Genomic DNA, 113,192 nt, shown 5'->3' with positions numbered 1-113,192 from the left:
AACGATGGACGGTGTGCCGCGAGTACCTGAGCAGCGGGGTCCCGAGGATTCGGCGACACTGCGCTTCGGTGTGCTCGGACCGGTGCGCGCCTGGCGCGGGGAGGAGCTGCTGGCCACGGGCTCGCCGCAGCAGCGCGCCCTGCTGGCCGCGTTGCTGATGCGCGAGGGCCGTACGGCGACGGCGTCCGAACTGATCGACGCCCTGTGGGGCGACGACCCGCCCCCGCGGGCGCTGGCGGCGCTCCGCACCTACGCCTCCCGTCTGCGCAAGGTGCTCTCACCGGGTGTCCTGCTCAGCGAGTCGGGCGGCTACGCGGTGCGGCTGGGCGAGCCCCGCTCCCTGGACCTGGCCGCCGCCCAGGAGCTGGCCGCGGAGGCGGAGAAGGCGAAGAACTCCGGGGACCTGTGCCATGCCCGGCAGGTCCTGAACGAGGCGCTCGCGCTGTGGGACGGGGAGCCGCTGGCCGGGGTGCCCGGCCCGTACGCGGAGGCGCAGCGCGCCCGGCTGGAGGAATGGCGCCTGCAACTCCTCGAGTCCCGGCTCGACATGGACCTGGAGCAGGGCTGCCACGCGGAGGCGGTCTCCGAGCTCACGGCCCTGACGGCGGCACACCCCCTGCGCGAGCGGCTGCGGGAGCTGCTGATGCTGGCGCTGTACCGCTCCGGCCGCCAGGCCGAGGCCCTGGCGGTCTACGCGGACACGCGCCGCCTGCTGGCCGACGAACTCGGGGTGGACCCCCGCCCCGGCCTGAAGGAACTCCAGCAGCGCATCCTCCAGGCGGACCCGACCCTCGCGGAACCGTCGGCACCGGCGCCCGAACCCTCGGCCACCCCCGTACGGCCGGCGCAGCTCCCGGCCACCGTCCCGGACTTCACGGGCCGTGCCGCCTTCGTCGCCGAACTGGGCGAGGTGCTGGCGTCGGCGAAGGGCAGGGTGATGGCGGTGTCGGCGCTGGCGGGCATCGGAGGCGTGGGCAAGACGACGCTGGCCGTGCACGTGGCCCACCAGGCCCGGTCGGCCTTCCCGGACGGCCAGCTGTACGTGGACCTGCAGGGCGCGGGCCCGCGGGCGGCGGAACCGGAAACGGTCCTCGGCTCCTTCCTGCGCGCCCTGGGCACCGCGGACTCGGCGATCCCGGACTCGCTGGAGGAACGCTCGGCCCTGTACCGCTCGGTGCTGGACGGCCGCCGGGTGCTGGTCCTGCTGGACAACGCGCGCGACGCCGCCCAGGTACGCCCGCTGCTGCCGGGCACGGAGGGCTGCGCGGCGCTGGTGACGTCACGGGTCCGTATGGTCGACCTGGCGGGCGCGCACCTGGTGGACCTGGACGTGATGTCGCCCGACGAGGCGTTGTCCTTGTTCACGAAGATCGTGGGCGAGGAAAGGGTGGCCTCGGAACGGGAGGCGGCGCTGGACGTGGTGGCGGCGTGCGGCTTCCTGCCGCTGGCGATCCGCATCGCCGCGTCCCGCCTGGCGGCGCGCCGCACCTGGACGGTCTCGGTTCTGGCCGCGAAGCTGGCGGACGAGCGACGCCGCCTGGACGAACTCCAGGCGGGCGACCTGGCGGTGAAGGCGACGTTCGAGCTGGGCTACGGCCAGTTGGAGCCCGCGCAGGCGCGGGCGTTCCGACTGCTGGGCCTGGCGGACGGCCCGGACATCTCCCTGGCGGCCGCCGCGGCGGTCCTGGACCTCCCGCTGGAGGAGACGGAGGACCTGCTGGAGTCCCTCGTCGACACCTCTCTGCTGGAGTCGGCGGCACCCGGCCGCTACCGCTACCACGACCTGGTCCGACTCTACGCGCGTGCGTGCGCGGAACGGGACGAACACCCGCCGAGCGAGCGGGACGCGGCGATGTCGCGGTTGCTGGACTTCTACCTGGCCACGGCGGCGGGGGTGTACGCGATCGAGCGGCCGGGGGATCGGCTGGTGGATCACCTGGAGAAGACCCGGACGGCCGGCCTGGTCTTTCCGGACCGGCGTGCGGCCCAGGACTGGCTCTACTCGGAAGCCGTCTCGCTGCTCGCCTGTGTCCGCCAGTCGTCCGACGGCGCCCGGCTCAGGCGCGCGGTCGACCTGCTGTGGGCAGCGGTGGATCTGGCGGAGTCCGGGGCGAACTTCAAGGAGTACGAGGCGGCAGCCACTGCCCTGCGCGATGCCGCGCGTGCGGCGTCGGACGGCCGTTCGGAGGGCCGGGCCAGCCTTGTCCTGGCCAACGCCCGCCACTGGTCGGGTTACTTCGACCAGGCGGATCAGGAGGCACGGGAGGCCCTGAGGCTGTCCGAGGCCGCAGGGGATCCGCTGCCCTGCTGCTGGGCGGCAAACATCCTCGGTGCCTTCGCCTTCTACCAGAGCCGCTACGGGGACGCCGAGGACTACCTCGAGCGGGCCATCAAGGAATTTCGCGCCTGCGGTGACCTGCCGGGCACGGCGACCGCCCTGTGCAACCTCTCCCGCTTGCACCTGGCGACAGATCGTGCCGACAGCGCGATCAACCTCGCTCGGCAGGGCACTGAGATGTACGAGGAGCTCGGACACACGCTCAAGGCCGCGAACGGTCACTACGCGCTTGGCCTGGCCTTGAGTAAGAACGGCCAGCAGTCCGATGCCTCCGACCGCCTCATGCAGGCCCTCCAGGTGTTCCGCGCCAGTCGCCAGCGACTGTGGGAGGGCATGACCCTGTTCCGTCTCGCCGAGGTGGATCTCCTGGCCCAGCGCCCCGCGCAGGCAGCCGCCAACGCCGAGATGGCCCTCGCCATGCTCAGGGGGATCGGTGGGGAATGGCGCCGGGGAAACGTGCTCACCGTTCTCGGCAAAGCACTGACCCGCCTGGGGCAGTCCGGACGGGCCCAGGTCTGCTGGCGAGAAGCCCTCGAAATCTACGAGGGGCTGAACTCCCCAGAGGCCGCCGAAGTGCAGGCGTTGCTGGCTCCCGCGGCAGCCGCGTGACGCACGACACGGACGTTCATCGTTCGTTTATCGCCGCCAGGCACTCTCTTGTTTGTCGATCCGTCGCGTCGGGGGGCAGACGGACCGCCGGTGAGGTCGCCTGACTCGCAGTCTAGGGTGGGCGACTTGAATGGCCCGTCCGGCCACCCTCGGGGGAGTGGCCGGACGGGCCGACGACAGTCCGACAGCAACAATCAAGGGGAGGCACCAGCATGAGCGACACCACCAAGGACGAGCCGGTCGTCAAGCCGGACAACACGCACATCACCGACGCCGAGGCCGGCACCGAGGTTCAGCCGCTCAACACGCACATCACCGATGTCAACGACGGCGAAGCCACCCCGGACAACACGCACATCACGTCGGACCCCAGCTAAGACCTTCTCCCACACGGGGATCGGCCGCGACGGCGCGGAGGGGGAGCCGTCGCGGCCGAAGTGTGTCAGAAGCAGGGTTCTCGCCGATTCTCCACAGGAGCTGATGCGACCCGCACCAAGAAGATCGTGGCCGTCGTGGCCCTGGTACTCGGCGCGACCGCCGCCGCCGCGAGCCCGGCACTGGCCGACAACCACGCCACCATCACGCCGCAGGACAACCACGCCACGCTGGTGACCCAGCAGGACAGCCACGCCACCTGATCCGAAGTCACAGGCAATTCGGGGGGGGCCGAGCCTGCGTTCGGCCCCCCGGTACCAGGCCTGCAGACCGACCTCCGACCCAACCGACGGAGCGGTGTCCGAGCAGTCGCCCCGCCCGTAAACCATGCCGCGCAGATCCCGTACGCCGCTCACGGCAGCTCCGACGCCGGCTCGAAAAGACCCTCCACTCCCTCCCTGAGCGGGGGTTGAGGGGCTGGCGTGACGAGCGGGGCGCGCCCCACCACCCGCTACCGGCCCCGCCTCACCACCCGCTACCGGCCCCGCCCCGCCACCGCTACCCGGCCCCGCCCGTCCGCCGGCCTCAAGCAGCCGAACCCGCCCGGCGTGCATGCGAGACGGGGCCGCACCCCCCGGCACGGGCACAAACCAGACAACAGGCTCTCGAACCCCGCCGGACCCCCGCTACACCCCCGGCCGCCCGCACGCTTCTCACCCGTGCTGGAGCGGGACTGGTCAAGGGTGGCCCGGAGGCCATCGGCGAAGCCGACGCGGAGTGGAGCGCAGCGGAACGCAGCGCTCTTGACTCGGCCCGCGGAAGCACGACCCTTGCGAAGAAGCGGGCGGCCCGACAGCCACCTCAGCAACGTGCGTCCGCCCGAGCCAACCCCCGGGCGACCCAGCCCACCCCAACCGTCAAAGCTCCTCGATCAGCCCCGCCGCGCGGATCACCGCCGCCAGCGCGTCACCGTTCCCCGTGCGTCGGTGGACCTCCAGGCAGGTGTCGGCGAGTTTGATGACGTGTTCGTCGCCGTGGTGGACGGCCAGGGCGAAGACCTCCTCCGGCGACTCGGGGGCCGTGGGGAGGCTGTGCCGGGGTGCGGGTGCGGCGGGGGTGTAGGCGGCGGTCACGGCGGCGCTCGCCGCCCAGGCCGCGTGCAGGCTCGTCGCCCACTGGGTGCGCGGCAGTGCCGGCAGGGTGCGCAGGACCGCCATGGGGGCGGTCGCGGCGTGGACCAGCATGACGGCCGAGCCGTGGGCGTTGGCGAGGTAGTGCACGGCCGCGGCGGTCGTCAGGTCGGCCAGGCGGTCCCGGGCCTGGTCGGACTCGGTGGCGGGTCGCAGTGCGGCCAGCGCGGTGGGCCAGTCGGGCAGGTCGGTGAGCTGGTCGAGCCGGTGGTTGATGCTCGCGGTCTGGTCGGGCACGCGCGGGACAGCGGCGAGCGCGGACGCCGGGTCGGCGGTTCCGGCGGGGGTGGTGAACGGGACCCGTTGCCAGCGGGCCGCCCAGTAGCCGAGGGCCTGGGCCAGTTCGGTCAGGCGCGGCCCGTCCTCGTGGTCCAGCAGGGCGTGGACCGCGTGGCCGGTGCGGATCACGCCGTGGGTGGCGCCGGCCGCGATGCCCGGGAGCAGCCTCGGCCACCATGTCTCCAGCACCGTAGGCCAGGGTTGTTCCGTCACCTCGTGAGTGAAGTACGCCAGCCAGTCGCCGAGACGACGCGGGTCTCCGAGCGCCGTGCGCCAGTCGTCGGCCGTGATGGGCGAGGTCGCGCGCGGCAGATCGTCCAGTCGGCGTGTGTAGAGGTCCAACCAGCGGTGGACCTGGGGCGCGTGGCCGTGTCTGACCATGGCTTCCACCGCCATGGGGCCGTGGTTGCTCAGCCAGCCGTCGAACTCCGGTCCCGTCCGGTGCAGCCGTTCGTACGCCTCGTCGAGTGTGCCGTCGATGTCCATGGGACCTGACCGTACGTGCGCGCCGGCCTTTCAACATCGGGCTGCGGATCGAGACCCACCCCTTCTTCGGCACCCCTCCGCCGGGCCTACGTCGTCCCCAGGCCCTGTCGCGTGCGCCCGCGCAACTCCCCCTTCACCACCTTCCCGCTCGCGTTCCTCGGAAGGGCCCCGACGAACTCCACCTCCCTCGGGACCTTGTAGTTCGCCATCTCGCGGCGGGACCAAGCGATCAGGTCGTCGGACGTCACCACCGCCCCCGGCCTGCGCACCACGTACGCCTTCCCCACCTCCCCCAGCCGAGCGTCCGGCACGCCGATCACCGCCGCCTCCGCCACGTCCGGGTGCAGGGCCAGCAGTTGCTCTATCTCCGCCGGGTACGCGTTGAAGCCGCCGACGATGAACATGTCCTTGATGCGGTCCGTGATGCGGAGGTTGCCCGCCGGGTCCAGTACTCCGACGTCGCCCGTGCGGAGCCAGCCGTCCGGGGTCAGGGTTTCCGCCGTGGCCGTCTCGTCCTCGAAGTAGCCCCGCATGACGTTGAAGCCCCGGACCAGGATCTCCCCCGGAACTCCCGCGCCGAGCGGTTCTCCCTCCGCGTCCACCACCCGTACCTCCACTCCCGGGATCGGGCGGCCCGATGTCGTCGCGATCACCTCCGGCGGATCGCTCCTGCGGCACATCGTCACGAAACCGCTCGCTTCCGACAGGCCGTACGCCGTCAGGACCGTTTCGACGCCGAGTTCGTCCCGTAGCCGTTGCACCAGGCGCAGCGGCACCACCGCCGCCCCCGTCACGACCAGGCGGAGAGCGGAGAGGTCGTAGGAGGCCCGCGACGGGTGGTCCAGCAGCGCCTGGTGCAGGGTCGGTGGGCCCGGCAGGACGGTCACCCGCTCCGCCGCCGTGTTCGCCAGTGCCGTGTCCACGGTGAACACCGGCTGCGGGATCATCGTCGCGCCCCGCATCAGGCAGGCCAGCACCCCGGCCTTGTAGCCGAACGTGTGGAAGAAGGGGTTGACGATCAGGTAGCGGTCGCCCTGCCGCAGACCCGTCAGGTCCGCCCAGGTCTCGTAGGCCCTCAGCGTCTGCGCGTGCGTGATCACCGCGCCCTTGGGGCGGCCGGTCGTGCCCGAGGTGAAGACGATGTCCGAGGGGTGGTCGCCCGTCACGACCGACGACCTGCGCCGCACCTCCGGCTCGCCCACCCCCTCCCCGCTCGCCAGGAAGTCCTTCCAGGTGCGGAAGTCGGCCGGGGCGTCGTCCGCCAGGACCACCACCTGGTCCAGGTGCGGAAGGCCCGGCAACGGACCGGCCCCGAGTCCCTCCCCCGCCGCCCTCCGCAGCGACGCCACATACGACGTCCCGAGGAACGTGCCCGTCACGAACAGCAGTTTCGCCCGGCTCCGGCGCAGCACGTAGGCGGCCTCGGAGCCCTTGAAGCGGGTGTTGAGCGGCACCAGGACCGCGCCCGCCGACACAGCGCCCAGAGAGGACACGATCCAGTCGAGCGTGTTCGGCGCCCAGATCCCGACGCGGTCGCCGACGCCGACGCCGTTCGCGATGCAGGCCGCCGCCGCGCGTTCGACGCGGGCGCCCAGTTCGGCGTACGAGATCCGGGTACGGCCCTCGACGACCGCCTCCGTGTCGCCGTAGCGACGGGCCGCACTCCGCACCAGCTCCGGAATGCCGCCCCACTCCAGGTCACCGCGCACGGCGTCCTCCCCACGGTACGCACAGCCCGTCGTCGTAGCTGACTAGTCGTCAGATTAGCTGTAACCTGGCGGGCTGTCAGCCGCCGTAACCCCGCGGAGGTGCACCCATGGCAGGGTTCAAGGACGCGACCGCCGTCGTCGGCATCGGGCAGACCGACTTCGCCAAGCGGCTCCCGGAGTCCGAGAAGGCCCTGGCCTGCCGTGCCGTCCTCACCGCCCTCGACGACGCCGGGATCGCGCCCGGCGAGGTCGACGCGCTCGCCTCGTACACCATGGAGGAGACCGATGAGGTGGAGGTCGCCAAGGCCCTCGGCCTCGGGGATCTCACCTTCTTCAGCAAGGTCGGGTACGGGGGCGGCGGCTCCTGCGCGACCGTCGCCCATCTCGCCGCCGCCGTCGCCACCGGGCAGGCCACCGTCGGCGTCGCCTGGCGGTCCCGCAAGCGCGGCAGCGGGCCCCGGCCGTGGAAGAACACGGCGGTGCAGCTTCCCACTCCCGCCCAGTGGACCCGGCCCTTCGGGCTCCTCAGGCCCGTCGACGAGATCGGGATGCTCGCGCGCCGGTACATGCACCAGTACGGGGCGACCAGGGATCACCTCTTCAACGTCGCCCTCGCCTGCCGGAACAGGGCCAATCAGAACCCTGCCGCGATCATGTACGAGCGGCCCCTGACGAGAGACATGTACATGAGCTCGCGGTGGATCAGCGAGCCGCTCTGCCTCTTCGACAACTGCCTGGAGACGGACGGGGCGTTGGCCTGCGTGGTCGTCTCCCGCGAGCGTGCCCGTGACTGCCGGCAGCGGCCCGTCTACGTCCACGCCGCCGCCCAGGGGCTGCCCGCCCAGCACCACGGCATGGTCAACTACTGGAACGACGACCCGCTCACCGGCCCCGCCTGGACCGCCGCCCGGCACCTGTGGAAGCACGCCGACCTCACCCCCGACGACGTCGACGTCGCCCAGATCTACGACGCGTTCACGCCTCTGATCCTCCTCTCCCTGGAGGGCTACGGCTTCTGCGGCCGGGGAGAGGGCGGGGCGTTCACCGAGGGCGGTGCGCTGGAGACCGGCGGGCGGCTGCCCATCAACACGGGGGGCGGCGGGCTGTCCGAGGCGTACGTCCACGGGTTCAACCTGATCAACGAGGGCGTGAAGCAGCTGCGCGGGACCAGCACCGCCCAGGTGCCGGGCGCCTCCACCTGTCTCGTCACCGCCGGCGAGGGCGTCCCTACCTCCGCCCTTCTGCTGAGGAACTGAAGGAGCCGCACCATGCCCCCCGAAACCCTCCCCGCCCTCCTGTCCCCCGTCCCCGACGAGGACGGCGCCCCCTTCTGGGAGTACGCCGCCCGCGGCGAACTGCGCGTCCAGGCCTGCTCCGACTGCGGCGAGCCGCGCTTCCCGCCGCGGCCCTGCTGCCCGCACTGCCGGTCCTTCGCGAGCCGGTGGCGGCGGATGAGCGGGCAGGGGAGGATCTGGTCGTACGTCGTCCCGCACCCGCCGCTGCTCCCGGCGTACGCGGCGCAGGCTCCGTACAACGTGATCCTGGTCGAGCTGGCCGAGGCGCCGCGCATCCGCCTGGTCGGGAACCTCGTCACCGGGCCCGGCGCGCCCCTGGACTCCGTGCCGCCCGAGCGGGTCCGGATCGGTGCGAGAGTGCAGGCCGTCTTCGACGCGGACGGGTTGCCCCGGTGGGTGCTGGAGCGGTCGTGAGCGAAGGGCTGCGGATCAGTGCCGACAAGGACACCGGGGTCGCGGTCGTCACCCTGGACCGGCCCGGGAGGCTCAACGCCGTCGACCTTGCCATGGCCGGGGAACTGGCCGCCTGCTGGCGCGCGTTCAGGTACGACGACTCCGTGCGGGCCGTCGTCCTCACCGGTGCCGGGGAGCGGGCCTTCTGCACCGGGCTCGACCGGGACGCGGACGTGCCGCAGCCCACCTCGCCCTACATGCTGGACGATCCGCTGCTGAGGATCGGCCCGAAGGCGAACGACCTGTGGAAGCCGGTGATCGCCGCGGTGCGGGGCATGGCCTGCGGCGGGGCGTTCTATCTGCTCGGCGAGAGCGAGTTCGTCGTCGCGGACGAGACGGCTTCGTTCTTCGACCCGCACACCACCTACGGGATGGTCAGCGCGTACGAGGCGGTGTACATGGCGTACCGGATGCCGTACGGGGAGGCCGCCCGGATGGCGCTGATGGGGACCGCCGAGCGGATCTCGGCGCGGCGGGCGTACCAGATCGGGCTCGTGTCCGAACTCACCCCGCCCGGCGGCGCCTTGGACGCCGCGGTGCGCTGTGCCGCCGCCGTCGCCGCCTATCCGCCGGAGGGCGTACAGGGCACCGTACGGGCGCTGTGGGCGGCGAAGGAGGCGGCACGGGCGCAGGCCCTGGCGCAGGCGCCGGCGCTGATCGCCCTCGGGAACCTGCCGCCGGAGCGGCAGGCGGAGCTGTTCGCGGCGCGGCGCAGGGATGGGTACCGGGTGCGGTGAGGCACCGCTCGGTCCCCTGCGGGTCGACACGGCATGGCACGCCCCGACCACAGGGCGTAGCGTCAGGGGTGACGGCCGCCGTCCCGAGCCCCTTCCGTCCGGTCCGGTGCGGCGGCCGTCTCCGCCCGCCTTGTGGCTCAGAGCTCTCGGCACGCGGCGAGCGGGCGTACCAGACGCCGCGAGCCGGGCGCCCGTTTTGTTCGGAGCTCTCAGGACGTGCGGGACGTCCCCGTGCCCTTCTCCGCGTCCAGCGCGTACACGCAGCGGTCCTTGCTGCAGGCGTACACCACGCCGTCCTTCACCACCGGGGCGCCGGTGATCTCCCCGCCGGTGGCCAGCTTCCAGCGCAGGCGACCGTCGTCGGCCTTCAACGTGTACAGCAGGTGGTCCGTGGAGCCGAAGTGGATGCGGCCCTCCGCGACCGCCGGGGAGCCCACGATGTCGCCGCCCGCCTGGAAGCGCCACTTGGGGGTGCCGGTGACCGCGTCGAGGGTGTACAGGCCCTTGCCGCTGCCCACGTGGACGTGCCCGGCGGCCACCAGCACCGGGTCGATCGCCGCCCGTGACTCGGTGGCGATGCGCCAGCGGTCGCGGCCGTCCGCCGGGTCGAGGGCGTAGACCGTGCCGAGGTAGTCCGCGAGGTAGACGCCGCCGCCCGTCACCGCCGGGCCCGGCGCGAACGCGGGCGGGCTCAGGAAGACCGCCGGCGCCTCGAAGTGCCAGCGCGGCATGCCGCTCGCCACCTCCAGGGCCAGGACCCGGGTGCCGGCACAGACGTACACACAGCCGTCGGTCGCGGGGGTGAGGCGTACCGGGACTCCGCCGCAGGAGGCCGCGTCGCCGATGGGGTACGCCCAGCGCTCCTCGCCGCTGCGGGCGTCCAGGGCGCGCAGCCGGGCGTCCTGCCACACGTACACCGTGCCGTCGTGGAGCGCGGGGCCCGCCTCCGGGGTCTCGAACTCGGTCTGCGCACCGGTGAGCTCCCACAGCTTCCGGCCGTCGGACGCCTCCCACGCCTGGACGCCGCCGCCGCGGGTGGCGGTGACGACCGTGCCGCGGTCGGCCTTGAGGGAGTACACCCAACCGTCCATCTGCAGCCGCCACAGATCGGTGCCCTCGCGGGCGTCCAGGGCGAACAGGGTGGGCCCGTCGGAGGCGTGGACGCGGCCGTCCGCGACCGACATCGACCAGGCGACGTCGCGGGTCTTGAAGCGGCGGCGGCCGGTCGCCACGTCCAGGGCGTGCACCTCGAAGGAGGTGACGTAGACCAGGTCGTCGGCGACCGTGGGCGTGCCCCACACATCGTTCGACATGCGGAAGCGCCACGGGCGCCAGCCGGAGGCGGCCTCCGGGGGCGCGGGCGGCGCGGGGACCGCGGGCGCCGCTCCGGGCGCGCCGTTGACCCCGGCCGCCGGACGGGACCAGGACGCGGCGAGCGCGGCGTGAGGCGGCGGAGCCTTCAGCGCGGCGGCCCGGGCGTCGGCGACCCGCGGCCCGGGGCCGATCGGCACGGAGGCGCCCGCGAGCCGCACCGGCCCGGAGTCGGGCGTGCCGACCGGCACCGGGTCGTGGGACGGCGGAGGCGGTACCGGGTCGTGGGAGGGCGGGGGCGGCACCGCGGGGCGCGCGCCGCCGCCGCTGCGGTTGCCGGAGGTGGAGGGCTTGGTGGCAGGGCGCCCGCCCCGGCGGGCCTCGATCAGGGTGACGGCCTTCTCGGGCAGCCACGCCGACGCCGTACCGCTGTCGTCGGAGCCGGAGCCGAACAGGTGCGGGGCGAGCTGCGCCTGGAGGTCGGCCGGGTTGGGGCGGGCGGTGGGGTCCATCTGCATGCAGGACTCGATGAGCGGGCGCAGCTCGTCCGGCAGGCCGGTCAGGTCCGGGCCCTCGCGCAGCAGCATGAAGACGGTCTCGACGGGGTTGGCGCCGTGGAAGGGGGGATGCCCGGTGGCCGCGAAGACGAGCATCGAGCCGAGCGAGAACACATCGCTGGCACCGGTGACGCTGCGTGAGTCCTTGGCCTGTTCGGGGGACATGTAGGCGGGCGTGCCGACGGCCACGTTGGTCATGGTCAGACGAGTGTTCGATACACCGGAGGCGATCCCGAAGTCGATCACCCGGGGGCCGTCCTCCACCACGAGGACGTTCGACGGCTTGAGGTCCCGGTGGACCAGCCCCGCCCCGTGGATGGACTGCAGGGCCTCGGCCACGCCCGCCGCGAGCCAGCGCACCGCCTGGGCCGGCAGCGGGCCGCACTCGGTCACTATCTCCTCGAGGGAGGGCGCGGGCACATAGGCGGTGGCGAGCCAGGGCACGGCCGCGCGGGGGTCGGCGTCGACCACGGCGGCGGTGTAGAAGCCGGAGACAGCCCGGGCGGCCTCCACCTCGCGGGTGAAGCGCACCCGGAACAGCTGGTCCTCGGCCAGTTCCGTGCGCACCGTCTTGATCGCCACGCGCCGGCCGGACGCCGAGCGCGCGAGATAGACCAGCCCCATGCCGCCCGCACCCAGCCGTCCCAGCACCTCGAACGGCCCGATCCGCCGCGGATCGTGCTGCGTCAGCTGATCCACCACTTGCCTGCCACCTCCCCGTACGGGTCGCGTCATGCGCCTTGTGCACGCGACCCCGTGCAGCGTCTCACCACCGCACCGCCATGGCGGCACGCACCCCGATTCTTCCTGTCCGGGCGTGTGGAAGCTAACCCGAGGGCGGAACGGGGTGTCTCAGGACAAAAGCATGGCGCACGAGGGTACGGGAAGCGGGCGCCCGCATGGTGGAACGCGTGGCCTGTGGGGGCCGTCAGCGCTGGAGAAGCGCGAAACTCGCCCCCTGGTCGTCGCTGACCACCGCCACCCGTCCGTACGAGGTGTCGAACGCCGGTACCTGTACGCGCCCGCCCAGCCGGGCCACCGCGCCGAGCGCCGCCGCGCCGTCCCGGACGCCGAAGTGGACGAGGAAGTGCGGGGGCATCTCGGCGGGGAAGACGTCCTCGAGCGGGGCCCGCCCGAAGTCGGGGACGGCGCCGGGGCCGAACAGGGCCTCGTGGAAGAGGCCCGTGTAGAAGGTGTTCGCGGCGGCGGTGTCCCGCGTGTACAGCTCGGCCCAGGTGAAGGAGCCGGGCTCGTGCCGCTTGCCGAAGCCCGCGTGCGTCCCGGCCTGCCACAGCCCGAACACGGCTCCCTCGGGGTCGGCGGCCAGCGCCGCGGTGCCGAGGCCGTCCACGGGCTCGGGCAGGGCGACGACCTGGCCGCCGGCCGCCAGGATCCGCCGGGCGAGCGCGGTGGCGTCGGGGGTGGCGAAGTACACCGTCCACACGGTGGGCATCCGCCCGTCGACCTTGCGGTTCAGCGCGGCCACCGGTTCGCCCCCGAGGTGCGCCCACACGGACGAGCCGGGCGCCTCCTCGAAGCTCCACCCGAAGAGCTCACCGTAGAACCGCTTGCCCGCCTCGACGTCGGGCAACTGCGCGTCGATCCAGCACGGGACGCCCTCGGGGAAGGGGCCGTCGTGCGAAGACGATGGCGGATTTTCGGCCATGCTGCCAAGCTAACGTGCACGACCCGTGGAGCGCTCGCGGGCGTACTCCCTTTTCACCGCCCTGAAGCGGGTGCAGGCCCCTGTACTCCCCATTTGCAGTCGGCCGAATCGCGCTTCGATCACCCCTCGGTAAGCTGACGGCATGACAGGACAAGTGCGTACCGTCGACGGCCGCGTGGCCGGTCGACGCGGGCAGGCGACGCGGCAGAAGCTGCTCGACTGCCTCAGCGAGATGCTCAGCTCCTCGCCTTACCGCGACGTCAAAGTCATTGATGTCGCCCGGAAGGCGGGGACGTCACCGGCGACCTTCTACCAGTACTTCCCGGACGTCGAGGGCGCCGTCCTCGAGATCGCGGACCAAATGGCCGCGGAGGGCGCCGGGTTGACCCAGCTGCTGGAAGGCCGCTCCTGGGCCGGGAAGGCCGGCTGGCAGACCGCGCAGGAACTCGTGGAGGGTTTCCTGGAGTTCTGGCGCAAACACGACGCCATCCTGCGCGTGGTGGACCTCGGCGCGGCCGAGGGCGACAAGCGCTTCTACAAGATCCGCATGAAGATCCTGAACTCGGTGAACAACTCCCTCGCGGACTCGATCTCCGAGCTCCAGTCCAAGGGCAGGGTCGACAAGGACGTGAACCCGGCGGCCGTGGCGGGCGCGCTCGTGGCGATGCTCGCGTCCGTGTCCTCCCACCAGAAGGGCTTCACGTCCTGGGGCGTCAAGCAGGCCGAACTGAAGCCGAACCTCGCGCTGTTGGTGTACCTGGGCGTCACCGGCAGGAAGCCGACGAAGTAGCCCCCGGCCACGGCACTCGCCGCGACGGCGCCAAGTCCTGTCACCGAGGCGGCGGTTCACCCGATTGGACCGCCGCCTGTCGCGCCGTCCGGCCCACCGTGCCAGTGCCCCCGCGTCCAGGAGTGCGGTCACCGCGGTACGACCCGGAACAGCCGGATCTCCCGCTCCACCCGCTCCTGGTACGTGGCGTACGGCGGCCAGAACGCCAGCACCGCCTTCCAGGCGGTCTCCCGCTCCCGCCCCCGCAGCAGATGGGCCGTGACCGGGATGTCCTGGCCCTTGAAGTTGATCTCCGCGTCGGGGTGGGCGAGGAGGTTGTGGGTCCAGGCCGGATGACCTGGCCGCCCGAAGTTGGAGCCGATGAGAAGCCAGCTGCCGCCCTCCTCCGGCATGCACGCGAGCGGCGTACGGCGGGCGAGGCCGCTTCTCGCGCCGGTGGACGTGAGGATCACGCCCGGCAGCATCTGCGCGCTGAGCAGCACCTTTCCACCGGTCAGCCGGTGCACCGCGCGGTCCAGGGCGGGCACGACGTGTGGCGCGGCCCTGGCGAAGGCCCGCGTGGAGGACACCTTCTGCACGATCCGTGCAGCGAGGGCCGTCATACGGCCACCTCCCCGCGCTCGAAGAGCCCCGCCGCGTCCGCCGCGTGCGCCCGCAGCCGGTGCACCGGCCCGAACAGCAGCTCGTCGCCGGTGGCCCGTTTGAAATAGAGATGCGCCGCGTGCTCCCAGGTGAAACCGATGCCGCCGTGCAACTGGATGCCCTCGGCAGCGGCGGTCAGCAGCGCCTGAAGGGCCTGGGCGAGCGCGAGCCCGCCGACCTGCCCGCCCGTCTCCCGCGACCGCCCCTCCAAGGAGCCTCCCCTCGTGCTCAACGCCTGGGGGCACCCCCGTCGCACCGCACCTCCTGGTTCCTTCGCACCTGCCCACGCCGCGTAGTACGCCGCCGAGCGCGCCGCGCGCACCCGCACGTACACATCGGCCAGCCGGTGCTTCACGGCCTGGAAGGACCCGATGGGCCGGCCGAACTGCTCCCGCTGCCCGACGTACTCGACGGTCCGCTCCAGCGCCCGGTCGGCGGCGCCCACGGCCTCGCAGGCGAGCACGGCGGCGGCACGGTCCCCGACCGAGGCGAGCGCCCCCGTCACGTCGGCACCGTCCTCACCGAGCAATTCCGCTTCCACGTCGCGCAGTTGGATCCGGGCGCGGGGCCGCGTCCCGTCCAGGGCGGTCTGCCTCGTACGGACGGCACCGTCCCGTACGAGGAACAGCAGCGTCCGCGACCGCGCGAACCCCCCGGCGTGCGCGGCCACGACCAGCAGCCCGGCGCTGTGCCCGTCGAGGACCTGCGCCGCCTCCCCGTACAGCCGCCAGGTGCCGGCCGCCCGCCGCGCCTGGACGCCACCGGCGCGTCCGCCGCCCGCCCAGTCGCCCCGGTTGTCCCCGGTGAGGGCGAGGGCGGTGGCGAGGGCGGTGCCCGGGACGGCGAGGGTGGCGGTCAGCTCCCCGGCGGCGATCCGGGGCAGCAGTGCGGCACGCTGGGCGTCGGTGCCCAGGGCGAGCAGCAGGGGCGCGGCCAGGACCGCGGTGGCGAGCAGCGGGGAGGGGGCGAGGGTCAGGCCCACCTCCTCGCAGGCGAGGGCGAGTTCGGTCGTGCCGCAGCCCGCACCGCCGTACGCCTCGGGGAGTGCCAGCCCGGGCAGACCGAGCCGCCCGCCGAGGGTGGCCCACAGGGCGGGGTCGTACCCGGCGGCGGTCGAAGCGGCGGCGCGCACGTCTTCGGGCCCGCAGCGCTTGGCCAGCACCTCGCGCACCGTACGGCGGATCTCGTCCTGTTCGGCGGTGAAGCGGGTGTCCATGCGCGACCGGCCCCTTTCACTATCTGATGGAGCGTCATATTAGGCGAGCGGTCTTCGCGCGCACAGGCTCCGGCGCCGACATATCTGATGTACCGTCAGATTCATGACTCCCAGATCCGGTCGACGCGCCGCGATCGTCGGCGTGGCGCTCTCCGACTGCGGGCGGGTCGACGACACGACCCCGTACGCCCTGCACGCCCAGGCCGCCCGCCGCGCCCTCGCCGACGCGGGCCTGGATCGTGCGGTGATCGACGGCTTCGCCTCCGCCGGGCTCGGCACACTGGCGCCGGCGGAGGTGGCCGAGTACCTCGGCCTGCGGCCCACCTGGGTCGATTCCACCTCCGTCGGCGGATCCACCTGGGAGGTCATGGCGGCCCACGCGGCGGACGCGATCGCGGCGGGCCACGCCCGGGCGGTGCTGCTGGTCTACGGTTCCACGGCCCGCGCGGACATCAGGGCGGGCCGCCGCACGGGCACCCTGTCCTTCGGTGCCCGCGGCCCGCTGCAGTTCGAGGTGCCGTACGGCCACACGCTGATCGCCAAGTACGCGATGGCGGCCCGCCGCCACATGCACGCCCACGGCACGACGATCGAGCAGCTGGCCGAGGTGGCGGTGCAGACCCGGGCCAACGCGGCGGCCAACCCGGAGGCCGTGTTCCGGGACCCGATCACGGTCGAGGACGTCCTGACGGCGCCGGTGATCGCGGACCCCTTCACCAAGCTGCACTGCTGCATACGCTCCGACGGCGGGGCGGCGGCCCTGCTGGTGGCCGAGGAACTGGTACGGGACTGCCGTACGCGGCCGGTGTGGGTGCTGGGGACCGGAGAGCACGTCTCGCACACGACGATGTCCGAGTGGCCGGACTTCACGGTGTCCCCGGCGGCGGTGAGCGGCCGCCTCGCCTTCGAGCGGGCCGGGGTGCGCCCGGAGGAGATCGACTTCGCGGAGATCTACGACGCCTTCACCTACATGACGCTGGTGACACTGGAGGACCTCGGCTTCTGCGGGAAGGGCGAGGGCGGGGCGTTCGTGGAGAAGGGGCGGCTGCTGGTGGCGGGCGGGGAGCTGCCGGTGAACACGGACGGGGGCGGGCTGTCCGCCCAGCACCCGGGAATGCGGGGGCTGTTCCTGCTGGTGGAGGCGGTACGGCAGCTGCGGGGCGAGGCCGGGGCGCGGCAGGTCCGCACGAGGGGCGGGCGGCTGCCGGAACTGGCGGTGGCTTCGGGGACGGGGGGCTGGTTCTGTTCGTCGGGGACGATGGTGCTGGGGCGGGGGTGAGGGCGGCAGGGACGGCGTCTCCGGGTGGCGGATACTCGGGGCATGGCAACGGATCTTCACGAGCTGCTCAGGTCCCTGCGGGTGTGGGACCCGGAGACCACCGAGCTGCCCGCCTTCGACCCGGCGGCGGCGCCCGGGGACCCGCTCGCGCTGTTCACGGAGTGGTTCGCGCAGGCGGTGGCGGCGGGGCAGACCGAGCCGCACACCATGTCGCTGGCGACGGCGGACGCGGACGGCACACCCGACGTGCGGATCGTGATGCTGCACGGCGCGGACGCGGACGGCTGGTCCTTCGCGACGCACGCGGGCAGCCGCAAGGGCCGGCAGCTGGCGGCCCGGCCGTATGCCGCCCTCGGCTTCTACTGGCCCGTGCAGGGCCGCCAGATCCGGGTGCGCGGCCCGGTCACGGCCGCGCCGTCGCAGGAGGGGCAGGCGGATCTGCACGCCCGCTCGACCGGGGCGCTGGCGGCGGCACTCACGGGCCGCCAGAGCGAAGTACTGGGCACCACCGAGGAATTGGCACGGGCGTCGGAGCAGGCCTGGGAGCAGGCGCGGCGCGAGCCGGACGCCCCGGTCCCGTCCTGGACGCTGTACCGCCTCCGGCCCGAGGAGGTGGAGTTCTTCCAGGGGGACGCGAGGCGCCGGCACGTACGGCTCCGCTACCGCCGTACGGAGGCCGGCTGGGCGACGGAACTGCTGTGGCCGTGAGGGAGCGTCACGCGTCCCCGAACTCGTACATCGCGAAATCCGCCACCGGCCGGTAGCCGAGCCTCTGGTAGAGGCCGTTGCTCGTGGGGTTCGCGAGGTCGGTGAAGAGCAGGACCTCCTTGGCGCCCGCGTCGAGCGCGGCCCGGCTGACCGCTGCCGTGGCGCCCCCGGCGTAGCCGCGGCCACGCAGCGGGGCGGGGGTGTAGACGGTGGCGACGCGGACCTGCCCGGCGACCTCGGGGGTGACGCTCGCCATCGAGACGGGCGTGCCGTCGGGGGTCTCCCACAGCGTGACGCCGCCACGGGCGAGCCGGCTCTCGGCCCATCGGTCCGGGTCCTGCGCGGCACCCTCGCCGATGTCCGCCGCGAACGCGGTGTACCACCGCGCGACCAGCTCGTGGTCGGCCGCCGCGGCGACGCGGGCGCGACCCGGCGGCGCGGGGTCGGGCGGGGTGAGGGTGCCGAGGCGGTAGAGCCGTTGGCGCTGCGCGAGGCGGGCGGGTGCACCGGTGCGCCGCTCCCAGGCGGTGGCGAACGCGACCGCCGCCTCCGCCGGTCCTACGACGGAGGGGACCGCTCGCCCGTCCTCGGCCAGCCATGCCGCCAGCGCGTCCGCGGCCTCGGCGGTGAGGGCGGTGACGTTGAGCCCGTACGGGGGTGTCCGCAGCACGGTGGCCCCTACGGTGCCGCCGCCGTCGACGAACCGGCCGTAGTACGGCGCCTCGTCGCCGTAGAGGGTCCGCCCCTCCGCCCGGAGCCTGTCGGTGACCGTCAGCTGGACGGTGTGCAGCGCGGGCTCGGACCACAGGAACGCCCCGGCCCGGTCGAGGAACTCCTCGAGGTCATCGGTGAACTGCCAGTCGTACGCGTCTGAGGCCATACGCCACGATCCCGTGAACCCCCGTGCGGCGCACGCGATTTACGCCTCCTGGCGGGGAAGCGTCGGCTCCGGGTCGCTCGCGAGCCTGGCGTGCAGATGCACGTCCCGGAACGCGTCGTGCCGTCCCGCTGCGAACATCGCGTCGCGCAGCGTCCCCTCGTACCGGAAGCCGCACCGCTCGGCGATACGGCAGGACGCCTCGTGGCCGAGGGCGTGGCCCAGTTCCAGGCGGTGCAGGCCGAGGTCGGTGAGGGCCCAGTGGGCGGCGAGCGCGAGCGCTCGGGTCGCGACGCCGTGGCCACGGGCCTCGGGCAGCACCCAGTAGCCGACGCGGGCCAGGCTCAGGACACGGTCGATCTCGTTGACGCCGATGTGCCCCAGCGTCGTACCGCTCGCCGCGTCCGTGACCCGGAACGACACGCTGGTCCCGTTCGCCGTGCCCTCCGCCTTCAACCGCAGCGACTCGGCCGCGTCGGCCCTGTCCCGCACGATCTTCAGCGGGGTGTTCCACTGCGTGAAATCCGGGTCGGTCAGCCCCCGGAACCATGCCTCCAGGTGGGCGTCGGACTTCGGGTCCCAGAAACTCAACCGCAGACCGTGACCCTGGAGTTCGGGAACGGGGTGGCTGAGGGTCATCTCGCGTATGTCGGCCATCGGACCATTCAATCAATCCGGGCCGGATGCGCTCACCGGTTTTCCCGCGGCCGGAACACGGGCACGCCCTCCCTGAAGGCCACCTCCAGCGCCATGCCGACCCGCAGCCCGGACGGTCCGCACCCCACCACCTCGGTCATCATCCGCGGCCCCTCCGCGAGGTCGACCACGGCGGCGACGTACGGTGTGCGCCCGTCGAAGGGCGGCAGTTCGTTGCGGTGGACGACGGACCAGGTGTAGAGGGTCGCCCGGCCGCTCGCCGGCTCCCAGGTCACGTCGTCGCTCCAGCAGAACGGGCAGAACTCGCGCGGGTAGTGGTGGGCGCGCCCGCAGGCCGCACAGCGGCGGACCAGCAGCCGCCCCCGCGCCGCCGCGTCCCAGTAGGGGCGCGTGAAGGCGTCCACGTCGGGGACGTCGAAGCGCCCGCTCACCGGAACAGTCCCAGCGCGCCGTCCACCGACCAGGTCTGCCACGACATCCCGAACAGCGCCACCACCGAGATCAGCGCCATCATCGAGTTCTGCCCCTGCTCCGCCCAGTCGTGGATCATGAGGACGAAGTAGAGGACGTTGAGCACGAGCCCGCCGACCAGGGCGACCGGCGTGAGGAAGCCGGTGATCAGCCCGAGCCCGAGGGCGAGTTCCGCGTACGCCACGACGTACGCCATCGCCTTCGGCCTGGGCGCGACCACCGCGTCGAAGCCGCTGCGCACCGCCGTCCAGCGGTGCTCGGCGGCGATGTCCGCGGCCCACGCGATCCCGGTCCCCCGCTCGAACCACGCCTTCTTGTCCTTGTGCCGCCAGCTCTCCAGCCACCACAGCCCGAGCCCGATACGCAGCACGGCGAGCCATTCCCCACCGGTGAGCCAGATCGTGTCCATGCGCTCTCCTGCCGCCGAGCGGATCTGACGGTACGTCAGTTCAGCTCATGTTCGGCACACACGCAAGAGGACGGCCCACCGCTCCGCCACAACCGGGCCGCCTGCACCACCGGTCCCACCCACTCCCCCTACAGCCGTGATCGATTCGCAACCGATTCCGGTCTTGACCGAGACCCATCAACGCTGCGCGTGGTTACGCTCCCGCTCATGGCCGACTCGTCTTCCGCTTCACCGCGTGCCGTGGTTCCCGCCCACGAGGACCGACCGGTGTACGTCGTCGGCGGCGGCCCGGGCGGGCTCGCCGCCGCGTACGCGTTGCGCGCCAAGGGCGTGCGGGCCGTCGTACTGGAGAAGTCCGACCGGGTCGGAGCGTCCTGGCGGCGCCACTACGACCGGCTGCACCTGCACACCACGCGGCGCCTGTCCGCCCTGCCCGGGCTGCCGATGCCGCGGTCCTTCGGGCGGTGGGTGTCACGCGACGACGTGGTGCGCTACCTCGAGAAGTACGCCGAGCACCACCAGCTGGAGATCGTCACCGGTGTCGAGGTCTCCCGCATCGACCCCGCCCCCGACGGCACCGGCTGGCTGCTGCACGCCACCGGCGGCCGTGAGCTGACCGGCAGCGCGGTCGTCGTCGCCACCGGCTACAACCACACCCCACGCGTGCCCGACTGGCCCGGCCGCGACGCCTTCACCGGCGAGCTCCTGCACGCCGGCGAGTACCGCAACGCGAAGCCCTACGCCGGCCGTGACGTCCTCGTCGTCGGCGTCGGCAACACCGGCGCCGAGATCGCCGTCGACCTGGTGGAGGGCGGCGCCTCTCGGGTGCGGCTGTCGGTGCGGACGGCGCCCCACATCCTGCGGCGCTCGACCGCCGGGTGGGCCACCCAGTACACGGGCGTGCTCGTACGGCGGCTGCCCGTGGGGCTCGTCGACCGGCTGGCCCGGCCGGTGACGAGGCTGAGCGTGCCGGACCTGTCGGAGTACGGGCTGCCCCGGCCCGGCACGGGGCTGTACAGCAGGGTCAAGGACGGCTCGATCCCCGTTCAGGACGTCGGGCTCATCGACGCCGTGCGCAAGCAGCGGGTCGAGGTGGTCGCGGCCGTCGAGGGCTTCGAGGGCGGCAAGGTCCTCCTCGCGGACGGCAGCCGGATCGAGCCGGACACCGTGATCGCCGCGACCGGGTACGTCCGCGCCCTGGAGGGCCTCGTCGGGCACCTCGGCGTCCTCGACGCCCGCGGCAGACCGGTCGTCCACGGCGCCCGCACCCCGGGCACGGCCCCCGGCCTGTACTTCACCGGCTTCACCAATCCGATCAGCGGCATGCTCCGCGAACTGGCCATCGACGCCCAGAAGATCGCGAAGGCCGTCGCCCGCCAGGTGGAGCGCACCCGCACCGCGGGCTGACACCGACCGGGCGGGGCCGGCCGGGGGCCACCGCCCGGGTCCCGGCGGCCTACCCGGTGGGGCCGGCACGGGGGCCACCGCCCAGGTCACCGGCGGCCTACCCGGTGGGGCCGGCACGGCGGTCGCCGACCCGGCGATCGGTTGCAGGCGACCGACCTGGTGGGTCCGATACGGCGGTCGCCGACCCAGCCACCCGCCACCGGCGACCGACCCGGCGTCTACGGCACGGCAGTCCCCGACCCGGCGATCGGTTACAGGCGACCGACCTGGTGGGTCCAACACGGCGGTCCCCGACCCGCCACCCGCCCCCCGCCACAGGCGACCGACCCGGCGGCTCCGGCACGGCAGTCCCCGACCCGCCACCGGCGTCGCCGAGCGTCCTCGCGTGTCCTCCCGAGACCTCGCGCACCCTCCCGCGACCTCGCGCGCCCCATCTCTTCCTGACCTCGCGCCAGTTCAGTAATCTGACAGAGCGTCAGTTACTGAGCCGTCACACGAAAGCGGGCGGAGCGATGCTTGGATCGACCCATGGCACCCTGACCACCGACTCCCGCCGGGCCCGCGTCGCCGCCTGCGGGGAACCGTCTTCGTCCGTGGTGCGGGGCCGGGCCGCCGACGCCGGTGACCTCGATGTCAGCGGGCGGCCGCTGCATGCCGACGTGCCCGACCTGGACCGGTTCTTCCGGCCCGAGTCCGTCGCCGTCGTCGGTGCCTCCGACGCCGAGGGGCGCCCCCACACCGGCATCACCCGGCAGCTGCTCGCCTGGGCCGAGCGGGTCGGCGCCCGGCTGCATCCCGTGCACCCCACCCGTCGGTCCGTCTTCGGCATGCCCTGCTCTCCTTCCGTCGCGGACCTGCCCGAACAGGTCGACCTCGCCGTGCTCCTGGTCTCCGACCCGCTTCCCGTGCTGGAGGAACTGGGGGCGGCCAAGGTGAGGTTCGCCGTCGTCTTCGCCTCCGGGTTCGCCGAGACCGGCCAGGAGGGAGCCGCCGCCCAAACGGGGCTCGCCTCCGCCGCCCGGCGGGCCGGGGTGCGGCTGCTCGGGCCGAACACCAACCTCAACGCCTTCGAGCGGTTCCGGGACGACCTCGACGGGCCGGCCATCGCGCTCATCACCCAGTCCGGGCACCAGGGGCGACCCGTCTTCGCCCTGCAGGAGCTCGGCATACGGCTCTCCCACTGGGCTCCCACCGGCAACGAGGCCGACCTGGAGACCGCCGACTTCCTCTCCTACTTCGCCGAGCGGCCCGAGGTCGGCGCCATCGCCTGCTACATCGAGGGCCTGAAGGACGGCCGCGCCTTCCTGCTGGCCGCCGACCGGGCCGCCCGGCGCGGTGTGCCGGTCGTCGCGGTCAAGGTCGGCCGCACCGAGGCCGGCGCCCGCACCGCCGCCTCACACACCGGCAAGCTGACCGGCGCGGACGACGTGGTCGACGCGGCGATGCGGCAGTACGGGGTGATCCGCGTCGACGGACTGGACGAACTCCAGGACACCGCCACCCTGTTGGCCCGGGCCCGCACCCCGCGCACCGACGGTGTCGTCGTCTATTCGATCTCGGGCGGCACGGGCGCGCACGTCGCGGACCTGGCGGCCGGGGCAGGGCTGCGGCTGCCGGTGCTGTCCGAGACCAAGCAGGCCGAGCTGCACCAGTGGATCCCCGAGTACCTGAGCGTCGCCAACCCCGTCGACAGCGGCGGTCACCCGGTGGGCGACGAGCGCGGGCGGAAGATCATCGACGCGCTCCTGGACGACCCGGAGGTGGGCGTGCTCATCTGCCCGATCACCGGGCCCTTCCCTCCGCTGAGCGACAAGCTGGTGCGGGACCTGGTGGACGCGGCGGAGCACACGGACAAGCTGGTGTGCGTGGTGTGGGGGTCGCCGGTCGGCACCGAGACCGCCTACCGCGAGATGCTGCTGGGCTCCTCGCGCGTGGTCACCTTCCGCACGGTGGCGAACTGCGTCTCGGCCGTCCGCGCCCACCTCGACCACCAGCGCTTCGTGCGCGGCTACCGCTCCCCCTTCGACGAGGCACCCCGCACCCCCTCGCCCTCCTTCCGCAAGGCGCAGGCCCTGATGCGGCCCGGGCAGCAGCTGAGCGAGCACGCGGCGAAGCAGCTGCTGCGGGCGTACGGCATCCGCGTACCGCGCGAGCAACTGGTGACCAGCGCGGCGGCGGCGGTGCGCGCGGCGGCGCTCGTGGGCTACCCGGTGGTGATGAAGGCGTCCGGCGCCCAGATCGCCCACAAGACGGAGCTCGGGCTTGTGAAGATCGGGCTGACCTCCGCCAGCCAGGTCCGGGAGGCCTACCGGGAGCTGACCGACATCGCGCGCTACGAGGGGATCAAGCTCGACGGTGTCCTCGTGTGCCAGATGGTCGAGCGGGGTGTCGAGATGGTCGTCGGCGTCTCGCACGACCATCTCTTCGGGCCCACGGTGACCGTGGGACTCGGCGGTGTGCTGGTCGAGATGCTGCGGGACGCGGCCGTGCGCGTGCCGCCCTTCGGCGAGGAGCAGGCCCGGGACATGCTTTCCGAGCTGCGCGGGCGGGCCCTGCTGGACGGGGTGCGCGGGCGTCCCCCGGCCGACCTCGACGCGCTCGTCGAGGTGGTGCTCCGCGTCCAGCGCATGGCGCTCGAACTCGGGGACCGGATCGCGGAGCTGGACATCAATCCGCTGATGGTGCTGCCCAGGGGGCAGGGAGCCGTGGCCCTGGACGCGCTGGCGGTGTGCCGCTGAGGCCCGGATCAGCCGAAGCGGCGGACCCAGCCGACCCAGCCGACCCAGGAAACGGAACAGCATCATGTCCTCCCCCGAAGACTCCGTGGACGCCGTGGACGCCGTGGGCGCTGTGGACGCCGTGGACGCCGGGAATCCCGCAGGCCGTCCAAGCCCTGCGGATCCCGTCGAGTCATTGGTACTGCACACCACTGACAAGTGCGTCGCTCAGCTCACCCTCAACCGCCCCGACTCCCTCAACGCCATCACCCCCGACCTGCGCGAACTCCTCATCCAAAAACTTCAGGACGCCTCCGAGGACCCCGCCGTGCGCGCCGTGGTCCTCACGGGCGCCGGACGCGGTTTCTGCGCCGGCGCGGACCTGCGCGGCGGGGCGGGGGCCGGTGAGCGGATCGCCGGCGACGTCGCACGGACCATCCGCCGGGGCGCCCAGCGGCTGATCGCCGCGGTCCTCGACTGCGAGAAGCCGGTGATCGCCGCGGTGAACGGCACCGCCGCCGGACTCGGCGCCCACCTGGCGCTCGCCTGCGACCTGGTCCTCGCGGCCGAGTCGGCGAGGTTCATCGAGGTGTTCGTGCGCCGCGGCCTGGTCCCGGACGGCGGCGGGGCGTATCTGCTGCCCCGGCTGGTCGGCCCGCAGCGCGCCAAGGAGCTGATGTTCTTCGGCGACGCCCTGCCGGCCACGGACGCGGAACGCCTGGGGCTGGTCAACCGTGTCGTGCCGGGGCACGCCCTGGAGAAGACCGCCCGCGAGTGGGCCGCCCGCCTCGCCGCCGGCCCCACCCGCGCCCTGGCCCTCACCAAGCAACTGGTCAACGCCTCCCTGGACACCGACCGCGCCACCGCCTTCGCGGCGGAGGCCGCCGCCCAGGAGCTCAACATGACGACGGCGGACGCCCAGGAGGGTGTGGCGAGCTTCGTGGAGCGGCGGGAGCCCCGCTACCACGGCCGCTGAGGACCGTGCGGACCTTCGCTTCCGGCTCCACTTCCCACCCCATTCACGGCTTCACTTCTGACGTACCGTCAGTTTCAATGGGTGACGTGATGGGACACGCAGGGATGGCCGCCACCGCCGTCCGTTATCTCAGGTCCATCGGGGCGCGCACGGTCGCGGGACCCGTCGAGGCGTTGCCGCGCCCGGAGTTGCGGGCGGTGCGGGAGGATGAGCGGGCGCCCGTCGACTCGGCCGAGTTCCGGCGCGTTCTGGGAAACTTCGCCACCGGTGTCACCGTTGTCACTGCGCCGGCGGCGGACGGTGAGGTGAGCCCCGCCGGCTTCGCCTGTCAGTCGTTCTCGTCGCTTTCCCTGGAACCGCCGCTGGTCGTGTTCATGGTCGGCCGGGCCTCGAGCACCTGGCCGCGGATCGCCCGCGCCGGCGTGTTCTGCGTGAACGTGCTCGCCGCCGACCAGGGCGAGCTGTGCCGTGGCTTCGCGGTGAGCGGCGGGGACAAGTTCGCCGGGGTCCGGCACGAGGCGGCGCCCTTCTCCGGCGCCCCGCGCCTCACCGGCGCCACGGCGTGGATCGACTGCGCGATCCACGCCGTGCACACCGGCGGCGACCATCTCATCGTGGTCGGCCGGGTGGAGGCCCTGGGGACCGGCGACGGGGACGACAGGCCGCTGCTGTTCCACAAGGGGCGGTTCCTCTAGGGCCGTGCCCCCAAGGAACCGCCGGCCGGGTCACGCCAGTGCCGGCGCTCCCGCCGGGCGGCGGCGGATCACCAGGGCCATCAGGGCCGCCGCCGCGCACAGCGCCCCCGCCGCGTACCAGACCACGTCGTACGAGCCGAAGGTGTCCCGTGCCACGCCGCCGAGGAAGGCGACCAGGGCCGCGCCGACCTGGTGGGAGGCCAGGACCCAACCGAAGACGATGGCGCTGTCCTCGCCGTACTGCTCCCGGCACAGCGCCAGGGTGGGCGGGACCGTGGCGACCCAGTCCAGGCCGTAGAAGACGATGAAGAAGATCATCGGCGGATGGACGGACGGGGCCAGCAGCATGGGCAGGAACAGCAGCGAGGTGCCGCGCAGGGCGTAGTACACGGCGAGCAGGCGGCGCGGCTCGAAGCGGTCCGTGAACCAGCCCGAGGCGATCGTGCCCACCACGTCGAAGACACCGATGACCGCGAGCAGCGAGGCCGCCGCCGTGATCGGCATTCCGTGGTCGTGGGCCGCCGGGACGAAGTGGGTCTGGATCAGGCCGTTGGTGGAGGCGCCGCAGATCGCGAAGGTGCCTGCCAGCAGCCAGAACGGGCCCGTGCGCACCGCCGAGAACAGCACGGTGACGGCACGGCGGGCGGCGCCCCGCGCGGGCTCCGGCTTCGGTACGAACTCCTCCGCGCCGTACGGCTTCAGGCCCGCGTCCGCCGGGTGGTCGCGCAGCAGCAGCCACACGAAGGGGACGACCGCGAGGGCGGCGAGGGCCACCGTCACCGCGGCCGGGCGCCAGCCGTGGCGCTCCACCATCCAGGACAGCAGGGGCAGGAAGATCAGCTGCCCGGAGGCCGAGCCCGCGGTGAGGATGCCGCTCACCAGACCGCGCCGCGTGGTGAACCAGCGGTTGGTGACCGTCGCCGCGAAGGCCAGCGCCATCGAACCGGAGCCCAGGCCCACCAGCAGACCCCAGCACAGCAGGAGCTGCCACGGCGCCGTCATCCACACGGTCGCGCCCGAGCCGAGTGCGATCACCACGAGGGCCACGGCGACCACCCTGCGGATGCCGAAGCGGTCCATCAGCGCGGCGGCGAACGGGGCGGTCAGGCCGTACAGCGCGAGGTTGATCGACACCGCCGCGCCGATCGTGCCGCGCGACCAGTGGAACTCCTGGTGCAGCGGGTCGATCAGCAGGCCCGGCAGCGAACGGAAGGCCGCGGCGCCGATGATCGTCACGAAGGTGACGGCGGCGACGAACCAGGCGCGGTGGATGCGGGTCGTCCGGGCCGGTTGTGGTTCCTCGACAGTGGGTGCGGTTGCGGTCGTCTGGGTCACGTCATAGATCTTCGGGCCTGGGCTTCTTCCGATCGAGTGGCCCGAAGGACAGCATTCGCTAGGATCGGGCCATGACCCGTGAGTCCGCGTTCCGGCCGCACCGCGTCGTCGTCCTCGCCCTCGACGGGCTGCTCCCCTTCGAACTTGGCATCCCGCACCGGATCTTCGGGCGCCCCAAGGACGCCGAGGGCCGGCATCTGTACGAGGTCGTCACCTGCTCGGTCCGGCCACCGGGCCCGGTCGAGACGGACGCCGACTTCTCCATCCACGTCGAGAACGGCCCGGAGGCCCTGGCCACCGCCGACACCGTGATCGTCCCGGCGTCCTACGAGCTGGGCCCGGTCTTCGACGAGGGCGTGCTGACCGACGAGCTGGCCGCCGCGCTCGCCCGTATCCGGCCCGGCACCCGGCTCGCCTCCATCTGCACCGGCGTCTACGTCTTCGCCGCCGCCGGCCTTCTCGACGGGCGTCCCGCCACCACCCACTGGGCCGAGGCCGCGCACCTCCAGCGGCTCTTCCCCCGGATCAAGGTCGATCCGGACGTCCTGTTCATCGACGACGGCGACATCCTGACCTCCGCGGGCGTCGCGGCCGGGATCGACCTGTGCCTGCACATGGTGCGCCGCGACCACGGCAGCGCCGTCGCCAACGAGGTGGCCCGCCGCACGGTCGTCCCGCCGCACCGCGACGGAGGCCAGGCGCAGTACATCCACCGCCCGGTACCCGAGCCGCAGCTGGCGACCACCACCGCCGCCCGCGCCTGGGCGCTCGGCCGCCTCCACGAACCGATCCAGCTGCGCGACATGGCGGAGCAGGAGGCCATGTCCGTACGCACCTTCACACGCCGTTTCCGCGAGGAGGTCGGCATGAGCCCGGGCCAGTGGCTCACCCAGCAGCGCGTCGAACGGGCCCGCCATCTGCTGGAGTCCACCGACCTGTCGATGGACCAGGTGGCGCGGGACGCCGGTTTCGGCACCGCCCAGTCGATGCGCCAGCACCTCCAGGCGGCCCTCGGCGTCACGCCCACCACGTACCGGCGCACCTTCCGCACGGGGGCCGCCGACCCGGCCGTCACCCCCTAGTGCCGCAACAGGCAACGTTCGCCCCGTCGCGGCCCCCGGCACGCACTCTCGCCGCACCGGCCGAAAGCCCAAGTACGTCCAGTACGAGGACTTCCGGCCGGCACGCCGAGAGCACGCACCGGACGCCGCTCCTCGACGGGCAAACATTGCCTGCCGCGGCACTAGGATCACCGAGCGGCGGACCGGGTCAGAAGGTGAGTACCGCCCTCGCCACCCGCCCCGCGTGCGCGTCCGCCGCCGCCTTCTCGTAGTCCTCCACCGGGTACGTCGCCGACACCAACTCGTCCAGCAGCAGGCGGCCTTCGCGGTACAGCCGGGCGTAGCGCGCGATGTCCCGCTGGGGACGGGAGGAGCCGTAGCGGCAGCCCAGGACGGCCTTGTCCAGGTACATCGACGAGACCAGGAACGACGCCTCGGCCGTCGCCGGCGGGACGCCGAGGAGCACCGCCTGGCCGTGGCGGTCCAGGGCGTCGATCGCCGCGCGGATCAGCTCCACCCGGCCCACGCACTCGAACGCGTGGTCGGCGCCGGTGGGGAGGACGTCCTTCACGCCATCCGTCGAGGTCAGGAAGTCGGTCGCGCCGAACCGGCGGGCCACCGTCTCCTTCGCCGGGTTGGCGTCCACGGCCACGATCCGAGAGGCGCCCGCGATCCGCGCGCCCTGAAGGACGTTGAGGCCGATTCCGCCCGTTCCGATCACGAGAACCGTGTCGCCCTGGTCCACCTTGGCGCGGTTCAGTACGGCGCCCACGCCGGTCAGCACCCCGCAGCCGATCAGGGCCGCCGACGGCAGCGGGAAGTCCCTCGGGATGCGGACCGCCTGGACGGCCTTGACGACCGTGCGTTCGGCGAAGGCCGAGGTGGACGCGAACTGGTACACCGGTCCGCCGCCCCGCGTGAACGGGCGGCCGGGGCGGCCGATCGCCTGCCGGCACATCGTCGGCCGGCCGCGGTCGCAGTCCGCGCACGTCCCGCAGTTCGCCAGGGTGGACAGCGCCACGTGGTCGCCGGCCGCGACATGGGTGACGCCCGCGCCGACCGCCTCCACCACACCGGCGCCCTCATGGCCGAGCACCACGGGAACAGGGAAGGGGATGATCCCGTCCACCACGGACAGGTCGCTGTGGCACAGCCCCGCCGCGCAGATCGCCACCCGGACCTCGCCGGGTCCCGGGTCCCGGACCTCCAGGTCGTCCACGACCTGGGGCCGGGTGCCGTCGTAGAGCACGCCTCGCATCGCAACTCCCTCAGCCCTTGGTTCCCCTGGGTTCCTTCGGCAGGCCGAGCACGCGCTCGGCGATGATCGTGCGCTGGATCTCGTCGGAGCCTCCGTAGATGGTGTCGGCCCGGCTGAACAGGAACAGGTGCTGGAGCGGGTCCAGCTCGTACGGTGCGGTGGGCGACCAGTCGGCCGGCCCCGCCGCGCCTGCCGCGCCCCTGACCTGCATCGCGAGTTCGCCCAGGCGCTGGTGCCAGTGGGCCCACAGCAGTTTGGCCACGCTGGGGGCGGCCGGGTCGGTCGTGTCGCCGAGGGTGCCCAGGGCGTTCCAGCGCATCGCGCGCAGTTCGGCCCACTGGGTGACGAGGCGGGCGCGCAGGACGGGGTCGTCCGCCGCGCCGGTGGCCAAGGCCGTACGGACGACCTCGGCGAGTTCGTTCACGAAGCCGATCTGCTGGGCGAGGGTGGAGACGCCGCGTTCGAAGCCGAGCAGGCTCATCGCCACGCGCCAGCCGTTGCCCTCGCCGCCGACGACGTGTTCGGCGAGGGCCGTCGCGCCGTCGAAGAACACCTCGTTGAACTCGCTGGTTCCGGTGAGCTGGCGGATGGGGCGGACCTCGATACGGCCGGGCTGGTCCATCGGGACGAGGAGGAAGGTCAGGCCGTGGTGGCGGTGGGAGGTGGGGTCGGTGCGGGCCAGGACGAAGCACCAGTCCGCCTCGTGGGCGAGGGAGGTCCAGATCTTCTGGCCGGTGACGCGGTACGAGGTGGGGCTGTCGCGTACGGCCGTGGTGCGCAGGCTCGCCAGGTCGGAGCCGGCGCCGGGTTCGCTGTAGCCCTGGCACCAGAGTTCCTCGCCCCGGGCTATGGGCGGCAGGAAGCGGGACTTCTGGGCCTGGGTGCCGTGGGTGAGGAGGGTGGGGGCGAGGAGGTTCTCCCCTATGTGGCCGGAGCGGGGCGGTGCCTGGGAGCGGGCGTACTCCTCCGCCCAGACGACCTGTTGGGTGAGGGTGGCACGGCGGTTGCCGTAGCCGTCCTCGGGCCAGGACAGGCCGATCCAGCCGGCCCGGCCGAGGGTGCGTTCCCAGGATCGTCGGGTGTGGTGGGTGTCGAGGTGGGTGCGCAGCCAGGTGCGGGCCTGCGCGCGGAACGTTTCGTCGTGCGGGTCGGGGTCGAAGTCCATGGTGTCCGCCTTGGGTTGTGGGTCGGCGACGCGTTGCGCGGCCCCGAGGGGCCTGGGCAGCGCCCCGAAGGGGCGCGGGGCCGTGACATCCTGCGGCTGCGCCGCGATGGGGGTCCCCCTGTTCGAGCGAAGCCGAGAACTTGGGGGAGCGACCAGCCACGACCGACCCGCAGCCGCCGACACACCCGCAGCCCCGAGCTCTACCGCGCCCGGCCCGAGCCCGGTGCGAGCGATCCGCCAAGCTCAGCGGCCGCGCCGTGCCGCCCTCTCCATCGCCTCCACCTGCTCCAGCAGCGGCATCGGGTCCGTCCCCACCGTTCCGGGCAGGAAGTCCGCGATCCTCTGAGGGGTCCACGCGCCCTCCGCGTACGCCGCCCTCAGCTCCCTCGGCTGTGCCCAGACCGCCAGTTTCGGGCCCGCGATCGTGTACACCTGGCCCGTGATGCCCTCCTCCTTCGCCCGGTCGGACAGGAGGTAGACCACCAGCGCCGCCACGTCCTCGGGGTCGCCGATCTCCTTCAGGTCCATGGGGACGTTCGCCGACATGCGGGTCCGGGCCACGGGGGCCACCGCGTTCGCCGTCACCCCGTACTTGTGCAGGCCCAGGGCCGCGCTGCGCACCAGCGAGATGATGCCGCCCTTCGCCGCGCTGTAGTTGGCCTGCGACACCGAGCCCTGGTGGTTGCCGCTCGTGAAACCGATCAGCGTGCCCGAGCGCTGCTTCCGCATCACCGCCGACGCCGCGCGGAACACCGTGAACGTGCCCTTGAGGTGCGTGGCGAGCACCGGGTCCCATTCCTGCTCGGTCATGTTGAACAGCATCCGTTCGCGCAGGATGCCCGCCACGCACACCACCCCGTCCAGGCGGCCGTACGTCGCGAGCGCCTGGTCCACCACCCGCTGCCCGCCCGCCATGGCCGAGATGTCGTCGGCGACCGCGACGGCCTCCCCGCCCGCCGCCTCGATCTCCTTGACCACGGCGTCGGCGACCTCGCTCGTGGGCGAGACGCCGTCCACCAGGACCCCGTAGTCGTTGACGACGACCCGCGCCCCCTCCGCCGCCGCGGCCAGCGCCACCGCCCGTCCGATGCCCCGGCCCCCGCCCGTCACCGCGACGACCTTGCCCGCCAGGAAGTTCGCCATGCTCAGTCCCTCCCCTTCCCCTTCCAGAGTTTCTGACGGCTCGTTAGATTCTCTCGCAGTCGGATTTTACGGGTCGTCAGATACCTCTGGACAAGCCCCCGGGAGGGCCGATGTCACTGCCCGCCGAGTTCCACGAGATCGCCAAACGCGTGAACAACTGGGGGCGCTGGGGCGAGGAGGACGAGATCGGGACGCTGAACCTCGTCACCGACCAGGTGGTGCGCGAGGCCGCCGCCTGGGTGCGCAGCGGGCGGCGCATACCCCTCGCCCTTCCGCTCCAGCAGGACGGAGTGCAGACCGGCCTCATCCCGGGGCGGGTCAATCCGCTGCACGTGATGGTGCAGGTCAACCAGGAGATCTTCGGCCCGGGCACGGTGGCGTGCAGCGACGACGCCGTGACCATGGGCCTCCAGGCGTCCACCCACTGGGACGCGCTCCCGCACGTCTCCCACTCCGGGAAGCTCTACAACGGCCGTCCGGCCGGCACGGTGACAGCGCACGGCGGCGCCGCGTTCAGCGGGATCGACAAGCCGCGGCACATCGTCTCCCGGGGCGTACTCCTCGACATCCCCCGGGCGCTCGGCCGGGAGCGGCTCGAGGGTTCGTACGCCGTCACCCCGGAGGATCTGGACGCGGCCGAGGAGTTCGCCGGGACGCGGGTGCGGGCGGGCGACATCGTCCTCGTACGGACCGGGCAGATCCGCACCTATCTCTCGGGCGACAAACAGGCCTACGGGTATCCGTCGCCGGGGCTGTCGGTGCGGACCCCGGAGTGGTTCCACGCGCGCGATGTGGCGGCCGTCGCGAACGACACGCTCACCTTCGAGGTCTTTCCCCCCGAGATCGAGGATCTGTGGCTGCCCGTGCACGCCCTCCACCTCGTGGAGATGGGGATGCCGCAGGGGCAGAACTGGAACCTCGAGGAGTTGTCCACAGCCTGTGGAGAAGAAGGACGCTACGCCTTCCTGCTGTCCGCGACACCCGAACCGTTCGTCGGCGGCACCGGAAGCCCCGTGGCACCGGTGGCCGTTCTGTGAGCCGAGATGCCGAACCGGCCGGCGGTGCGCCGCCGGCCGGTTCGGCATCTCCGCCCGCCCCCGGACGGTCCCCCCGGGCCGCCCGACCCTGCAGGAGCCGGCGCCGAAGCACGATCCGCACTCGTCGAGGGCTCCCGTCACCCGAGTCCTCGGCGTCCCCTCACGACGGATCGCCGAACTCAAGCGTGATCAAACAGACACACGGCGTCAACAGGCCCTCGCCGATTCCTCACGTATGCCGTTCTTGTGACGGCGCGTACGGAAGCAAACCCCGGCGCACTCGTCCACGATCCACTCCAGGCAGCCGTGCCCGTACGACCGTCGAGCCGCCCGTGCCCAGGCGCATGCACCGGCGCCCCGGGCGGACGCCCGGTCCGGTCCGGTCCGCTCACGCTTCGCCGTAGGGTCCCGTCACACCACGCCGTACGCGAACCGAGGCGCCGCCTCCACCCCGCAGGCCGCCGTCTCCGCGCCGCACACCGCCGCCACGTCCTCGACCGGCGCCGTACTGCGGTCCACCTCGCACCAGATGCGCTTGCCCGCGCCCTCGGCGTCCCAGCCCCAGCGGTCGGCGAGCCCGTCGACCAACTCCAGGCCACGGCCCCCGGTCTCCTCGCCCCCCGCGTGCCGGGGCTGCGGCGGGCGGGCGCTGCGGTCGGCGACCTCCAGACGGACGGTACCGGCGGCGTCGGAGGGGCCGTCGCAGGCACCGGTCAGCAGCAGGCGCAGCACGGCGGGACAACCGGTGTGCACCACGGCGTTGGTGACCAGTTCCGAGACGAGCAGGATCAGCGTCTCGGCCAGCGGTTCGTCCGCCGCTATGCCCGACCCGGCAAGACGCGAGCGCGCCCACCGCCGGGCCCGACCCACTTCCGCGGGGTCGGGCCGGATCTCCAGCTGCACTTGAAGCACCTGCACCGCTCACACCATCCGAACCGGCGGACACATCGCCTCGCGCCTCGCAAGGGCCACGATCGTGGTCATCGTCTGCATGGCAGGAACCAGGATCACGGACCGTGATTCCCTTGCACGACAGCATGGTTGACGTACAGTCACCCCAACAAGCGCTTCGGGCATATTCCAGCGCGAAGGAGTACGCGTACGCCATACTGTGCGACGCTTGCCACGGTGAGTCGAACAGGCAGGCACGACGGGCCGCCCTGCCTCACGAACGGCACACATCGCCGGATCCGGCGCCGCCTCAGGGGCCGCACCGTGGTGGATCGGGCTCACAACCGCTCGCATCCCACACAAGGTACCGGAGCCCCCCTGCGACTCCACCCCGTGACAAGTCACGCGTAGGACACAACCCGGTATCAACGCTCTGTGATTCCGGATTGCCACAATCCGCGACATCCGGGTCCGGACGCAGCGAATAAGCCCAGCTCAGGGCCTTCTACCTCACCTCTGAGAGCAGTTCCCCAGCGAGCTTTTCCTCACTCTCCGCACTCGAACCCATACGCTGGGTCCGTACCCACGCTCGCTTCAGGTACAGGTGCACCTCCGCCTCCCATGTGAAGCCCATACCGCCGTGCACCTGGAGGCAGTCGCGGGCGCAGCGGACGGCCGCCTCGTCGGCGAGCAGACGGGCCGCGGCGATGTCGAGGGGGTCGGCGGTGACGGCGGCGGCGTACACCGCGGCGCGCGCCGTCTCCACCCGCACCAGGCTCTCGGCGCACAGGTGTTTGACCGCCTGGAAGGCCCCGATCGGTTGACCGAACTGCTCCCGGGTCCGCGCGTGCTCCACCGCCAGTTCGCAGCTCCGCGCGGCGCCGCCGAGCTGTTCGGCGGCGGTGAGGAGGACGGCGACGGGGTCCGGCGGGCGGTCTTCGGCGGCGCGGGCGACCCGGTGCAAGGGTGTCAGCGGGTCCACCGACGCCAGGGGTACGGCACCGGTCACGCCGCCCCGGACGACGTCCGCCTCCCCCAGCCACTCCACGAGCCCGCCGTACACCGCCGTGACCACCGTCTGTCCGCTCGCCGCGCCCGGCACCTCGCCCGCCGCGAGGTGCGTGGCCACCAGCGGGCCGGGCAGCAGCGCCCGGCCGGCCTCCTCGAAGGCCAGTACCGCCTCCGGCAGGCCCAGTCCGACCCCGCCGTCCCCCTCCGGCAGCCGCAGCGCGAAGAAGCCCGCCTCGCCCAGTTCCCGCCACAGCCCACGGTCGAGCACACCGGGCCGGTCCACGGCGGCCCGCAGCGCGCCCCGGTCGAAGCGGCGCTGGAGCAGACCGCGCACCCCTGCCCGCAACGCCCGCTGGTCGTCGGTCGGCTGGAAGCGCACGGCAGCATCACCGCCCCTTCGGCAGGCCGAGGATGCGTTCGGCCACGATGTTCCGCTGAATCTGCGAGGTGCCGGCCGCGATCGTGTACGACAGGGACGACAGCCGGTCCAGGACCCATGGGCGGCCGAGATCCAGGGACTCGGGGCCCAGGACCTCGGCGGCCGCGTCGTACAGCTCCTGACGCGCTTGCGAATACCGCAGCTTGAAGACCGAGCCGCCCACGCCCGGAACCCCGCCCGTCTGCTCCGCCTCACTCACGTTCCACTGAGTGAGCCGCCACAAGGCACGGAACTCGGCGTTCAGCCGCCCCAGCCTCCGCCGCAGCGAGGGGTCGTCCCAGCGGCCGTTCTCCAGCGCCCGGCGGGCGAGTTCACCGAGCACGCGGCGGCAGGCCACCACCTCCCCCACGAACGCGGTGCCGCGTTCGAAGGACAGCGTCACCATGGTCACGCGCCAGCCGTCGTTCTCCGCACCGACCCGGTTGGCGACCGGCACCCGCACCTCGTCGAGGAACACCTCCGCGAACTCCTCGGACCCGGCCAGCGTCCGCAGCGGCCGTACGGTGACGCCCGGGGCGTCCATGGGCATCGCCAGCCAGGTGATGCCCCGGTGCTTCGGCGCGCCGGGGTCGGTGCGCGCCAGCAGTTCGCACCAGTCGGCGACCTCGGCGTGCGAGGTCCAGATCTTGGATCCGCTCACCACGTAGTCGTCGCCGTCCCGCCACGCGCGCGTGCGCAGCGCGGCGAGGTCGGACCCGGCGTCCGGCTCGCTGAACCCCTGGCACCACACCTCGTCCCCGCGCAGGATCGGCGGCAGCCAGCGCTCCCGCTGCCCGGGCGTGCCCTCGGCGGCGATGGTGGGCCCGGCGTGCAGCAGCCCGACGAAGTTCGCCCCGACATAGGGCGCGCCCGCCTTCTCGGTCTCCTCCAGGAAGATCAGCCGTACGGTCGGGGAGGCGTCCCAGTGGACGTCGGCGTACCCGGCGTCGTACAGCATGCGCTGCCACCCGAGGTCGTAGGCGCGCCGCCCGGGCCAGTCGTCCGGAGACGGCTTCGGCGGCAGGGCGGGGAGCACCTTGGCGAGCCACTCCCGCAGCCGGGCCCGGAACTCCTCTTCCTCCGGGGTGCAGGACAGGTCCATCAGCGGTCGAGGTCCAGGTCCAGCATGCGGATCGCGTTGCCCCGCATCAGCTTGTACACCGTCTCGTCGTCCAGGCCCTTCACATGGTCGAGGGCGACCTCCTTGGTGTGCGGGAAGGTCGAGTCGACGTGCGGGTAGTCGGTCTCGAAGGTGGCGTTGTCACGGCCGACCACGTCGAGAGACGCGACACCGTGCTTGTCCCGGAAGAAGCAGCAGAAGATCTGCCGGTAGTAGTACGTCGACGGCGGCTCGGGGATCAGGTCGCGGACGCCGCCCCAGGCGCGGTGCTCCTCCCAGACGTCGTCGGCGCGTTCCAGGGCGTACGGGATCCAGCCCATCTGCCCTTCGGAGTAGGCGAGCCTGAGGCGCGGGAACTTCACCAGGACGCCGCTGAACAGGTAGTCCATCATCGACGCCATCGCGTTGTTGAAGCTGAGCGAGGCCTGTACGGCGGGCGGCGCGTCGGGCGAGGCGGCGGGCATCTGCGAGCTGCTGCCGATGTGCATGTTGACCACCGTCCCGGTCTCCTGGCAGACGGCGAAGAACGGGTCCCAGTAGCCGCAGTGGATGGAGGGCAGGCCGAGGTGGGTGGGGATCTCTGAGAAGGTGACGGCCCGCACCCCCCGGCCGGCGTTGCGCCGGATCTCGGCGACCGCGAGGTCTATGTCCCACAGGGGGATCAGGCAGAGCGGGATGAGCCGGCCGCCGCTGTCGCCGCACCACTCCTCGACCATCCAGTCGTTGTAGGCGCGCACGCAGGCCAGGGCGACCTCCTTGTCGTGGGCCTCGGCGAAGGTCTGACCGCAGAAGCGCGGGAAGGTCGGGAAGCAGAGGCTGGCCTCGACGTGGTTGAGGTCCATGTCCTCCAGGCGGGCCTTGGGGTCCCAGCATCCGCGCCGCATCTGTTCCCTGGTGATCCCCTCCAGGGTCATCTCGTCCCGGTCGAAGCCGACGGCGGCGATGTTCCGCTTGTAGGGGAACTTCAGGTCCTCGTAGATCCACCAGTCCGTCGGCGGCCCCTCCGGGTCCATGGTGATCTGGTACTTCCCGCCGACGTAGGCCAGTTCGCCGATCCCGGCGGTCAGGGGCTGCGGGCCCCGGTCCCGGTACTTGGCCGGCAGCCAGGTCTCGAAGAGGTGCGCGGGCTCGATCACGTGGTCGTCGACGCTGATGATGCGGGGCAGTTCGCTCGCCATGGTTCCCCTCCGCCGGACCGGCTCTCATCTGATGAACCGTCAGATAGCATGTTACCTGACGAGTCGTCAGCCAAGCAGAGGGGCCGGCCGTGAACGAGACCCCGCACGCCCTGAGTTCCGCCCGCACGCTGTGGGAGCTGGTCGAGCGCCGCGCCGGCCTCACCCCCGACCGTCCGGTCCTGCTCCAGGAGGACCGGGTTCTCACCTTCGGCGACCTGCGCACCCGCGCCGAGCGTGTGGCGGCCGGCCTGTACGGCATGGGCGTACGCCCCGGCACGGTGGTCGCCTGGCAGCTGCCCACTCGCATCGAGACCGCCCTGCTGTCCTTCGCGCTGGCCCGCCTGGGCGCCGTCCAGTCCCCGGTGATCCCCTACTACCGGGACCGCGAGGTCGGCTTCGCGGTGCGCGAGTCGAGGGCGGAGTTCTTCGCGGTGCCGGGCGTCTGGCGCGGACACGACCACACGGACATGGCCCGCCGACTGGGCGCGAAAGGCGTCTTCGAGGCGTACGACGACCTGCCGGACGGCGACCCGTCGACGCTCCCCGCCCCGCCCGCCGACGGCACCTCGGTCCGCTGGATCTACTGGACCTCGGGCACCACCTCCGACCCCAAGGGCGTCCTGCACACCGACCGCTCCCTGATCGCGGGCGGCTCCTGCCTGGCCCACGCCCTGCGCCTGACCCCGGACGACGTCGGCTCCATGGCCTTCCCGTACGCCCACATAGCGGGCCCCGACTACACGGTGATGCTCCTGCTGTACGGCTTCCCGGCCGTGATGTTCGAGCACTTCGCGCTCCCCCAGGCGCTGGCGGAGTACCGGCGGCACGGGGTGACGGTGGCGGGCGGCTCGACGGCGTTCTACTCGATGTTCCTGGCCGAGCAGCGCAAACAGCCGGGCGAGAAGCTGATCCGCTCGCTCCGGCTGCTCGCGGGCGGAGGCGCCCCCAAGCCGCCCGAGCTGTATCACTGCGTGGTCCGCGAGATGGGCGTCCGGCTGACCCACGGGTACGGCATGACCGAGGTGCCGATGATCACCATGGGGGACCCCGAGGACACTCCCGTGAACCTGGCGACGACGGAGGGGCGGCCGCCCGAGGGGATGGAGATACGCATCGTCGACGGGGAGGTACGGCTGCGGGGAGAGGCCGTCTGCCAGGGGTATCTTGATCCGGCGCAGACGGCGGAGGCCTTCGACGAGGACGGGTTCCTGCGCACCGGCGACCTCGGCCACCTGACCGACAGCGGTCATCTGGTGCTCACCGGGCGCCGCAAGGACGTCATCATCCGCAAGGGGGAGAACATCTCCGCCAGGGAGATCGAGGACCTGCTGCACACGCACCCCGCGGTGCAGGACGTGGCGGTGATCGGGCTGCCGGACGAGGTGCGCGGGGAGCGCGTGTGCGCGGTGGTCGAACAGCCGCCGGGCGCCGAGGAGCTGACGCTCGCCGCGGTCACCTCGTACCTGCGGGCGGCGGGGCTGTCCGTGCACAAGCTGCCGGAGCGGCTGGAGGTGGTGGAGGCCCTTCCGCGGGGGGAGACCCTGCGGAAGGTGCTCAAGTACAAGCTGCGGGAGCGCTATTCGGGCTCCGAGGCTTCGGGCCCTGAGGCTTCGGGCTCCGAGGCTTCGGGCCCTGAGCCCTCGGGGGCTACTCCGGGACCGTGAAGTAGCGGGCGAACGCGGACACGATCTCGCTCTCGCCGACCTTGCCGTCTCCGTCCGCGTCGAGTGCCGCCGCCGCTGCCCGGGCCACGTCCTCCGGTGCGCCGAGGGCCTTGAGTGCGCGGGCGGTCTCCGCGACCGTGGCGGCGCCGTCGCGGTCGCCGTCCGCCACGGCGAGTGCCGCGTGCAGGAACGGGCGGGCGATCTCCGCGAACCGCTCGGGGTTGTCGCGCAGCCGCTTCACCGCGCCGCCCACGAACTCCTCGCGGGTGATGCGCTGGTCGCCGTCCCGGTCCGCTATCCCGGCCATGCCCTGCCAGAACGCCTCAGCCCCGGCGTACAGGGCCTGCCCCTGCTCGGACCTGGCCGCGGTGCCGAACTCGGTGAGGACCGCCTTGGCCGCCGCACTGAAGTCCGCGCGGTCGATGTAGCCGTTGCCGTCCTGGTCGAAGCCGGCGAACCGGGCGGCGATCCTGCGCTCGTACTCGGTGCTGACCATGGTGTTTGGGGCCGCCTTACGTCACATCGGGGGTGTTTCCGGCAGGGAGCGTACGACGCGGGGAGCTTCTGGGGAGACGGAAAACGGCGGTTGTACCAAGACCGCAGGAATTCCGGGACAACAGTGTGGCTGTCCTGCGACGTTCCGTTGACCGTGGTGTGCCGGCGCTCACACCGGGGGTGCCGTGGGTCGGGTCGGGCGGTGGCGTGCGATCCGTCGCGCGGTGGGCCTGCGGTCGGGGCGGGCGGTGGGCGTGCGGTCAGGCCGACAGGGGCCGCGAGGTGTCGTCGGTGGCCGAGCCGAGGTCCGGGTGCACGTCGAAGAGGCGGCGGACGCCGAGGGCGGCGAGGACGCGGTTGACGTGTGTGCCCTCGGGCGCGCCGTGCCCGGGCAGGATGAGGCGGAGCCGGCCCCGGCAGGAGCGGATCAGTCTGCGTGCGGCGACGAGCACGCCGACGCCGCTGGAGTCGCAGAAGACCACCTGGGAGAGGTCGAGTACGAGGCGGTGGCGGCCGTCCGCCACCGCGTCGTGCACCCGCTGGCGCAGCACCGGTGACGTCATCAGGTCCAGTTCGCCCGCCACTTGGAGCACGGTCCACTCGCCACGCTTTTCGCCGGTCACTGTGAGCGTCACCGCCATGCCTCCCGCCTGCCCGCGCCTGCCCGCGCCGTCCATGAAACGGAAGCGGTCCCTTCGCTTCCTTTGGAGCGCGGCTGCCCGAACGCCCTTCTATGAAACACCGAACTGTCGATCGAAACTGGGTAATAGATGAGCCAGTTCAATCGGTAACGGTCTTGTTCGTTCAGGCCTGATCCGTAGTCGGTCGGGTAGGCGCCCGCACGTCCGGCACGGTCCCGCGCGGAACCGCCTCTACCATCCGCGGCTCGCCGAGGGGCGCACATTGCGACAAAGGGGCGTGCGTTGTCCGATGTGCCGACTACATTCGAAGGCGTGGGGGGCGCACGCTGAACCGGAACAGGGCGCAGGGCACGTCCGGGGACGAGGGGGCCGCATGGCGAAGAAGGACGCACCGCCCCGGTGGGACCGCAGGATGCAGCAGCGGCTCGCCCGGGGTGAGGCCGCCGCGCTCGGAGAGTGCTACGACCGGTTGGCCTCCCTGGTGCACGGCCTCGCCCACCGGGTGCTCGGGGACGAGGAGGAGGCGGACGCCGTCACACGCGAGGTGTTCGCGCACGTCTGGGAGAACCCCGAGTCCTACGACCCCAGGCAGGAGCCGTTGCGGACCTGGGTCGCCACACTGACCCAGCGGCTCGCCGTCCAGCGGCTGCGCGCCACCGAGACCGCAGCGCTGGCACGGGACGGCCGGGGCACTGCGGAGGACCTGGAGCGCAGGGTGCGCCAGGCCTCGGTCGCGGCCCGCGCGGACTACATCGTCACCTCCATGCCGGTGCCGCTGCGCGCCGCTCTGGAACGGGCCTACTTCCAGCGCCGGGACTACCGCCAGACCGCCGCCGACCTCGGTATCACGCAGGACGAGGCCCGCCGCCGGCTCCGCCTCGGCCTCCAGCTCCTCGCCACCGCCCACGAGACGCGGCCCTCGGGCACGCCGCCGGAAACGGAGGGTGTGTGGTGAGCGGGGCCGAGCGTTCCCGGGAGCACGGGGAGTTCGAGGAGTACGGCGGGTACGAGGGGAACGACGGGCAGGGCGCACCCGGGGTCGCCGGCGAGCGGGAGGTGTCCGAAGTGGCCCGGGGGCCGATGGCCGGTGGGGCCACGGCGCCCGGGGCCGAGGCGGTCCCGCTCGAGCACCGGGTGCTGAAGTCGCTGCTCGGGGCCTGGGCGCTGGCCGCCTGTTCCGCGGAGGAGACCGCCGCCGTGGAGGCGCACCTCGGTGGCTGCGGTCCGTGCGCGGAGGAGGCGCGGCGGCTGCGGAGGGCCGTCGGGCTGCTGCAGCGGCCCGAGAGTCTGGATCTCGACCCCGCCCTGCGCACCCGTGTCCTGGCGAGTTGCCTCGACCGGCGCCCGCCGCGCATCCCGGTGCCGGAGTGGGCGGCTCCCTACGACGCGGAGGCCGCGCGCCTGGACGCCCTGCTGCAGGACATCGGCGACGCCGAGTGGCACACCCCGGTCAGGCTGCGGTGGTTCGACGGGAGGGCTCCGGCGAGCCGCCGCACCACCGTGGCCGGGGTCATCGCCCATCTGCTCTCCGTCGACGGCCTGGTCGCGGTGGCGCTCGGGCTGGAGGACCCCCTGGGGGAAACCGTCGGGGACGACGGCAGCCCCGAGGGGCGCACGGAGGCGTACTGGCGCGCCTCCCACTTCCCGCCGACCCGCTCCATCCGCGTCCCGTGGCGCGACCAGACCCACCATCTCGTCCGGGCGGTCTCCCTCACCGACGACACCAGCGGGGCGGTCCCGGTGTCGTACGGCGCCTTCGGGCTCTCGCTGCACGACGCGATGCTGGATCGGGCCTTCGAGTGCTGGGTGCACGCCGAGGACATCGCGAACGCCGTCGACTACCCCTACGACCCGCCGGCGCCGCGCCATCTCCACCAGATGTTCGACCTGGCGGTACGGATACTGCCGCTGACCCTGGCCGCCCGGCGGCGCGCCGGCCTCGCCGCGCCCCCGCACGGTGGCCGGCACCTCGTCCCGGCGGGAGAGCCCGGGCGCAGCCTGCGCCTGGAGATCGAGGGCCTGGGCGGCGGTGAGTGGCTGATTCCGCTCGACTCGCCCGGCGCGGTGGCCTCCGCCGAGCACGAGGTGGCGCACGTCGCGCTCGACGGGGTGGAGTTCTGCCGCCTGGCCGCCGGCCATGTGCCACCGCAGGATGCGGCCGCGGGACAGGTCGGCGACCGGGAGGCGATCAGGGACGTGCTCTTCGCGGCGGCGTCCCTGAGCCGGATGTAGCGTAGCGGGACCTCGGGGGGAGCCTTCGGGCCGCTAGGCGAAGACCACTGTCCGGCGGCCGTTGAGCAGGATGCGGCGCTCCGCGTGCCACTTCACCGCGCGTGCCAGCGCCTGGCACTCCACGTCCCGCCCGGTCGCCACCAGTTGGTCCGGAGTGACGTCGTGGCCGACCCGCTCGACCTCCTGCTCGATGATCGGGCCCTCGTCGAGGTCGGCCGTCACGTAGTGCGCGGTCGCGCCGATCAGCTTCACACCGCGCGCATGGGCCTGGTGGTAGGGCTTGGCGCCCTTGAAGCTCGGCAGGAAGGAGTGATGGATGTTGATGATCCTGCCGCTGAGCTGCTTGCACAGGTCGTCCGAGAGCACCTGCATGTAGCGGGCCAGGACCACCAGCTCGACGTCCAGCTCGCGCACCAGCTCCAGCAGCCGCGCCTCGGACTCCGGCTTGGTGTCCTTCGTCACGGGGATGTGGTGGAAGGGAATGTTGTACGAGCCCACCAGCTCGGCGAAGTCGGTGTGGTTGGAGACCACGGCCGCGATCTCGACGGGCAGCGCGCCGATCCGGGCGCGGAAGAGCAGGTCGTTCAGGCAGTGGCCGAACTTGCTGACCATGAGGATGACGCGCATCTTGTCGTCGGCCCGGTGGATCTGCCACTCCATCTGGAAGGAGTCACCGATCGCCGCGAAGCTCGCGCGCAGCTTGTCCACGGTCACCGGGGCCTCGGCGGAGAAGTGGACCCGCATGAAGAACAGTCCCGTGTCCTGGTCGCCGAACTGCTGGCTGTCGACGATGTTGCAGCCGGTCATGAACAGGTAGCTCGACACGGCGTGCACGATCCCCTGCTTGTCCGGGCAGGAGAGGGTGAGGACGTACTGGTCGGCCGGGACCGAGGCTCGGGTGGACTGCTCGTTCATGCACGCCAGGGTCTCATGTCCGCGGGCCCGCGCGGACCGCCGTCCCGCAACCCGGACGGTCCGGCGGACGACGGGGGCCACGCCGGGCGACAGGGCCCACGCCACACGACCGGGGTCCACCGGGCGACAGGGCCCACGCCACACGACCGGGGTCCACGCCGGACGACCGGGGGCCCACGCCGGACGACAGGGCCCACCCCGGACGACCGGGGGCCCACGCCGGACGACAGGGTCCACCCCGGACCACTGGACCTACGCGCTCCTCGTCAGGATCCGCAGCACCTCGAGCGTGCGCGGCGGCACGTCCGGGTCCTCCCCGTCGGCCACGGAGAGGCGTACGTGGGCGTCCCGTGCCGCGCGCACCGCCTCCGGCCACGCCTGGTGGTTGATGTAGGCGTCCACCGGCGCGTCCGGCCCGACCTGGTGCATGATCCGCAGCACTCGCAGGACGGCGGTGTCGACGAGGGCCGCCTCCTGCGAGTCCCGGAAGATCGTGCCGACGTACTTCTCGGCCGACCAGTTGTCCAGCCAGGTGTCCTCGACCAGGCGGTACACGGCGTCGGTGACGTCGCCGTACCCCTCGACGCCGGCCAGCCAGACGTCCCGCTGGAAGACGGGATCGGAGAGCATGTGCAGCGCGGAGCGCACATTGCTGCGCCAGCGCCACCACGGCATGTCATTCAGTGGCATGCCGCCCATGGTGGATGAGCGACGACCGCGACGGGAAGAGTTCTCCGGAGCTTGCACGGTCATCGATCGTACGTTCCCTTTGAAATCCGGATCATCGGACCCCGCAATTCACCTCCGTGTCACCTTCCGTTGACCGCGGATGACACGACGGTTAGTGGTGTGAGGGAATCGTGCGTGTCCATGACCGGCAGGCGACGCACCAGCTCCTCCCCCATCCGCCCCCGCGTTCAGGGCTCCGTCCGTGAAAAAGCGGCTCCCCGCGTCAGGACCGTCCTGCTGTCCGCGGGCGCGCTGGTGGCAGTTGCGTCGATAGCGGTCGCCTGCGGGGTCGTCCCCGGTACCACGGGGGGTTCCGGGGACGACCGCGTGACCGTCATGACCTGGGCGCCCGACAAGACCTCGGCGACCAACAAGCCGGGCATGCCGGCGATGGCGCAGGCCTACGCGCGCTGGATCAACGCCCACGGCGGCCTGAACGGCCGCCAGCTCGAGGTCCTGACCTGCAACGACCACAACGACTACGTGGACGCCGCGAAGTGCGCCCGGCTCGCCGTGAAGGAGAACGCCGTCGCCGTCGTCGGCTCCTACAGCCAGTACGCCAGCTCCTTCCTCTCCCCGCTGGAGTCGGCGGGCATCCCCTACATCGGCGGCTACGGCCTGACCGACGACGAGTTCAAGAGCGTGCTGTCCTATCCCGTCAACGGCGGACAGCCCGCGCTGCTGGCCGGTCTCGGTGAGGAACTGGGCCGGACCTGCGGCCACGTCGCCCTGGTGCGCCCCGACACGGTCGCCGGCGACGAGCTTCCCCTGCTGCTCGACGCCGGACTGAAGGCGGCGCACCACGCCTCGGCGGCCGACGTGCGCGCCGCCGAGGACGCCACCGCCCTCGACGACCAGGCACGGCAGGCGCTGGACGAGGCGACCGGGAACCCCCAGAAGAAGGGGTGCGTGGTCCCGGCGCTCGACGAACGCACCGGGACCTTCATGGACTCCTTCCGCCGTCTGAGCGCCGGCTACCGGCCGGTGCGCACCGCGTCCGTGCTCGGCAGCGTCGACCAGTCGGTGATCGACTCCTCCGGCGGCGGCTCCGGCCCCTACGAGGACGCGTACGTCACCGGCTGGTACCCGGAGGCGTCGGACGCGCGCTGGAACGAGATGAAGGAAGTGATCAAGGAGCAGGCCTTCGACGACGACCGGATCGATCCGGCGGACGCGGGCGTGCAGACCACATGGATCGCTTACACGGTCCTGAAGAAGGTCGTCGAGTCGCTCGGCGACGGCGAGGTGTCGGCCCGCACGATCCGCATGGCCCTCGACCACGGCCTGAAGGTCGACACCGGAGGCCTCACCCCGACCCTGCGCTGGCGCTTCCAGGACCTGACCGCGGTCGTCGACTTCCCCCGCCTGATCAACTCCGACGTGACCTTCCAGGTCGTACGCGACGGGCGGCTGGTGGCGGCCCGCAAGGGCTTCGTGAACGTGTCGAAGACGCTGGAGAGCGCGGACAGCGAGTGAGGCGTGCCGGTGCGCGCCGCGCCGTTCACCGGGCGGCGCGCACCGCCGTGCTCACAGCTGGGTCGGCTGGCGCTCGGTCAGGCCGTACTTCTGCGCGATGACGTTCCAGATCTGGGCCGCCTTCGCCTTCTGGGCGCTGGCCGTGCCGCTGTCCCGGTTGCCCGCCTGGGCCTGGGGGGTGACGCGCGCCTGGCCCTTCGGGCAGCCCTTCTTGCCCGAGACCTGGTCGGCCCAGGCCGCGTAGTGGGTGTCGGCGGACGCGGACGCCTTCCAGGCGCTGGTGAGCGCGGCGGTCAGCGCGGCGTGGTCGGGGAGCTTGTCGACCTGGAGTCCCGACAACCGGCCGACCAGGTCGTTGCGCTGCTTGGCCGCGTCCCGCAGGTCGGCGGCCGACTGGTCGAGGTTCTGGCACGCCTTGACGTTGGCGACCGCCCTGATCACCGCGCCGCGGCTGTTGCCGCTGTCGGCGAGGAGCTTGTCCAGGGCGACGGCCTGCGCCCGGGCCGGGTCGGCGGCGCCAGACCCCGAGGCGTCCGGGGCGGCCCCGGTCGCGGCGACGGACTTGCTGTCGTCGGTCTTGCCGTCGCTGCCGCCACCACCGCTGAGCAGGGCGCCGGCCCCGATCCCGAGGGCGACTATGCCGACGCCGACGGCCGCGATGAGGGGCACACGCGAGCGGGTACGGCCACCGCGCTGGTCGGCCCCCCGGTCCACGGGTGCGCCGGGGGCGCCCGCGCCGTCGAACCGCGGCAGGTGCTGGGTGGATCCGGCGAACCCGCCCGAGTCGCCTCGGAAGAGGTTGTCGAACTCGGCCGGCGGCGCCTGCCCGGGCCCCCCGGGCCGCACGGCGTACGGCTGGCCGGGCACGGGCGGAAGGTACTGCGTGGCCTGGGCGTCGGGGTCGGCGGCGGGCGGCAGCGGACCGGCGGCGCGCCCGAGGACCTGGGTCGCCTGGTCGGCGGGCATCTCGGGGGGCAGCGCGCCAGGGCCCACCGGCGGGATGTACTGGGTGGCCCCCTCGTCGGCAGAGGCGGCCACCGGGGGTATGTACTGCGTCGCACCCTCGTTCGGCGCGGCGGCAACGGGCGGCAGGTACTGCGTGGCGCCTTCGTCGGCGGAGCCGGCCGCCGGGGGCAGGGGCCCGGCACCGGCGCTCTGCTGCGGGGGCAGCGGCTGGCCCGAGCCGGCCGGCGGCTGCTGACCCCAGGCCGAGCGCGGGTCCGAGCCCTCCCAGGACGGCTGCGCGCCCCACTGCTGGCTCTGGTTCTGGTTCTGGTTCTGGTGCTGCTGCTGGTGCTGGTGCTGGTGCTGGTGCTGGTGCTGGTGCTGTTGGGCAGCCTGCTCCGGCCCCCAGGGCTGCCCCCATGCCTGCCCGCCGGCGGGGCCGGGGGCGGGTGCGGGCGCCGGGGGTATGGAACCGTTCACTCCGCCTGTCTGGCCCGGCAGCAGGGGCGCGCCGCCGTCGGAGGGCAGCACGATGCCTTCGCGCGCGGGCCGCGCCGAGGGCTCCTCGCCCTGTCCACTCTGCGTCACCGGGACTCCTACGAATGGGGGACCTTCGGAATCGTCGGCTCACGCTACCGGGTCCCCCTGACCGGGTGCCACGCTGGACAGGGGGAGCGCCCCGTAAGGGGCGCGGGGAACTGCGCGACCAGCCAGGGCATTGCCGCACCGAAGAGACATCCGTCACTCCTACGGCGATACCGCCCCGGGGCCCGGGGCGGGGCCCCCGGCCCCCGAGCACGTCACACAACCGCCGGGTACATCACGGAGCCGCATCCGCCGGAGGCACTACGCCGCTGCCAGATCCAGCCGCGCCCCGAACTCCCGCACCACGGCCTCCTCCCGATACGGCTCCAACCGCTGCTGCAGGTCCTCGAGATACTCCGCCCCCCGACTGGACCGCAGCGTGCCGAGCAGCTCCACGGCCTTCAACCCGGTGTGGCACGCCTGCTCCACCTCGCGCTGCTGCACCTGAGCGGTGGCGAGCAGCACCAGCCCGATCGCCCGCCGCCGGGCCCGGGACTCGGGATGCCCGGCGAGCGACTCCTCCGCCCGCCGGGCCGCCGCCTCCGCCTGCCCCAGATCCCGGTGACAGTGCGCCAGCTCGTCCGCCAGGTACGCCTCGTCGAAGTGCGCGATCCACGCCGGATCGTCCCCGGACGCCGCGTCGGCCGACTCCAGCGCCGTCACCGCACGCCCGGACGCGATCTGCGTGGCGCGCACATCGCCCATCAGCGCATGCCCGCGCGCCTCCGCCGCGTAGAACATCGCCTCCGCGCGCGGGGTCACGCGCCCCCGCGCTCCCTCCTGCGCCGCCCGCGCCAACTGCGCGATCTCGCGCGGGTTTCCGAGCTGCGCCGCGAGGTGGCTCATCGACGCGGCGAGCACATAGCCGCCGTACCCCCGGTCACCGGCCGCCTGCGCGAGCCGCAACGCCTGGATGTAGTACCGCTGCGCGAGCCCCGGCTGTCCGGTGTCGACCGCCATGTACCCCGCGAGCTCGGTCAACCGCGCGACTGCGCCGAACAGTTCGCGTCCCACCACGTCCCGGTACGACCCCGCCAGCAGCCCGGAGACGACGCTGTTGAGGTAGTGCACGACGACCGGCCGCACATGCCCGCTGCCGTACTGGTGGTCCAGTTCGACCAGGGCCTGCGTCATCGCCCGCACCGCGTCCACGTCCGACTGTCCCACCCGTGGCCCGGCCGACCGAGCGACCTGCGGGTCCGGCCCGGAGATCAGCCAGTCGCGGCTCGGCTCGACGAGCGCGGAGGCCGCGACGGAGGACCCCGACAGGAAGTCCCGGCGCCCGACGTCGCTGCGCCACAGCTCGCAGACCTGCTCGATCGCACCGAGCACCGTGGGCGAGAACTGCAGACCCACGCCCGAGGCGAGGTTCTTGCCGTTGGCCATGCCGATCTCGTCGATCGTGACCGTGCGCCCCAGCTTGCGGCCGAGCGCCTCCGCGATGACCGCCGGGGCCCGGCCCCGCGGCTGCTGTCCGCGCAGCCAGCGGGCCACGGACGTCTTGTCGTAGCGCAGGTCGAGGCCGTGCTCCGCGCCGCACATGTTGACCCGGCGGGCGAGCCCCGCGTTCGAGCAGCCCGCTTCCTGGATGAGCGCCTGCAGTCGTTCGTTCGGCTGCCGCGCGACAAGCGGCCTGGCGGCCATGGCGTACCCCCTACTTCCTGGCTCGGTTCGCCGAGTTGGCCGGTGCAGCGAAAAGATCCGGCCTTGAAGATCGATGCCCAGCGGACATTCCTCTGATGCGAGACATGCGAAGATTGCCGGGGTAAAGGCTGGTCCCGCACCCCCCACCTGGTTACCCCACCCCCGCCGCGGTTCCCCGTGCGCGCCCCCACCTGTGCATCCATGCGCCCCACCCGCCAAGACGGTGCTCCTCCCCGGCGCATGTGGGATGAAAATGACGTGCTCAAAAAGCATCGGTCCCCGATGAGACGGCCCCGAGTGGGCGAGGCGTAACCCCCGGTGATCGCTAGAGTTGAGTTCATCGTGGAAGAGACCATCGCGGGCCCTGAAGCTGCCCACATCCCGAAGCAGCGCGGCGAATCGCTCCTGGACGCCGCCGTCCGTTACGTCGAGGAGCGCCACTGGGACGTGTTCCCCGGCACCTGGCTGGATGCCGTCGACGGGATGCACCGCTGCTCCTGCGGTCAGTCCGCGTGTCCCGTGCCCGGAGCGCACCCGGCACGCGACGACTGGGCGACGCAGGCGACCGGCAGTGCCACCGTCGCGCGCGGTCTGTGGTCCGAGCGGCCGACCGCGTCGATCCTGCTGCCCACCGGGCGCACGTTCGACGCGATCGACGTCCCGGAGACCGCCGGCTTCCTCGCCCTCGCGCGCATGGAGCGCATGGAGCTGACGCTCGGTCCGGTGACGCTGACGCCCGCGCGGCGCATGCAGTTCTTCGTGCTGCCGGGCGCGTCCGCGAAGGTGCCGGACCTGCTGCGCAAACTGGGCTGGCAGCCCACCTCACTCGACCTGGTCACCCTCGGCGAGGGCGCGTATGTCGCCGCGCCGCCCACCCGGTTCGGATCGCGGGGGGCCGTGCAGTGGGCGCGGCGGCCCACGTCGGCGAACCGGTGGCTGCCGGATGCGGAGGAACTGGTGTCGCCGTTGGCCTATGCGTGCGGTAGGGACCGGTAGCCGTTCGCCTTCTCGTCCACCAGGCACTGTCCCGCGCCCCTTTCAGGGGCGCCCCCGCGCCGTAGGGTTCTCACATGAACGAGGGAACAGTGACCGCTCCTGCCGCTGTACGCGTGCACGACCTGTGGAAGCGGTTCGGGGAACACGTCGCCGTCGCCGGGGTCGATCTCGAGTTGCCCGCCGGGCGGTTCATCGGGCTGGTCGGGCCCAACGGGGCCGGGAAGACCACCACGCTGTCCATGGTCACCGGCCTGCTCAGACCCGACCGCGGCACCGTCGAGGTCGTCGGGCACGACGTGTGGCGCGACCCCGCCCAGGTGAAGGCCCGTATCGGGGTGCTGCCCGAGGGGCTGCGGCTCTTCGAGCGGCTGTCCGGGCGCGAACTCCTCGCCTACACCGGCCGGTTGCGCGGACTGCCCGGCACCGAGGTCGACAAGCGGGCCACCCAGCTCCTCGACGTCCTCGATCTGGCCGGGGCCCAGCACAAGCTCGTCGTCGACTACTCCACCGGGATGCGCAAGAAGATCGGCCTCGCCGCCGCGCTGCTGCACAACCCCGAAGTCCTCTTCCTGGACGAGCCCTTCGAGGGCGTCGACCCGGTCTCCGCGCAGACCATCCGCGGCGTCCTGGAGCGGTACACCGCCTCCGGCGCCACCGTCGTCTTCTCCTCCCACGTCATGGAGCTGGTCGAGTCGCTGTGCGACTGGGTGGCCGTCATGGCCGCGGGCCGCATCCGCGCGCACGGCCCGCTGGCCGACGTACGCGGCGACGCGCCCACCCTCCAGCAGGCGTTCCTGGAACTGGTCGGCGCGCACGGCCGCACCGCGGGAGCCGACCTCGACTGGCTCGGCGGCGGCGCCCGATGACCGGCCTGACGGCCGTCGTCGTACGGCTGAAGCTGTCCCTGCTGCGGAACGGGCTGCGGCGCTCCGCCGGGCGGCGCGCCGCGTACGTCACGTCCCTCGTCCTGGTCCTGCTGTTCGCCGCCACCCAGTTGCTCGGCCTGATCCTGCTGCGCGGCAACGCGCACGCCGCCTCCGTCGCCGTGCTCGGCATCGAGGTCGTCGCGCTGGGCTGGACCGTGATGCCGCTGTTCTTCCCCAGCGGCGACGAGACGCTCGACCCCACCCGCCTGGTGATGCTGCCGCTGCGCCCGGGGCCCCTCGTCCGGGCCCTGCTGGTGGCGTCCCTGGTGGGCATCGGACCGCTGTTCACGCTCTGCATGGCCGTCGGCTCGGTGATCTCCGTGGCGCACGGGGCGGCGGCGTACGGCACCGCGGTCCTCGCCGTCGTGCTCACGCTGCTGGTCTGCGTCACCCTCGCGCGGGCCGTCGCCGCCGCCAACATCCGGCTGCTGACCAGCCGCAAGGGCCGCGACCTCGCCGTACTGAGCGGGCTGGTCGTCGCCGTCGGCGCGCAGCTCGTCAACTTCGGCGCCCGCGAGCTGGGTTCGGCCGGGCTGTCGCGGCTGGGGCCGGTGGGCGACGTCGTGCGCTGGGTGCCGCCCGCCTCCGCGATCGGCGCGGTGGACTCCGTGAGCAAGGGGTCGTACGGCGTCGGGGCCGCCCAGCTCGCGCTGAGCGCGGCCGCGTTGGCGGGACTGCTGGCCGTGTGGTCGCGCAACCTCACGAAGCTGATGACCGCACCGGACTCCTCCACGCTCCAGGCCGCCGAACCGGGGCCCCGGGAGCGGGCCTCCGAGGGCCTGTCCCGGCTGCTGCCCGCGGGCCGCACCGGCACGGTGGCCGAGCGCAGCCTGCGCTATGTCTGGCGCGACCCCAAGACGAAGGCGGCATGGGTGACGTCGCTGGCCATCGGGCTGATCGTGCCCGTCTTCAACGCCCTCCAGGGCACCGGCTCCGTCTACTTCGCCTGCTTCGCGGCCGGCATGCTCGGCATCCAGATGTACAACCAGTTCGGGCAGGACACCTCCGCGTTCTGGATGGTCGCCATGACGATCTCCTCCACCCGCGACGCCCACGCCGAACTGCGCGGCCGGGCGCTGGCCCTGCTGCTGATCACCCTGCCGTACGCCGCCCTCGTCACCGTCGCCACCACCGCCCTGCTCGGAACCTGGGACAGGCTGCCCGAGGTGCTCGGAATGTCCCTCGCGCTGCTCGGCGCGATGCTGGCCACCGGCGCCTGGTCCTCGGCCCGCTTCCCGTACTCGATACCGCAGGAGGGCTACAAGAACGTGGCTCCCGGGCAGGCGGGGCTCGCCTGGATCTCCATCCTCGGCGGCATGGTCTCCGCCGCTCTGCTCTCCGCGCCCGTGATCGCGGCGACGATCTGGCTCAACGTCACCGCGAACGGCGACGACTGGACCTGGCTCCTGCTGCCTGCGGGCGCCGCCTACGGCACCCTGATCACCCTCCTCGGCCTCCGCCTCGCGGCCCCCCGCACGGCCCGCCGGCTGCCGGAGATCCTGGCGGCGGTCAGCAAGGGCTAGTTCCCGGGTCGAGGAGACGGGACCCCACGGCGCAAGGATTCCCCCAATCTTCTGTGAAGGAGATGTGGGCTGGGTCACGGTCGAGTTGAATGTGGGCGAGAGAGCGGACGAGCGTGCCGTATGGGCGGACGCGCAGGCTGCAGGGGGGTTCGGGTGAGTGCTTCCCGGCGGAGGGGGACCACGGACGAGCCGGTGCCGGACGAGCCGGAGCGGGATGGTTCGGATCTTCTCGCCGCGCTCCTCGACGGGATGGACGCGGCCTTGTGCGCCTTCGACGCGGACGGGGTCGTGACCCACTGGAACCGGGAGGCCGAGCGGATTCTCGGCTGGTCGGCGGCCGAGGCGGTGGGGCGGCGCGGCTTCGCCGGGTGGGCCGTGCGCAGCGCCGACGCGGCCGAGGTCGAGGCGTGGCTGATGTCCGCGATGCAGGCCTCCGGGCGGCAGGTGCACGAGTTCGCGCTGCTGACCAAGGACGGCGGCCGGGTGCTCGTACGGACCCAGTCCGCGGCGGTCAGGGGGCCCGACGGGAAACCCGCCGGGGTGTACTGCGCGTTCAGCGAGGTGCACGCCCAGATCGATCTGGAGCGGTCGATCGCGCTCAGCGAGGCCCTGTTCGAGGACGCGAGCTGGGGTGTCGTGCTCGTCGACGCGGACCTGCGGCCCGCCGTCGTCAACGCCCACGCGGCCCGGGCGCTCGGCATCGGGCGTACGGCCGTGCTGGGACGGCCCCTCGGGGACCTGCTCGCGCAGGGCGTCGAGGAGCTGGAGAGCGCGCTGACCCATGTGCTCGCCGAGGGGGCGCCGCCGGCGCCCGCCGAGATCTGGGTGAGCGTGCGGACCGCGGACGGCGAGAAGCGGCGGTGCTGGCGGAGCGGGTTCCTGCGGCTGGCCTCGCCACTGGCGGAGGAGCCGGTTCCGCTCGGGGTCGGGTGGCTGTTCCAGGACGTCACCGAGGCCAAGCAGAGCGAGCAGGAGGCGGCCCTGCTGCGCTTCCGCTCCAACCAGCTGCACCGAGCCGCGCGGGCGGCCGCCGAGTGCGAGGACCCCGGCGAGGCAGCCACGATCCATCTGGACTTCGCCCTCGCCGGGTTCGCCGACCACGCCCTGATCGACCGGGTGGCGGGCGGCTGGGTGGCGGACGGGGCGGGGCCGGTACGGCTGGTGCGGGCCGCCGAGACGCCGTCCGGTGCCCCCGGCCCGAGCGTGCTCACCGGGAAGGCGGGACTGCCGGTGCGGTACGACGAGGGCCATCCCGCCCTGCAGTGCGTGGAGCGCTCCGGGACCGTACGCGCCGACGCGGGCGCCGCCGACCCGGCCCAGGCGCGTGCGTGGGCGCTGGCCCGGCAGTGGCCCCCGGACGCGGTGCACGCCCTGTGCGCGGTGCTGCGCAGCCGGGGGCGGACGCTGGGTGTGGTGACGTTCCTGCGGGGGGCCGGGCGCAGCCGGTTCGAGCGGGTGGACGCGGTGTACGCGGAGGACGTGGCGGTACGGATCGCCGCGGCGCTGGACCTGTCCGACGTGCTGAAGGGGCGGGCCGCGAAGTAGGGCCGTGGGACGCGGCTACGCCTGGCGGTAGAAGATCCGGTCGGCGTACTCCGCCAGTACCCGGGCGTTCCACTCATGGCCGCCGTCGACGTTCCCCGACCGCAGCAGGGGCGGTTCGATGCCGCGGTCCGCGAGGACACCGGCCGCCGTCGCCATGACCGCCTGCAGCAGGGCCGTGGTGACGACCGTGGACGCGGGGGCGAAGGGCGCCGGGATGGTGTCCAGGGTGAGCTCCGCGTCCCCGACCGCGATCTTCGAGTCCAGGACGAGGTCGCAGTGGTCCTTGAGGTACGTGCCGGAGGCGTGCCGGGACTTCGTCTCCGCCGTGTACGCCACCGAGGTCACGCCGATGACCTTGATGCCGCGCGCGCGGGCGTTCATCGCCATCTCCACGGGCAGCGCGTTGCGGCCGGACAGGGAGATGATCACCAGGAGGTCGCCGGAGCGGAGGGGGCTCGTGTCCAGGACCGCGCTCGCCAGGCCGTCGACCCGCTCCAGCGCGGAGCCCAGCGTGGCGGGCATGACGTCCACGCCGACGACTCCGGGGACCGCGAGCAGGTTCATCAGGGCCAGGCCGCCCGCGCGGTAGACCAGGTCCTGCGCGGCCAGCGAGGAGTGCCCGGCACCGAAGGCGAACAGCCGGCCGCCCGAGGCCACGGTGTCCGCGATCAGGGTGCCGGCCGCCGCGATCTCCTGCGCGTCCTCGTCCCGAACCCGCCGCAGCAGCCCGATCGCCGCGTCGAAGAACCGCTCCGCCGGCGTGCTCCCGCCCTGCGGCTCCCCACCGCTCGGCCCTGCGCTCATCGGCGACGCCCCTTCGAAGTCGGCCCGTGTCGCGGATCACGTTGCGGTCTGGACCAGTGGGATGTCAATACGGCCCGCCCGACGCCGGGGGTTCGCGGGCGGGGGCCCTGGTGCGCGGTCGGGGCCCGGAGACCGGCGCCCCCTTCAGGCGCGCCGGGAGCCGTGCCGACGCGCCCCGTGGCCCGTGGTCCACTCGCCGCGCCCCGGTTGTCAGTGGGATGAGTCAGAATTGAAGTCAGGGCCAGCGCACACGCCGGTGAGCAGTCGAGCCTCCGGCAGATCTCTTCGAGGGGCACGTATGTCCGGACTGATCGACACCACGGAGATGTATCTCCGCACCATCCTCGAGCTCGAGGAGGAAGGCGTGGTCCCCATGCGCGCCCGGATCGCCGAGCGGCTCGACCAGAGCGGCCCGACCGTCAGCCAGACAGTGGCGCGAATGGAGCGCGACGGCCTGGTGTCGGTCGCCGCAGACCGTCACCTGGAGCTCACGGACGAGGGCCGCCGCCTGGCCACCCGCGTCATGCGCAAGCACCGCCTCGCCGAGTGCCTCCTGGTCGACGTGATCGGGCTGGAGTGGGAGCAGGTGCACGCCGAGGCGTGTCGCTGGGAGCACGTGATGAGCGAGGCGGTCGAGCGCCGCGTCCTGGAGCTGCTGCGCCACCCCACCGAGTCGCCGTACGGGAACCCGATCCCGGGCCTGGAGGAGCTCGGCGAGAAGGAGATGGCGGACCCGTTCCTGGACGAGGGCATGGTCTCGCTGGCCGACCTGGATCCGGGCACGGACGGCAAGACGGTCGTCGTACGCCGTATCGGCGAGCCCATCCAGACGGACGCACAGCTCATGTACACGCTCCGGCGGGCGGGCGTGCAGCCCGGCTCGGTGGTCAGCGTGACGGAGTCGGCGGGCGGTGTCCTGGTCGGCAGCGGCGGCGAGGCGGCTGAGCTCCAGGCGGACATCGCGTCCCACGTCTTCGTGGCCAAGCCCTGACACAGGCGCCGAGGCCCCGCAGGACCTCTTGATCCCCCTCCACCCCTCTTGATCCCTCTCCGTCCCTCTGACCCCTCCCGTCCCCCTGCATCCCTCCCGATCTCGCCTGGCCCTCACAACTCCTCCGATTCATGGGGCTGTTGTGATGATTCCGCGACCGTACTGCAATCAAGATTCAGTGAGCGGAATCGCAGCGCACCGACCGTTCGCATGCGAGGCTGTCGCGTGAGGCATATGACCTGAGGGCTCTTGGCCGGAGATGACAGCGATGTCAACGGCCGGGAAGGGGAGGGAGGATGTGCCCCGGACGCGACCCCGGACACGGGGAGGGCCCCGGCACCTATCGGCGCCGGGGCCTGTCCTCCCCTGTTTCGACCCGGAGCCCCGAGCTCTCAGGGTCGCCCCCTCGGACCGGTTTTCCCCGAGCGGTCCGCCTCCCGCAGAAGATCTCCCCGCGCAGACAGCGGTCAATCCTCGAGGGAGGTCACTCGAAGGTGGGGTGTTGCCGCCGGAAACGGCGATTTCGAATAGCCATTCGATAGCGTGGGCGGTGACGATCTCGCCGGACCGGGCGCTGTACCAATGACGCGTCCGTCACACAGCGAGCAGGGGCACCACCGCCCGACGGCGACACCCGGCGCCGGGCGTTGACCGCCGACACCAGCACAAGCAGCACGACAGCGGAAGTACGACCAGTACGACAAGCGCGCGGACCGACCGCCCGACGCGGAAGCGAGCGGTCCCGGCCGAGCAGGGGGGTGCCAGGACGATGCGTCGCATCGACGTGACCGGAGCGGGCGGCGTACGCCTCGCCGCATGGGAGTTCGCCGACCCGCCCAAGACCGGCGACGGCGAGCAGACGCCGGGCCTGCTGTTACTGCACGGGCTCATGGGCCGCGCCTCGCACTGGGCGCCCACCGCCCGCCTGCTCGCCGAACGGCACCGCGCCGTCGCCCTCGACCAGCGCGGCCACGGCCAGAGCGACAAGCCCGCCGACGGCTACACCCGCGAGGCCTACATCGACGACGCCGAAGCCGCCCTCGAACAACTCGGCCTCGCCCCGGCCGTCCTCATCGGCCACGCGATGGGCGCCCTGACCGCCTGGCAGCTCGCCGCCAAACGCCCCGACCTGGTAAGCGCCCTGATCATCTGCGACATGCGGGCCTCCGCACTCGGCGCCGCCTCCCAGCGCGAATGGGAGAACTGGTTCAAGTCCTGGCCCCTCCCCTTCGCCACACTGGCCGACGTACGCAAGTGGTTCGGCGAGGACGACCCCTGGGTCGAGCGCCCGAACCCCGCCCGCGGCGAGTTCTACGTCGAGGTCATGACCGAGTCCCCGGACGGCTGGCGCCCCGTCTTCGAACCCGAGCACATGCTGAGGTCCCGCGAGACCTGGGTGTACGACGCGCACTGGGAGGAACTGGCCCAGGTCCGCTGCCCCACCCTGGTCGTCCGCGGCCTGGACGGCGAACTGGGCCGCGCGGAGGCCCAGGAGATGGTCCGCGTCCTCCCCCACGGCCAGTACGCGGAGGTCCCCGACGCCGGCCACTTCCTCCACCACGCCCAGCCGGAGGCATGGCGAGCCACGATCGAGCCGTTCCTGACAGCCGTACTGTCTCCGTGAGCGGCGCGGGAGTTCGACACGAGGGTTAGGGAACAGCGGCGGCCGCCTTGGGCCCGGCGGCCAGCCGCAGGCCGACCTCCACGAGAGTCCAGCCGAGGCGGGCACGAAGGTCCCGGGGGCCCCGGCCCGCTGCGGCGAGGCGGTAAGCGTCGGCTCCGGCACGGAGTTCGGCGGCGCGGAAGCGGTGCAGGGTGAAGTGGGTCTCGGGGTGCATCAGGCTGTGGCCTCTCAATCCGTGGTGAGGGGGAACGCGCGGGTCTGGATGCGTACCTGAGCGGTACCGGCGTCGCCCTCGTCCGCGGCCCGGTCCCGGTAGGTGTCGACGAGCGCATGCATCTTCTCGACGAGTTCCCGGGTGAGCTCCGGCGTCAGCCGTAGCGTCGCGCTGCTCATGTCCCAGGTGCGGTTCCACTCTTCCGGCCAGGCGTGGCGATTGCCGAGCCAGGTCGACAGGTCACGGGTCTGGCTGGTCGCGACCTCATGGAGGTACGTGTCGGCGGCCCCGCGCACGTCCGGGTTGGCGTCCGTCAGCAGGGCGTCGTCGAAGCGCAGGCCCCGGTGGACCGCCTTCCACCACCGCTCCCGCCCCTTGCCCCGCTCGGGAGCGTCCTCGATGAAGCCGTGGGCGGCGAGCTGGCGCAGGTGGTAGCTGGTCGCACCGCTCGACTCACCCAGCTTCTCGGCAAGTTGGGAGGCCGTGGCCGGACCTCCGAACCGCAGGGCATCCAGCAGCTGGATGCGCAGCGGGTGCGCGAGCCCGCGCAGTGAGCGGGCATCGAGACTGCGGACCTGCGGGTCCTGGGGCTCGTTCATGGGTACAAAAGTAGCGTTGCAAAGGAATGGTTGCAAGGGGTTCTTTGCAAGGTGACCGCGGGCCTGGCATTCGACCGACGGGAAGCGCACCGCACCCCGTCGGCGTCACGCCAAGAACGCCGCCACGGCGGCGGAGACGGCAGAGAACGGGAGCGGTGACGCTCCCCCGCACGACCGGCCGTACGCCGGTGGCATCGGCGCCAGCAGGGTCTTCGTCCTCTCCAGTGACGGAAAACCCCTCATGCCCTGCCACCCCGCCCGCGCCCGCGAACTCCTTCGCAAGGGGCGGGCCGTGGTCGCCAGGCAGGTCCCCTTCACCATCCGGCTGAAAGACCGCACACATGCCCAGTCGGAGACCGACGGAGTGCAGTTGCGCATCGACCCCGGCTCCCAGGGCACCGGCCCTCGCCCTCACCGACGAGAAGAAGGAAACCGACGACCAAGGCACCACGATCACCGTTCGACGGGGCCTGATCACCATCGAGCTGCAACACCGCGGCGCCCAGATCCGCGACCGCATGGCACAACGGACCGGTTACCGCCACAGAAGGCGATCCGCCAACCACCGCTACCGAGCGCCCCGCGCCCACAACCGCACACGCCCCACCGGATGGCTCCCTCCGTCACTACGCCACCGCGTCGACACCACCGTCTCCTGGGCAGTCCGCCTGTGCCGGTACGCACCGGTCACCGAGATCCACGTCGAACACGCCGCCTTCGACACCCACTCCATGAGCGTGGGCCGACAGCTCACGGGGACCCAATACCAGCAGGGCACGCTCGCCGGGACCGACGCGCGCGCCTACCTCCACGAGATGTGGCGCAGTGCCTGCGCCTACTGCGGGGCCACGGGCGTGCCCCTGAACATCGACCATGTCCGGCCGCGAAGCCGAGGAGGCGCGGACCGCATCTCGAACCTCGTCCTGGCCTGCGTGCCCTGCAACAAGGCCAAAGGCAACCTGCCCGTCGGCGTCTTCCTGGCCCACAGGCCCGACCGATTGGCGCAGATCCTCGCCCAGGCCAGACCACCGCTTCGCGACGCCGCTGCCATGAATACGACCCTCTGCCGGCTCACCGAGGCGCTCACCGCAGTCGGAAGGCCGGTCCACACCTGGACGGGCCACCTTTCGAAGCGGAACCGCACCGCCACGGGCCTGCACAAGACACACACCCAGGACGCGCTGTGCGTCGGACGCCTCGATCACGAGAACGGCGACACGATCGTCCGGATCCCCGCCCACGTCCTCATCGCCAAAGCCACCGGACGCGGCTCCTACGCCCGCACCACACCCGACCGGTACGGATTCCCCCGCCTGCGGCGCGCCCGTACAAAGCAGCACTTCGGATACGTCACCGGAGACCTCGTCCGTGCCGTCGTGCCGTCCGGCAAGTGGACGGGCACGTGGACGGGACGGATCTCCGTCCGCGCCCGAGGGCAGCACAGCCTCACCACGCCGGCCGGGCGGATCAACGTCTCCCACTGGAACCTGCGGCTCCTGCAACGTGGCGACGGGTACGGCTACGACACCCGGCCAGAACCCGCGCCGTCAACATCTCGAAAAACCTGTTGATTGCGTTCCAACCGCTTCTTAGGGTGTGAAGCACACGGGAAGGGAGGTGGTTCGGCAGATGTATGACAACCGGACGCGTGAGGTGACTGCGGGCTAGCAGCCCGCCGTCGTACTCAGTTCGGCGCCGGACCAGCGCGTGTGAGATGCGCGCAGCCGGCCAATCCAACGCAGTCACCCGGCCCGCGGGCTCGCCGGTACGTCCGGCCGGCTCCTTCGTCTACTGGCGGAGGACCTGAGCTCGCGGGTCGTCTGCGTTTTCGGGCACCGAAGGTCAGGGGCTGAGGCGCTCCACCCGCCAGGTGCCGTCCCGTTCCGCGACGTAGCGGAGGCGGTCGTGGAGGCGGTTTTCGCGGCCCTGCCAGAACTCGACCGTCGAGGGTGCGATGCGGAAGCCGCCCCAGTGCGGGGGGACCGGGACCTGGGTGCCCTCGGGGTAGCGGGTGGTGAGGTCCTGGTAGGTGGCGTCGAGTTCGGCGCGGGAGTAGATGACCGAGGACTGGGTGCTGGCCCAGGCGCCGAGCTGGGAGCCGTGGGGGCGGGTGCGGAAGTAGGCGGCGGTCTCGTCGCGGCCGGTGCGGCGGGCGGTGCCGGTGACGATCACCTGGCGGGCCATGGGGTGCCAGGGGAAGAGCAGCGAGACGTAGGGGTTGGCGGCGAGGTCCTGGGCCTTGCGGGAGTCGTAGTTGGTGTAGAAGACGAAGCCCTGTTCGTCGTACTGCTTCATCAGGACGGTGCGGGAGCTGGGGCGTCCCTCGGCGTCGGCGGTGGAGACGATCATCGCGTTCGGTTCGTAGATCATTCCGGCGATGGCGGCCTGGGCCGCCTGTTTGAACCAGCGGGCGAACTGGTCCATGGGGTGGGGGGCGAGCGAGGATTCGTCGAGGCCCTCTGCGCGGTAGTGGGCTCGCATTTCCGCGGGGTTGGCGGACAGGTCCTCGGGGGGGCCTTCGGCCGCGCGTTCGACGATGGGTTCGATAACCGGGTCCGTCGTGGATTTGGCGGCAGGGTGAACGGGGTGCTGGGCTGCGGGTTCGTCCGGGTAGCGGTCGGTCACGTCGTCATCTTGCCGTACGTGCCCGGGGGCCCTCGGCGGCTTGTGGACAGTGGGCACGGTGGGAGTGCGGTTCATCACTGTGTGGCACTGAGTGCCGCTTGGTCTCCCCAAAGGTGGCACTCGGGGATATCGTGCAGATGCCGTTCGGGTTGGGTGACCGCCGACCGATCGGGGCATCAACCGGGGTGACCGTTTCGGACCGCGAGTTTTCGAGAACGACCGCTACAGACCGTGGAGCCGGGGCGGCGCAACCCTTTCCGCCGTACACATCACGAGGAGCCGCCTGATGTCCGATTTCGTACCCGGGCTCGAGGGAGTCGTCGCGTTCGAGACGGAGATCGCCGAACCGGACAAGGAGGGCGGTGCCCTGCGGTACCGGGGCGTCGACATCGAGGACCTGGTCGGCCATGTCTCGTTCGGGAACGTGTGGGGGCTGCTCGTGGACGGCGCCTTCAACCCCGGACTGCCGCCCGCCGAGCCGTTCCCGATCCCGGTGCACTCCGGTGACATCCGTGTGGACGTGCAGTCCGCGCTGGCCATGCTCGCCCCGGTGTGGGGCCTGAAACCGCTGCTGGACATCGACGTGGAGCAGGCCCGTGAGGACCTGGCCCGGGCCGCGGTCATGGCGCTGTCGTACGTCGCCCAGTCGGCGCGCGGCCAGGGTCTTCCGATGGTGCCCCAGCGGGAGATCGACAAGGCGCGGTCCGTCGTGGAGCGGTTCATGATCCGCTGGCGGGGCGAGCCGGACCCGAAGCACGTCGCGGCCGTCGACGCCTACTGGACGTCGGCAGCCGAGCACGGCATGAACGCCTCCACCTTCACCGCCCGGGTGATCGCCTCCACGGGCGCGGACGTGGCCGCGGCGCTGTCGGGTGCCGTGGGTGCCATGTCGGGGCCGCTGCACGGCGGTGCGCCCTCCCGTGTGCTCGGCATGATCGAGGAGATCGAGCGCACCGGTGACGCGGAGGCCTATGTGAAGGGCGCCCTGGACCGGGGCGAGCGGCTGATGGGCTTCGGCCACCGGGTGTACCGGGCCGAGGACCCGCGGGCGCGCGTGCTGCGCCGTACCGCCCGTGAGCTGGGTGCGCCGCGTTTCGAGATCGCGGAGGCGCTGGAGAAGGCGGCTCTGGAGGAGCTGCACAACCGCCGTCCCGACCGGGTGCTCGCCACGAATGTGGAGTTCTGGGCGGCGATCGTGCTGGACTTCGCCGAGGTCCCGGCGCACATGTTCACGTCGATGTTCACGTGTGCCCGTACGGCAGGCTGGTCGGCGCACATCCTGGAGCAGAAGCGCACCGGCCGCCTGGTGCGCCCGTCGGCCCGCTATGTGGGTCCCGGGCCGCGCAGCCCGCAGGAGATCGAGGGGTACGCGGACATCGCGCACTGACGCGGACGACCCGGGACCTTCCGCACTGACCACGGGCGGCCCAGGCCCTCCCGCACCGGCGACGGGGCGGCCTGTGCTGTCCTCAGCCCAGTGCCTCCTCCAGCAGTGCCGCCCACTGCGCCACCACGCGTTCGCGGCGGGCGGCGTCGTCGGTGAGGAGGTTCGCGAGGCCCAGGCCGCGGGCCATGTCCAGCAGGCCCTGGACCGTTTCGCGGACGCCCGGCCTCCTCTCGTCGGCGCGGAGCAGGTCGACGGCGATGCGGTGGGTCTCGCGGCCGACCCGGGCCTCCAGCTCGGTCACGCGGGGGCGCAGCTGCTCCTCGTTGGAGGCGGCGACCCACAGGTGCAGGGCCGCCCGGAACAGCGGCCCGGTGTAGAGGTCGACGAGGGCCGCGACCACGGCGCGCCGGTCGGCGGCCCCGTGCGGGAACAGGGCCGTCAGCGCGGTGGAGCGCTCTTCGGCGACGTACTCGACGGCCGCCGTGAACAGGTCCTCCCGGGTCGGGAAGTGGTGCTGGGCGGCGCCCCGGGAGACGCCGGCGCGTTCGGCCACGACCAGGACGGTGGAGCCGGCCCAGCCGTGGTCGGCGAGGCAGGCCACGGCGGCCTGGAGGAGCCGTTGCCGGGTGGCCCGGCTGCGGTCCTGCTTGGGCACGCGCTCGCGTTCGACTGTGTTCACACCACCCATGAGGGGTCCCGTCGTTCCAGGAAGGCCGTCATTCCCTCGCGGGCCTGCGGGGAGGAGAACAGCCGGGCCGAGAGCGCGGTCAGGTCGGCCGCGTCCCGGTCGAAGGTCTGCAGCACAGTAGCGGTGAGGAGTCGTTTGGTCTCCGCCAGGGCCTGGGGTGCGGCCCGCCGCAGTCCGGCGAGCATGGGTTCGAGCACTTGGTCGACGTCGTCGCCGGTGGCGGTGAGCAGGCCGGTGCGTACGGCTTCGGGGGCGTCGAAGCGTTCACCGGTGAGGTAGTGGCGGGCGAGGGCGCGGGGGTCGGTGCGCGGCAGCAGGGGCAAGGAGATCACGGCGGGGGCGACCCCGATGCGTACCTCGGTGAAGGCGAAGGTCGCCGCGGTGGACGCGGCGGCGATGTCGCAGGCGCCGAGCAGGCCGAGGCCACCCGCCCGTACGTGCCCGGTCACCCGGGCGACGACGGGCTTGGGCAGCTCGATGATCTGCCGCAGTAGTGCGACCAGGGCCTCCGGGGGCGGAGGGTCGCGCAGGTCGGCGCCCGCGCAGAAGGTGCTGCCGGTGTGGGTGAGGACGACGGCGCGTACGTCGCCGTCCTTGCCGCAGGCGGTGAGCGCTTCGGCCAGGCCGCCGACGAGTGCGGCCGACAGGGCGTTGCGGTTGGCGGGCGAGTCGAGTGTGAGGGTGGTGATGCCGCGGTCGTGGGCGGCGCGGACGAGGTCGGTCATGTCCGCTCCCTGAGCTGCCGGCGGAGGATCTTCCCGGAGGCGGCGCGGGGCACGCCGTCGATGAAGGTGACGTTGCGGACGCGCTTGTAGGGGGCGACGCGTTCGGCGACGTACATCATGACCTCGCCCTCGGAGAGGTCGTCGGCGCCCGGCCTGCGGACGACGAAGGCGTGGGGGACCTCGTTGTGGTCGTCGTTGTAGACGCCTATGACGGCGGCGTCCGCGATGCGGGGGTGGGTGAGGAGGAGGGCTTCGAGTTCGGCGGGGGCCACCTGGAAGCCCTTGTACTTGATGAGTTCCTTCACGCGGTCGACGACGAACAGCCAGCCGTCGGCGTCGACGTACCCGACGTCCCCCGTGTGCAGCCAGCCGTCGCGGTCGATCATCGCGTCGGTGGCCTCGGGCCGCCCCAGGTAGCCCTTCATCACCTGGGGGCCGCGGATGGCGATCTCGCCGGCCTGGCCGACGCCGAGGTCCTTGTCGGGGTCGTCGAGGGACAGGATGCGCATCTCGGTGCCGGCGACCAGTTTGCCGACGGTGCCGGGGGGCGCGTCGTGGGCGTCGAGGGGGACGACGTGGGTGCACGGGGACAGTTCCGTCATCCCGTACCCCTGGCCGATGGGCGGCAGGCCGAGGCGCTGGGCGCAGGCCACGGCCAGCTTGGCGTCCAGGGGTGCCGCGGCGCTGATGATGTACTTCAGGGACGACAGGTCGTACTGGGCGACGACCGGGTGCTTGGCGAGGGCGAGCACGATCGGCGGGGCCACGTACAGGCCGGTGATGCGGTGCTTCTGGATGGCCGCGAGGAAGGTGTCCAGGTCGAAGCGGGGCAGCACGACGACGGTGGCGCCCTGCCGCAGGGGGGCGTTCATGAGGGCCGTCATGCCGTAGATGTGGAAGAAGGGCAGCACGGCGAGGATGCGCTCGCCGGGCCCCGTGCCTATGAGGGGCCGGATCTGGGCGAGGTTGGTGGCGATCTGGCGGTGGGTGAGCATGACCCCCTTGGGGATGCCGGTCGTCCCGGAGGAGTACGGGAGCGCGGCGATGTCCTGCACCGGGTCGATGACGACTTCGGGCTCCGGCGCGGTGGAGGCCAGCATGTCGATCAGCGACCGGTGGCCGGGCGCGCTGTCGCAGACGAGGATCTCCTGGACGCCGCCCGAGAGTTCGGCGGCGCGGCGGGCCGTCTGGAGGAGCGGTGAGACGGTGATGATCCAGCGGGCCGCGGAGTCCCGCAGCTGCTTGGCGAACTCCTCGGCCGTGGCCTGCGGGTGCACGGTGGTGACGGAGGCACCGGCGCGCGTGGCCGCGTAGAAGGCGAGCGGGAAGGCGATCGTGTTCGGGCTGTGCAGTGCGAGCACGTCGCCCTTGCGCACGCCCGCCTCGGCGAGCGCGGCCGCGATCCGCCGGTGGAAACGGTCCAGTTGTTCGTAGGTGAGGGTGGTGCCGTCCGTGCCGTCGATCAGGGCGGGCAGCTCACCGAACTCGGCGGCCCGGCCCAGCACGGCGTCGTGGATGGGCAGTTCGACGGGCGGGACGTCTGCGTACTCGCTGCGGAACACTGTTCCTCCTCGCGCCGGCGCGCCGGTCGTCAGTACGACTTGGGCAGGCCCAGACTCTGGTGGGAGACGTAGTTGAGAATCATCTCCCGGCTCACCGGTGCGATACGAGACACGCGCGCGACCGTGATGAGGGAGGCGAGCCCGAACTCCCGGGTGAGGCCGTTGCCGCCGAGGGTGTGCACGGCCTGGTCGACGGCCTTCACACAGGCCTCCCCGGCCGCGTACTTGGCCATGTTGGCGGCCTCACCGGCGGCCGTGTCGTCCCCGGAGTCGTAGAGGAAGGCGGCCTTCTGCATCATCAGGCGGGCCAGTTCGAGGTCGATGTGCGCCTGCGCCAGGGGGTGCGCGATCGCCTGGTGGGCGCCGATGGGCTGCTGCCAGACGGTACGGTCGCGCGCGTACTCCACGGCGCGGGAGACCGCGTAGCGGCCGAGGCCGATCGCGAAGGCGGCCGTCATGATGCGTTCGGGGTTGAGACCGGCGAAGAGCTGGAGGAGCCCGGCGTCCTCGTCGCCGACGAGGGCGTCGGCGGGCAGCCGTACGTCGTCCAGGGTCAGCTCGAACTGCTTCTCCCGGCCGGTGAGTTCCATGTCGATCTGCCGCCGCTCGAAGCCGGGCGCGTCGCGGGGGACGATGAACAGGCAGGGCTTGAGCTTTCCGGTGCGAGCGTCCTCGGTGCGGCCGACGACGAGGGTCGCGTCCGCGATGTCGACGCCGGAGATGAACACCTTGCGGCCGCTCAGGATCCAGTCGTCGCCGTCGCGGCGGGCGGTGGTGGTGATGCGGTGCGAGTTGGAGCCGGCGTCGGGTTCGGTGATGCCGAAGGCCATGATGCCTGTGCCTTCGGCGATTGCGGGGAGCCAGGTCTGTTTCTGTTCCTCGGTGCCGAAGCGGGATATCACCGTGCCGCAGATGGCTGGTGAGACGACCAGCATGAGCAGGGGGCAGCCGGCCGCGCCGAGCTCTTCGAGGACGATGGAAAGATCGGCTATGCCGCCGCCTCCGCCTCCGTACTCCTCGGGGAGGTTGACGCCGAGGTAGCCGAGCTTGGCGGCTTCCGACCAGAGTTCGAGGGGGTCGTGGTTACGGCCATGGCGGGCGCCGAGGGTGGCTACCGCTGTGCGGAGGGCTTTTTGTTCTTCGGATTCGATGAGGGGGCTCATGTCCATCTCCCGGGTGCGGGTCCGTTGTGGTTGCTCGCGCTCACGCGGCGGTAGCCGCCTATCGATACAGCCCCGCGCCCCTGAAGGGGCGCGTCCCTACTCGGCGGTTTGCACCACTGCCAAGAGGGCTCCTACCTCGACTTGCCGGCCCAGGGCGGCATGCAGGGCCGTGACCGTGCCCGTGGCCGGGGCGGTGATCCTGTGTTCCATCTTCATCGCCTCCAGCCAGAGCAGGGGCTGCCCGGCCTCCACCGTCGTCCCGGCCGTCAGCCCCTCCGCGATCCGTACGACCGTGCCGGGCATCGGGGCCAGCAGGGAGCCCGGGGCGTGGGCCGCCGTGGGTTCCTGGAAGCGGGGCAGGGCCGTCAGGGCCGTCGGGCCGACGTACACCTCGTGGCCGTACCTGGCCACCGGGAACTTCCGGCGTACGCCGTCCACCTCGAGGATCACCAGGTGCGCGTCCGCGTGCACCACCCGCGCCCCGTCCGCTGCGAGGCCCCCGCGCGTGTGCCGGTAGTGGACCTCGTGCTCCTGGCCCGCCATGCGGTACCGCTTGGTCTGCGGCTGCGACGGCAGGTTCCGCCAGCCGCCGAACCGTGAGCGGCCGTGGGCGTCCGCGAGGGCGGCGGCCAGGGGGGCGTACGGGTCGGGGGCGGACTCGGTGAGGACGGCGAGGTGGCGGTCGTAGAAGCCGGTGTCCATCCGGGCCGCCGTGAACTCCTCGTGGCGCAGGGAGCGGACCAGCAGGTCGCGGTTCGTCACCGGGCCGTGGATCTCGGCGCGCTCCAGGGCCCCCGCCAGCTTCCGGATCGCCTCCGCGCGGGTGGGGGCGTGGGCGACGGCCTTGGCGAGCATGGGGTCGTAGTGGACGCCGATGGTGTCGCCGTCCGTGTATCCCGTGTCGAGGCGTACGCCGGGTACGGCGAGGCGGTGCAGGGTGCCGGTCTGCGGGGCCCAGTCGCGGGCCGGGTCCTCGGCGTAGAGGCGGGCCTCGATCGCGTGCCCACGCGCGCGCGGCGGCTCGTCGTCCAGTGCCGTGCCCTCCGCCACCCGGATCTGCAGGGCCACCAGGTCGATCCCGAACACCGCCTCGGTGACCGGGTGTTCCACCTGGAGGCGGGTGTTCATCTCCAGGAAGTGCGCCCTGTCCCCGGCGACCAGGAACTCGACCGTGCCCGCGCCCACGTAGTCGACGGCACGGGCGGCCCGTACGGCCGTCGAGCGCAGGGACTCCTCGAGTTCGGGGGCCAGTCCGGGTGCGGGGGCCTCCTCGATCACTTTCTGGTGGCGGCGCTGGAGGGAGCAGTCCCGGGTGCCGAGCGCCCACACCGTGCCGTGGGTGTCGGCGAGGATCTGCACCTCGACGTGGCGTCCGCCCTCGACGTACGGCTCGATGAACACCTCGTCGTCACCGAAGGCGCCGCGTGCCTCCGCACGCGCGGCCGTCAGTTCGGCGTCCAGGTCGGCCAGTCGCCGTACGATCCGCATGCCACGTCCGCCGCCGCCCGCCGCCGCCTTCACCAGGACCGGGAGGTCGGCCTCCGTCACGGAGGTGAGCGGCTCGAGGCCCATCAGCTTCTTCGCGCGTGTCTTGGACGCCATCGCCTCGATCGCCTCCGGCGGCGGCCCGATCCACACCAGGCCCGCGTCGCGCACGGCGCGCGCGAAGTCGGCGTTCTCGGAGAGGAAGCCGTAGCCGGGGTGCACGGCGTCGGCGCCGGACGCGCGGGCGGCCTCGACGATCAGGTCGCCGCGCAGATAGGTGTCGGCGGGTGCCGCGCCGGGGAGGCGTACGGCCGCGTCGGCCACGCGCGCGTGGAGCGCGTTCTCGTCGGCGTCCGAGTGCACGGCGACCGTACGGATCCCCAGGTCACGGCAAGTGCGGGCGATGCGGCAGGCGATCTCGCCGCGGTTCGCCACCAGAACGGAAGTAATCACGGGCATCGATTGCATCGGGGGCATCGAGGGCATCAGGGCCTCACATCCGGAAGACGCCGAACCCGCCACGCGCGCCCCGGTAGGGCGCGGTGTGGATCGCGGACAGGCACAGGCCGAGCACGGTGCGGGTGTCGCGCGGGTCGATGACCCCGTCGTCGTACAGCCGCCCGGACAGGAACATCGGCAGGGACTCGGACTCGATCTGCTGCTCCACCATGGCGCGCAGGGCGGCGTCGGCGTCCTCGTCGTACGGCTGTCCCTTGGCCGCCGCCGACTGCCGGGCGACGATCGACAGGACGCCCGCGAGCTGCTGGGGGCCCATGACGGCGGACTTGGCGCTGGGCCAGGCGAACAGGAAGCGCGGCTCGTAGGCCCGTCCGCACATGCCGTAGTGCCCGGCGCCGTACGAGGCGCCCATCAGGACCGACAGGTGCGGCACCGTCGAATTGCTGACGGCGTTGATCATCATCGCGCCGTGCTTGATGATGCCGCCCTGCTCGTACTCCTTGCCGACCATGTAGCCGGTGGTGTTGTGCAGGAACAGGAGCGGGATGTCGCGCTGGTTGGCGAGCTGGATGAACTGGGCCGCCTTCTGGGACTCCGCGCTGAACAGCACCCCCTGGGCGTTCGCCAGGATGCCGACCGGGTAGCCGTGCAGCGTGGCCCATCCGGTGCACAGGCTGGTCCCGTACAGCGGTTTGAACTCGTCGAAGTCGGAGGCGTCGACGATGCGGGCGATGACCTCGCGCGGGTCGAAGGGCACCTTCAGGTCGCCGGGCACGATCCCGAGGAGTTCCTCCGGGTCGTACTTCGGAGGAGCCGCCGGACCCGGGTCGGCGTACGCCTTGCGGTGGTTCAGGCGGGCGACCACGCGACGGGCCTGCCGGATCGCGTCCTGCTCGTCGACCGCGTAGTGGTCCGCGAGGCCCGACACGCGCGCGTGCATCTCGGCGCCGCCCAGGGACTCGTCGTCGCTCTCCTCACCGGTGGCCATCTTCACCAGCGGCGGCCCGCCGAGGAACACCTTGGCGCGCTCCTTGACCATGATCACGTGGTCGGACATGCCGGGGACGTACGCGCCCCCGGCCGTGGAGTTGCCGAAGACGACCGCGAGGGTCGGGATGCCGGCGGCGGACAGGCGGGTCAGGTCCCGGAAGATGGCGCCCCCGGGGATGAAGATCTCCTTCTGGGACGGCAGGTCGGCGCCCCCCGACTCCACGAGGCTGATGCAGGGCAGCCGGTTGGCGAGCGCGATGTCGTTGGCGCGCAGGGCCTTCTTCAGGCTCCACGGGTTGCTGGCGCCGCCCCGCACGGTGGGGTCGTTGGCGGTGATCAGGCACTCGACGCCCTCGACCACCCCGATGCCGGTGACGAGAGAGGCGCCGACCGTGTAGTCGCTGCCCCAGGCGGCCAGCGGGGAGAGTTCGAGGAACGGTGTGTCGGGGTCGAGGAGGAGTTCGATGCGCTCGCGGGCGAGCAGCTTGCCGCGTGCGCGGTGGCGGGCGACGTACTTCTCGCCGCCTCCCGCCAGCGCCTTGGCGTGCTCTGCGTCCAGCTCGGCGAGTTTGGCGAGCATGGCGTCGCGGTGGGCGAGGTGGTCGGGGCTGCGGGGGTCCAGCGCCGACGACAGGACGGTCACAGGAGGGCCTCCGGTATCTCCAGGTGGCGGGCGCGCAGCCATTCGCCGAGGCCCTTGGCCTGCGGGTCGAACCGGTGCCGCGCGGCGACGCCCTCGCCGAGGATGCCCTCGACGACGAAGTTCAGGGCGCGCAGGTCGGGCAGGACGTGGCGTCGGACGGGCAGGCCGGCCGTCTCCGGGAGCAGTGCGCGCAACCGGTCGGCGGTGAGGGTGTGGGCGAGCCAGCGCCAGGCTTCGTCGGTGCGGACCCAGACGCCGACGTTGGCGCTGCCGCCCTTGTCGCCGCTGCGGGCGCCGGCGACGAGACCGAGCGGTGCGCGGCGGGTGGGTCCCGGAGGCAGCGGCTCGGGCAGGGGCGGTTCCGGTACGTCGTCGAGTACGCGGGTGTTCTGGGCCGGCGGCACGGGGATACGGCGGCCGTCGTGGAGGACCGCCACATGGGCTACGGCACCACGGTCGACGGTGGCCGCCTCGAAGACTCCATACGGTTCGCCCTTCCTGGGTGGGGCGACCACATGGAAGCCGGGGTAGCTGGCGAGCGCCAGTTCGACGGCGGCGCCGGTGAGCGCACGACCCACGGCATCCTCGGCGAAGTCCCGCACCACGAGCCGCAGAAGGGCGCTCGCGCTCTCCTCGGTCGGCGCGTCCGGGTGATCGGTGCGGGCCAGCTCCCAGCGCACCTCGCGGGGGCGGGACTCGGCCGCGTCCAGGGCCGCCTCCATCTGCGCCCTCACGAGCGCGGCCTTGGCCTCGATGTCGAGCCCGGTCAGCACGAAGGTGACCTCGTTGCGGAAGCCGCCGAGCCTGCTGAGGCCGACCTTCAGGGTGGGCGGCGGTGCCTCCCCGCGCACTCCCTCGATCCGCACCCGGTCGGGCCCCTCCTGGGTGAGCCGGACGGTGTCCAGCCGGGCGGTGACGTCGGGGCCCGCGTACCGGGCGCCGGCCGTCTCGTACAGCAGCTGTGCGGTGACCGTGCCGACGTCGACGACGCCTCCGGTGCCGTCGTGCTTGGTGATGACGCTGCTGCCGTCCTCGTGCAGTTCGGCGAGCGGGAAGCCGGGCCGGTGCAGTCGCTCGGGCGCATGCTCGGTGAAGAAGGCGTAGTTGCCGCCGGTGGCCTGCGCCCCGCACTCCAGGACGTGCCCGGCGACCACCGCTCCCGCCAGCCGGTCGTACTCCTCGGGCCCCCACCCGAAGTGGGCGACGGCCGGCCCGGTGACCAGTGCCGCGTCCGTCACGCGTCCGGTGACCACGACATCGGCGCCCTCGCGCAGACACGCGGCGATCCCGTGCCCGCCGAGGTAGGCGTGGGCGGTGAGGGCGCCGGGGTCGGACGCGGTGAGGTCGTCGCCCTCGACGTGCGCCACCCGGACGGGGATGCCGAGGCGTCCCGCCAGCTCCCGTACCGCGTCGGCGAGTCCGGCCGGGTTGAGGCCACCCGCGTTGGCCACGATCCGCACGCCCCGCTCGTGGGCGAGGCCGAGGCACTCCTCCAACTGGCCGAGGAACGTGCGCGCGTAACCGCCGCCGGGGTTCTTCAGGCGGTCGCGGCCGAGGATCAGCATGGTCAGCTCGGCGAGGTAGTCGCCGGTGACGACGTCGAGGGGGCCGCCGGTGAGCATCTCGCGCAGGGCGTCGAAACGGTCGCCGTAGAAGCCGGAGGCGTTGCCTATGCGCAGGGGAGGCGGGGTCGTCACCGGGCGGTCCCCTTCGCCGGGCGTCCGCTGCCGGGTGGGCCCGCGAAGGCCTGTGCGATGTCCAGCCAGTGGTCGGCGTCCGGGCCCTCGGCGCGCAGGGCGAGGTCGGCGCGGTGGGCGCGTTGGGTGACCAGGAGGCAGAAGTCGAGGGCGGGTCCGGTGACGCGCTGCGGGGCGTCTTCCGGGCCGTACGCCCACAAGTCTCCGTTCGGTGCGGCGAGTTCGACGCGGAAGGGGTCGGCGGGCGCGGGCAGCCCGTGGACCGCGTGGGAGAAGTCGCGGGTGCGGACCCCGAGCCGGGCGATGTGCCGGAGCCGGGCCGTGGGCGCGGGTGCCACACCGAGCGCGTCCGCCACGTCCAGGCCGTGGGCCCAGGTCTCCATCAGACGGGCGGTGGCCATGGAGGCGGTCGACATGGGCGGCCCGTACCAGGGGAAACGGGCGCCGGGCGGTGCCTGGCGCAGGGCCCGGTCGAGCGCGGCGCGGCCCTCGCGCCACCGGGCGAGCAGTTCGGCGGGCGGGCGCCCGGCTTCCTCACGTGCGGCCTCGTCGACCCAGGTGCCGGGCGACGCGAGGGCCTTCTCCACCTCCGTCGCGAAGGCCTCCGGGGCCGTGACGGCCAGCAGGGCGGCGCGGTCGGTCCAGGCGAGGTGCGCGATCTGGTGGGCGATGGTCCAGCCCTCGGCGGGGGTGTCCAGCGCCCAGCCGTCCTCCCCCAACTCGGCCACCAGTCGGTCGAGCTCCTCGCTCTCCCGGCCCAGGTCGTCGATCACGGACGATGCGTCGGACACGATGCGCTCCCCTCGGGGCACGACGGTGTGCGTGGGGAGCATGGCAGCGGGCGGAGAAACAAGCAAGCATGCTTGCATGGATCGCTGACGCTCAGGGGGCTCACAGGCAGGGACGCCGCGGACAAGCAACACTCAGCTTCCCAGACCGACTGCCAGCAATTCCCTAGGTTTTCACAGCCCCCGTTTGCAGTTCCTTGCCGTTTTGCGGGTCCGGGCCGCGTAAGTTCTTTCGTGTCGGGCGGCGAAGGAATTCCCGGGACAAGCGATCCGGAATTCCCGCCCCGCCCGCCGAGAATTCTCGCACCACTGCACGGCAATATCGAGAAACCCTCAAGGAGACGGAAATGAGCTTCAAGAAGCTTGCCCCGCTGCCCCCGAAGCCCAAGGCCAAGCAGCTCCCGCCCCCGCCGAAGCCGAAGCCGAAGAAGCACCGCCACCCGAAGCCGCTGCCCAAGCCGCTGCCCGGCCACGACCGCTGAATCCGGTAATCCGGTAACCGTGAAGAGGGCCGACGGGTACACCGTCGGCCCTCTTTCGCGTTTTTCTCGACCGATTGCGGCGGCAGCTCACAGCGTGCGCCGAGACTGCTCAAAGGGCCGGCCAATCCCCGTGACAGAACCTCTGGGCATGACCGGGACTGAGCAGTACGAGGACCACGAGGACGAGTACGCGGACCACGAGGACAACGACACACCCACGATCCCCGCCCGCACGGCGTTCCGGCGCTTCTGGCCCATGACCAGAGGGCTGCGGGGCTGGCTGGCGATCGTCTGGGGGTGCACGGTGCTCGCCGCGCTCGCCGAGACCGCCGCCATCCTGCTGTTCAGCGAACTCACCGACCACGCGCTGCAGAAGGGCTCGCTGAGCGCGTTCTGGGCGCCGGCCGCCGAGTGGCTCGGGGTCGCCGTGCTCGGCGCGGCCATCGGGTACGCGGGCAACTCCCTGGCCACCTGGATCACCGAGCGTTTCGTGATGCGGCTGCGCGAGCACGTCTTCGACCACGTCCAGCAGTTGCCGCCGCACTTCTTCCAACGCCACCGGCAGGGCGACCTGCTGTCCCGGTTGACGAGCGACGTCGAGGCGATCGAGACGATGGTGGTGTCCGGGCTGGTCGGAGCCGCCTCGGCCGCTTTCAGTGCCGTCTTCTACGGGGCCGCCGCGTTCTGGCTGCGCTGGGACCTCGCGGCGGCGACCTTCGTACTGGCGCCGCTGTTCTGGCTGGCCGCCCGGCGCTTCTCCGGAAGCATCAAGACCGTCTCCCGCGAGGGCCGGGTCGCGGACGGCGCGATCACCTCCGTGGTGGAGGAGTCGCTGGGCAACATCGTGCTCACCCAGGCGTACGACCGCCGTGCCGCCGAGCGGCGGCGGCTCGGGCAGGAGGCGAACGCATGGTTCCGGGCGTCGGTGCGCTCGGCCCGCCTGGGCGAGCTGTACGAGCAGCTCGTGCAGGTCATCGAGACGGTGTGCGTGCTCGCGGTGATCGGGCTCGGCGCCTGGGAGATCTCCGCGGGGCGGATGACGCTCGGCCAACTCCTCGCGTTCGCGGCCTTCCTCGGCTACCTCTACCCGCCCGTGCGGGGCCTCGCCCAGCTCGGACTGACAGTGACGGCGGCCACGGCCGGCGCCGAGCGGCTGATCGAAATCCTGGACGTACGGCCGGCGGTGAGCGATCCGCCGCGTTCGGACCGGGCGCCGGTGGGGCGGCCCGACGGGTCGGTGGAGGTGCGAGACGTGTACTTCCGCTATCCGGGGGCGGACCGGATGGCGTTGGAGGGACTGTCGTTCTCCGTGCGACCTGGCGAGCTGGTGATCATCACCGGACCGAGCGGCGCGGGCAAGTCCACGGTCTCGAAGATGCTGCTGCGCTTCTACGACCCCGACTCCGGCGCGGTGCTCCTCGACGGAACCCCTCTCGGCGACTTCCCGCTGGCACGGCTGCGCGAGTACGTCACGCTGCTGCCGCAGGAGACCCTCGTCCTGCACGACACGGTCCGCGCGAACATCGCCTGCGGCCGGCCCGGCGCCAGCGAGCAGGCGATCATCGAGGCGGCGCGGGCGGCGGACGCGCACGAATTCATCATGCGGCTGCCCGAGGGGTACGACACCAAGATCGACCCCAACTCGGCCCGGCTGTCCGGAGGTCAGCTGCAGCGGCTCGCGATCGCGCGCGCCATCCTGCGCGACGCGCCCGTCCTCGTGCTGGACGAGCCGACGACCGGCCTGGACGCGATGGCGGCGCGCCGGGTCGTCAAACCGCTGCGGCGCCTGATGAGCGGCCGTACGACGATCATGATCACGCACGATCTGAACCTGGCGCCCGACGCCGACCGCATCCTCGTCGTCGACCAGGGCGGCATCGTCGAGACGGGCCGCCACGAGGAGCTGCTGGCGCGGCGCGGGGCGTACTCCCGGCTGCACCGCTCGCAGAACAACGTGAACATGGACACGGCGGAGCTGCGGCTGCCGCTGTTTCCTGAACCGGCGGAGGTGCCCACAGCGGTTCCGGCGGAGTACGCCGCCGGGGCCCCGGCGGGGCAGCAGGCCGGCCGGCCGACACCCGACCCGTACGCGCCGTACGGGTTCCCCGGCGAGGCCCCCGGGGCCGTACCCCACCAACTCCCGGACGGCCGCCCGCTGTTCCGCGACGAGGCGCCCTGGCACGGGGGCTGACGCCGATCGGCGGCCGGGGGTACAGGCGCATAACGGCTTCACACCCATGACGAAGTCCATTACCCTGGACTTCCAGGTACACCAAGCTGCACGATCTCGCCCAGCACCTGGAAGGCCCCGTGAACACGCCCAGCTCCGCCGCCTCTTCGGCGCCGACTCCCGTCTCGACCGCTCCCGTGGCGCCCGGCGGTCCTCGGCTGCGGGGCTCCCTCGGCCCGGTCGGCCTGGTGCTCGCCGGAGGCGTCTCGGTCCAGTTCGGCGGCGCGCTCGCGGTGAGTCTGATGCCGCGGGCCGGTGCGCTGGGGGTCGTCACCCTGCGGCTGGTGGTGGCCGCGATCGTGCTGCTCCTGGTCTGCCGGCCCCGGCTGCGCGGGCACTCGCGGGCCGACTGGGGGACGGTCGTCGTCTTCGGCATCACCATGGCCGCGATGAACGGCCTCTTCTACCAGGCCGTCGCCCGCATCCCGCTCGGCCCCGCCGTCACCCTGGAGGTCCTCGGTCCGCTGACCCTCTCGGTGCTGGCCTCACGCCGCGCGGTGAACGTGGTCTGGGCGGCCCTCGCCCTGGCCGGCGTGTTCCTGCTGGGCGGCGGAGGCTTCGGCGACCTGGACCCGGCGGGCGTCGCCTTCGCACTGTCGGCGGGTGCGATGTGGGCGGCGTACATCGTCTTCAGCGCCCGTACCGGACGGCGCTTCCCGCAGGCCGACGGCCTGGCGCTCGCGATGGCGGTCGCGGCGGTGCTGTTCGTGCCGCTCGGGATCGCCGAGTCCGGCACGAGGCTGCTCGTACCGGTGACGATCGGGCTCGGCGCGGCCGTGGCGATGCTCTCCTCGGTCCTGCCCTACACCCTGGAACTCCTCGCCCTGCGCCGCCTGCCCGCCTCCACCTTCGCGATCCTGATGAGCCTGGAACCGGCCCTCGCGGCGACGGCGGGCTTCCTGATCCTCGGCCAGTCCCTGACCGCGACCCAGGCGGTGGCGATCGCGCTGGTCATCGCGGCGAGCATGGGTGCGGTGCGGACCCAGGTGGGGCGGGGCAGGGTGAGGACTGCGGAGCCGGAGGCGTAGGCTCCGGCTCCGGCTCCGGCTCCGGCTCCGGGGCGGTTGTCGGCGGAGACGGCTTCGCGGCACGGGGACGGAGCAAGAGACCACGGGGTCGTGACCGCCTGTACGAGTCCGCCGCGAGCACCGGATGGTTTTTCAGCCGGTAGGTTCCGTTCGCGGCTTGTGATCATGCCCACGCGATATGCGCAGGTTCGAAGTGATCTTGGCTGCTAAAGTGCACTTTCGACTGATCAGCGTCTGACCAACTGCTGATCGGGTGCAAATGCGGGGGAAGAGAAGCATTTCGGGGAGCCGTTAAGTTTGGACGCCTACCGGCGTTTCCGCACGCCCTCTTCCCCCTTGGTACTGCAAGGGGAAGTCTACGTGAAACCCATACGCATGCGCGTTGCCACCGTGACCGTGCTGGCCGCCATCGGCCTTGCGACCGCGGCTCCGATGGCCACTGCCGAGGAGTTGCCGACGGCCGCGGCCGCTTCGGTCCAGGAGGTCGGGGCAGCCGAGTCGCTGCAGGCCCTGCTGAACAGCAAGGACCCCGAGGTCCGGGCCTTCATGGCGAACTTCAGCAGTGAGGAGCTGGCCGCCTTCCAGCAGGCGGCTGGGGCCCAGGGCAAGCCCGGCGACGGCCTGGTGGCCCTGAAAGCCCCCAACTGGGGCCAGATCATGCGTGCCCTCAAGAAGATCGGCGGCTTTGCCAGGGCTGTGGCGGGCAAGTACGACGACTTCAAGCGGTGGGTCGATGACCGGCCGTGGTACATCAGGTACGCCATCAAGGCGGTCTCGCCCGGTCTGTCGCTCTACGACATCTGGTGGCACTTCCACCACTGAGTCGTCTGCCCGTCCGGCCCCCTGTACGGGCGGCCCGGACGGGCTTCACCGCGTTGCCACGACGCCTCTCAACCACCGTCCGGCGAACCGCTGATCGGCGTTTCCGTCGGTCTCGGCGTCGTGTCGGCGCTGTCGGCTCGAAGGGAATTGACACTCGAAGGGATTGACGATGGAAAACGGCCAGGGCCAGGACGTTGAACCCAAAGTCACCGAGGGAACCTGGGGCATGCCCCTGATCGTTTTGATTCCGGTCGCCCTGATGCGCATCTTCACAGATCTTTCGACACCGTGGCTCGTCATGGCGTGGATGCTGTGGGGCCTTGCGGCGCTGCTGACGGTTGTCGGGTGGGTGCAGGTGGTCCGCTACGGCCCGCGGCAGGCGCGAGGGTGGTCCGCCTGCGTCCCACTGCACTGCGCGCTTGCCTGGCTCGGGGCACAGCTCGTCCTTGCCGAATAGGGCCTGTCGGGCCTGTCGGGCCTGTCGGGCCTGTCGGGCCTGTCGGGAGCCTCGCCTCCGGGGAGCGAGACGGAGGGTGAACCGCCGCCCACCGCGGAGCGCGGCGGCTCGCCTCGCACGCTGTCCGGGTTCCCCTACGCGGAATGCCCCGCGAGCACCATGGCCTCGGTCCACGCAATCGACCGACGACACCCACGGCCGTGGTGTGCGGCGACTGTGCGACAGGTTTCCCGAATGCGTCGCAGTTCAGCCGGTACACCACCTCCGTCGACACGGCCGCCGCGCAGGGGTCCCTCCTCCGCCGAAATTCGCTTCGGGCGCCGTGGCGGGTGCCTCTACCGTGGCCCGGTGACAACCCAGGTGATCGTGTTGAACGGCGGGTCCAGCTCCGGCAAGTCCGGGATCGTCCGGTGCCTGCAGGCGATACTGCCGGATCCGTGGCTCGCCGCCGCGGTCGACTCCCTCATCGAGGCGATGCCCGCGTCCATGCAGGCGTCGGAAGCCGGAATCGACATCGCCTCAGATGGCGGGGTGAACATCGGGTCGGCGTTCCGGGAGCTGGAAGCAGCATGGATGGAGGGGGTCGCCGCCATGGCCCGTGCGGGCGCCCGGGTCATCGTCGATGACGTCTTCCTCGGCGGAGCGGCGTCCCAGCAGCGGTGGCAGAAGGCTCTCAGCGGGCTGGACGTGCTGTGGGTCGGCGTCAGGTGCGAGAGCACGGTCGCCGCGGGCCGCGAGATCGCCCGCGGGGATCGGGCCCGGGGAATGGCCGCGTTGCAGGCCGAAGTGGTCCACCGGGGCGTGGTCTACGACCTGGAGGTGGACACCACGCACACGGAGTCCCTGGAGTGCGCGCGGACCGTCGCCGCCCGGACCAAGTGATCAAGCTCTGCCCACGGCACGCCCGACGGCCCTGCCCGCCTGGCATCACTCCCCCTCCGGCGTCGCTCCCCGCCCCTCCATCCGTCCGAACACGTCCAGCACCTCCGCGTCGCCCGCCCGGGCGGTGAGGAAGTAGTCCGCCCACTCGGCGATGTCCTCGTACGCCGACTCCCGGGCCAGGCGTGTGATGGCGGAGGGGATGTCGAAGAGCGTTCTGCGCAGGTCCACGCCGGGACCGAGCAGGCACCAGTGGGCGCCGGGGCGGCCGTAGGGCATGCCGACGCTGCCGGGGTTGACCACCTGGCGGCCGTGGGCGAGGCGGACGTACGGCATGTGGGTGTGGCCGCACACCACCGTGCCGATCGTGTCCGGCAGCTTCTCCCACACCTCCGCCCAGCGGGTGAGGGGCGAGTCGACGAGGACGACCTCCTCGTCGTTCCTCGGCGTCGCGTGGCAGAACAGGACCTCGCCGAGGCCGCGCACCGGGAGTGTCACCGTCAGCGGCAGTCCGGCGAGGAAGTCGACCTGCTCGTCGCGGAGCCGGGACGCCGCGTAGGGGCCGATGGGGTCGGGGATCTCCGTCCGCTGTCCCCGGCGGTACTCGACCAGCTCCCGGTCCGCGTTCCCCGCGACCCAGACCACCCGCTCGCCCTCGCGCGCCAGCAGGTCCAGGACCTCGGCCGGCTGCGGGCCCGCCGTGATGTCGCCCGTCACCACGACGCGGTCGGCGGCGGCGACCTCCGGCTCCGCGAGTACCGCTTCCAGGGCGGGCAGTACGCCGTGGATGTCGGAGAGGACCGCCACCCGGTCCAGTACGTCGCTCACTTACTCGTCGCCTTCCTTGTCGACGGCCTCCTCCAGCCCTTCCGCCAGCACCTCCGCCAGGTGCCGTGCCCTGACGCCCGCCAGCTGCTGAAGCTGGGTGCGGCAGGAGTAGCCGTCGGCCAGGATCACCGCGTCCTCGGGTGCCGAGCGCACCGACGGGAGCAGTTGGTCCTCCGCGCAGGCCGCCGACACCTCGTAGTGGCCCTTCTCGAAGCCGAAGTTGCCCGCGAGGCCGCAGCAGCCGCCGGTGAGTTCGCCGGTCAGGCCCGCCGCCGTGCGCAACCGGCGGTCGGCCGTGTCGCCCAGGACCGCGTGCTGGTGGCAGTGGGTCTGGCCGGCCGCCGGGCGGCCGAGGCGGGGCGGTGTCCAGTCGGGGGCGTACTTCTCCAGAGCCTCCGCGAACGTCACCACCGCCGCCGCGAGGCGCTGCGCGCGGGGGTCGTCGTGCAGCAGCTCGGGGAGGTCCGTGCGCAGGGCGGCGGCGCAGCTCGGCTCGAGGACGACCACCGGGGCGCCGGCCGCCAGCACCGGCGCCATCAGGTCGAGGGTGCGGCGCATGACGGTGCGGGCGCGGTCCAGTTGGCCTGTGGAGACGTAGGTCAGGCCGCAGCAGACCCGGCGCCGGCGGCCCGGGGGCAGGGCCACCCTGAGGCCCGCCGCCTCCAGCACCCGTACCGCCGCGCGGCCCACGGACGGTGACAGGTGTTCCGTGAAGGTGTCCGGCCAGAGGGCGACCAGCGGGCCCGCCGTCCGGGGGCGCCCGCCGGTCGTCCGCCTCCACCAGCGGCTGAAGGTCTCCTGCGCCAGCCGGGGGAGGCGGCGCTCCGGTGCGATGCCGCCCAGGCGTTTCGCGAGCGCCGCCAACGGGGGCACGGAGGCAAGGGCGTTGACCAGGGGGGCCGTGCGGGTACGGGACACCGACCCCAGCCACAGCGGCAGCCATCCCATCGCGTAGTGGGCGGCCGGGCGGCGGCGGTCCGCGTAGTGGTGGTGCAGGAACTCCGCCTTGTAGGTCGCCATGTCGACGCCGACCGGGCAGTCCGTGCGGCAGCCCTTGCAGGACAGGCACAGGTCGAGGGCGTCCCTGACCTCTGTCGAGCGCCAGCCGTCCGTCACCACCTCGCCCGCCAGCATCTCGTGCAGCAGCCGGGCGCGGCCCCGCGTGGAGTGCTCCTCCGCGCCCGTCGCCCGGAACGACGGGCACATCACCGAAGAGCCGGACACCGTCGTCGTACGGCACTTGGCAACGCCCACGCACCGGCGGACCGCCGCCGAGAAGTCGCCACCGTCCGCCGGATAGCCGAAGGCGACCCCGACCGGCTCGCGGGGCAGCACCGCGAACCTCAGGTTCTCGTCCAGGCGGGCCGGGCGGACCAGCATGCCGGGGTTGAGCAGGCCGTCCGGGTCCCACAGGTCCTTGGCGCGGGCGAACAGGGCGACCAGATCGGGGCCGTACATCTTCGGCAGCAACTCCGCGCGCGCCTGCCCGTCGCCGTGCTCCCCCGACAGCGAGCCGCCGTGGGCGACGACCAGGTCCGCGAGGTCCTCGGAGAAGCGGCGAAAGCGGGCGACGCCCTCCTCGGTCAGCAGGTCGAAGTCGATACGGACGTGGATGCAGCCGTCCCCGAAGTGGCCGTACGGCGTGCCGCGCAGGCCGTGGTCGGTCAGCAGGCGTCTGAAGTCGCGGAGATAGCCGCCGAGTCGGGCCGGGGGTACCGCGCAGTCCTCCCAGCCGGGCCAGGCCTCTCCCCCACTCCCGGCTCCGCTCGAGCGGGAGGGGCCCCCTGCGTCGGGCATGCGGGTCGCCGTACCGGCGGCGTCCTCCCGCAGCCGCCACAGCGCGCGCTGTCCGGCAGGGTCGGTGACCACCATGGCGTCCGTGACGTCCGCCGCCCGGACGATGGCCTCCGCACGCGCGCGTGCCTCCGCCTCATCCCCGCCGCCCGCCTCCACGAACAGCCAGGCGCCACCGCGCGGCAGCCCCGCCGACGGTGGTACGAGATCGGCGGCCATGCCCTCCACCGTCAGCGGGCCGAGCGGCAGCAGCCCGGCCGCCGCCTGGGCCGCCGCCGTCTCGTCCGCGTACCCCAGCACTGCGAGCGCACGCGCGCGGGGTGCCTCGACGAGGCGGACGACCGCCTCCGTCAGGACGCCCAGCGTGCCCTCGGAGCCGCAGAAGGAGCGGGCCACATCCGCGCCCCTCTCCGGCAGCAGCGCGTCCAGCGCGTACCCGGAGATACGGCGCGGGAGGGACGGGAAGCCCGTGCGCAGGAGCGCCAACTCGCCCTCGACCAGCGTCCGCAGGCCCTCCGGGGCGCCCTTCCAGCCCGGCCCGAGGGTCAGCGCCTCGCCCCGCGCGGTGAGCACCGACAGCTCCCGTACGTTGTCCGCCGTCGTCCCCCAGGCCACCGAGTGCGCGCCGCACGCGTTGTTGCCGATCATTCCGCCCAGCGTGCAGCGGGCGTGGGTGGAGGGGTCCGGGCCGAAGCGCAGGCCGTGCGGGGCGGCGGCCTCCTGGAGGCGGTCCAGGACCAGGCCCGGCTGCACCACCGCCGTGTGCGCCTCGGGGTCCAGGGACACGAGCCGGTTCATGTGGCGGGTGAAGTCGAGCACCACGCCCGTGCCCGTCGCCTGCCCGCCGATCGACGTGCCGCCGCCGCGGGCGACGACCGGCACGCCGTGCGCCCGGCACACCGCCAGCGCCGCCGCCACGTCGTCCGCGTCCCGGGGCGCCACCACGCCGAGCGGGATGCGCCGGTAGTTGGACGCGTCCATGGTGTGCAGCGCCCGCGCGGTCGCGTCGAACTCGACCGCACCGCGCACCGCCGCGCGCAGCTCCCTACGCAGGGCACCGACGTCGGCGCCGGCGCCCGTCGCCCGCTGCCCTCGCACCACAGGATCCGTCATGCCACCAGCATGCCCTCCGCCACTGACAGTGACCGTCCCGAGGCACACCGGAGCCGTCTCCCAGGACGGGTGGCGGCTGCGGCCGCCGGGTGGTGGGGACTGCGGCCGCCGGGTGGTGGGGCTGCGGCCGCCGGGTGGTGGGGACTGCGGTCGCCGGGTGGCTGCCTGCGGTCGCCAGGTGGTGGCCCCTACGGTCGCCAGGTGGTGGAACACCGCGGTCGCCGGTCTGTCGCGCAGCGATCACATGACCGGATTCCGCATCGAAACCGTCCTGTTCCGAACACAGACTCATCTGTGACTCACCTATAGTGACGCCCAATCACTCTTATAGTGACGCCACTTGAGGCCGAGGACACCATTCATGACCGCCCCCATACCGCCCGGCGAACGGCCCACCCTCCGCGCCGTCGTCCCCGCACCCCTGGTCACCGCCGCGGCGGCGGGGCTCGCCGTCGCCGCCGCGGTGCTGGCGGCTCCTCAGGCGGTCCGCGTCCCCCTCGCCTGGGGCGGCGCCGCGGCCACCCTGCTGCTGTGCGCGGCGGTGGCCCTGGCCGCCCACGGCACCCGGTCCGCCGCCCTGGCGCGCCGCCGTCTGGACGCCGTGACCCAGGACGCGACCCGGTTGCTGCAGGAACGCGCCCGGCTCGCCGAGGAGTTCAGCCAGGAACGGGGACGACTCACCGACGGCTTCATCGAGGAACGGGTCCGGCTGACCGAGGAGTTCGAGCGGGAGAGGACCCGGCTCGCCGAGGAGTTCGAGCGCGAACGCACCCGCCTCAGCGACGAGTTCGAGCGGGAACGCGCCACGCTCACCGAGGAGTTCGCCCGCGAGCGCGCCGCTCTGACCGCCGACGTCACCCGGCTCACCGAGGACAACCGCCGTCTCGCCCAGCACCTGCGCCAGGCCTCGAACGCGCGTGACGCGGCCGTCTCCGTCACCGCCAACGTCGCCGGGCGCATGCAGGCGCTGGCCACCGGCATGCTCGCCGACCTGCGCGCCATGGAGGAGAAGCACAGCGACGAGGACGTCCTGGCCGACCTGCTCCACCTCGACCACCGCACCGCGCAGGCGGGCCGCCTGGCCGACTCCGTCGCCGTCCTCGCCGGCGCCCGCTCGGGGCGCCGCTGGGCGCGCCCCATCGTCATGGAGTCCATCCTGCGCGGCGCGATGGGCCGCATCGCCGGCTACCAGCGCGTCCGCGTCCATTCCTCCAGCCAGGCCGCCGTCTCCGGACACGCCGCCGAGGGCGTGATGCACGCACTGGCCGAACTCCTCGACAACGCCGCCAACTTCTCCCCGCCGACCGCCGAGGTGCACGTCTACGTCGAGGACGTGCCGGCCGGGGTCATCGTCTCCGTGGAGGACGCCGGCCTCGTCATGGGCGACGTGCAGCTGCGCCGTGCCGAACGCGCCGTCTGCGGCGACATCGCCGAACTCGGCGGACTCACCGGCACCCGGCTCGGCCTCGCGGTCGTCGGCCGTCTCGCCCGCAAGCACGGCCTGAAGGTGTCCTTCCGGCCCTCGGCGCGCGGCGGTACCGGCGTGCTGATGCTCATCCCGCAGGAGATCCTGTCCCAGCCGCTGCCGCCGCCGGCAGCCGAGCCCGCCCCGGCTCCGGCCCCCGCCTCCGAGGCCGCCCCGGTCGCCAAGGCCGCCCCGGTCGCCGAGGCCGCCGTGGCCGCTGCCGTGCCCGAGCACCGGCCGTCGTACGCCGCCGGCCGCGCCGCGGAGGACCTCGACCCCGATCCGGTGCCGGCCCACCAGTCCCCGAGGTCGCGGGACACCGAGACCGGCGGTCTGCCCCGGCGCCGCCGCGGCCAGGCGCTCGCCGCCGCCGAACAGGGGCGCGCACACACCGCCGACCGCCCCGAGCGCGAACCGCGCACCCCCGGGGACGCCAGGGCGCGCGCCGCCCGCTTCAGCAGCTTCCGCCAGGCGGTCCGCGCGCGGGAGACCCCGGCCCCCGAAGCCGTACCCGAAGCACCCGAAGCCGGGGCCCCCGCACCCGAGCCCGCCCAGGCCCCCCGCTCCCCGCACCCGGAAGGCGACACCACTCCATGACCGGCACCACGACCGCCGACGAGAGGCTCACCTGGCTCCTCGAGGGACTGCTGGAGCGCACACCCGGGGCCCGGCACGCGCTGGTGCTCTCCCGGGACGGGCTGAAGCTGTGCCGCACGCCGGAGCTGACCGTCGACCAGGCCGACCAGCTGGCCGCGATCGCCGCCGGGATCCAGTCGCTCTCCCACGGCGCCTCCGTGGAGTTCGGCGACGGCAGCGGGGGCGTGCGCTCGGCGATGGCCGAGTTCTACGGCGGGGTCCTGTTCATCGTTGAGGCCGGCGAGGGCGCCCACCTCGCCCTGGTCACCGACGAGGACGCGGACGCCGGGCTCGTCGGGCACACCATGAGCGAACTAGTGGAACAGCTCGGCGAGCACCTGACCGCCGAGCCGCGGACCTCATGAGCCGCCCCGGCAGGGACGACGCGCCCGACCGGCTGTACACCCTCACCGGAGGGCGCGCCCGGTCCGACTCGGCCGCCCGGTTCGACCTGGTGACGCTCGTGGTCGCCGAGTGCGACCCGGTTCCCGGCATGCAGTCGGAGCACGCCGCGATCCTGCGGATGTGCGAGCGGCCCACGGCGGTCGTGGAGATCGCCGCCGAGCTGCGGCTGCCGGTGAGCATCACCCGGATCCTGCTCTCCGACCTCCACGCGGCCGGCCGCGTCAGCGCCCGCCACCCGCGCACCGCCGCCCTTCCCGATCCCGACATCCTGGACAAGGTGCTCGTTGGACTCCGCAACCTCTGACACCCGCACTCCGCTGGGTGCCCAGGCCGACAACGGCCTGAAGATCGTGGTCGTCGGCGGCTTCGGCGTCGGCAAGACGACCCTGGTCCGCTCGGTGAGCGAGATCCGCCCGCTCTCCACCGAGGAGACCATGACCCGGGCCGGCGAGAGCGTCGACGACCTCAGCGGGGTGCGCGGCAAGTCCGCGACGACCGTCGCCTTCGACTTCGGCCGCATCACGCTGGACGCCCACAACGTGCTGTACCTGTTCGGCGCGCCCGGGCAGGAGCGGTTCTGGTTCCTGTGGGACCGGCTGTTCTCCGGCACGCTCGGCGCGGTCGTCCTCGTCGACACCCGCCGCATCGACGACTCCTGGTACGCCATCGACCGCCTGGAGCGGCACGGCACGCCGTTCATCGTCGCCTGCAACGACTTCGGCGGCCCCCGGCACACACCCGACGAGGTCCGTACGGCCCTCGACCTGCACCCGCGCGTGCCGCTGATCGACTGTGACGCGCGTTCCCGGGAGTCCGGCAAGCAGGTCCTGATCACACTGGTCGAGCATGTGCGGCGGCACCACTCCGCCCACGCACCCGCAACCGAAGCGTCCGCGCGGACGGAACGGTCCGCGCGGATGGAACAGTCCGCGCAGTCGGAACGGTCCGCGCAGTCGGAACAGTCCGAACAGGAGCTCGTGTGACCGCCGCCCCCGTGCCCCTGATCGGGCCGAGGTTCCAGACCGACCCCGCCGCGCTCTACCGGGAGATGCGGCGCGAGCACGGCGCCGTCACCCCCGTCCTGCTCGACGGCGACATCCCGGCCTGGCTGGTGCTCGGCTACCGCGAGCTGCACCAGGTGACCGGCGATCCGGTGCTGTTCAGCCGGGACTCCGACCTCTGGAACCAGTGGGACCACATCCCCGACGACTGGCCGCTGCTGCCGATGATCGGCCGCAAGCAGCCGTCGATCCTCTACACCGTCGGCGAACGCCACCGTGAGCGCGCCGCGATGATCAGCGGTGCGCTGGAGGCAGTCGACCCGTTCGAACTGCGCCGCCACGCCGAGCGTTTCGCGGACGAGCTGATCGACGCGGTGTGCGAGAAGGGTGAGGCGGACCTGGTCACGGAGTACGCCGTGCTGCTTCCCGTCCGCGTCCTCGCGACCCTCTACGGCTTCGCGGAGGAGCAGGGCCCGGGTCTGGTCACCGCCCTCAACGACATGATCGACGGGCGGGAGCGTGCGATCGCGGGGCAGACGCACCTGGCCGGCTCCATGGCGGAGCTGGTCGCCGACCGCAAGGAGCACCCGGCCGACGACGTGGTGTCGCGGATGCTCGCGGACGAGGGCGGCTTCACCGACGAGGAGATCGTCCAGGACCTGATGGTGATGATGGCGGCGGGCCACCAGCCGACCGCGGACTGGATCGGGAACTCGCTGCGGCTGATGCTGACCGACGAGCGTTTCGCCGCCTCCCTGTTCGGCGGGCGCAACAGCGTGGCCGAAGCCATGAACGAGGTGCTGTGGGAGGACACCCCCACGCAGAACGTGGCGGGCCGCTGGGCGTCCCGCGACACCCGCCTCGGCGGCCGGCACATCCGTACCGGGGACCTGCTCCTTCTCGGCCTCCAGGGCGCCAACAGCGACCCCCAGGTACGCACCGACGGCACCGCGCTGACCGGCGGCAACAACGCGCACTTCTCCTTCGGGCACGGTGAGCACCGGTGCCCGTTCCCGGCGCAGGAGGTCGCGGAGGTGATCTCGCGGACGGGCATCGAGGTGGTGCTCGACCGGCTGCCCGACATCGATCTCGCCGTAGGGGCCGAGGAGTTGCCCCGACGTCCGTCTCCGTGGCTGCGGGGACTGACGGGGCTGCCGGTGAGGTTTACGCCGACCCCCGCGGTTGGAAGCGCTTCCCCATGACGTCTACCGAGACCTCTGCCGACAGAGGCCCCATAGCCCTGGACCCCTTCGTCTCCGACCTGGACGCCGAAAGCGCCACGTTACGGGAGGCCGGACCGCTCGCCGCCGTGGTACTTCCCGGCGGCGTTCCCGTGTGGGCGGTCACCCACCACGCCGAGGCCAGGCAACTGCTGACGGATCCACGGCTGGTGAAGGACATCGACGTGTGGGGCGCCTGGCAGCGCGGCGAGATCGCCCCCGACTGGCCGCTGATCGGCCTTGCCAACCCCGGCCGGTCCATGCTCACCGTGGACGGCGCCGACCACCGGCGGCTGCGCACGCTGGTGGCGCAAGCGCTCACCCCGCGCCGGGTGGAGGAGATGCGGGACCGCATCACCAAGCTGACCGAGGACCTGCTGGACCGGCTGCCCACGGACGGCTCGGTGGTCGATCTCAAGGCGCAGTTCGCATATCCGCTGCCGATGTACGTCATCGCGGACCTGATGGGCATCCAGGAGGCCCGGCTGCCGCGTCTGAAGGAGCTGTTCGAGAAGTTCTTCTCGACCCAGACCCCGCCCGAGGAGGTCGTCGCGACGCTCACCGAGCTGGCGGGGATCATGGCGGACACGGTGGCGGCGAAGCGCGCCGCGCCGGGCGACGACCTGACCTCCGCGCTGATCCAGGCCTCGGAGGACGGGGACCACCTCACGGACGAGGAGATCGTCTCCACGTTGCAGCTGATGATGGCGGCGGGCCACGAGACGACGATCTCGCTGATCGTCAACGCGGTGGTGAACCTGTCGACGCATCCCGAGCAGCGGGCGCTGGTGCTGTCCGGTGAGGTGGAGTGGTCCGCGGTGGTCGAGGAGACCCTGCGGTACTCCACGCCTACCTCGCACGTGCTGATCCGCTTCGCGACGGAGGACGTCCCGGTGGGGGACAAGGTCATCCCGGCGGGTGACGCGCTGATCGTGTCGTACGGGGCGATCGGGCGGGACGAGAAGGCGCACGGTCCGACCGCGGGCGTCTTCGACGTCACCCGGGAGACAAAGAACCGGCACATTTCCTTCGGGCACGGTCCGCATGTGTGCCCCGGGGCGGCGCTGTCCCGTCTGGAGGCGGGGGTGGCGCTTCCGGCGCTGTACGCCCGTTTCCCGGACCTGGACCTGGCGGTCCCGGCGTGCGAGCTGCGCAACAAGCCGGTGGTGACACAGAACGACCTGTTCGAGCTGCCGGTACGGCTCGGGGGCTGAGGCAGGGGTTCCTCGCCCCCGCCGCCCCTGCCCTTCCCGCCCCTGGGGGCTGCGCCCCCAGACCCCCGCTTCGGCCTGAACGGCCTCGTCCTCAAACTCCCCCAAGCTCTTCGAGCAGGGGGGACCCCCAGACGGGCTGAATGATGCCGACCCGGCGCTGACACATCAGCCGCGGAAATTCAGCCCCTCCGGCGTTTGAGGAGCGGGGATCCGGGGGCCGGCCCCCGGACGGGGTCTGGGGCGGGACCCCGGCGGGGTGCGGGGGACGTAGTCCCCGCAGGGGTTCCGGGGCGGGGCCCCGGCGGGGTGCAGGAGCGGAGCCCCGCGAGGGTGCAGGGGACGCAGCCCCGGAAATTCAGCCCCTCCGGCGTTTGAGGAGCGGGGGTCCGGGGGCTGGCCCCCGGACGGGGTCTGGGGCGGAGCCCCAGCGGGGTGCAGGAGCGGAGCCCCGTAAGGGCGCAGGGGACGCAGTCCCCGCCAGGGCCCGGGGCGGAGCCCCGGTGGGGTTGGAGGGGCGGAGCCCCTGGGGATGGGACGGGTAGGGGCGGCGGGGGCGAGGTCAACCCGGTGGCGACACCCCGTCTCAGCCGACGGACCACGTTTCGCCCAGGTTTCCTCCAGCGGCTACGCTCCCGTCCGTGGCTGATATCCAGATTCCTGACGACATCAAGCCCGCCGATGGTCGTTTCGGCGCGGGTCCCTCCAAGGTGCGGGTCGAGGCGCTGGACGCCCTCGCCGCCACGGGTAGCTCCCTGCTCGGCACGTCCCACCGCCAGGCCCCGGTCAAGAACCTGGTCGGCAAGGTGCGTGAGGGTATCCGTGAGCTGTTCCAGCTCCCCGACGGCTACGAGGTCATCCTCGGCAACGGCGGGTCCACCGCGTTCTGGGACATCGCGACCCACGGCCTGATCGAGAACAAGTCGCAGCACCTCAGCTTCGGCGAGTTCTCCTCCAAGTTCGCCAAGGCGGCCAAGCTCGCCCCCTGGCTCGCCGAGCCCACCGTCGTCGCCACCGACCCCGGCACCCACCCCGAGCCGCAGGCCGAGGCGGGCGTCGACGTCTACGCGTTCACGCACAACGAGACGTCGACCGGTGTCGCCATGCCGATCAAGCGCGTCGAGGGCGCCGACGAAGGCGCGCTTGTCCTCGTGGACGCCACCTCCGGCGCCGGCGGCCTCCCGGTCGACATCGCCGAGACCGACGTCTACTACTTCGCCCCGCAGAAGTCCTTCGCCTCCGACGGCGGTCTGTGGATCGGTGTCTTCTCCCCGGCCGCGATCGAGCGCGCCGAGCGCATCCACGCCTCCGGCCGCCACATCCCGGAGTTCTTCAGCCTCCCCACGGCGATCGACAACTCCCGCAAGAACCAGACGTACAACACCCCGGCCCTCGCCACCCTGTTCCTGCTCAACGAGCAGCTGGAGTGGATCAACGGCCAGGGCGGCCTGGACTGGGCGGTCCGCCGCACCGCCACCTCGGCGCGCACGCTGTACGGCTGGGCCGAGGACGTCAAGTTCGCGACCCCGTTCGTCACCGACCCGGCCAAGCGCTCCCAGGTGATCGGCACAATCGACTTCTCGGAGGAGATCGACGCCGCCGCCGTGGCCAAGGTCCTGCGCGCCAACGGCATCGTCGACACCGAGCCGTACCGCAAGCTCGGCCGCAACCAGCTCCGCATCGCGATGTTCCCGGCGATCGAGCCGACGGACATCGAGGCACTGACGAAGTGCGTCGACTACGTGATCGAGAAGCTCTGATCCTCTCGGTACGCGGTGAGAGGGGCGCCCGGTGGCCAGTCACCGGGCGCCCTTCTTTCATCCCTTGCGCAGCAAGCGTTTCAGGACCAGGACGAGGGCCACACCGGCGGCGAGCACCAGGGCCCCCACCTTGTAGTCGGCGTTCAGCGGTGAGCCGCTGCCGGATCCGGTCCGCGTACTCCCTCTCTTGGAGGGCGACTCGGACGACTGGTGGCCGGGCACCTTCTCGGACTGCACCGGGCTGTTCGCGCCCTCGCTCCCGTACAGGAGCTTCGACCCGTCGAGCGTGTACGTGACCGACTCGCCCTGCCGCTGCAGGGGGACGTCCAGGCGGGTCTGCTTCTTGATCCGTCCGCCGTTCCACGCGTACGCGATGCCGCCGAAGTAGCCGCGCACGGCGAGCTGTTCGCCGTCGGGCGAGAAGGCGGCGTCGGTGGCCCACAGGTCGACGGCGGCGATGGGGCGGAAGACGTTCGTCCCCGTGGCGGAGAGCCTGGCCGGGCCTTCGTAGAGGTGGCCGCCGTCCTCCTTCTTGTCGATGATGTAGACGCGCCCGGTCTTCGGGTGGACCAGCAGGGACTCGGCGTCCCTGGGGCCGTCCGCGTACTTCACGACGTACTGGGTGGCGCGAATCGTCTGGTCCTTCAGCACCTTCGGCTCAGGCAGCTTGTAGATCCACACGTACGGCCACCTGCCGCCGAAGTTGTCGCCGATGTCGCCGAGGTAGATCTCGTTGCCCGGGCCCATGGAGACGGCCTCCACGTCACGGGGCGTGCCGATGCCGCGGAGGGTGAGGGTGGCCACCGTCCTTCCGGTGCGGCCGTCCACCGCGTAGAGGTACGGGCCGTCGTCGCTGTCGTTGTGCGTCCAGTAGATCCCCGGGTGGAGACGGGAGGCGGCGAGCCCGCTCGACTCGGTGATCCGGGGGTCCTTGACGGTGAAGCCGCCGTCGTCGGCGGACGCGGGCGCCGGCTCGGCGAGCGCGAGCGCACCGACGAGAAGGGCCCCGGAGAGGAACGCGAACGATCGACGCATGCCCCAAGCCTGCCATCCTGCGAACGGCGGCCGTCGTCCGTGTCGATCCTCACATCGGCCCGTCCCATACGTCCCGTCCGGCTCGCCCGCTGATCGTCCATCATGAGCGGATGCTCAGGTTCATGCCCGTAGGCGACTCCATGACGATCGGCAGCGCGGGCGAACACACATGGCGCTACCGGCTGTGGCGGCATCTGTGCGCGACGTACGGCGGCCCGTGCACGATCGTCGGTCCGCGCGAGACGCTGTACGACAAGGCGGAGGACGCGCCGACGTCGTACGCCTACGCCGAACCCGACTTCCCGCGCGCCCATCTGGCGGGCTGGGGCGAGGGCTGGCTGCACATGGCACCGCTGATCGGGGACGCGGTCCGCGCGTCGCGGGCGGACGTGCTCCTGGTCTCCCTGGGCCTGATCGACCTGGGCTTCTACACGAACGCGGAGCAGACGGCGGAGAACGTGCGCCGCTTCGTGGCGGAGGCCCGGGCGGCCAACCCGCGCATCCGTATGGTCGTGCTCCCCGTGATCCCGAACATCCGGGCGGAGGCGGACGCGTCGTTCGCGGCCCAGGTGACGCTCTTCAATGAGCTTCTGGCTAAGGCGGCGGCCGACCTGGACGAGCCCCGGTCACCGATCCTGCTGGCCTCGCCCCCGCCGTCGTACGCCATCCACGTCGACACGTACGACGGCACGCACCCGAACGCGAGCGGCGAGCACAAGCTCGCGGAGGCGTTCGCGGAGGCGATGTACCAGGGGTGGGGGCTCGGACAACCGTACGCGGCTGGAACGGGCTGACCGAATACGGGCGTTGCCTGGTCACTGTGCGTATCGTTGTACTGCGCGGCTGCACCTGTCCGTAGGCAGCCGGGGAGGAGCGCGACCGTGACCGTCCTTGAAGACAGGATCGAGATGGCCGACGCCGACGCCAACACCGAGCGTTTGGACGAATGGTTCGAGCGGCTTGAGCGCATGCCCGTCCCCGAGGGATACAGGGTCGAGATCGTCGGGGGCAGCGTTTTCATGACGCCGCAGCGGGACACTCACTGGAGCATCATCTTCCGGATCGCGGGGGCTGTCGCGGCCAGGTTCGGGATGGACAAGGTGTTCTCCGACGTCCGGATCGACTTCCCGGGCCATGAGAACGGCTTCTGCCCGGACGTCGCCAAGCTCAGCGACTCGGCCAAGAAGGACGACGAAGGCCGCTGGCGCCACCAGGACGTCGAGTTCGTCGCCGAGGTCGTCTCCAAGGGCACGGCCCAGAACGACTACGGCCCCAAGAAGACCGCCTATGCGGCAGCCGGAGTCCCTGTCTACGTCATCGCCGATCCCTACCAGGGGCGATGCTTCGTCTACACCGACCCCAAGGAGGGCGACTACGAGAACCGGGCTGTGGTGGACTTCGGCACTGACATTGACCTCACCGGCACCGTGGTCGACCTCGTCCTCAAAACCGACGACTTCCCCCGCGACTGACCCGGCCCGTCACCCAACCCCCCTTGCCTAGAGCGCACTCCACCCCGTTGGCTAAGCAGTCATGAAGTACACGCAGCTCGGACGCACGGGACTCAAGGTCAGCCGGCTCGTTCTCGGGACCATGAACTTCGGTCCGCAGACCGAGGAAACCGACAGTCACGCGATCATGGACGCGGCCCTGGACGCCGGGATCAACTTCTTCGACACCGCCAACGTGTACGGCTGGGGCGAGAACAAGGGCCGTACCGAGACCATCATCGGCAACTGGTTCGCCAAGGGCGGCGAGCGGCGCGACAAGGTCGTGCTCGCCACCAAGGTGTACGGCAACATGGGCCCGGACGGGGAGGCCTGGCCCAACCACGACAAGCTCTCCGCGGTGAGCATCCGGCGGGCGGTCGAGGCCAGCCTCAAGCGCCTCCAGACCGACTACATCGACCTGTACCAGTTCCACCACATCGACCGGAAGACTCCCTTCGAGGAGATCTGGCAGGCCCTGGACGTGCTGGTCCAGCAGGGCAAGGTCCTGTACGTCGGCTCCAGCAATTTCCCCGGCTACAAGATCGCGCAGGCGAACGAGACCGCCGCCCGGCTCGGCTCGCTGGGGCTGGTCAGCGAGCAGTGCCTGTACAACCTCTTCGAGCGCCGCGCCGAGATGGAGGTCATCCCGGCCGCGCAGGACTACGGCGTCGGGGTCATCCCGTGGTCGCCGCTGCACGGCGGGATGCTGGGCGGCGTCATCAAGAAGGAGGTCCAAGGCGGACGCCGGGCCGGTGGGCGCACCGCCGACTCGCTCGCCGACCCCGCGGTGCGGTCGCAGATCCAGTCCTACGAGGACCTGCTGGAGAAGCACGGTCTGGAGCCCGGCGAAGCGGCTCTCGCCTGGCTGCTGACCCGCCCGGGCGTCACGGGCCCGATCGTCGGCCCGCGCACCGCGGAGCAGCTTCAGTCCGCGATCAGGGCGGTCGAGCTGGAGCTGTCGGAGGAGGTCCTGGCGGGCCTGGAGGAGATCTTCCCCGGTCCGGGTCCGTCTCCGGAGGCCTTCGCCTGGTAACCCGCCCAGCGGGACGCGGGTGGTGTCCGCGGGCCGGGAACGCCTGGCCCGGGGCATTTCGCCCGCGTTCCGCGCGGTACCCCCGGATCTACTTCCCGAGCACCGCCGCCAGCGCCACCACCGCGAACATCAGCACGAGCACACCGGCCATGATCCGGTTACGGGTCTTCGGGTCCACGTGTCGAGCCTAACCGGACCTCGTCACTCCCCTGCGCCGAGCCCCCACCGCTCCACCGTCTCGTAGCGCGGCTGCTCCCCCGACACGCCCGACCTCGGCAGGCGGCTGCGCACGAGGGCCAGGTCGGCGACCGTCCACTCGCGGCCCGCGAACTCCCGCAGAGCCGCCACATACGGCCGGAAGTCCGCCGTGCCCCGGCTGCGGGCCAGGGTCAGATGCGGGCGGTAGGGGCGGTGCTCCCCCATCTCCACGCCCGCCTTGCGCGCCGCGGACTCCACACGGTCGGCGAGCAGCCGGAGCGCCCGTATGTCCCCGGACGCGCCCACCCACAGTGCCCGGTCCCCGAAGCGCCCGCCCCCGGACACGGACAGCGGGAACGGCTCGGTGCGCCGGGCCGCCCGGGCGAGCCGCTCGGACAGGTCCGGTACGACGTCCTCGGCCACCTCGCCGTAGAAGGCCAGCGTGAAGTGCCAGGCCGGCCGTTCCGTCCAGCGCAGCCCGCGCGCCCCCGGCAGCCCCTCCAACTCGCGTACCGCCGAGGACAGTTCCCGCAGGGCGTCCGGAGGCGGCAGCACCGCGGCGAAGAGTCTCATGACCTCACCTTCGCAGGGATGGGGTTCCCCAGCCACACCGGCGACCAGGCGCTAAGGGGGGCGCCCCCTCTGCCTCGGGGCGCCCCGAACCCCTCAGGCCGGCACCGGCTCCTCGCGCGGCACGAACCGTACCCGCGGATGCCCCCGGTGCCAGCCCACCGCCAGGCGCAGGCCGCTCGCCCGGACCAGGATCAGGCCGACGGTCACGGCGGCCAGGGCCGAGATCAGGCCGCCCAGGGCGAACCCGACCCGGGCGCCGTACGCGTCCGTGATCCAGCCGACCACGGGCGCCCCGAGCGGCGTACCGCCCATGAAGACCATCATGAACAGGGCCATGACGCGGCCGCGCATCGCCGGGTCCGTGCCCATCTGGACGGCCGTGTTCGCCGTGACGTTCACCGTGAGGCCGAAGATCCCTATCGGCACCATCAGCAGCGAGAACAGCCACAGGGACGGCGCCCCGGCCGCCACGATCTCCAGCGTGCCGAAGAGGGCCGCCGCCGCGATCAGCACCCGCAACCGGGCCGTGCCGCGGCGAGCGGCGAGCAGTGCGCCGGTCAGCGAGCCGACCGCCATCAGCGTGTTGAAGAGGCTGTAGGCGCCGGCGCCCGCGTGGAAGACGTCGTCCGCGTAGGCCGACAGCCACACGGGGAAGTTGAAGCCGAAGGTGCCGATGAACCCGACCAGCACGATCGGCCAGATCAGCTCCGGGTGCCCGGCGACATAGCGCAGGCCCTCGCGCAGCTGGCCCTTGCCGCGCGGCGCGCGCTCCACGGCGTGCAGCTCACGGGCGCGCATCAGCAGCAGGCCGGCGATCGGCGCGAGGAAGGACAGGCCGTTGAGCAGGAAGGCCCAGCCCGTGCCCATGCCGGTGATCAGGACACCGGCGACGGCGGGGCCGACCAGGCGGGCGGACTGGAAGTTCGCCGAGTTCAGGCTGACCGCGTTCTGCAGGTGCTTCGGGCCGACCATCTCGGAGACGAAGGACTGCCGGGCCGGGTTGTCGACGACCGTGGCGAGTCCGACGGCGAAGGCGGCCACGTAGACGTGCCAGACCTGGACGTGCCCGGTCAGGGTCAGGAAGGCGAGGACAAGGCCGGTGGCTCCCATCGCCGACTGCGTGACGAGCAGCGTCGGGCGCTTGGGCAGACGGTCGACGAGGACGCCGCCGTACAGGCCGAACAGCAGCATCGGCAGGAACTGCAGCGCCGTGGTGACACCGACGGCGGTGGAGGAGCCGGTCAGGCTGAGCACCAGCCAGTCCTGGGCGATCCGCTGCATCCAGGTGCCGGTGTTGGAGACGACCTGGCCGAGGAAGAAGAGCCGGTAGTTACGGATGCGCAGCGAGCTGAACATCGATGACCTGCGGGGCTCGGTCGGGACGGCGGTCTCGGTGCGTTCGACGGACTCGGCCGACAGGACGGGCTCGGGCCGCGCGGCGGACTCGGCCGGCAGAACGGGCTCGGTCCGTGCGACGGGGCGGGACTGTGCGACGGGGCCGGACTGTGCGACGGTCTCGGTCCGTGCGACGGTCCCGGTCCGTTCGGCAGGCTCGGGGCTCTCGGCGGGGGTGGGGGGCTGTGCCGATGGTGCGGTCTGGTGGGCGGGCGGGGAGTCGTGGGTGGCTGGTGCGGGGGCGGAAGCTGCTCCGGTTCCCGTACTCAAAGGGATTCGCCTCCTTGCGATGACGGCTTCGTACGTACGCGGGTGGGGGCCGCGTCGGTCACGGTGGGCGTCCGGCACGGGCACGCACCCGTGGCCGCGGCACCCCGGCTCGGGGTGCCGCGGTACCCCGGGTGCGCCCCGGTCACAGGTGCGCGAGCTTCTCGAGGACGGGGGCCGCGACGCGCAGTGCCGCCCACTCGTCCTCGTCCAGCCCCTCGATCAGTCCGGCCAGGAACGCGTTTCTCTTGCGGCGGCTCTCCTCGAGCATCGCCTCGGCACGCTCGGTCTGGGTGACCACCTTCTGGCGCCGGTCCTCGGGGTGGGGCTCCAGGGCGACCAGACCCTTGCTCTCCAGCAGGGCCACGATGCGGGTCATCGAGGGCGGCTGGACGTGCTCCTTGCGGGCGAGCTCGCCCGGGGTCGCGGAGCCGCAGCGGGCCAGGGTGCCGAGCACCGACATCTCGGTCGGGCTCAGCGACTCGTCGACCCGCTGGTGCTTGAGTCGGCGCGACAGGCGCATCACGGCGGAGCGGAGAGCGTTCACGGCGGCAGCGTCGTCGCCATGGGTCAGGTCAGGCATGCTCTTTAGGATAACTCATTACTTTTCCTAAAGACCACCCCCACGTACGCCCACAAGGGTGACTCCGACCACTTCCGCAGCAGCACAACCGCGATCAGTTAAGAAACCCCTGAACTGCCTACATCACTCGAATGAGTGATCCGGCAGCGGAACGTGACCCCCCGCGTGCCCGGGTCGGGCAACCCTCGTCGCCATGGGGACCAGCGTGCTCAGCGTGCGGATAGACAGGGAACTGCTCGAGCGGCTCCGGCACCACGCCGCCAGAAGAGGAATGAGCGTCCAGGACTATGTCGTCCGGACGCTCATTCGTGATGACTTCGACCAGCGGTTCGAGGCCGCCGTCGAGGAGACGGAACGGTTCTACAGCGGTTCTACGGGGCCACCTGACCGTCCCCCGGCCCCGGAGGTCGACCCGGCGGATCAGGTCAGGCCCAGCGCCGGCATCAGGTAGTAGAAGGCGAAGACCGCCGCCACCACGTACATCGCCGCCGGCACCTCACGCCCGCGGCCCGCGGCCAGGCGCAGCAGGGCGAACGTGATGAAGCCCATCCCGATGCCGTTGGTGATCGAGTACGTGAACGGCATCATCAGCATGGTCACGAAGGCGGGGATGGCGATCGTGTGGTCCGCCCAGTCGATCTCCTTGACCGAGTTGGACAGGATCAGGAAGCCCACCGCGACCAGGGCCGGGGTGGCCGCCTGGGAGGGCACCATCGTGGCGACCGGGGTGAGGAAGAGCGCCACCGCGAACAGCAGGCCCGTGACGACGTTCGCGAAGCCCGTACGCGCACCCTCGCCGACACCGGCCGTGGACTCCACGAAGCAGGTGGTGGCCGAGGAGGAGCTGGCGCCGCCCGCCGCGACCGCGATGCCGTCGACGAAGAGGACCTTGTTGATGCCGGGCATGTTGCCCTCGGCGTCGGTCAGCTTGGCCTCGTCGCTGATGCCCATGATCGTGCCCATCGCGTCGAAGAAGCACGACAGCAGGACCGTGAAGACGAACAGGATGCCGGTCAGCACGCCGACCTTGCCGAAGCCTCCGAACAGGCTGACCTTGCCGATCAGGCCGAAGTCGGGGCTGGCGACCGGGTTGCCGGGCCACTTCGGGACGGTCAGCCCCCAGCTGGGGATCTTGGCGACGGCGTTGAGCACCACCGCGAGGACCGTCATCGCGACGATCGAGATCAGGATCGCGCCCGGCACCTTGCGGACGATCAGCGCGAAGGTGAGCAGCGCGCCGAGGACGAAGACCAGCACCGGCCAGCCGCTCAGGTGACCGTTCATGCCGAGCTGGAGCGGGACCGTGGTCTGGGCGACGTCGGGGATACGGGTGACGAAGCCGGAGTCCACGAGACCGATCAGCATGATGAACAGGCCGATGCCGATCGAGATGCCCTTGCGCAGGCCGAGGGGCACGGCGTTCATCACGCGCTCGCGCAGACCGGTGGCGACGAGGAGCATCACCACGAAGCCGGCGAGGACGACCATGCCCATCGCGTCCGGCCACGACATGCGCGGGGCGAGCTGGAGGGCGACGACCGTGTTCACGCCGAGGCCGGCGGCGAGGGCGATCGGGACGTTGCCGATCACGCCCATGAGCAGCGTGGTGAAGGCGGCGGTCACGGCCGTCGCGGTGACGAGCTGGCCGTGGTCCAGGTGGTGCCCGTACATGTCCTTAGCGCTGCCGAGGATGATCGGGTTCAGCACGATGATGTACGCCATCGCGAAGAAGGTGGCGAAACCGCCGCGGATCTCGCGGGACAGCGTGCTGCCCCGCTCGGAGATCTTGAAGTAGCGGTCGAGGGCGCCGGACGGCGGCCGGGTGCCCGGCTGCTGCGGGGCGGAGGCCTTGGCGGGGGCCGAGGTGGGCATGCGGGACCTCAATGTGCACGGGGATCACGGGGATCGCTGAACAAACGTGATCGAGTCTCGCCGTCGCCTGTCACCAACAGGTTCCCCCACGCTTCTGTTGGTGCTTCATACGAACGTAAGCGGCCAGACTCGAACCGTTTCAGTATGAACATATAAGGCCCTGATCGCTATCTCCGCGCGTAGACCCTTGGCGTGCAAGGGCCCCCGGATCGCGGTCGCGCCGCCGCCCGGGTCGCGGTCGGGGCGGTTCCGGGTCCTCGTAAGCTGTGCGCATGGCGAAGTGGACCCCCAGGCACGAGGCGCCGGAGCCCCTTGAGGGCCCCGTGGTGCCCGTCATCACCGGCGGCACGATCCTCTGGTTCCTGATGTTCCTGGTCCAGCTGCCGTTCTACGGCTGGTTCGCCGACCACGGGCACACATGGTGGCTGTGGACGTGCCTGGCGGGAGCGGGGCTGGGCTGCGTGGGCGTCTGGTACGTACGCAGGCGGGACGCCGCGATCAAGCGGGACGGGGCGATCAAGCGGGCCGCCGACGCCGAGCGGTGACTTTCGCAGTACCTCTCCCGCGCTCCCTCCAACCCCCGCATGAGCCGCCCTCCTCCCCTGGTCGGATCTTTGAAGTGCTCGGCGGGTGAAGGCGCAAATCCGCACGTACCGTCGAATGCATGACGCACATCGACGCGGGTGCCGAACTCGATCCCGTGCACCCCGCCCCGATGCCCGTGCGCACGCGCGGCCTGACCGCCGCCGAAGTGGCCGAGCGGGTCGCCCGCGGTGACGTCAACGACGTTCCCGTGCGCAGCAGCCGCTCCCTGGGCGAGATCGTCCGCGCGAACGTCTTCACCCGCTTCAACGCGATCATCGGTGTGCTCTGGCTGATCATGCTGTTCGTGGCGCCGTTCCAGGACAGCCTGTTCGGATACGTGATCATCGCGAACACCGGGATCGGCATCATCCAGGAGTGGCGGGCCAAGAAGACCCTGGACTCCCTCGCGGTGATCGGCGAGGCTCGGCCGACCGTGCGCCGGGACGGGACGGCGGCCGAGATCAGCATGTCGGAGATCGTGCTGGACGACGTCATCGAGATCGGACCCGGGGACAAGATCGTCGTCGACGGCGTCTGCGTCGAGACCGACGGGCTGGAGATCGACGAGTCGCTGCTCACCGGAGAGGCCGACCCCGTCCTCAAACGGCGCGGTGACCCGGTGATGTCCGGCAGCTTCGTGGTCGCGGGCGGTGGCGCGTTCCAGGCGACCAAGGTGGGCCGGGAGGCCTACGCCGTCCAGCTCGCCGAGGAGGCGAGCCGTTTCACGCTCGTGCACTCCGAGCTGCGCACCGGCATCTCCACCATCCTCAAGTACGTCACCTGGATGATGGTCCCGACCGCGATCGGCCTGGTCATCAGCCAGCTGGTGACGACGCGGCACGGGCTCAAGGACTCCGTCGCCCGCACGGTCGGCGGCATCGTGCCCATGGTCCCGGAGGGGCTGGTCCTGCTGACCTCCGTGGCCTTCGCGATCGGTGTCATACGGCTCGGCCGCAAACAGGTCCTCGTCCAGGAGCTGCCCGCCATCGAGGGGCTCGCCCGCGTCGACACCGTCTGCCTGGACAAGACGGGCACCCTCACCGAGGGCGGCATGGACGTCACCGAGCTGCGACCGCTCCAGGGCGCCGACGAGACCTACATACGCAAGGTCCTCGGCGCCCTCGGCGAGGCCGACCCACGCCCGAACGCCTCCCTCCAGGCGATCATCGACGCCTATCCGGACAGCGAGGACTGGCGCTGCACCGAGGCCCTGCCCTTTTCCTCCGCCCGCAAGTACAGCGGCGCCTCCTTCAGCGAGGGCGACGGCCAAACCGGCACCTGGCTCCTCGGCGCCCCCGACGTCCTCCTCGACCCCGACGACCCGGCGCTGACCGAGACCGAGCGGCTGAGCGAGCAGGGGCTGCGCGTGCTGCTGCTGGCGCGCGCCTCCCGGGACCTGGACGACCCCCGGGTCACGGCCGGTGTCCGGCCCACCGCGCTGGTGGTCCTGGAGCAGCGGCTGCGCCCGGACGCCGCCGACACCCTGCGCTACTTCGCCGACCAGAACGTCCGCGCCAAGGTCATCTCCGGCGACAACGCCGTGTCGGTGGGCGCGGTGGCCGGAAAACTCGGCATCCGCGGCCAGGTGATGGACGCCCGGCACCTGCCGCAGAACCAGGACGAGATGGGGAAGTCCCTGGACAAGGGCACCGTCTTCGGCCGGGTCAGCCCGCAGCAGAAGCGGGACATGGTGGGCGCGCTCCAGTCGCGCGGGCACACGGTGGCGATGACGGGCGACGGCGTGAACGACGTGCTGGCGCTCAAGGACGCGGACATCGGGGTGTCGATGGGCTCCGGCTCGGAGGCGACCCGGGCCGTGGCGCAGATCGTGCTGCTCGACAACAGCTTCGCGACGCTGCCGTCGGTGGTCGGCGAGGGACGGCGCGTGATCGGGAACATCACGCGGGTCGCGACGCTGTTCCTGGTGAAGACGGTGTACTCGGTGCTCCTGGCGGTGCTGGTGGTGTGCTCGCAGGTGGAGTACCCGTTCCTGCCCCGGCACCTGACCCTGCTGTCGACCCTGACGATCGGCGTCCCGGCGTTCTTCCTGGCCCTCGCGCCGAACAAGGAGCGGGCGAGGCCCCACTTCGTCCGGCGGGTCATGCGGTACTCGATCCCGGGCGGGGCGGTGGCGGCGGTCGCCACGTTCGTCACCTACCTGATCGCCCGCCACCACTACAGCGGTCCCGGCTCCCTCGCGGCGGAGACCAGCGCGGCGACCCTCACGCTGTTCCTGATCGCCATGTGGGTGCTGGCCATCGTCGCCCGCCCCTACACCTGGTGGCGGATCGGTCTGGTGGCCGCGATGGGCGTGGCGTTCGTGTGCGTGCTGGCCGTGCCGTGGCTGCAGCACTTCTTCGCCCTGAGGCTGGTCGGGGAGACGATACCCTGGGTCGCGGTGGGCATCGCGGCGGTGTCGGCGGCCGCCCTGGAGGTGCTGTGGAAGTGGGTCGACCGCCGGTTCCCCGCGTGATGCCTCAGTCGAACGGGGTCGAGCGCCCGTTCCCCGCGTGATGCCTCACTCGAACGGGGTCGACCGCCCGTTCCCCGCGTGATGCCTCACTGGAACCTGATGCCTCAGTCGAACCAGCGGTCCCGCGCCAGCTCCTCGGTGCGGGACGGGTCCTCCAGCAGCGCCGCCACCTCGAAGCGGCGCGGCCACTGACCCGCCGCCCAGGCGAGGCCGGCGGCGACGCCCTCCAGGGTGGCCGCGTGCAGGACGCCGTCGGACGTCAGGCGCCAGTCCAGTTCGACCCCGTCGACGACGAGTTCCTCGTGCTCCACGTACGTCTGTGGCGTCCGCGGTCCGAGCAGGACCCGCACCGAGTCCGGTACGTCGTGCTCGACGCCCTCGGAGGTCACCTCGCCCGTCACCGACTCGCTCAGCCGCCGCACCTGGAACAGCTCGGCCAGATCGGCGGCCCGGGCCGGGCGGACCGGCAGCAGGGGGACGCCCTCGGTGAAGGGCAGCAGGTCGGGCGAGTCGACGACCACCGCGTCGGCGGCGTCCACGACGGTCACCCGCCCGTCGACCACCGCCCGCAGCTCCTCCGGCAGGGTCACCTGCTGCGGGTCCAGCTCGGCCAGCGCGCCGTACAGCGCGTGCAGTTGGGCGGCCGTGACGGCGCGGTCCGGGTCGGCGAGCCGGTCGAGGAGTTCCGCGGCGCCGCCGGGCTCGTCGAGGAGGGCGGCGACCGACGTCCGTACGCCGAGGGCGCGCAGCACCTGCTCGTCGTCGAAGCCGGTGGCGTCCGCCTCGTCGTACAGGCTGTGCAGCAGCGGGTCGCCGCCCGCCGCGCGCAGACCGGCCGGGCGGCGGCCGTCCAGCACCGGGTGACCGCGCAGCCACCAGGCCGTGTACGGGCGTACGACCTCGTGCGTGCCGTCCGGCAGCAGCACCCGCACCGGCTGGGTGAGCGCGTCCCTGAGCGGGGGCCGCGACAGCAGGGCGAGGGCCTGCGGCCAGCGGTCGTCGTCGACCAGGTCCAGGTCCCGTACCGCGATGATCTCGGTCGCCACCGGCGGTACGGGCGTGTCGGGCAGCCGGTCGAGGACGTCCTCGCACCACACGTCGACCGCGTCGAGCAGCCCCACGTCGTCGGGTTCGGCGAAGTCGGAGTCGCGGGGCTCCAGTTCGTCCGGGTCGAGGACGACGTCGGTGGCGCGGACGAGGGCGAAATCGGCGAGCACGCCGCAGGCGGCCAGCGGCTGCTCGCCCCAGCGTTCGGCCAGATCGGCGTCCACGAAGGCCAGTTCGCCCTCGCGCATGACGCTCGCGAACGGGCTGCCGGGCAGCACGAGCTCCCCGGCGGGCGCGAGTTCGCCGTCCTCGTCGGGCAGCGCGAGCGCGCCGAGCCACGGCTCGTCACCGGGGTCGAGACCCGCCTCGCGGACGAGGGCGAGCACGGTGTCCGCCAGCTCCTCGGCGTCCAGGCCGTCCTCCTCCCAGCCCACGCCCTCGTCCTCGAGGGAGGCGGCGACGGCGGCCCGCACCTGCGGGGTGGTGAGGATGGCCCGCGGGGTGGCCGGGAGCGCGCCGAGCTTCTCCAGCAGCGGATGGGCGCCGTCCGCGTGGGCGACCTTCAGTCCCAGCCGGGCCAGCGCCTCCGGAGCCACCGGCGGCCCGTCGAAGGTCGGCAGCAGGACCTGCCGGGGCCCGATCGTGGTCCGCCCGTCGGCCAGCGCCACCGGCAGCCCGGACAGCCGGTCCGGGTCGACCCCGGCCAGGCTGTCGTACAGCCGCCACCACCACTCCGGCGCCTTCTCCAGCCCCGCGAGCCGGTCGATCGCCTCGGTCAGCGGCACCCGGGCCACGCCCAGCGTCCGCAGCTCCACGCGGCGTTCGAGGCCCGCGGGCAGCAGGCAGGGCAGCACCTCGGCGAGGACCCGCACGGTCCCGGCCCCGGCGCCCTCGACGACCTCGGCGTCCCGGGGGCGCAGTGCCTCGGGCAGTTCGTCGTCGTCGCCGGGCTCGTTCGCGGGCGGCAGGAAAGCGGTGCGCGGCAGCCGCTCCAGGATGGCCCCGCGCAGCGCGCCGTCCAGCTCGCCCTTGCCGAGCGGCCCCGGCACCAGGTCGAGGATGCCGGGGGTCACCGGGCGCCAGGCGGCGAGGAGTTCGGCGTAGGCGTCGGCCGCGCGCTCCACCAGGAAGTCGGTCAGCGGGCCGGGCGCGGCGTGGCGGCGGCTGGTGTCCAGCGGGAACGACGCGATGAGCAGGGCGGGCACCCCGAGCGGCTCGTCGCTGGGGGTCGGGGCGTGCACCACCGGGGCGGTGCGGGGACGGCCCGGGGTGCCGTCGGCCTCGGCGGGGACGGCCCAGGTGACGGACCAGTGGGGGCGCAGCCGCTCCTCGACCGGGCGGTCGGCGAGCAGGTCGGGGGTGAGGGGGCCGTGCTGGGAGACGGTACGCCAGCGGGTGGTGCCGTCGCGGGAGTCCTCCACGACGGTGTCGGTGCCGTCGGTGCGGCGGACCAGCGTGCGCGGGCCGAGGTCATGGATCTCGACGACGACCTCTTCGAGGCCGGGCAGGGCGAGCAGCAGCGCGTCGTCGACGGCCCCCAGCAGCCGCTCGGCCAGATCGGCGGCCGCCGCGTCGCGCAGCGGGAGGATGACGGCGGTGTCGTACGGGTCGGGGGCGGTGCCCTCGGCGGCGAACGGCAGCCTCAGCAGCGGTACGTGCCCGTCGCGGCGGCGGATCTCGTCGCCGAGGCCGGGGCTGTGCCGGGCGGTCTCGGTGGCGAGTTCCCGGGCCTCGGACAGGGACCAGCGCACCCCTCCGTGCCGGCCGACGACCGCGGGTTCGTCACTGACGGAGAGGACGGCCGCGAAGCCGACGCCGAAGCGGCCGACGGCCTGTTCCCGTTCGTCGCGCTTGGCGGACGCCCGCAGGGTGGACAGCGACTCGACACCGGCCGCGTCGAGCGGGGCACCGGTGTTGGCGGCGACGAGCACGCCCTCGCGGAGGGTCAGCCGGAGCCGTCCGGGGGCCCCCGCCCGGGCCGCGGCGTCGGCGGCGTTCTGTGCGAGCTCCACGACGAGGCGGTCGCGGTAGCCGCCGAGGACGAGGTCCTCCTCGGCGTTGGCGTCCTCGCGGAACCGGGCCGGGCTGGTCGCCCAGGCGTCCAGCACGCCGCGGCGCAGGCGGGCCGTGCCGAACGGGTCGCCTTCGGCTGCCGGTCGCACGAACTTGCTCACGGTTCACTCTCCCTCTGGCGGCGGGGGGCTGCCGCCGGACGAAGGTACCGGGGGCTGCCGCCGGACGAAGGTACCGTGCGGGAGCGTGGCCGACATTCGGGCAGGTGCCGTCCGCCGGGGGCGCCGTTTCTGGGGGCTCCGCCCCCGGGCTGCCGTGTCGGCCTGGACGGCCTCGTCCTCGAACGCCGGAGGGGCTGTTCGTACTCCCCGGTTACGAGTGCCCCAGCTCAGCCGACGACTCGTCCGCCACCGCCGGCACCGACCCCTCCGGCGACGGCCGCAGCGGAAACGGTTCGACCTTCGTCTCGTCGACCACCGGCGGAGCCGGGCGCGGCGTCTTCGGCATGACCGCCGCCTCCGAGTGGCCGCCGCAGCCGTACGACAGGGAGACCACGCGGCCGTCCGCCGGGGAGAACTCGTTGGCGCACACCCCGAAGGCCTGTCCGAGCGAGCCGCCGATCGGGACCAGGAAGCCGCAGGAGACGCAGGAGGCGGGGGCCGCCTGTGCCATCGGCGTCTTGGCGCCGAAGGCCTCCTCCCAGCGGTCGGCGGCGACGTGCAGTCCGTAGCGGGACAGGACCCGGGCGCGGCGCAGGCCCAGCTCCTCCGCCACCGCGGAGATGGAACCGCGCGACGGGGCGATCGGCAGGTTCGCCGGGGCCCCGCCGGTCACCTCAGCGTCCTCCGCCTCGACCAGCTCGGCCATCTCGCCGGAGACCGCCGCGTTCGGGAGCGGCTCCTCCTCGCCGGTGAAACCGGGCTCCAGGCGCAGGTCCTCGGCGTCCGTCGGCAGCAGGTCGCCCGGACCCAGGTCGCCGGGGCGCAGCCGCTCGCTCCACGGCACCCACTCCGGGGCGAGCAGCGCGTCGGGGCCGGGCAGCAGGACCGTCTCGTCCACCGTGACGACCTTCGCGCGCGAGGCCCGCGCGACCGTCACCGCCCAGCGCCAGCCCCGGTACCCCAGTTCCTTGCACTCGAAGAAGTGCGTGACAACACGGTCACCCTCGGAGACCGTCCCGGCATGCTCGCCGACGACGCCGGGCGCGGCGGCCTCCTCGGCGGCGGTACGGGCGAGGTCGATCGCCTCGGCGCACAGGCGGTCGGGGGTGCGGCTTCGCGTTGTCGCGCTCACAGGTATCGCTTCTCTCCTACGCCGTCTCACGGGTGCGCCATCTTCTCGGCTGGGAGCGGACGGAGCGGACCAGGGGGCCGCGTCGACGTCCGCGCCCGATCGCGCTCGGGCGCACCCACACCATCCATTCTGCGGGATGGATTTCAGGCGCGCGGCCGAGAACAATCGCCACGGCGCGCTACGCACGCTACCCTCTCCGGGCCCCGGGGCCCACACCGAGTCGCTGCCCTTTCCCGGAGCCCGGCCCTCCGTATGCCGTTCCGGACGTGTCGCCGCGGCCCCTTCAGGCGGGCGCGCCCCACCCCCGGTACGACACCCGTCGATCCCGTACGTGCGGTAACGGCACTACACCCGCGCTTCTCGGGGCACTATGACGGGGTGGCAGCCGCGAGGTCGTCCCAGGGAACCACCGGGGTCGGTGGGGTCGGGGGGCGCAGCCGGGGTGGCGGTTCGGGCCGGTTCGGCGGGTCCGTCCGCGCGGTCGGCCGTGCCGTGCGCCGTCCGTTCACCGGTGTCGCCCGCGGTATCCGGAAGGCCACGCACGCGCACGGCGCGGGCGAGTCCGGCCTCGGCAAGCTGATCGAACTGCACGCCGTGAACGGCGCAGGCGACGTCATGATCACCGTCGCCCTCGCCTCCACCGTCTTCTTCTCCGTGCCGACCGACGAGGCCCGCGGGCGCGTCGCGCTCTACCTCGCCATCACCATGGCGCCGTTCACGGTGCTCGCCCCCGTGATCGGCCCCCTCCTCGACCGTCTCCCGCACGGCCGGCGGGCCGCGATGGCGGGCGCGATGCTCGCCCGTGCCCTGCTCGCGCTGATCATCTCCGGGGCGGTGGCGAGCGGAAGCCTGGAGCTGTACCCGGCGGCGCTCGGCGTCCTCGTCGCGTCGAAGGCGTACGGCGTCGTCCGCAGCGCCGTGGTGCCACGGCTGCTGCCGCCCCACTTCTCCCTGGTGAAGGCCAACTCCCGGGTCACCCTCGGCGGCCTGCTCGCCACCGGGCTGGCCGCCCCGGTCGGGGCCGCGCTGCACGCCATCGGTCCCGGCTGGCCGTTGTACGGCGCGTTCGTGCTGTTCGTCGCCGGGACGTTCCTGTCGTTCTCGCTGCCGCCGAAGGTCGACTCGGCGAAGGGGGAGGACCGAGCGCTGCTCGCCTCGGACGAGGAGCATCTGCACGGCCCCGAGCGCAGGGCGGCCTCACGCCGGCCCGGGCTGCGCACCGTGGGCCCCGCCGTCATCCACGCCCTGGCCGCCAACGCCGCGCTGCGCTGTCTGTCCGGCTTCCTGATCTTCTTCCTCGCCTTCCTGCTGCGCGAGCACCCGCTCACCGGGGAGAGCGCGGCGGTGTCGCTGGGGATCGTGGGCGTGGCGGCGGGCACGGGCAACGCGCTCGGCACGGCCGTCGGCGCCTGGCTCAGGTCGCGCGCACCGGAAGTGATCATCGTGACGGTGGTGGCGATCGTGCTGGGCGCGGCGATCACCGCGGCGGTGTTCTTCGGAGCGTTCCTGGTGGCGTGTCTGGCGGCGGTCGCCGGGTTCGCGCAGGCGCTCGCCAAGCTGGCGCTGGACGCGCTGATCCAGCGGGACGTGCCGGAGCTGGTGCGTACGTCGGCGTTCGCGCGCTCGGAGACCCTGTTGCAGATGGCGTGGGTGCTGGGCGGGGCGATCGGGATCGTGCTCCCCCTCAACGGGGTGCTGGGGCTCTCGGTCGGCGCGGCGATCGTCGCGGCGGGCTGGCTGCCGACGGTACGGGCGCTGCTGACCTCGGCACGGCGCGAGGGCACGGCCCCGGCCCGGGTGCGTGGGGCCTGATCGCGGGAGCGGGCGGCACGTCGTCCACCCCGCGTGGGGGGCGCTCCGGCCGTGCCCGATAGCCTTCGGCCATGACCGCACTGCGTTCCCGTCGCGCCGTAGCCGCCTTCGGCGCCGTTTCCGCCGGACTGCTCCTGCTGTCCGCCTGTGACAAGCCGTCGCCGCTGGCGACCATCACGGTCGGCACGAACTCGGTGAGCTCCCAGACCGACTGCTACAACGACGGCAAGGAAGTTCCCTCCGCCGATCTGGCGAAGTGCCTGAAGTCGAAGGACATCAAGTCGATCAAGGTGGACCCCGATGAGACGGTCCGCTTCGGCGTCGACCCGACCATCGCGGACAAGGGCTGGACGATCCTGATGAACGGCCAGCCGCTGACCGAGTCCAGCACCAAGACCTACCGCACGATCCCGGGCAGCGTGTTCTTCAACGCCCAGTACGGGGCGAGCGGCAACTCCACGCTCGTCTCCATCAAGGAGGGCGAGAGCAAGGTGACGGGACTGTGGTCCTTCAAGCTCGAGAAGGCTTCCTGATCACGTCCCCTCAGGCACGTGTGCTGGTGGCCACCGCTGTTCCCGTGGAACGGGACGCGGTGGCCAGGGCCTTCGCATCCCCGGCGGCCGAGGTACGGCTCCCCGGGGTGATCCTGCACCGCACCGGCGCCTACGACCTGCTCGCCGCCGGGGTGGGCCCCGCCCTCGCCGCCGCCTCCACCGCCGCCGCGCTCACCGCCGCCGCCCTCGACGGCACCCCCTACGGCCTGGTCGTCTCCGCCGGCATCGCGGGCGGCTTCGCGCCCGACGCGCCCGTCGGCTCGCTCGTCGTCGCCGACGACATCGTGGCCGCCGACCTCGGGGCCGAGACCGCGGACGGCTTCTTGCCGGTCACCGAGCTCGGCTTCGGGACCGTCAGCCACCGGCCGCCGGAATCACTCGTACGGGATCTCGTCGCCGCCACCGGCGCGCGCGCCGGGACCGTCCTCACCGTCTCCACGGTGACCGGCAGCGTCGTGCGCTCCGCCGAGCTGCGGGCCCGGCATCCGCGGGCGCTCGCGGAGGCGATGGAGGGGTTCGGGGTCGCGGAGGCGGCCGCCGCGCACGGCACGCCCGTCGTGGAGGTCCGGGCCGTCTCCAACCCGGTCGGCCCGCGCGACCGCGCCGCCTGGCGCATCGGTGACGCGCTCACGGCCCTCACGGAGGGCTTCGGGAAGCTAGCGCCCGTATTGGAGAGTTGGGAGTCAGCATGACCGCATCCGCCGAGCCCCTGAAGATCGCCTACTCCCCCTGCCCGAACGACACGTTCGTCTTCGACGCCCTCGCCCACGGCCGCGTGCCCGGCGCGCCGGCGCTCGACGTGAGGTTCGCCGACATCGACATCACCAACGGGATGGCCGAGCGCGGCGAGCTCGACGTGCTGAAGGTGTCGTACGCCGTCCTGCCGTACGTCCTGGACGAGTACGCCCTGCTGCCCTGCGGGGGCGCGCTGGGGCGGGGCTGCGGGCCGCTGGTGCTCACGCGGGAGGAGGGGGTCGATCTCACCGGCAGGACGGTCGCCGTGCCGAGCGAGAGGTCGACGGCGTATCTGCTCTTCCGCCTGTGGGCGGCGGACACGGTCCCCGGCGGGGTCGGGGAGATCGTGGTCATGCCCTTCCACGAGATCATGCCGGCCGTGCGGGACGGGAAGGTCGACGCGGGGCTGGTCATCCACGAGGCGCGGTTCACGTACCAGAACTACGCTCTGCACAAGCTCGCGGACATGGGCGAGCACTGGGAGGACACCACCGGCCTGCCGATCCCGCTGGGAGCGATCATCGCCAAGCGGTCGCTGGGCGCGGACGCGCTGAAGCTGCTCGCCGACTCGATCCGCACGTCCGTGCGGGCGGCCTGGGACGACCCCGAGACCTCACGCCCGTACGTCATGGAGCACGCGCAGGAGATGGACCCCGCGGTGGCGGACCAGCACATCGGCCTGTACGTCAACGAGTTCACGGCCGACCTGGGCGAGGACGGCTACGCGGCGGTCCGGGGCCTGCTCACACGCGCGGCGGCCGAGGGGCTGGTACCGCCCCTCGGCCCGAATGCGCTCGCGTTCCCCTGACGGGGTCGGTGCCCTGTGCGCGTGGTCAGACGTCCAGCTGGTCGGCGACCGCGCGCAGCAGGCCCGCGATCTTCTTGCCGGAGGCCTTGTCGGGGTAGCGGCCCTTCTCCAGCATCGGGGTGATGTTCTCCAGGAGGGTCGTCAGGTCCTGGACGATGGAGGCCAGTTCGTCCGGCTTCTTGCGCTGCGCGGCGGCGACCGAGGGGGTCGGCTCCAGAAGGGTGACGGACAGCGCCTGGTCGCCGCGCTGGCCGGCGACCACTCCGAACTCCACGCGCTGTCCCGGCTTCAGGGAATCCACTCCGGCGGGGAGAACCGAGGAATGGACGAAGACGTCGCCGCCGTCGTCGCGGGAGAGAAAGCCGAAGCCCTTCTCGCTGTTGAACCACTTGACCTTGCCGGTAGGCACGTCTGTCCTCGTCCTCGTACTCGTCGGAAACTGCGTCTGCAAAGTGTTTCGGGAAACTGCTCTGGAGAGCACTGCAGCGGGCCGCGTGGACCCGCCGGTACCAAGGCTAATGGTCCCGGGGCCGGTGACAAGACGTCGCTGAGTGGTTCCTCGCGGTGGGAACTACCCTGGTCCAGTGCGTGACAAAACCCAAGCGAATTCCGCCGCCGCCGGCGACCGGCTGATCCGTGCCGGTGCCATCGTGTTCTTCCTCGGGGCCGTGTCCACTTTGGTCACCGTGGCCCCGTTGCTGCTGGGGACGAAGCCTTTCCCAACGTACATGTACGGCCTGTGCATGCTCATGGGCGTGGGCTTCCTGATGGCGGGGGCCGGTGTGCTCCAGTCGATCGCGCAGGGGCGCAGGCAGGCGCGCGGAGTGGGGCAGCGCTAGCGGCGCCGGGTCGCTACCGAGCCCGGTACGTCGCGAGCCAGGCCGGGAACTCGGTGAGGTCGGCGAGGACGACGTCCGCGCCCGCGACCCGCAGCTCGTCGGCGGCGCAGGGGCCTGTGGCGACGGCGACGGAGTGGGCCCCCGCAGTCCGGGCGCCGCGTACGTCGCCCGTGTGGTCGCCGACGTAGACCGCCGCGCCGTGGTCGAGCAGCGCCTCCGCCTTGCGCTCGGCCCGCAGGTCGCCGATGACCGCGTCGGGTTCGATGCCGAGGTGCTCCAAGTGCAGCTTGGCGTTGGGCTCGTACTTGGCGGTGACGACGATCGCGCGCCCGCCGGCCGCCCGTACGGCGTCGATCGCCTCGCGGGCGCCGGGCAGGGCGGGCGTCGCGGCGACGGCGATGGCGGGGTACATCTCACGGTAGAGGTCGGCCACGGCGTCGATCTCCTCCGCCGGGAACCAGTTCACGAGCTCCTCCGCGAGCGGCGGCCCGAGCCGGGTGACGGCCAGGTCGGCGTCGATGTACGTGCCGGTCCGGGCGGAGAGTGCCTGGTAGCAGGCGTGGATTCCGGGCCGGGAGTCGATCAGCGTCATGTCGAGGTCGAAGCCGACGGTGAGGGCGCGAGAAGTCATGTCGGCGATTGTTCCAGGGGAGAACAGGCCCAAAGGGCCCAAATCATCCCATTGGTGACATCATGAGTAGTGAATTCCGTATCACGACGGTCGTCCGACCGGACGACACCTGAGCCTCTTCCTGCCTGTCAGCACGGGAAGGCGGTGAGCACGTGAGCGACATCGAGCAGGAGCCCACTGCGGCCGAAGGGACAGAGGCAGAGAGCACCCCCGAGCAGACGCCGGCCACGACCGGGTCCGGCCCTGCCGAAGGCGAAGAGCCGACCGCCGAGGCGGCGGACACCGGGACGGAAGGGTCCGAGACCACCGGGGCCGAGGACACCGGGGCCGAGGACGCCGGGGCTGAAGCACCGGATACCGCCGCGGGTGAAGAGGCCGCGACCGAAGGGCCTGAGGCCACGACGGCCGGGGAAACCGCGACCGGAGGGCCCGAGGCCACCACGGCGACCGAGGAGACCGGGGCTGAGGAACCCGCCGCTCCCGCAGCCGAGGAGAGCGAGGCTGAGGAACCCGCCGCTCCCGCAGCCGAGGAGAGCGAGGCTGAAGAGCCCGCGACCGCGGCCGGGGAGACCGGGACCGAAGAACCCGCAACCTCCGCGACCGAGGAGACCGGAGCTGAGGAACCCGCCGCCCCCGCGACCGAGGAGACCCCGACCGAAGAACCCGCAACCACCGCGGCCGAGGACACCGGGGCTGAAGCACCCGGAACCGCCCCGGCCGAGGAGAGCGGGAGCGAAGACACCACCACGGAGGAGTAGAGGAGTACCGGAGGACCGAGTAGGCGCGACCGAGCAATCGCGCAGCGATGAGTACGGAACGGCCCCGGCTCCGAGGAGCCGGGGCCTTTGTGCTGTCACCGGCGGCGCTGTGAGCGCCAGACCAGGAACAGGGCCGAGGCGACGGCGGCGCCGCGGACCACCCAGGGCCAGGTCTGGGCGATCGCGTCGTTCATGTGGCCCTGCGGGATGGGGGTTCCCCAGCGCCCGTCCGTGCGGCCCCACAGCCAGACGATGCCGGCGGCCGCGACCAGGCCGGGCATGCCCATGACCGCCCACTTGGACTCGGTGGGGGTCAGCCGACGGGAGGCCCAGGCGATGAGCCAGCCGAGGCCGAGGGCGATCCAGTTGCCGAGCACGGCGCCGGCGACGAGGAGACCGGCGGCGAGGAGCAGCAGCGGGTTGCGCCATCCCGTCAGGCCCGGCAGACGGCGGGCGGGGGCGGCTGCGGTCTCCTCGGCGGCGGGGGCGGCCTCCACCACCGGTACCGGCTCCGGTTCCTTCCGCTCGGTCTCCGGCTTCGGCGCATCGCGCCGCGGCGGCTTCAGCAGCTCGGGGATCTCCACACCGCCGACGAACCCGGGGACGCCGTCACCGGCCTCGAACGCGCCGCCGGGCCCGCCGTCGACCCGCCACCAGTCGGGCCGGACGGCGCTGTCGCCGAGCTCGTGGGCACTGGCCAGGTGAGGCGGGGAAGGGGCGTTCCGGGAGGTGTCGGCGGGCGGGGGATCTGCCGGGCGGGGCCGGGGTACGACCCGGCGCAGGCCCTTGGGGCGGTCGTCCGTGTCGTCCGCCCGCTGGAGGGGGACGGAGGCGGGGCGGCTGTCGGTGGCGCCGGCGGGGGCGTCGGCGGACGCGGCGGCGACGACCTCGTCGGGGGTGCCGAGCCGGGCGAGGATCCGGCGGACGGCCGCGGGACTGTCGACGGCGGCCTTCGCCCGCCGCCGGTCGATCTCGTTCCGCAACTCGGACACGAGGCGCATGCGCGCGGCCGACGGCAACTGGCGCTGTTGGGCCACGTCTCCGACCCGGCTCAGATAGTCGAAGACGAGCTGATCGCTCTCAATCCCCACGAAGCCCCTCCGGGGTGGCGCCGCACCTTCCCCGTACCGTACCGGGGCGAACCGCACTCCGGGGGCTTCGCCCCCGTGCCCCGGTCGGGCTTCGGCCTGAAGGGTGGGGTGGCTTGGGCGAGTGCCCGGCTGCGGGCCGCAGGTGGCTGATCGCGCAGTTCCCCGCGCCCCTTCAGGGGGCTCCGCCCCCAACCCCCGATCGGCCTTCCGCCCCAAGGGTGGGGCGGCTTGGGCGAGTGCCCGGCTGCGGGCCGCACGTGGCTGATCGCGCAGTTCCCCGCGCCCCTTCAGGGGGCTCCGCCCCCAACCCCCGATCGGCCTTCCGCCCGAAGGGTGGAGTGGCTGGGCAAGTACCCCGCTGCCGGCCGCACGTGGCTGATCGCGCAGTTCCCCGCGCCCCTTCAGGGGGCTCCGCCCCCAACCCCCGATCGGCCTTCCGCCCCAAGGGTGGAGTGGCTTGGGCGAGTGCCCGGCTGCGGGCCGCACGTGGCTGATCGCGCAGTTCCCCGCGCCCCTTCAGGGGGCTCCGCCCCCAACCCCCGATCGGCCT

General features: G+C 72.4%; 100 protein-coding genes and 1 pseudogene. 53 read left to right on the top strand and 48 right to left on the bottom strand.

Translation table 11 applies throughout. The annotated features are described in order from the left end of the window. Nucleotides 1-4: 4 nt before the first annotated feature. From ACIRC0_RS28105 to ACIRC0_RS28095, 3 genes are all read left to right on the top strand, one after another. Nucleotides 5-2,947, top strand: coding sequence for a BTAD domain-containing putative transcriptional regulator (locus ACIRC0_RS28105; RefSeq protein ID WP_403621095.1), 2,943 nt, complete (start codon nt 5-7; stop codon nt 2,945-2,947). Nucleotides 2,948-3,159: 212 nt separating this feature from the next. Then, nucleotides 3,160-3,324, top strand: coding sequence for a hypothetical protein (locus ACIRC0_RS28100; RefSeq protein ID WP_263230536.1), 165 nt, complete (start codon nt 3,160-3,162; stop codon nt 3,322-3,324). Nucleotides 3,325-3,459: 135 nt separating this feature from the next. Further along, nucleotides 3,460-3,585 carry a hypothetical protein gene (locus tag ACIRC0_RS28095; protein WP_403621091.1) on the top strand — a complete coding sequence of 42 codons (126 nt, stop codon included), beginning with the start codon at nt 3,460-3,462 and terminating at the stop codon, nt 3,583-3,585. Nucleotides 3,586-4,239: 654 nt separating this feature from the next. Here the strand turns inward: ACIRC0_RS28095 and ACIRC0_RS28090 are convergent. Continuing rightward, nucleotides 4,240-5,277 (bottom strand): questin oxidase family protein, encoded by a 1,038-nt coding sequence (locus ACIRC0_RS28090; protein WP_403621088.1) that lies wholly within the window; start codon nt 5,275-5,277, stop codon nt 4,240-4,242. An 86-nt stretch (nt 5,278-5,363) separates the two neighbouring features. After that, entirely contained in the window at nt 5,364-6,986 is a 1,623-nt protein-coding gene (locus tag ACIRC0_RS28085; RefSeq protein ID WP_403621085.1) for a FadD3 family acyl-CoA ligase, read from the bottom strand. 107 nt (nt 6,987-7,093) lie between these two features. Here ACIRC0_RS28085 and ACIRC0_RS28080 point away from each other — a divergent pair, with 107 nt between their 5' ends. The 3 genes from ACIRC0_RS28080 to ACIRC0_RS28070 are packed head-to-tail and all read left to right on the top strand — an operon-like array spanning nt 7,094 to nt 9,471. After that, nucleotides 7,094-8,242 (top strand): lipid-transfer protein, encoded by a 1,149-nt coding sequence (locus ACIRC0_RS28080; RefSeq protein ID WP_403621082.1) that lies wholly within the window; start codon nt 7,094-7,096, stop codon nt 8,240-8,242. Between the two features lie 12 nt (nt 8,243-8,254). After that, on the top strand, nt 8,255-8,695 hold the full coding sequence (locus ACIRC0_RS28075; protein WP_403621079.1) for a Zn-ribbon domain-containing OB-fold protein: 441 nt from the start codon (nt 8,255-8,257) through the stop codon (nt 8,693-8,695). Beyond that, entirely contained in the window at nt 8,692-9,471 is a 780-nt protein-coding gene (locus tag ACIRC0_RS28070) for an enoyl-CoA hydratase/isomerase family protein (RefSeq protein WP_403621076.1), read from the top strand. The genes ACIRC0_RS28075 and ACIRC0_RS28070 overlap by 4 nt, the downstream gene beginning before the upstream one ends. Before the next feature lie 209 nt (nt 9,472-9,680). Here the strand turns inward: ACIRC0_RS28070 and ACIRC0_RS28065 are convergent, their stop codons facing one another. Next, on the bottom strand, nt 9,681-12,041 hold the full coding sequence (locus ACIRC0_RS28065) for a PQQ-binding-like beta-propeller repeat protein (RefSeq protein ID WP_403621073.1): 2,361 nt from the start codon (nt 12,039-12,041) through the stop codon (nt 9,681-9,683). A gap of 226 nt (nt 12,042-12,267) precedes the next feature. Continuing rightward, entirely contained in the window at nt 12,268-13,005 is a 738-nt protein-coding gene (locus ACIRC0_RS28060) for a VOC family protein (protein WP_403621070.1), read from the bottom strand. A gap of 154 nt (nt 13,006-13,159) precedes the next feature. On the opposite strand from ACIRC0_RS28060, the gene ACIRC0_RS28055 reads away from it, so the two are divergent. Beyond that, nucleotides 13,160-13,795, top strand: a complete 636-nt coding sequence (locus ACIRC0_RS28055) for a TetR family transcriptional regulator (RefSeq protein WP_200421089.1) — start codon at nt 13,160-13,162, stop codon at nt 13,793-13,795. Between the two features lie 128 nt (nt 13,796-13,923). Here ACIRC0_RS28055 and ACIRC0_RS28050 read toward each other — a convergent pair whose 3' ends face one another. Further along, on the bottom strand, nt 13,924-14,397 hold the full coding sequence (locus tag ACIRC0_RS28050; protein ID WP_403621067.1) for a nitroreductase/quinone reductase family protein: 474 nt from the start codon (nt 14,395-14,397) through the stop codon (nt 13,924-13,926). Next, the gene (locus tag ACIRC0_RS28045) at nt 14,394-15,653 is read right to left on the bottom strand and encodes an acyl-CoA dehydrogenase family protein (protein ID WP_403621064.1); all 1,260 of its coding nucleotides are present in this window, start codon (nt 15,651-15,653) and stop codon (nt 14,394-14,396) included. Before ACIRC0_RS28045 ends, ACIRC0_RS28050 begins: the two co-directional genes overlap by 4 nt. Nucleotides 15,654-15,756: 103 nt before the next feature. Here ACIRC0_RS28045 and ACIRC0_RS28040 point away from each other — a divergent pair, with 103 nt between their 5' ends. Then, complete coding sequence (locus ACIRC0_RS28040) at nt 15,757-16,932, top strand: thiolase C-terminal domain-containing protein (protein WP_403621061.1); 1,176 nt, start codon at nt 15,757-15,759, stop codon at nt 16,930-16,932. Between the two features lie 42 nt (nt 16,933-16,974). Next, entirely contained in the window at nt 16,975-17,640 is a 666-nt protein-coding gene (locus ACIRC0_RS28035; protein WP_403621059.1) for a pyridoxal 5'-phosphate synthase, read from the top strand. Nucleotides 17,641-17,647: 7 nt separating this feature from the next. Here the strand turns inward: ACIRC0_RS28035 and ACIRC0_RS28030 are convergent, their stop codons facing one another. From ACIRC0_RS28030 to ACIRC0_RS28015, 4 genes are read right to left on the bottom strand one after another with little or no spacing between them, the layout of a single operon-like run. After that, the gene (locus ACIRC0_RS28030) at nt 17,648-18,520 is read right to left on the bottom strand and encodes a GNAT family N-acetyltransferase (protein ID WP_403621056.1); all 873 of its coding nucleotides are present in this window, start codon (nt 18,518-18,520) and stop codon (nt 17,648-17,650) included. A gap of 39 nt (nt 18,521-18,559) precedes the next feature. Next, on the bottom strand, nt 18,560-19,174 hold the full coding sequence (locus ACIRC0_RS28025; RefSeq protein ID WP_403621053.1) for a GNAT family N-acetyltransferase: 615 nt from the start codon (nt 19,172-19,174) through the stop codon (nt 18,560-18,562). A 32-nt stretch (nt 19,175-19,206) separates the two neighbouring features. Further along, a complete protein-coding gene (locus tag ACIRC0_RS28020) occupies nt 19,207-19,605 on the bottom strand; it encodes a Zn-ribbon domain-containing OB-fold protein (protein WP_403621050.1) in 399 nt (132 codons plus the stop codon). Then, nucleotides 19,602-20,054: a DoxX family membrane protein gene (locus ACIRC0_RS28015; protein ID WP_403621047.1), complete on the bottom strand. Its 453-nt coding sequence runs from the start codon at nt 20,052-20,054 to the stop codon at nt 19,602-19,604. The genes ACIRC0_RS28020 and ACIRC0_RS28015 overlap by 4 nt, the downstream gene beginning before the upstream one ends. 207 nt (nt 20,055-20,261) lie before the next feature. Between ACIRC0_RS28015 and ACIRC0_RS28010 the strand changes: the two genes are divergently transcribed. The 4 genes from ACIRC0_RS28010 to ACIRC0_RS27995 all read left to right on the top strand — a co-directional run bounded on the left by ACIRC0_RS28010 (nt 20,262) and on the right by ACIRC0_RS27995 (nt 25,849). Next, nucleotides 20,262-21,461, top strand: a complete 1,200-nt coding sequence (locus ACIRC0_RS28010) for a flavin-containing monooxygenase (protein ID WP_403621044.1) — start codon at nt 20,262-20,264, stop codon at nt 21,459-21,461. Between the two features lie 512 nt (nt 21,462-21,973). Next, nucleotides 21,974-24,199, top strand: coding sequence for an acetate--CoA ligase family protein (locus tag ACIRC0_RS28005; RefSeq protein ID WP_403621041.1), 2,226 nt, complete (start codon nt 21,974-21,976; stop codon nt 24,197-24,199). Nucleotides 24,200-24,263: 64 nt separating this feature from the next. Further along, a complete protein-coding gene (locus tag ACIRC0_RS28000; protein ID WP_403621038.1) occupies nt 24,264-25,154 on the top strand; it encodes an enoyl-CoA hydratase/isomerase family protein in 891 nt (296 codons plus the stop codon). An 89-nt stretch (nt 25,155-25,243) separates the two neighbouring features. Further along, on the top strand, nt 25,244-25,849 hold the full coding sequence (locus ACIRC0_RS27995; protein ID WP_403621144.1) for a flavin reductase family protein: 606 nt from the start codon (nt 25,244-25,246) through the stop codon (nt 25,847-25,849). Nucleotides 25,850-25,879: 30 nt separating this feature from the next. Here the strand turns inward: ACIRC0_RS27995 and ACIRC0_RS27990 are convergent, their stop codons facing one another. Then, nucleotides 25,880-27,184, bottom strand: a complete 1,305-nt coding sequence (locus tag ACIRC0_RS27990) for an MFS transporter (RefSeq protein ID WP_403621035.1) — start codon at nt 27,182-27,184, stop codon at nt 25,880-25,882. 71 nt (nt 27,185-27,255) lie between these two features. Here ACIRC0_RS27990 and ACIRC0_RS27985 point away from each other — a divergent pair, with 71 nt between their 5' ends. After that, entirely contained in the window at nt 27,256-28,266 is a 1,011-nt protein-coding gene (locus ACIRC0_RS27985) for a GlxA family transcriptional regulator (protein WP_403621032.1), read from the top strand. A 187-nt stretch (nt 28,267-28,453) separates the two neighbouring features. On the opposite strand, the gene ACIRC0_RS27980 is transcribed toward ACIRC0_RS27985, so the two are convergent. The 3 genes from ACIRC0_RS27980 to ACIRC0_RS27970 all read right to left on the bottom strand — a co-directional run bounded on the left by ACIRC0_RS27980 (nt 28,454) and on the right by ACIRC0_RS27970 (nt 31,811). Beyond that, nucleotides 28,454-29,503, bottom strand: coding sequence for a Zn-dependent alcohol dehydrogenase (locus tag ACIRC0_RS27980; protein WP_403621029.1), 1,050 nt, complete (start codon nt 29,501-29,503; stop codon nt 28,454-28,456). Nucleotides 29,504-29,513: 10 nt separating this feature from the next. Next, nucleotides 29,514-30,668 carry an acyl-CoA dehydrogenase family protein gene (locus ACIRC0_RS27975; protein WP_403621026.1) on the bottom strand — a complete coding sequence of 385 codons (1,155 nt, stop codon included), beginning with the start codon at nt 30,666-30,668 and terminating at the stop codon, nt 29,514-29,516. A gap of 243 nt (nt 30,669-30,911) precedes the next feature. Beyond that, nucleotides 30,912-31,811, bottom strand: coding sequence for an SDR family NAD(P)-dependent oxidoreductase (locus ACIRC0_RS27970; RefSeq protein WP_403621023.1), 900 nt, complete (start codon nt 31,809-31,811; stop codon nt 30,912-30,914). 110 nt (nt 31,812-31,921) lie between these two features. Between ACIRC0_RS27970 and ACIRC0_RS27965 the strand changes: the two genes are divergently transcribed. Further along, a complete protein-coding gene (locus ACIRC0_RS27965; RefSeq protein WP_403621020.1) occupies nt 31,922-32,848 on the top strand; it encodes a cyclase family protein in 927 nt (308 codons plus the stop codon). A 411-nt stretch (nt 32,849-33,259) separates the two neighbouring features. Here ACIRC0_RS27965 and ACIRC0_RS27960 read toward each other — a convergent pair whose 3' ends face one another. From ACIRC0_RS27960 to ACIRC0_RS27945, 4 genes are all read right to left on the bottom strand, one after another. Then, nucleotides 33,260-33,766 carry an ATP-binding protein gene (locus ACIRC0_RS27960; protein ID WP_403621017.1) on the bottom strand — a complete coding sequence of 169 codons (507 nt, stop codon included), beginning with the start codon at nt 33,764-33,766 and terminating at the stop codon, nt 33,260-33,262. Between the two features lie 478 nt (nt 33,767-34,244). Further along, a complete protein-coding gene (locus ACIRC0_RS27955) occupies nt 34,245-35,129 on the bottom strand; it encodes an acyl-CoA dehydrogenase family protein (protein WP_403621014.1) in 885 nt (294 codons plus the stop codon). Nucleotides 35,130-35,136: 7 nt separating this feature from the next. Beyond that, entirely contained in the window at nt 35,137-36,270 is a 1,134-nt protein-coding gene (locus ACIRC0_RS27950) for an acyl-CoA dehydrogenase family protein (protein ID WP_403621011.1), read from the bottom strand. Next, a complete protein-coding gene (locus tag ACIRC0_RS27945) occupies nt 36,270-37,466 on the bottom strand; it encodes an amidohydrolase family protein (RefSeq protein ID WP_403621008.1) in 1,197 nt (398 codons plus the stop codon). The genes ACIRC0_RS27950 and ACIRC0_RS27945 overlap by 1 nt, the downstream gene beginning before the upstream one ends. A gap of 89 nt (nt 37,467-37,555) precedes the next feature. Between ACIRC0_RS27945 and ACIRC0_RS27940 the strand changes: the two genes are divergently transcribed. After that, nucleotides 37,556-39,130, top strand: a complete 1,575-nt coding sequence (locus tag ACIRC0_RS27940; protein WP_403621005.1) for a class I adenylate-forming enzyme family protein — start codon at nt 37,556-37,558, stop codon at nt 39,128-39,130. On the opposite strand, the gene ACIRC0_RS27935 is transcribed toward ACIRC0_RS27940, so the two are convergent. Together ACIRC0_RS27935 and ACIRC0_RS27930 are read right to left on the bottom strand one after the other, a co-directional pair. Further along, complete coding sequence (locus ACIRC0_RS27935) at nt 39,114-39,626, bottom strand: EF-hand domain-containing protein (protein ID WP_403621002.1); 513 nt, start codon at nt 39,624-39,626, stop codon at nt 39,114-39,116. The two genes, ACIRC0_RS27940 and ACIRC0_RS27935, sit on opposite strands and share 17 nt — an antisense overlap. A 259-nt stretch (nt 39,627-39,885) precedes the next feature. After that, on the bottom strand, nt 39,886-40,266 hold the full coding sequence (locus ACIRC0_RS27930; RefSeq protein WP_403620999.1) for an STAS domain-containing protein: 381 nt from the start codon (nt 40,264-40,266) through the stop codon (nt 39,886-39,888). A 373-nt stretch (nt 40,267-40,639) separates the two neighbouring features. Here ACIRC0_RS27930 and ACIRC0_RS27925 point away from each other — a divergent pair, with 373 nt between their 5' ends. Together ACIRC0_RS27925 and ACIRC0_RS27920 are read left to right on the top strand one after the other, a co-directional pair. After that, a complete protein-coding gene (locus ACIRC0_RS27925; protein ID WP_403620996.1) occupies nt 40,640-41,221 on the top strand; it encodes a sigma-70 family RNA polymerase sigma factor in 582 nt (193 codons plus the stop codon). Continuing rightward, nucleotides 41,218-42,498, top strand: a complete 1,281-nt coding sequence (locus tag ACIRC0_RS27920) for a maleylpyruvate isomerase N-terminal domain-containing protein (protein ID WP_403620993.1) — start codon at nt 41,218-41,220, stop codon at nt 42,496-42,498. The genes ACIRC0_RS27925 and ACIRC0_RS27920 overlap by 4 nt, the downstream gene beginning before the upstream one ends. Nucleotides 42,499-42,531: 33 nt before the next feature. Here ACIRC0_RS27920 and purU read toward each other — a convergent pair whose 3' ends face one another. Together purU and ACIRC0_RS27910 are read right to left on the bottom strand one after the other, a co-directional pair. Further along, the gene (gene purU, locus ACIRC0_RS27915; protein ID WP_403620990.1) at nt 42,532-43,413 is read right to left on the bottom strand and encodes a formyltetrahydrofolate deformylase; all 882 of its coding nucleotides are present in this window, start codon (nt 43,411-43,413) and stop codon (nt 42,532-42,534) included. A gap of 252 nt (nt 43,414-43,665) precedes the next feature. Beyond that, on the bottom strand, nt 43,666-44,166 hold the full coding sequence (locus ACIRC0_RS27910) for a hypothetical protein (RefSeq protein WP_366029901.1): 501 nt from the start codon (nt 44,164-44,166) through the stop codon (nt 43,666-43,668). A gap of 117 nt (nt 44,167-44,283) precedes the next feature. On the opposite strand from ACIRC0_RS27910, the gene ACIRC0_RS27905 reads away from it, so the two are divergent. Next, a complete protein-coding gene (locus ACIRC0_RS27905; protein ID WP_403620986.1) occupies nt 44,284-45,618 on the top strand; it encodes an ABC transporter substrate-binding protein in 1,335 nt (444 codons plus the stop codon). Between the two features lie 51 nt (nt 45,619-45,669). Here the strand turns inward: ACIRC0_RS27905 and ACIRC0_RS27900 are convergent, their stop codons facing one another. Together ACIRC0_RS27900 and ACIRC0_RS27895 are read right to left on the bottom strand one after the other, a co-directional pair. Beyond that, nucleotides 45,670-47,151, bottom strand: a complete 1,482-nt coding sequence (locus tag ACIRC0_RS27900) for a hypothetical protein (RefSeq protein WP_403620983.1) — start codon at nt 47,149-47,151, stop codon at nt 45,670-45,672. A gap of 258 nt (nt 47,152-47,409) precedes the next feature. Then, nucleotides 47,410-48,792, bottom strand: coding sequence for a transcriptional regulator (locus ACIRC0_RS27895; RefSeq protein WP_403620980.1), 1,383 nt, complete (start codon nt 48,790-48,792; stop codon nt 47,410-47,412). Nucleotides 48,793-49,134: 342 nt separating this feature from the next. On the opposite strand from ACIRC0_RS27895, the gene ACIRC0_RS27890 reads away from it, so the two are divergent. The 4 genes from ACIRC0_RS27890 (at nt 49,135) to ACIRC0_RS27875 (ending at nt 53,782) form a co-directional block, all read left to right on the top strand. Beyond that, nucleotides 49,135-49,788 (top strand): bifunctional DNA primase/polymerase, encoded by a 654-nt coding sequence (locus tag ACIRC0_RS27890; RefSeq protein ID WP_403620977.1) that lies wholly within the window; start codon nt 49,135-49,137, stop codon nt 49,786-49,788. A gap of 74 nt (nt 49,789-49,862) precedes the next feature. Next, a complete protein-coding gene (locus ACIRC0_RS27885; protein ID WP_403620974.1) occupies nt 49,863-50,654 on the top strand; it encodes an ABC transporter ATP-binding protein in 792 nt (263 codons plus the stop codon). Continuing rightward, the gene (locus ACIRC0_RS27880; protein WP_403620971.1) at nt 50,651-52,237 is read left to right on the top strand and encodes a transporter; all 1,587 of its coding nucleotides are present in this window, start codon (nt 50,651-50,653) and stop codon (nt 52,235-52,237) included. The genes ACIRC0_RS27885 and ACIRC0_RS27880 overlap by 4 nt, the downstream gene beginning before the upstream one ends. A 153-nt stretch (nt 52,238-52,390) precedes the next feature. Continuing rightward, nucleotides 52,391-53,782 carry a PAS domain-containing protein gene (locus tag ACIRC0_RS27875; RefSeq protein ID WP_403620968.1) on the top strand — a complete coding sequence of 464 codons (1,392 nt, stop codon included), beginning with the start codon at nt 52,391-52,393 and terminating at the stop codon, nt 53,780-53,782. Between the two features lie 15 nt (nt 53,783-53,797). Here the strand turns inward: ACIRC0_RS27875 and ACIRC0_RS27870 are convergent, their stop codons facing one another. Beyond that, nucleotides 53,798-54,586: an SIS domain-containing protein gene (locus ACIRC0_RS27870; RefSeq protein ID WP_403620965.1), complete on the bottom strand. Its 789-nt coding sequence runs from the start codon at nt 54,584-54,586 to the stop codon at nt 53,798-53,800. Nucleotides 54,587-54,884: 298 nt separating this feature from the next. Between ACIRC0_RS27870 and ACIRC0_RS27865 the strand changes: the two genes are divergently transcribed. Together ACIRC0_RS27865 and ACIRC0_RS27860 are read left to right on the top strand one after the other, a co-directional pair. Further along, nucleotides 54,885-55,577, top strand: coding sequence for a metal-dependent transcriptional regulator (locus ACIRC0_RS27865; RefSeq protein ID WP_103837795.1), 693 nt, complete (start codon nt 54,885-54,887; stop codon nt 55,575-55,577). Between the two features lie 769 nt (nt 55,578-56,346). Continuing rightward, nucleotides 56,347-57,201 carry an alpha/beta fold hydrolase gene (locus tag ACIRC0_RS27860; RefSeq protein ID WP_403620962.1) on the top strand — a complete coding sequence of 285 codons (855 nt, stop codon included), beginning with the start codon at nt 56,347-56,349 and terminating at the stop codon, nt 57,199-57,201. A 25-nt stretch (nt 57,202-57,226) separates the two neighbouring features. On the opposite strand, the gene ACIRC0_RS27855 is transcribed toward ACIRC0_RS27860, so the two are convergent. Beyond that, nucleotides 57,227-57,415 carry a hypothetical protein gene (locus tag ACIRC0_RS27855; RefSeq protein WP_403620960.1) on the bottom strand — a complete coding sequence of 63 codons (189 nt, stop codon included), beginning with the start codon at nt 57,413-57,415 and terminating at the stop codon, nt 57,227-57,229. Between the two features lie 14 nt (nt 57,416-57,429). Next, nucleotides 57,430-58,014, bottom strand: coding sequence for an ArsR/SmtB family transcription factor (locus ACIRC0_RS27850; protein ID WP_403620957.1), 585 nt, complete (start codon nt 58,012-58,014; stop codon nt 57,430-57,432). 241 nt (nt 58,015-58,255) lie between these two features. On the opposite strand from ACIRC0_RS27850, the pseudogene ACIRC0_RS27845 reads away from it, so the two are divergent. Beyond that, nucleotides 58,256-58,357: pseudogene (locus ACIRC0_RS27845) on the top strand (RRXRR domain-containing protein); the annotation flags it as partial. After that, complete coding sequence (gene iscB / locus ACIRC0_RS27840) at nt 58,356-59,585, top strand: RNA-guided endonuclease IscB (RefSeq protein ID WP_403620954.1); 1,230 nt, start codon at nt 58,356-58,358, stop codon at nt 59,583-59,585. The pseudogene ACIRC0_RS27845 and the gene iscB, both read left to right, overlap by 2 nt. Before the next feature lie 271 nt (nt 59,586-59,856). Here the strand turns inward: iscB and pdxH are convergent, their stop codons facing one another. Further along, the gene (gene pdxH, locus ACIRC0_RS27835; protein ID WP_403621141.1) at nt 59,857-60,495 is read right to left on the bottom strand and encodes a pyridoxamine 5'-phosphate oxidase; all 639 of its coding nucleotides are present in this window, start codon (nt 60,493-60,495) and stop codon (nt 59,857-59,859) included. Between the two features lie 430 nt (nt 60,496-60,925). Between pdxH and ACIRC0_RS27830 the strand changes: the two genes are divergently transcribed. Beyond that, entirely contained in the window at nt 60,926-62,026 is a 1,101-nt protein-coding gene (locus ACIRC0_RS27830) for a citrate synthase 2 (protein WP_103837799.1), read from the top strand. A gap of 82 nt (nt 62,027-62,108) precedes the next feature. Here the strand turns inward: ACIRC0_RS27830 and ACIRC0_RS27825 are convergent, their stop codons facing one another. The 8 genes from ACIRC0_RS27825 to ACIRC0_RS27790 form a co-directional block, all read right to left on the bottom strand. After that, a complete protein-coding gene (locus ACIRC0_RS27825; RefSeq protein WP_403620951.1) occupies nt 62,109-62,714 on the bottom strand; it encodes a TetR/AcrR family transcriptional regulator in 606 nt (201 codons plus the stop codon). After that, the gene (locus ACIRC0_RS27820) at nt 62,702-63,439 is read right to left on the bottom strand and encodes an enoyl-CoA hydratase family protein (protein ID WP_403620949.1); all 738 of its coding nucleotides are present in this window, start codon (nt 63,437-63,439) and stop codon (nt 62,702-62,704) included. Before ACIRC0_RS27820 ends, ACIRC0_RS27825 begins: the two co-directional genes overlap by 13 nt. Further along, entirely contained in the window at nt 63,436-65,001 is a 1,566-nt protein-coding gene (locus ACIRC0_RS27815) for a 4-coumarate--CoA ligase family protein (protein ID WP_403620946.1), read from the bottom strand. The genes ACIRC0_RS27820 and ACIRC0_RS27815 overlap by 4 nt, the downstream gene beginning before the upstream one ends. Nucleotides 65,002-65,030: 29 nt before the next feature. Beyond that, nucleotides 65,031-66,164, bottom strand: coding sequence for an acyl-CoA dehydrogenase family protein (locus tag ACIRC0_RS27810; RefSeq protein ID WP_403620944.1), 1,134 nt, complete (start codon nt 66,162-66,164; stop codon nt 65,031-65,033). Nucleotides 66,165-66,260: 96 nt separating this feature from the next. Beyond that, the gene (locus ACIRC0_RS27805) at nt 66,261-68,102 is read right to left on the bottom strand and encodes an acetyl/propionyl/methylcrotonyl-CoA carboxylase subunit alpha (protein WP_403620942.1); all 1,842 of its coding nucleotides are present in this window, start codon (nt 68,100-68,102) and stop codon (nt 66,261-66,263) included. A 40-nt stretch (nt 68,103-68,142) separates the two neighbouring features. After that, entirely contained in the window at nt 68,143-69,741 is a 1,599-nt protein-coding gene (locus tag ACIRC0_RS27800) for an acyl-CoA carboxylase subunit beta (protein WP_403620940.1), read from the bottom strand. Beyond that, entirely contained in the window at nt 69,738-71,438 is a 1,701-nt protein-coding gene (locus ACIRC0_RS27795; RefSeq protein WP_403620937.1) for an acyclic terpene utilization AtuA family protein, read from the bottom strand. Before ACIRC0_RS27795 ends, ACIRC0_RS27800 begins: the two co-directional genes overlap by 4 nt. Next, nucleotides 71,435-72,229, bottom strand: a complete 795-nt coding sequence (locus ACIRC0_RS27790; protein WP_403620934.1) for a TIGR03084 family metal-binding protein — start codon at nt 72,227-72,229, stop codon at nt 71,435-71,437. Before ACIRC0_RS27790 ends, ACIRC0_RS27795 begins: the two co-directional genes overlap by 4 nt. Nucleotides 72,230-72,573: 344 nt before the next feature. On the opposite strand from ACIRC0_RS27790, the gene ACIRC0_RS27785 reads away from it, so the two are divergent. The 6 genes from ACIRC0_RS27785 (at nt 72,574) to cpt (ending at nt 78,127) form a co-directional block, all read left to right on the top strand. Further along, nucleotides 72,574-72,708: a hypothetical protein gene (locus ACIRC0_RS27785; RefSeq protein ID WP_403620931.1), complete on the top strand. Its 135-nt coding sequence runs from the start codon at nt 72,574-72,576 to the stop codon at nt 72,706-72,708. A gap of 148 nt (nt 72,709-72,856) precedes the next feature. After that, a complete protein-coding gene (locus ACIRC0_RS27780; RefSeq protein WP_403620928.1) occupies nt 72,857-74,899 on the top strand; it encodes an ABC transporter ATP-binding protein in 2,043 nt (680 codons plus the stop codon). A gap of 119 nt (nt 74,900-75,018) precedes the next feature. Continuing rightward, nucleotides 75,019-75,966: an EamA family transporter gene (locus ACIRC0_RS27775; protein ID WP_403620925.1), complete on the top strand. Its 948-nt coding sequence runs from the start codon at nt 75,019-75,021 to the stop codon at nt 75,964-75,966. A gap of 360 nt (nt 75,967-76,326) precedes the next feature. After that, nucleotides 76,327-76,788 carry a hypothetical protein gene (locus ACIRC0_RS27770; RefSeq protein ID WP_403620922.1) on the top strand — a complete coding sequence of 154 codons (462 nt, stop codon included), beginning with the start codon at nt 76,327-76,329 and terminating at the stop codon, nt 76,786-76,788. A gap of 169 nt (nt 76,789-76,957) precedes the next feature. Next, nucleotides 76,958-77,245 (top strand): hypothetical protein, encoded by a 288-nt coding sequence (locus tag ACIRC0_RS27765; protein WP_403620920.1) that lies wholly within the window; start codon nt 76,958-76,960, stop codon nt 77,243-77,245. A gap of 348 nt (nt 77,246-77,593) precedes the next feature. After that, the gene (cpt, locus tag ACIRC0_RS27760) at nt 77,594-78,127 is read left to right on the top strand and encodes a chloramphenicol phosphotransferase CPT (RefSeq protein WP_403620917.1); all 534 of its coding nucleotides are present in this window, start codon (nt 77,594-77,596) and stop codon (nt 78,125-78,127) included. A gap of 45 nt (nt 78,128-78,172) precedes the next feature. Here cpt and ACIRC0_RS27755 read toward each other — a convergent pair whose 3' ends face one another. Both ACIRC0_RS27755 and ACIRC0_RS27750 read right to left on the bottom strand, forming a co-directional pair. Beyond that, nucleotides 78,173-78,952, bottom strand: coding sequence for a metallophosphoesterase family protein (locus tag ACIRC0_RS27755; protein ID WP_403620915.1), 780 nt, complete (start codon nt 78,950-78,952; stop codon nt 78,173-78,175). After that, entirely contained in the window at nt 78,953-81,859 is a 2,907-nt protein-coding gene (locus tag ACIRC0_RS27750; protein ID WP_403620912.1) for an FAD-binding and (Fe-S)-binding domain-containing protein, read from the bottom strand. Between the two features lie 361 nt (nt 81,860-82,220). Between ACIRC0_RS27750 and ACIRC0_RS27745 the strand changes: the two genes are divergently transcribed. The 7 genes from ACIRC0_RS27745 to serC all read left to right on the top strand — a co-directional run bounded on the left by ACIRC0_RS27745 (nt 82,221) and on the right by serC (nt 89,557). Then, a complete protein-coding gene (locus ACIRC0_RS27745) occupies nt 82,221-83,921 on the top strand; it encodes an ATP-binding protein (protein WP_403620909.1) in 1,701 nt (566 codons plus the stop codon). Then, nucleotides 83,918-84,325: a roadblock/LC7 domain-containing protein gene (locus ACIRC0_RS27740; protein ID WP_403620906.1), complete on the top strand. Its 408-nt coding sequence runs from the start codon at nt 83,918-83,920 to the stop codon at nt 84,323-84,325. Before ACIRC0_RS27745 ends, ACIRC0_RS27740 begins: the two co-directional genes overlap by 4 nt. After that, nucleotides 84,322-84,669, top strand: coding sequence for a DUF742 domain-containing protein (locus tag ACIRC0_RS27735; protein WP_403620903.1), 348 nt, complete (start codon nt 84,322-84,324; stop codon nt 84,667-84,669). The genes ACIRC0_RS27740 and ACIRC0_RS27735 overlap by 4 nt, the downstream gene beginning before the upstream one ends. Further along, entirely contained in the window at nt 84,650-85,348 is a 699-nt protein-coding gene (locus ACIRC0_RS27730; RefSeq protein WP_403620900.1) for a GTP-binding protein, read from the top strand. The genes ACIRC0_RS27735 and ACIRC0_RS27730 overlap by 20 nt, the downstream gene beginning before the upstream one ends. Then, a complete protein-coding gene (locus tag ACIRC0_RS27725) occupies nt 85,345-86,568 on the top strand; it encodes a cytochrome P450 (protein WP_403620897.1) in 1,224 nt (407 codons plus the stop codon). Before ACIRC0_RS27730 ends, ACIRC0_RS27725 begins: the two co-directional genes overlap by 4 nt. Beyond that, nucleotides 86,565-87,800 (top strand): cytochrome P450, encoded by a 1,236-nt coding sequence (locus ACIRC0_RS27720; RefSeq protein ID WP_403620894.1) that lies wholly within the window; start codon nt 86,565-86,567, stop codon nt 87,798-87,800. The genes ACIRC0_RS27725 and ACIRC0_RS27720 overlap by 4 nt, the downstream gene beginning before the upstream one ends. 638 nt (nt 87,801-88,438) lie before the next feature. Continuing rightward, complete coding sequence (serC, locus tag ACIRC0_RS27715) at nt 88,439-89,557, top strand: phosphoserine transaminase (protein WP_403620891.1); 1,119 nt, start codon at nt 88,439-88,441, stop codon at nt 89,555-89,557. A gap of 57 nt (nt 89,558-89,614) precedes the next feature. Here serC and ACIRC0_RS27710 read toward each other — a convergent pair whose 3' ends face one another. Next, the gene (locus ACIRC0_RS27710; protein ID WP_403620888.1) at nt 89,615-90,592 is read right to left on the bottom strand and encodes a WD40 repeat domain-containing protein; all 978 of its coding nucleotides are present in this window, start codon (nt 90,590-90,592) and stop codon (nt 89,615-89,617) included. Nucleotides 90,593-90,702: 110 nt separating this feature from the next. Between ACIRC0_RS27710 and ACIRC0_RS27705 the strand changes: the two genes are divergently transcribed. The 3 genes from ACIRC0_RS27705 to ACIRC0_RS27695 all read left to right on the top strand — a co-directional run bounded on the left by ACIRC0_RS27705 (nt 90,703) and on the right by ACIRC0_RS27695 (nt 93,115). Next, on the top strand, nt 90,703-91,386 hold the full coding sequence (locus ACIRC0_RS27705; RefSeq protein WP_403620885.1) for an SGNH/GDSL hydrolase family protein: 684 nt from the start codon (nt 90,703-90,705) through the stop codon (nt 91,384-91,386). 87 nt (nt 91,387-91,473) lie between these two features. Beyond that, nucleotides 91,474-92,064, top strand: coding sequence for a Uma2 family endonuclease (locus ACIRC0_RS27700; RefSeq protein WP_403620882.1), 591 nt, complete (start codon nt 91,474-91,476; stop codon nt 92,062-92,064). A gap of 61 nt (nt 92,065-92,125) precedes the next feature. After that, a complete protein-coding gene (locus tag ACIRC0_RS27695; RefSeq protein WP_403620879.1) occupies nt 92,126-93,115 on the top strand; it encodes an aldo/keto reductase in 990 nt (329 codons plus the stop codon). 201 nt (nt 93,116-93,316) lie between these two features. Here the strand turns inward: ACIRC0_RS27695 and thpR are convergent, their stop codons facing one another. From thpR to ACIRC0_RS27680, 3 genes are all read right to left on the bottom strand, one after another. Further along, nucleotides 93,317-93,886 (bottom strand): RNA 2',3'-cyclic phosphodiesterase, encoded by a 570-nt coding sequence (thpR, locus tag ACIRC0_RS27690; RefSeq protein ID WP_403620876.1) that lies wholly within the window; start codon nt 93,884-93,886, stop codon nt 93,317-93,319. A 93-nt stretch (nt 93,887-93,979) separates the two neighbouring features. Then, nucleotides 93,980-95,551 (bottom strand): MFS transporter, encoded by a 1,572-nt coding sequence (locus ACIRC0_RS27685; protein ID WP_403620873.1) that lies wholly within the window; start codon nt 95,549-95,551, stop codon nt 93,980-93,982. A 142-nt stretch (nt 95,552-95,693) separates the two neighbouring features. Then, the gene (locus ACIRC0_RS27680; RefSeq protein WP_403620870.1) at nt 95,694-96,131 is read right to left on the bottom strand and encodes a MarR family winged helix-turn-helix transcriptional regulator; all 438 of its coding nucleotides are present in this window, start codon (nt 96,129-96,131) and stop codon (nt 95,694-95,696) included. 193 nt (nt 96,132-96,324) lie between these two features. Between ACIRC0_RS27680 and ACIRC0_RS27675 the strand changes: the two genes are divergently transcribed. After that, nucleotides 96,325-96,582, top strand: a complete 258-nt coding sequence (locus ACIRC0_RS27675) for a ribbon-helix-helix protein, CopG family (RefSeq protein ID WP_403620867.1) — start codon at nt 96,325-96,327, stop codon at nt 96,580-96,582. Here the strand turns inward: ACIRC0_RS27675 and ACIRC0_RS27670 are convergent. Beyond that, nucleotides 96,552-98,003: an NCS2 family permease gene (locus ACIRC0_RS27670; RefSeq protein WP_403620864.1), complete on the bottom strand. Its 1,452-nt coding sequence runs from the start codon at nt 98,001-98,003 to the stop codon at nt 96,552-96,554. The two genes, ACIRC0_RS27675 and ACIRC0_RS27670, sit on opposite strands and share 31 nt — an antisense overlap. Before the next feature lie 272 nt (nt 98,004-98,275). On the opposite strand from ACIRC0_RS27670, the gene ACIRC0_RS27665 reads away from it, so the two are divergent. Both ACIRC0_RS27665 and ACIRC0_RS27660 read left to right on the top strand, forming a co-directional pair. Then, on the top strand, nt 98,276-98,548 hold the full coding sequence (locus ACIRC0_RS27665) for a DUF2530 domain-containing protein (protein WP_403620861.1): 273 nt from the start codon (nt 98,276-98,278) through the stop codon (nt 98,546-98,548). 119 nt (nt 98,549-98,667) lie between these two features. After that, complete coding sequence (locus ACIRC0_RS27660) at nt 98,668-101,061, top strand: cation-translocating P-type ATPase (protein ID WP_403620858.1); 2,394 nt, start codon at nt 98,668-98,670, stop codon at nt 101,059-101,061. Between the two features lie 104 nt (nt 101,062-101,165). On the opposite strand, the gene ACIRC0_RS27655 is transcribed toward ACIRC0_RS27660, so the two are convergent. Together ACIRC0_RS27655 and ACIRC0_RS27650 are read right to left on the bottom strand one after the other, a co-directional pair. Then, complete coding sequence (locus ACIRC0_RS27655) at nt 101,166-104,282, bottom strand: sacsin N-terminal ATP-binding-like domain-containing protein (protein ID WP_403620855.1); 3,117 nt, start codon at nt 104,280-104,282, stop codon at nt 101,166-101,168. 211 nt (nt 104,283-104,493) lie between these two features. Next, complete coding sequence (locus tag ACIRC0_RS27650) at nt 104,494-105,414, bottom strand: DUF3027 domain-containing protein (RefSeq protein ID WP_403620852.1); 921 nt, start codon at nt 105,412-105,414, stop codon at nt 104,494-104,496. A gap of 378 nt (nt 105,415-105,792) precedes the next feature. Here ACIRC0_RS27650 and ACIRC0_RS27645 point away from each other — a divergent pair, with 378 nt between their 5' ends. From ACIRC0_RS27645 to ACIRC0_RS27630, 4 genes are all read left to right on the top strand, one after another. Continuing rightward, nucleotides 105,793-107,226 (top strand): MFS transporter, encoded by a 1,434-nt coding sequence (locus ACIRC0_RS27645; RefSeq protein WP_403620849.1) that lies wholly within the window; start codon nt 105,793-105,795, stop codon nt 107,224-107,226. A gap of 71 nt (nt 107,227-107,297) precedes the next feature. Continuing rightward, on the top strand, nt 107,298-107,759 hold the full coding sequence (locus ACIRC0_RS27640) for a DUF2771 domain-containing protein (protein WP_403620846.1): 462 nt from the start codon (nt 107,298-107,300) through the stop codon (nt 107,757-107,759). After that, nucleotides 107,729-108,472: a futalosine hydrolase gene (locus ACIRC0_RS27635; RefSeq protein ID WP_403620843.1), complete on the top strand. Its 744-nt coding sequence runs from the start codon at nt 107,729-107,731 to the stop codon at nt 108,470-108,472. Before ACIRC0_RS27640 ends, ACIRC0_RS27635 begins: the two co-directional genes overlap by 31 nt. Continuing rightward, nucleotides 108,469-109,323 (top strand): 1,4-dihydroxy-6-naphthoate synthase, encoded by an 855-nt coding sequence (locus ACIRC0_RS27630; RefSeq protein WP_403620840.1) that lies wholly within the window; start codon nt 108,469-108,471, stop codon nt 109,321-109,323. Before ACIRC0_RS27635 ends, ACIRC0_RS27630 begins: the two co-directional genes overlap by 4 nt. Nucleotides 109,324-109,348: 25 nt before the next feature. On the opposite strand, the gene ACIRC0_RS27625 is transcribed toward ACIRC0_RS27630, so the two are convergent. After that, the gene (locus ACIRC0_RS27625; RefSeq protein ID WP_103845154.1) at nt 109,349-109,732 is read right to left on the bottom strand and encodes a cold-shock protein; all 384 of its coding nucleotides are present in this window, start codon (nt 109,730-109,732) and stop codon (nt 109,349-109,351) included. A gap of 175 nt (nt 109,733-109,907) precedes the next feature. Between ACIRC0_RS27625 and ACIRC0_RS27620 the strand changes: the two genes are divergently transcribed. Further along, nucleotides 109,908-110,162, top strand: coding sequence for a hypothetical protein (locus ACIRC0_RS27620; RefSeq protein ID WP_403620836.1), 255 nt, complete (start codon nt 109,908-109,910; stop codon nt 110,160-110,162). Nucleotides 110,163-110,175: 13 nt separating this feature from the next. Here ACIRC0_RS27620 and ACIRC0_RS27615 read toward each other — a convergent pair whose 3' ends face one another. Continuing rightward, entirely contained in the window at nt 110,176-110,793 is a 618-nt protein-coding gene (locus ACIRC0_RS27615) for an HAD family hydrolase (RefSeq protein WP_403620833.1), read from the bottom strand. A gap of 152 nt (nt 110,794-110,945) precedes the next feature. On the opposite strand from ACIRC0_RS27615, the gene ACIRC0_RS27610 reads away from it, so the two are divergent. After that, on the top strand, nt 110,946-111,551 hold the full coding sequence (locus ACIRC0_RS27610) for a hypothetical protein (protein ID WP_403620830.1): 606 nt from the start codon (nt 110,946-110,948) through the stop codon (nt 111,549-111,551). 95 nt (nt 111,552-111,646) lie between these two features. Here the strand turns inward: ACIRC0_RS27610 and ACIRC0_RS27605 are convergent, their stop codons facing one another. Then, the gene (locus ACIRC0_RS27605) at nt 111,647-112,642 is read right to left on the bottom strand and encodes a hypothetical protein (protein WP_403620827.1); all 996 of its coding nucleotides are present in this window, start codon (nt 112,640-112,642) and stop codon (nt 111,647-111,649) included. Between the last annotated feature and the right edge of the window lie 550 nt (nt 112,643-113,192).

The organism is Streptomyces sp. NPDC093984, from assembly GCF_044764595.1.
Taxonomy (GTDB): Bacteria; Actinomycetota; Actinomycetes; order Streptomycetales; family Streptomycetaceae; genus Streptomyces; species Streptomyces cynarae.
The sequence above is the reverse complement of the archived record's forward strand: the minus strand, read 5'-3'. Positions and strand labels throughout refer to the sequence as shown.

Coding starts and splice junctions, on each gene's coding strand:
- ACIRC0_RS28105 (WP_403621095.1), top strand. CDS start 5: ATGGACGGTGTGCCGCGAGTACCTGAGCAGCGGGGTCCCGAGGATTCG.
- ACIRC0_RS28100 (WP_263230536.1), top strand. CDS start 3,160: ATGAGCGACACCACCAAGGACGAGCCGGTCGTCAAGCCGGACAACACG.
- ACIRC0_RS28090 (WP_403621088.1), bottom strand. CDS start 5,277: ATGGACATCGACGGCACACTCGACGAGGCGTACGAACGGCTGCACCGG.
- ACIRC0_RS28080 (WP_403621082.1), top strand. CDS start 7,094: ATGGCAGGGTTCAAGGACGCGACCGCCGTCGTCGGCATCGGGCAGACC.
- ACIRC0_RS28075 (WP_403621079.1), top strand. CDS start 8,255: ATGCCCCCCGAAACCCTCCCCGCCCTCCTGTCCCCCGTCCCCGACGAG.
- ACIRC0_RS28060 (WP_403621070.1), bottom strand. CDS start 13,005: ATGGCCGAAAATCCGCCATCGTCTTCGCACGACGGCCCCTTCCCCGAG.
- ACIRC0_RS28050 (WP_403621067.1), bottom strand. CDS start 14,397: ATGACGGCCCTCGCTGCACGGATCGTGCAGAAGGTGTCCTCCACGCGG.
- ACIRC0_RS28045 (WP_403621064.1), bottom strand. CDS start 15,653: ATGGACACCCGCTTCACCGCCGAACAGGACGAGATCCGCCGTACGGTG.
- ACIRC0_RS28040 (WP_403621061.1), top strand. CDS start 15,757: ATGACTCCCAGATCCGGTCGACGCGCCGCGATCGTCGGCGTGGCGCTC.
- ACIRC0_RS28035 (WP_403621059.1), top strand. CDS start 16,975: ATGGCAACGGATCTTCACGAGCTGCTCAGGTCCCTGCGGGTGTGGGAC.
- ACIRC0_RS28030 (WP_403621056.1), bottom strand. CDS start 18,520: ATGGCCTCAGACGCGTACGACTGGCAGTTCACCGATGACCTCGAGGAG.
- ACIRC0_RS28025 (WP_403621053.1), bottom strand. CDS start 19,174: ATGGCCGACATACGCGAGATGACCCTCAGCCACCCCGTTCCCGAACTC.
- ACIRC0_RS28015 (WP_403621047.1), bottom strand. CDS start 20,054: ATGGACACGATCTGGCTCACCGGTGGGGAATGGCTCGCCGTGCTGCGT.
- ACIRC0_RS28010 (WP_403621044.1), top strand. CDS start 20,262: ATGGCCGACTCGTCTTCCGCTTCACCGCGTGCCGTGGTTCCCGCCCAC.
- ACIRC0_RS28005 (WP_403621041.1), top strand. CDS start 21,974: ATGCTTGGATCGACCCATGGCACCCTGACCACCGACTCCCGCCGGGCC.
- ACIRC0_RS28000 (WP_403621038.1), top strand. CDS start 24,264: ATGTCCTCCCCCGAAGACTCCGTGGACGCCGTGGACGCCGTGGGCGCT.
- ACIRC0_RS27995 (WP_403621144.1), top strand. CDS start 25,244: ATGGGACACGCAGGGATGGCCGCCACCGCCGTCCGTTATCTCAGGTCC.
- ACIRC0_RS27985 (WP_403621032.1), top strand. CDS start 27,256: ATGACCCGTGAGTCCGCGTTCCGGCCGCACCGCGTCGTCGTCCTCGCC.
- ACIRC0_RS27980 (WP_403621029.1), bottom strand. CDS start 29,503: ATGCGAGGCGTGCTCTACGACGGCACCCGGCCCCAGGTCGTGGACGAC.
- ACIRC0_RS27975 (WP_403621026.1), bottom strand. CDS start 30,668: ATGGACTTCGACCCCGACCCGCACGACGAAACGTTCCGCGCGCAGGCC.
- ACIRC0_RS27970 (WP_403621023.1), bottom strand. CDS start 31,811: ATGGCGAACTTCCTGGCGGGCAAGGTCGTCGCGGTGACGGGCGGGGGC.
- ACIRC0_RS27965 (WP_403621020.1), top strand. CDS start 31,922: ATGTCACTGCCCGCCGAGTTCCACGAGATCGCCAAACGCGTGAACAAC.
- ACIRC0_RS27950 (WP_403621011.1), bottom strand. CDS start 36,270: ATGGACCTGTCCTGCACCCCGGAGGAAGAGGAGTTCCGGGCCCGGCTG.
- ACIRC0_RS27945 (WP_403621008.1), bottom strand. CDS start 37,466: ATGGCGAGCGAACTGCCCCGCATCATCAGCGTCGACGACCACGTGATC.
- ACIRC0_RS27935 (WP_403621002.1), bottom strand. CDS start 39,626: ATGGTCAGCACCGAGTACGAGCGCAGGATCGCCGCCCGGTTCGCCGGC.
- ACIRC0_RS27930 (WP_403620999.1), bottom strand. CDS start 40,266: ATGGCGGTGACGCTCACAGTGACCGGCGAAAAGCGTGGCGAGTGGACC.
- ACIRC0_RS27925 (WP_403620996.1), top strand. CDS start 40,640: ATGGCGAAGAAGGACGCACCGCCCCGGTGGGACCGCAGGATGCAGCAG.
- purU (WP_403620990.1), bottom strand. CDS start 43,413: ATGAACGAGCAGTCCACCCGAGCCTCGGTCCCGGCCGACCAGTACGTC.
- ACIRC0_RS27910 (WP_366029901.1), bottom strand. CDS start 44,166: ATGACCGTGCAAGCTCCGGAGAACTCTTCCCGTCGCGGTCGTCGCTCA.
- ACIRC0_RS27905 (WP_403620986.1), top strand. CDS start 44,284: ATGACCGGCAGGCGACGCACCAGCTCCTCCCCCATCCGCCCCCGCGTT.
- ACIRC0_RS27895 (WP_403620980.1), bottom strand. CDS start 48,792: ATGGCCGCCAGGCCGCTTGTCGCGCGGCAGCCGAACGAACGACTGCAG.
- ACIRC0_RS27885 (WP_403620974.1), top strand. CDS start 49,863: ATGAACGAGGGAACAGTGACCGCTCCTGCCGCTGTACGCGTGCACGAC.
- ACIRC0_RS27880 (WP_403620971.1), top strand. CDS start 50,651: ATGACCGGCCTGACGGCCGTCGTCGTACGGCTGAAGCTGTCCCTGCTG.
- ACIRC0_RS27870 (WP_403620965.1), bottom strand. CDS start 54,586: ATGAGCGCAGGGCCGAGCGGTGGGGAGCCGCAGGGCGGGAGCACGCCG.
- ACIRC0_RS27865 (WP_103837795.1), top strand. CDS start 54,885: ATGTCCGGACTGATCGACACCACGGAGATGTATCTCCGCACCATCCTC.
- ACIRC0_RS27860 (WP_403620962.1), top strand. CDS start 56,347: ATGCGTCGCATCGACGTGACCGGAGCGGGCGGCGTACGCCTCGCCGCA.
- ACIRC0_RS27855 (WP_403620960.1), bottom strand. CDS start 57,415: ATGCACCCCGAGACCCACTTCACCCTGCACCGCTTCCGCGCCGCCGAA.
- ACIRC0_RS27850 (WP_403620957.1), bottom strand. CDS start 58,014: ATGAACGAGCCCCAGGACCCGCAGGTCCGCAGTCTCGATGCCCGCTCA.
- iscB (WP_403620954.1), top strand. CDS start 58,356: ATGCCCAGTCGGAGACCGACGGAGTGCAGTTGCGCATCGACCCCGGCT.
- pdxH (WP_403621141.1), bottom strand. CDS start 60,495: ATGCGAGCCCACTACCGCGCAGAGGGCCTCGACGAATCCTCGCTCGCC.
- ACIRC0_RS27830 (WP_103837799.1), top strand. CDS start 60,926: ATGTCCGATTTCGTACCCGGGCTCGAGGGAGTCGTCGCGTTCGAGACG.
- ACIRC0_RS27825 (WP_403620951.1), bottom strand. CDS start 62,714: ATGGGTGGTGTGAACACAGTCGAACGCGAGCGCGTGCCCAAGCAGGAC.
- ACIRC0_RS27820 (WP_403620949.1), bottom strand. CDS start 63,439: ATGACCGACCTCGTCCGCGCCGCCCACGACCGCGGCATCACCACCCTC.
- ACIRC0_RS27810 (WP_403620944.1), bottom strand. CDS start 66,164: ATGAGCCCCCTCATCGAATCCGAAGAACAAAAAGCCCTCCGCACAGCG.
- ACIRC0_RS27785 (WP_403620931.1), top strand. CDS start 72,574: ATGAGCTTCAAGAAGCTTGCCCCGCTGCCCCCGAAGCCCAAGGCCAAG.
- ACIRC0_RS27780 (WP_403620928.1), top strand. CDS start 72,857: ATGACCGGGACTGAGCAGTACGAGGACCACGAGGACGAGTACGCGGAC.
- ACIRC0_RS27765 (WP_403620920.1), top strand. CDS start 76,958: ATGGAAAACGGCCAGGGCCAGGACGTTGAACCCAAAGTCACCGAGGGA.
- ACIRC0_RS27750 (WP_403620912.1), bottom strand. CDS start 81,859: ATGACGGATCCTGTGGTGCGAGGGCAGCGGGCGACGGGCGCCGGCGCC.
- ACIRC0_RS27745 (WP_403620909.1), top strand. CDS start 82,221: ATGACCGCCCCCATACCGCCCGGCGAACGGCCCACCCTCCGCGCCGTC.
- ACIRC0_RS27740 (WP_403620906.1), top strand. CDS start 83,918: ATGACCGGCACCACGACCGCCGACGAGAGGCTCACCTGGCTCCTCGAG.
- ACIRC0_RS27735 (WP_403620903.1), top strand. CDS start 84,322: ATGAGCCGCCCCGGCAGGGACGACGCGCCCGACCGGCTGTACACCCTC.
- ACIRC0_RS27720 (WP_403620894.1), top strand. CDS start 86,565: ATGACGTCTACCGAGACCTCTGCCGACAGAGGCCCCATAGCCCTGGAC.
- ACIRC0_RS27710 (WP_403620888.1), bottom strand. CDS start 90,592: ATGCGTCGATCGTTCGCGTTCCTCTCCGGGGCCCTTCTCGTCGGTGCG.
- ACIRC0_RS27705 (WP_403620885.1), top strand. CDS start 90,703: ATGCTCAGGTTCATGCCCGTAGGCGACTCCATGACGATCGGCAGCGCG.
- ACIRC0_RS27695 (WP_403620879.1), top strand. CDS start 92,126: ATGAAGTACACGCAGCTCGGACGCACGGGACTCAAGGTCAGCCGGCTC.
- thpR (WP_403620876.1), bottom strand. CDS start 93,886: ATGAGACTCTTCGCCGCGGTGCTGCCGCCTCCGGACGCCCTGCGGGAA.
- ACIRC0_RS27680 (WP_403620870.1), bottom strand. CDS start 96,131: ATGCCTGACCTGACCCATGGCGACGACGCTGCCGCCGTGAACGCTCTC.
- ACIRC0_RS27675 (WP_403620867.1), top strand. CDS start 96,325: ATGGGGACCAGCGTGCTCAGCGTGCGGATAGACAGGGAACTGCTCGAG.
- ACIRC0_RS27670 (WP_403620864.1), bottom strand. CDS start 98,003: ATGCCCACCTCGGCCCCCGCCAAGGCCTCCGCCCCGCAGCAGCCGGGC.
- ACIRC0_RS27665 (WP_403620861.1), top strand. CDS start 98,276: ATGGCGAAGTGGACCCCCAGGCACGAGGCGCCGGAGCCCCTTGAGGGC.
- ACIRC0_RS27660 (WP_403620858.1), top strand. CDS start 98,668: ATGACGCACATCGACGCGGGTGCCGAACTCGATCCCGTGCACCCCGCC.
- ACIRC0_RS27640 (WP_403620846.1), top strand. CDS start 107,298: ATGACCGCACTGCGTTCCCGTCGCGCCGTAGCCGCCTTCGGCGCCGTT.
- ACIRC0_RS27630 (WP_403620840.1), top strand. CDS start 108,469: ATGACCGCATCCGCCGAGCCCCTGAAGATCGCCTACTCCCCCTGCCCG.
- ACIRC0_RS27615 (WP_403620833.1), bottom strand. CDS start 110,793: ATGACTTCTCGCGCCCTCACCGTCGGCTTCGACCTCGACATGACGCTG.